This window comes from Streptococcus sanguinis (assembly GCA_013378335.1).
Lineage (GTDB): Bacteria > Bacillota > Bacilli > Lactobacillales > Streptococcaceae > Streptococcus > Streptococcus sanguinis_I.
This window is the reverse complement of sequence record CP040556.1, coordinates 173,015-288,357: the sequence shown is the minus strand read 5'-3', so window position 1 is coordinate 288,357 and position 115,343 is coordinate 173,015. Positions and strand designations below refer to the sequence as shown.

113 protein-coding genes, 2 tRNA genes, 1 other RNA gene and 10 pseudogenes (1 of these 126 cut by a window edge) are annotated in these 115,343 nt (G+C 42.9%); 30 read left to right on the top strand and 96 right to left on the bottom strand.

Annotation, left to right across the window (positions count from 1 at the left end):
* The 23 genes from FFV08_01590 to FFV08_01480 form a co-directional block, all read right to left on the bottom strand.
* Positions 1 to 974: the 5' portion of a beta-lactamase family protein gene (locus FFV08_01590; protein ID QLB51486.1), read on the bottom strand. It extends 34 nt beyond the left edge of the window; the window shows 974 of its 1,008 coding nt (coding positions 1-974); it begins with the start codon at positions 972 to 974; its stop codon lies off the left edge, out of view.
* A 367-nt stretch (positions 975 to 1,341) separates the two neighbouring features.
* Entirely contained in the window at positions 1,342 to 3,480 is a 2,139-nt protein-coding gene (locus FFV08_01585) for an ATP-dependent Clp protease ATP-binding subunit (protein ID QLB51485.1), read from the bottom strand.
* A gap of 459 nt (positions 3,481 to 3,939) precedes the next feature.
* Complete coding sequence (locus FFV08_01580) at positions 3,940 to 4,704, bottom strand: amino acid ABC transporter ATP-binding protein (protein ID QLB51484.1); 765 nt, start codon at positions 4,702 to 4,704, stop codon at positions 3,940 to 3,942.
* Between the two features lie 12 nt (positions 4,705 to 4,716).
* Complete coding sequence (locus FFV08_01575; protein ID QLB51483.1) at positions 4,717 to 5,403, bottom strand: amino acid ABC transporter permease; 687 nt, start codon at positions 5,401 to 5,403, stop codon at positions 4,717 to 4,719.
* A 3-nt stretch (positions 5,404 to 5,406) separates the two neighbouring features.
* Positions 5,407 to 6,099: an amino acid ABC transporter permease gene (locus FFV08_01570; protein QLB51482.1), complete on the bottom strand. Its 693-nt coding sequence runs from the start codon at positions 6,097 to 6,099 to the stop codon at positions 5,407 to 5,409.
* 206 nt (positions 6,100 to 6,305) lie between these two features.
* Positions 6,306 to 7,190 carry a transporter substrate-binding domain-containing protein gene (locus tag FFV08_01565; GenBank protein ID QLB51481.1) on the bottom strand — a complete coding sequence of 295 codons (885 nt, stop codon included), beginning with the start codon at positions 7,188 to 7,190 and terminating at the stop codon, positions 6,306 to 6,308.
* 15 nt (positions 7,191 to 7,205) lie between these two features.
* Positions 7,206 to 8,207 carry a uroporphyrinogen decarboxylase gene (locus FFV08_01560; protein QLB51480.1) on the bottom strand — a complete coding sequence of 334 codons (1,002 nt, stop codon included), beginning with the start codon at positions 8,205 to 8,207 and terminating at the stop codon, positions 7,206 to 7,208.
* Positions 8,208 to 8,294: 87 nt separating this feature from the next.
* Entirely contained in the window at positions 8,295 to 8,495 is a 201-nt protein-coding gene (locus FFV08_01555; GenBank protein ID QLB51479.1) for a hypothetical protein, read from the bottom strand.
* A 55-nt stretch (positions 8,496 to 8,550) separates the two neighbouring features.
* Positions 8,551 to 9,558, bottom strand: coding sequence for a uroporphyrinogen decarboxylase (locus tag FFV08_01550; protein ID QLB51478.1), 1,008 nt, complete (start codon positions 9,556 to 9,558; stop codon positions 8,551 to 8,553).
* Positions 9,559 to 9,806: 248 nt separating this feature from the next.
* Positions 9,807 to 11,618 (bottom strand): glutamine--fructose-6-phosphate transaminase (isomerizing), encoded by a 1,812-nt coding sequence (gene glmS / locus FFV08_01545; GenBank protein ID QLB51477.1) that lies wholly within the window; start codon positions 11,616 to 11,618, stop codon positions 9,807 to 9,809.
* A gap of 349 nt (positions 11,619 to 11,967) precedes the next feature.
* Positions 11,968 to 12,978, bottom strand: coding sequence for a type I glyceraldehyde-3-phosphate dehydrogenase (gap, locus tag FFV08_01540; protein QLB51476.1), 1,011 nt, complete (start codon positions 12,976 to 12,978; stop codon positions 11,968 to 11,970).
* A 322-nt stretch (positions 12,979 to 13,300) separates the two neighbouring features.
* On the bottom strand, positions 13,301 to 15,382 hold the full coding sequence (gene fusA, locus FFV08_01535; GenBank protein ID QLB51475.1) for an elongation factor G: 2,082 nt from the start codon (positions 15,380 to 15,382) through the stop codon (positions 13,301 to 13,303).
* 273 nt (positions 15,383 to 15,655) lie between these two features.
* The gene (rpsG, locus tag FFV08_01530) at positions 15,656 to 16,126 is read right to left on the bottom strand and encodes a 30S ribosomal protein S7 (protein QLB51474.1); all 471 of its coding nucleotides are present in this window, start codon (positions 16,124 to 16,126) and stop codon (positions 15,656 to 15,658) included.
* Positions 16,127 to 16,145: 19 nt separating this feature from the next.
* Positions 16,146 to 16,559: a 30S ribosomal protein S12 gene (locus FFV08_01525; protein QLB51473.1), complete on the bottom strand. Its 414-nt coding sequence runs from the start codon at positions 16,557 to 16,559 to the stop codon at positions 16,146 to 16,148.
* Complete coding sequence (locus tag FFV08_01520; GenBank protein QLB51472.1) at positions 16,546 to 16,638, bottom strand: D-fructose-6-phosphate amidotransferase; 93 nt, start codon at positions 16,636 to 16,638, stop codon at positions 16,546 to 16,548. The genes FFV08_01525 and FFV08_01520 overlap by 14 nt, the downstream gene beginning before the upstream one ends.
* 136 nt (positions 16,639 to 16,774) lie before the next feature.
* Positions 16,775 to 17,239: a hypothetical protein gene (locus FFV08_01515; protein ID QLB51471.1), complete on the bottom strand. Its 465-nt coding sequence runs from the start codon at positions 17,237 to 17,239 to the stop codon at positions 16,775 to 16,777.
* A 21-nt stretch (positions 17,240 to 17,260) separates the two neighbouring features.
* Positions 17,261 to 18,106, bottom strand: a complete 846-nt coding sequence (gene purR, locus FFV08_01510; protein QLB51470.1) for a pur operon repressor — start codon at positions 18,104 to 18,106, stop codon at positions 17,261 to 17,263.
* Positions 18,107 to 18,168: 62 nt separating this feature from the next.
* Entirely contained in the window at positions 18,169 to 19,113 is a 945-nt protein-coding gene (locus FFV08_01505) for an HD domain-containing protein (GenBank protein QLB51469.1), read from the bottom strand.
* Positions 19,103 to 20,359 carry a DNA recombination protein RmuC gene (gene rmuC, locus FFV08_01500; protein ID QLB51468.1) on the bottom strand — a complete coding sequence of 419 codons (1,257 nt, stop codon included), beginning with the start codon at positions 20,357 to 20,359 and terminating at the stop codon, positions 19,103 to 19,105. Before rmuC ends, FFV08_01505 begins: the two co-directional genes overlap by 11 nt.
* Before the next feature lies 1 nt (position 20,360).
* Positions 20,361 to 21,047: a thiamine diphosphokinase gene (locus tag FFV08_01495; protein ID QLB51467.1), complete on the bottom strand. Its 687-nt coding sequence runs from the start codon at positions 21,045 to 21,047 to the stop codon at positions 20,361 to 20,363.
* Positions 20,986 to 21,645, bottom strand: a complete 660-nt coding sequence (rpe, locus tag FFV08_01490) for a ribulose-phosphate 3-epimerase (protein QLB51466.1) — start codon at positions 21,643 to 21,645, stop codon at positions 20,986 to 20,988. Before rpe ends, FFV08_01495 begins: the two co-directional genes overlap by 62 nt.
* 11 nt (positions 21,646 to 21,656) lie before the next feature.
* Positions 21,657 to 22,535 carry a ribosome small subunit-dependent GTPase A gene (gene rsgA / locus FFV08_01485; protein QLB51465.1) on the bottom strand — a complete coding sequence of 293 codons (879 nt, stop codon included), beginning with the start codon at positions 22,533 to 22,535 and terminating at the stop codon, positions 21,657 to 21,659.
* Positions 22,536 to 22,769: 234 nt separating this feature from the next.
* Positions 22,770 to 27,455 carry a Cna B-type domain-containing protein gene (locus tag FFV08_01480; GenBank protein QLB51464.1) on the bottom strand — a complete coding sequence of 1,562 codons (4,686 nt, stop codon included), beginning with the start codon at positions 27,453 to 27,455 and terminating at the stop codon, positions 22,770 to 22,772.
* A gap of 184 nt (positions 27,456 to 27,639) precedes the next feature.
* Between FFV08_01480 and FFV08_01475 the strand changes: the two genes are divergently transcribed.
* Positions 27,640 to 27,722: transfer RNA gene (locus FFV08_01475), tRNA-Leu, on the top strand.
* Between the two features lie 78 nt (positions 27,723 to 27,800).
* Here FFV08_01475 and rsmA read toward each other — a convergent pair.
* The 7 genes and pseudogenes from rsmA to FFV08_01440 all read right to left on the bottom strand — a co-directional run bounded on the left by rsmA (position 27,801) and on the right by FFV08_01440 (position 33,378).
* Positions 27,801 to 28,673: a 16S rRNA (adenine(1518)-N(6)/adenine(1519)-N(6))-dimethyltransferase RsmA gene (rsmA, locus tag FFV08_01470; protein ID QLB51463.1), complete on the bottom strand. Its 873-nt coding sequence runs from the start codon at positions 28,671 to 28,673 to the stop codon at positions 27,801 to 27,803.
* Between the two features lie 20 nt (positions 28,674 to 28,693).
* Entirely contained in the window at positions 28,694 to 29,548 is an 855-nt protein-coding gene (locus tag FFV08_01465; GenBank protein ID QLB51462.1) for an SDR family NAD(P)-dependent oxidoreductase, read from the bottom strand.
* A gap of 11 nt (positions 29,549 to 29,559) precedes the next feature.
* The gene (gene rnmV, locus FFV08_01460; protein ID QLB51461.1) at positions 29,560 to 30,156 is read right to left on the bottom strand and encodes a ribonuclease M5; all 597 of its coding nucleotides are present in this window, start codon (positions 30,154 to 30,156) and stop codon (positions 29,560 to 29,562) included.
* Positions 30,122 to 30,892 (bottom strand): TatD family deoxyribonuclease, encoded by a 771-nt coding sequence (locus tag FFV08_01455; protein ID QLB51460.1) that lies wholly within the window; start codon positions 30,890 to 30,892, stop codon positions 30,122 to 30,124. The genes rnmV and FFV08_01455 overlap by 35 nt, the downstream gene beginning before the upstream one ends.
* Positions 30,889 to 30,972 (bottom strand): annotated as a pseudogene (locus FFV08_01450) (hypothetical protein). Before FFV08_01450 ends, FFV08_01455 begins: the two are co-directional and overlap by 4 nt.
* Positions 30,973 to 30,988: 16 nt before the next feature.
* The gene (locus tag FFV08_01445; GenBank protein ID QLB51459.1) at positions 30,989 to 32,230 is read right to left on the bottom strand and encodes an MFS transporter; all 1,242 of its coding nucleotides are present in this window, start codon (positions 32,228 to 32,230) and stop codon (positions 30,989 to 30,991) included.
* Between the two features lie 131 nt (positions 32,231 to 32,361).
* Positions 32,362 to 33,378 (bottom strand): winged helix-turn-helix transcriptional regulator, encoded by a 1,017-nt coding sequence (locus FFV08_01440; protein QLB51458.1) that lies wholly within the window; start codon positions 33,376 to 33,378, stop codon positions 32,362 to 32,364.
* A 275-nt stretch (positions 33,379 to 33,653) separates the two neighbouring features.
* Between FFV08_01440 and FFV08_01435 the strand changes: the two genes are divergently transcribed.
* The 5 genes and pseudogenes from FFV08_01435 (at position 33,654) to FFV08_01415 (ending at position 36,907) form a co-directional block, all read left to right on the top strand.
* Complete coding sequence (locus FFV08_01435) at positions 33,654 to 34,130, top strand: DUF2975 domain-containing protein (protein ID QLB51457.1); 477 nt, start codon at positions 33,654 to 33,656, stop codon at positions 34,128 to 34,130.
* Positions 34,131 to 34,138: 8 nt separating this feature from the next.
* Entirely contained in the window at positions 34,139 to 34,357 is a 219-nt protein-coding gene (locus tag FFV08_01430; protein ID QLB51456.1) for a helix-turn-helix transcriptional regulator, read from the top strand.
* A gap of 2 nt (positions 34,358 to 34,359) precedes the next feature.
* Positions 34,360 to 35,772 carry a DUF4173 domain-containing protein gene (locus FFV08_01425; protein QLB51455.1) on the top strand — a complete coding sequence of 471 codons (1,413 nt, stop codon included), beginning with the start codon at positions 34,360 to 34,362 and terminating at the stop codon, positions 35,770 to 35,772.
* Positions 35,773 to 35,869: 97 nt separating this feature from the next.
* Positions 35,870 to 35,988: pseudogene (locus FFV08_01420) on the top strand (TIGR00730 family Rossman fold protein).
* Positions 35,963 to 36,907 carry an IS30 family transposase gene (locus tag FFV08_01415; protein QLB51454.1) on the top strand — a complete coding sequence of 315 codons (945 nt, stop codon included), beginning with the start codon at positions 35,963 to 35,965 and terminating at the stop codon, positions 36,905 to 36,907. Before FFV08_01420 ends, FFV08_01415 begins: the two are co-directional and overlap by 26 nt.
* A gap of 185 nt (positions 36,908 to 37,092) precedes the next feature.
* Here the strand turns inward: FFV08_01415 and FFV08_01410 are convergent, their stop codons facing one another.
* The 17 genes and pseudogenes from FFV08_01410 to FFV08_01330 form a co-directional block, all read right to left on the bottom strand.
* Positions 37,093 to 37,227: a 50S ribosomal protein L34 gene (locus tag FFV08_01410; GenBank protein QLB51453.1), complete on the bottom strand. Its 135-nt coding sequence runs from the start codon at positions 37,225 to 37,227 to the stop codon at positions 37,093 to 37,095.
* Positions 37,228 to 37,365: 138 nt separating this feature from the next.
* Positions 37,366 to 37,998 (bottom strand): ribonuclease P, encoded by a 633-nt coding sequence (locus FFV08_01405; protein ID QLB51452.1) that lies wholly within the window; start codon positions 37,996 to 37,998, stop codon positions 37,366 to 37,368.
* Between the two features lie 49 nt (positions 37,999 to 38,047).
* Positions 38,048 to 39,073 carry a protein jag gene (locus tag FFV08_01400; GenBank protein ID QLB51451.1) on the bottom strand — a complete coding sequence of 342 codons (1,026 nt, stop codon included), beginning with the start codon at positions 39,071 to 39,073 and terminating at the stop codon, positions 38,048 to 38,050.
* A 21-nt stretch (positions 39,074 to 39,094) separates the two neighbouring features.
* Positions 39,095 to 39,910, bottom strand: a complete 816-nt coding sequence (locus tag FFV08_01395) for a membrane protein insertase YidC (protein QLB51450.1) — start codon at positions 39,908 to 39,910, stop codon at positions 39,095 to 39,097.
* Complete coding sequence (gene rnpA, locus FFV08_01390; protein ID QLB51449.1) at positions 39,894 to 40,253, bottom strand: ribonuclease P protein component; 360 nt, start codon at positions 40,251 to 40,253, stop codon at positions 39,894 to 39,896. Before rnpA ends, FFV08_01395 begins: the two co-directional genes overlap by 17 nt.
* Before the next feature lie 284 nt (positions 40,254 to 40,537).
* Positions 40,538 to 41,923 carry an argininosuccinate lyase gene (gene argH, locus FFV08_01385; protein QLB51448.1) on the bottom strand — a complete coding sequence of 462 codons (1,386 nt, stop codon included), beginning with the start codon at positions 41,921 to 41,923 and terminating at the stop codon, positions 40,538 to 40,540.
* 14 nt (positions 41,924 to 41,937) lie between these two features.
* Positions 41,938 to 43,137: an argininosuccinate synthase gene (locus FFV08_01380; GenBank protein QLB51447.1), complete on the bottom strand. Its 1,200-nt coding sequence runs from the start codon at positions 43,135 to 43,137 to the stop codon at positions 41,938 to 41,940.
* 235 nt (positions 43,138 to 43,372) lie between these two features.
* Positions 43,373 to 44,767, bottom strand: coding sequence for an IS1182 family transposase (locus FFV08_01375; GenBank protein QLB51446.1), 1,395 nt, complete (start codon positions 44,765 to 44,767; stop codon positions 43,373 to 43,375).
* 119 nt (positions 44,768 to 44,886) lie between these two features.
* A pseudogene (locus tag FFV08_01370) lies at positions 44,887 to 45,515 on the bottom strand (hypothetical protein).
* Positions 45,516 to 45,604: 89 nt separating this feature from the next.
* Complete coding sequence (locus FFV08_01365; GenBank protein QLB51445.1) at positions 45,605 to 47,062, bottom strand: glutamate--tRNA ligase; 1,458 nt, start codon at positions 47,060 to 47,062, stop codon at positions 45,605 to 45,607.
* A 106-nt stretch (positions 47,063 to 47,168) separates the two neighbouring features.
* Positions 47,169 to 47,948, bottom strand: coding sequence for an esterase family protein (locus tag FFV08_01360; GenBank protein ID QLB51444.1), 780 nt, complete (start codon positions 47,946 to 47,948; stop codon positions 47,169 to 47,171).
* Between the two features lie 74 nt (positions 47,949 to 48,022).
* Positions 48,023 to 49,690, bottom strand: coding sequence for a ribonuclease J (locus FFV08_01355; protein QLB51443.1), 1,668 nt, complete (start codon positions 49,688 to 49,690; stop codon positions 48,023 to 48,025).
* A gap of 783 nt (positions 49,691 to 50,473) precedes the next feature.
* Positions 50,474 to 50,677: a CsbD family protein gene (locus tag FFV08_01350; GenBank protein QLB51442.1), complete on the bottom strand. Its 204-nt coding sequence runs from the start codon at positions 50,675 to 50,677 to the stop codon at positions 50,474 to 50,476.
* Between the two features lie 76 nt (positions 50,678 to 50,753).
* Positions 50,754 to 51,344 (bottom strand): Asp23/Gls24 family envelope stress response protein, encoded by a 591-nt coding sequence (locus FFV08_01345; protein QLB51441.1) that lies wholly within the window; start codon positions 51,342 to 51,344, stop codon positions 50,754 to 50,756.
* A 17-nt stretch (positions 51,345 to 51,361) separates the two neighbouring features.
* Positions 51,362 to 51,532, bottom strand: a complete 171-nt coding sequence (locus FFV08_01340) for a DUF2273 domain-containing protein (protein QLB51440.1) — start codon at positions 51,530 to 51,532, stop codon at positions 51,362 to 51,364.
* 11 nt (positions 51,533 to 51,543) lie between these two features.
* Positions 51,544 to 52,125 carry an alkaline shock response membrane anchor protein AmaP gene (gene amaP, locus FFV08_01335; GenBank protein ID QLB51439.1) on the bottom strand — a complete coding sequence of 194 codons (582 nt, stop codon included), beginning with the start codon at positions 52,123 to 52,125 and terminating at the stop codon, positions 51,544 to 51,546.
* A gap of 56 nt (positions 52,126 to 52,181) precedes the next feature.
* The gene (locus tag FFV08_01330; GenBank protein ID QLB51438.1) at positions 52,182 to 52,421 is read right to left on the bottom strand and encodes a GlsB/YeaQ/YmgE family stress response membrane protein; all 240 of its coding nucleotides are present in this window, start codon (positions 52,419 to 52,421) and stop codon (positions 52,182 to 52,184) included.
* A 293-nt stretch (positions 52,422 to 52,714) separates the two neighbouring features.
* Here FFV08_01330 and FFV08_01325 point away from each other — a divergent pair, with 293 nt between their 5' ends.
* Positions 52,715 to 54,196: an aspartate aminotransferase gene (locus FFV08_01325; protein QLB51437.1), complete on the top strand. Its 1,482-nt coding sequence runs from the start codon at positions 52,715 to 52,717 to the stop codon at positions 54,194 to 54,196.
* 195 nt (positions 54,197 to 54,391) lie between these two features.
* Here FFV08_01325 and FFV08_01320 read toward each other — a convergent pair whose 3' ends face one another.
* The 13 genes and pseudogenes from FFV08_01320 to FFV08_01260 all read right to left on the bottom strand — a co-directional run bounded on the left by FFV08_01320 (position 54,392) and on the right by FFV08_01260 (position 64,726).
* On the bottom strand, positions 54,392 to 55,150 hold the full coding sequence (locus FFV08_01320) for an ABC transporter ATP-binding protein (protein QLB51436.1): 759 nt from the start codon (positions 55,148 to 55,150) through the stop codon (positions 54,392 to 54,394).
* Positions 55,147 to 56,013, bottom strand: a complete 867-nt coding sequence (locus FFV08_01315) for an ABC transporter permease (GenBank protein ID QLB51435.1) — start codon at positions 56,011 to 56,013, stop codon at positions 55,147 to 55,149. Before FFV08_01315 ends, FFV08_01320 begins: the two co-directional genes overlap by 4 nt.
* A 97-nt stretch (positions 56,014 to 56,110) precedes the next feature.
* On the bottom strand, positions 56,111 to 56,608 hold the full coding sequence (locus FFV08_01310; protein QLB51434.1) for a carbonic anhydrase: 498 nt from the start codon (positions 56,606 to 56,608) through the stop codon (positions 56,111 to 56,113).
* Positions 56,609 to 56,756: 148 nt separating this feature from the next.
* Positions 56,757 to 57,451 (bottom strand): annotated as a pseudogene (locus FFV08_01305) (TIGR00266 family protein).
* A 74-nt stretch (positions 57,452 to 57,525) separates the two neighbouring features.
* Positions 57,526 to 58,926, bottom strand: a complete 1,401-nt coding sequence (radA, locus tag FFV08_01300) for a DNA repair protein RadA (protein ID QLB51433.1) — start codon at positions 58,924 to 58,926, stop codon at positions 57,526 to 57,528.
* Complete coding sequence (locus FFV08_01295; protein QLB51432.1) at positions 58,884 to 59,351, bottom strand: cysteine hydrolase; 468 nt, start codon at positions 59,349 to 59,351, stop codon at positions 58,884 to 58,886. The genes radA and FFV08_01295 overlap by 43 nt, the downstream gene beginning before the upstream one ends.
* Positions 59,352 to 59,483: 132 nt before the next feature.
* On the bottom strand, positions 59,484 to 60,116 hold the full coding sequence (locus tag FFV08_01290) for a class I SAM-dependent methyltransferase (protein ID QLB51431.1): 633 nt from the start codon (positions 60,114 to 60,116) through the stop codon (positions 59,484 to 59,486).
* Positions 60,117 to 60,168: 52 nt separating this feature from the next.
* Positions 60,169 to 60,684, bottom strand: a complete 516-nt coding sequence (locus FFV08_01285; protein QLB51430.1) for a histidine phosphatase family protein — start codon at positions 60,682 to 60,684, stop codon at positions 60,169 to 60,171.
* Between the two features lies 1 nt (position 60,685).
* Complete coding sequence (locus tag FFV08_01280; protein QLB51429.1) at positions 60,686 to 61,132, bottom strand: dUTP diphosphatase; 447 nt, start codon at positions 61,130 to 61,132, stop codon at positions 60,686 to 60,688.
* A gap of 94 nt (positions 61,133 to 61,226) precedes the next feature.
* Complete coding sequence (locus FFV08_01275; GenBank protein QLB51428.1) at positions 61,227 to 62,372, bottom strand: site-specific integrase; 1,146 nt, start codon at positions 62,370 to 62,372, stop codon at positions 61,227 to 61,229.
* 182 nt (positions 62,373 to 62,554) lie between these two features.
* Positions 62,555 to 63,289, bottom strand: a complete 735-nt coding sequence (locus tag FFV08_01270; GenBank protein QLB51427.1) for a hypothetical protein — start codon at positions 63,287 to 63,289, stop codon at positions 62,555 to 62,557.
* 102 nt (positions 63,290 to 63,391) lie between these two features.
* A complete protein-coding gene (locus tag FFV08_01265) occupies positions 63,392 to 64,060 on the bottom strand; it encodes a Fic family protein (protein ID QLB51426.1) in 669 nt (222 codons plus the stop codon).
* 123 nt (positions 64,061 to 64,183) lie between these two features.
* Positions 64,184 to 64,726: a helix-turn-helix transcriptional regulator gene (locus tag FFV08_01260; GenBank protein ID QLB51425.1), complete on the bottom strand. Its 543-nt coding sequence runs from the start codon at positions 64,724 to 64,726 to the stop codon at positions 64,184 to 64,186.
* Between the two features lie 155 nt (positions 64,727 to 64,881).
* Between FFV08_01260 and FFV08_01255 the strand changes: the two genes are divergently transcribed.
* The 12 genes and pseudogenes from FFV08_01255 to FFV08_01200 all read left to right on the top strand — a co-directional run bounded on the left by FFV08_01255 (position 64,882) and on the right by FFV08_01200 (position 70,578).
* Complete coding sequence (locus FFV08_01255) at positions 64,882 to 65,070, top strand: helix-turn-helix transcriptional regulator (GenBank protein ID QLB51424.1); 189 nt, start codon at positions 64,882 to 64,884, stop codon at positions 65,068 to 65,070.
* Positions 65,071 to 65,086: 16 nt separating this feature from the next.
* Complete coding sequence (locus tag FFV08_01250; GenBank protein ID QLB51423.1) at positions 65,087 to 65,716, top strand: Rha family transcriptional regulator; 630 nt, start codon at positions 65,087 to 65,089, stop codon at positions 65,714 to 65,716.
* 201 nt (positions 65,717 to 65,917) lie between these two features.
* Positions 65,918 to 66,133: a hypothetical protein gene (locus FFV08_01245; GenBank protein QLB51422.1), complete on the top strand. Its 216-nt coding sequence runs from the start codon at positions 65,918 to 65,920 to the stop codon at positions 66,131 to 66,133.
* A gap of 135 nt (positions 66,134 to 66,268) precedes the next feature.
* Positions 66,269 to 66,604: a hypothetical protein gene (locus FFV08_01240; GenBank protein QLB51421.1), complete on the top strand. Its 336-nt coding sequence runs from the start codon at positions 66,269 to 66,271 to the stop codon at positions 66,602 to 66,604.
* Positions 66,594 to 66,845, top strand: coding sequence for a hypothetical protein (locus FFV08_01235; GenBank protein QLB51420.1), 252 nt, complete (start codon positions 66,594 to 66,596; stop codon positions 66,843 to 66,845). The genes FFV08_01240 and FFV08_01235 overlap by 11 nt, the downstream gene beginning before the upstream one ends.
* Position 66,846: 1 nt before the next feature.
* Positions 66,847 to 67,185, top strand: a complete 339-nt coding sequence (locus FFV08_01230; GenBank protein QLB51419.1) for a hypothetical protein — start codon at positions 66,847 to 66,849, stop codon at positions 67,183 to 67,185.
* 6 nt (positions 67,186 to 67,191) lie between these two features.
* A pseudogene (locus FFV08_01225) lies at positions 67,192 to 67,452 on the top strand (MerR family transcriptional regulator).
* A 6-nt stretch (positions 67,453 to 67,458) separates the two neighbouring features.
* The gene (locus FFV08_01220; GenBank protein ID QLB53255.1) at positions 67,459 to 68,292 is read left to right on the top strand and encodes a DnaD domain protein; all 834 of its coding nucleotides are present in this window, start codon (positions 67,459 to 67,461) and stop codon (positions 68,290 to 68,292) included.
* 11 nt (positions 68,293 to 68,303) lie between these two features.
* A complete protein-coding gene (locus tag FFV08_01215; GenBank protein QLB51418.1) occupies positions 68,304 to 69,026 on the top strand; it encodes an ATP-binding protein in 723 nt (240 codons plus the stop codon).
* Between the two features lie 23 nt (positions 69,027 to 69,049).
* Complete coding sequence (locus FFV08_01210) at positions 69,050 to 69,574, top strand: hypothetical protein (GenBank protein QLB51417.1); 525 nt, start codon at positions 69,050 to 69,052, stop codon at positions 69,572 to 69,574.
* 74 nt (positions 69,575 to 69,648) lie between these two features.
* On the top strand, positions 69,649 to 70,152 hold the full coding sequence (locus FFV08_01205; GenBank protein ID QLB51416.1) for a hypothetical protein: 504 nt from the start codon (positions 69,649 to 69,651) through the stop codon (positions 70,150 to 70,152).
* Positions 70,153 to 70,176: 24 nt separating this feature from the next.
* Complete coding sequence (locus FFV08_01200) at positions 70,177 to 70,578, top strand: hypothetical protein (protein ID QLB51415.1); 402 nt, start codon at positions 70,177 to 70,179, stop codon at positions 70,576 to 70,578.
* Between the two features lie 387 nt (positions 70,579 to 70,965).
* Here FFV08_01200 and FFV08_01195 read toward each other — a convergent pair.
* Positions 70,966 to 71,043, bottom strand: a pseudogene (locus tag FFV08_01195) (transporter).
* Positions 71,044 to 71,053: 10 nt separating this feature from the next.
* Positions 71,054 to 71,503 carry an 8-oxo-dGTP diphosphatase gene (locus tag FFV08_01190; GenBank protein ID QLB51414.1) on the bottom strand — a complete coding sequence of 150 codons (450 nt, stop codon included), beginning with the start codon at positions 71,501 to 71,503 and terminating at the stop codon, positions 71,054 to 71,056.
* A 41-nt stretch (positions 71,504 to 71,544) separates the two neighbouring features.
* On the opposite strand from FFV08_01190, the pseudogene FFV08_01185 reads away from it, so the two are divergent.
* Positions 71,545 to 71,688: pseudogene (locus tag FFV08_01185) on the top strand (hypothetical protein).
* Between the two features lie 80 nt (positions 71,689 to 71,768).
* Here the strand turns inward: FFV08_01185 and FFV08_01180 are convergent.
* The 3 genes from FFV08_01180 to FFV08_01170 form a co-directional block, all read right to left on the bottom strand.
* On the bottom strand, positions 71,769 to 72,458 hold the full coding sequence (locus tag FFV08_01180) for a gamma-glutamyl-gamma-aminobutyrate hydrolase family protein (protein ID QLB51413.1): 690 nt from the start codon (positions 72,456 to 72,458) through the stop codon (positions 71,769 to 71,771).
* 181 nt (positions 72,459 to 72,639) lie between these two features.
* Positions 72,640 to 74,409, bottom strand: a complete 1,770-nt coding sequence (locus FFV08_01175; GenBank protein ID QLB51412.1) for an ABC transporter ATP-binding protein — start codon at positions 74,407 to 74,409, stop codon at positions 72,640 to 72,642.
* Position 74,410: 1 nt separating this feature from the next.
* The gene (locus FFV08_01170; GenBank protein QLB51411.1) at positions 74,411 to 76,138 is read right to left on the bottom strand and encodes an ABC transporter ATP-binding protein; all 1,728 of its coding nucleotides are present in this window, start codon (positions 76,136 to 76,138) and stop codon (positions 74,411 to 74,413) included.
* A 139-nt stretch (positions 76,139 to 76,277) separates the two neighbouring features.
* Between FFV08_01170 and FFV08_01165 the strand changes: the two genes are divergently transcribed.
* Together FFV08_01165 and galU are read left to right on the top strand one after the other, a co-directional pair.
* Entirely contained in the window at positions 76,278 to 77,300 is a 1,023-nt protein-coding gene (locus FFV08_01165) for an NAD(P)H-dependent glycerol-3-phosphate dehydrogenase (protein QLB51410.1), read from the top strand.
* Positions 77,263 to 78,222 carry a UTP--glucose-1-phosphate uridylyltransferase GalU gene (galU, locus tag FFV08_01160; protein ID QLB51409.1) on the top strand — a complete coding sequence of 320 codons (960 nt, stop codon included), beginning with the start codon at positions 77,263 to 77,265 and terminating at the stop codon, positions 78,220 to 78,222. Before FFV08_01165 ends, galU begins: the two co-directional genes overlap by 38 nt.
* Positions 78,223 to 78,322: 100 nt before the next feature.
* Here galU and FFV08_01155 read toward each other — a convergent pair whose 3' ends face one another.
* From FFV08_01155 to FFV08_01065, 19 genes are all read right to left on the bottom strand, one after another.
* Positions 78,323 to 79,006 (bottom strand): rhomboid family intramembrane serine protease, encoded by a 684-nt coding sequence (locus FFV08_01155; protein ID QLB51408.1) that lies wholly within the window; start codon positions 79,004 to 79,006, stop codon positions 78,323 to 78,325.
* Positions 78,987 to 79,526 (bottom strand): 5-formyltetrahydrofolate cyclo-ligase, encoded by a 540-nt coding sequence (locus FFV08_01150; protein ID QLB51407.1) that lies wholly within the window; start codon positions 79,524 to 79,526, stop codon positions 78,987 to 78,989. Before FFV08_01150 ends, FFV08_01155 begins: the two co-directional genes overlap by 20 nt.
* A gap of 20 nt (positions 79,527 to 79,546) precedes the next feature.
* Positions 79,547 to 80,680 (bottom strand): N-acetyldiaminopimelate deacetylase, encoded by a 1,134-nt coding sequence (locus tag FFV08_01145; GenBank protein ID QLB51406.1) that lies wholly within the window; start codon positions 80,678 to 80,680, stop codon positions 79,547 to 79,549.
* Positions 80,681 to 80,756: 76 nt separating this feature from the next.
* Complete coding sequence (gene dapD / locus FFV08_01140) at positions 80,757 to 81,455, bottom strand: 2,3,4,5-tetrahydropyridine-2,6-dicarboxylate N-acetyltransferase (protein ID QLB51405.1); 699 nt, start codon at positions 81,453 to 81,455, stop codon at positions 80,757 to 80,759.
* A 352-nt stretch (positions 81,456 to 81,807) separates the two neighbouring features.
* Positions 81,808 to 82,821: a hypothetical protein gene (locus tag FFV08_01135; protein ID QLB51404.1), complete on the bottom strand. Its 1,014-nt coding sequence runs from the start codon at positions 82,819 to 82,821 to the stop codon at positions 81,808 to 81,810.
* A gap of 30 nt (positions 82,822 to 82,851) precedes the next feature.
* Entirely contained in the window at positions 82,852 to 83,787 is a 936-nt protein-coding gene (locus FFV08_01130) for a hypothetical protein (GenBank protein ID QLB51403.1), read from the bottom strand.
* A gap of 79 nt (positions 83,788 to 83,866) precedes the next feature.
* Positions 83,867 to 84,724, bottom strand: coding sequence for a hypothetical protein (locus tag FFV08_01125; GenBank protein ID QLB51402.1), 858 nt, complete (start codon positions 84,722 to 84,724; stop codon positions 83,867 to 83,869).
* Between the two features lie 170 nt (positions 84,725 to 84,894).
* Positions 84,895 to 85,266 carry a PTS sorbitol transporter subunit IIA gene (locus FFV08_01120; GenBank protein QLB51401.1) on the bottom strand — a complete coding sequence of 124 codons (372 nt, stop codon included), beginning with the start codon at positions 85,264 to 85,266 and terminating at the stop codon, positions 84,895 to 84,897.
* Between the two features lie 99 nt (positions 85,267 to 85,365).
* Positions 85,366 to 86,346 (bottom strand): PTS sorbitol transporter subunit IIB, encoded by a 981-nt coding sequence (locus tag FFV08_01115; protein ID QLB51400.1) that lies wholly within the window; start codon positions 86,344 to 86,346, stop codon positions 85,366 to 85,368.
* Between the two features lie 21 nt (positions 86,347 to 86,367).
* The gene (srlA, locus tag FFV08_01110; protein QLB51399.1) at positions 86,368 to 86,910 is read right to left on the bottom strand and encodes a PTS glucitol/sorbitol transporter subunit IIC; all 543 of its coding nucleotides are present in this window, start codon (positions 86,908 to 86,910) and stop codon (positions 86,368 to 86,370) included.
* A complete protein-coding gene (locus FFV08_01105; GenBank protein ID QLB51398.1) occupies positions 86,907 to 87,404 on the bottom strand; it encodes a transcriptional regulator in 498 nt (165 codons plus the stop codon). The genes srlA and FFV08_01105 overlap by 4 nt, the downstream gene beginning before the upstream one ends.
* Positions 87,404 to 89,230, bottom strand: a complete 1,827-nt coding sequence (locus FFV08_01100; GenBank protein QLB53254.1) for a PRD domain-containing protein — start codon at positions 89,228 to 89,230, stop codon at positions 87,404 to 87,406. Before FFV08_01100 ends, FFV08_01105 begins: the two co-directional genes overlap by 1 nt.
* 62 nt (positions 89,231 to 89,292) lie before the next feature.
* Positions 89,293 to 90,093: an SDR family oxidoreductase gene (locus tag FFV08_01095; protein ID QLB51397.1), complete on the bottom strand. Its 801-nt coding sequence runs from the start codon at positions 90,091 to 90,093 to the stop codon at positions 89,293 to 89,295.
* Positions 90,094 to 90,275: 182 nt separating this feature from the next.
* Positions 90,276 to 91,625: a glucose-6-phosphate isomerase gene (locus FFV08_01090; GenBank protein ID QLB51396.1), complete on the bottom strand. Its 1,350-nt coding sequence runs from the start codon at positions 91,623 to 91,625 to the stop codon at positions 90,276 to 90,278.
* A 176-nt stretch (positions 91,626 to 91,801) separates the two neighbouring features.
* Positions 91,802 to 91,993 (bottom strand): type 11 methyltransferase, encoded by a 192-nt coding sequence (locus FFV08_01085; protein ID QLB51395.1) that lies wholly within the window; start codon positions 91,991 to 91,993, stop codon positions 91,802 to 91,804.
* A gap of 53 nt (positions 91,994 to 92,046) precedes the next feature.
* Complete coding sequence (locus FFV08_01080) at positions 92,047 to 92,169, bottom strand: methyltransferase type 11 (GenBank protein QLB51394.1); 123 nt, start codon at positions 92,167 to 92,169, stop codon at positions 92,047 to 92,049.
* A 32-nt stretch (positions 92,170 to 92,201) separates the two neighbouring features.
* Positions 92,202 to 92,287: signal recognition particle sRNA small type (ffs, locus tag FFV08_01075), an RNA gene on the bottom strand.
* A gap of 34 nt (positions 92,288 to 92,321) precedes the next feature.
* A complete protein-coding gene (locus tag FFV08_01070; protein ID QLB51393.1) occupies positions 92,322 to 92,792 on the bottom strand; it encodes a nucleoside deaminase in 471 nt (156 codons plus the stop codon).
* Between the two features lie 244 nt (positions 92,793 to 93,036).
* Positions 93,037 to 94,329, bottom strand: coding sequence for an adenylosuccinate synthase (locus FFV08_01065; protein ID QLB51392.1), 1,293 nt, complete (start codon positions 94,327 to 94,329; stop codon positions 93,037 to 93,039).
* 294 nt (positions 94,330 to 94,623) lie between these two features.
* On the opposite strand from FFV08_01065, the gene gshAB reads away from it, so the two are divergent.
* The 3 genes from gshAB to FFV08_01050 all read left to right on the top strand — a co-directional run bounded on the left by gshAB (position 94,624) and on the right by FFV08_01050 (position 99,241).
* Positions 94,624 to 96,879, top strand: a complete 2,256-nt coding sequence (gene gshAB, locus FFV08_01060; GenBank protein QLB51391.1) for a bifunctional glutamate--cysteine ligase GshA/glutathione synthetase GshB — start codon at positions 94,624 to 94,626, stop codon at positions 96,877 to 96,879.
* A 235-nt stretch (positions 96,880 to 97,114) separates the two neighbouring features.
* Complete coding sequence (locus tag FFV08_01055; GenBank protein QLB51390.1) at positions 97,115 to 97,960, top strand: hypothetical protein; 846 nt, start codon at positions 97,115 to 97,117, stop codon at positions 97,958 to 97,960.
* A 24-nt stretch (positions 97,961 to 97,984) separates the two neighbouring features.
* Entirely contained in the window at positions 97,985 to 99,241 is a 1,257-nt protein-coding gene (locus FFV08_01050; protein QLB51389.1) for a toxic anion resistance protein, read from the top strand.
* A 76-nt stretch (positions 99,242 to 99,317) separates the two neighbouring features.
* On the opposite strand, the gene FFV08_01045 is transcribed toward FFV08_01050, so the two are convergent.
* Complete coding sequence (locus tag FFV08_01045; GenBank protein QLB51388.1) at positions 99,318 to 100,136, bottom strand: ADP-ribosylglycohydrolase; 819 nt, start codon at positions 100,134 to 100,136, stop codon at positions 99,318 to 99,320.
* 182 nt (positions 100,137 to 100,318) lie between these two features.
* Here FFV08_01045 and FFV08_01040 point away from each other — a divergent pair, with 182 nt between their 5' ends.
* The 3 genes from FFV08_01040 (at position 100,319) to dusB (ending at position 103,662) form a co-directional block, all read left to right on the top strand.
* Positions 100,319 to 101,713 carry an IS1182 family transposase gene (locus tag FFV08_01040; protein ID QLB51387.1) on the top strand — a complete coding sequence of 465 codons (1,395 nt, stop codon included), beginning with the start codon at positions 100,319 to 100,321 and terminating at the stop codon, positions 101,711 to 101,713.
* Between the two features lie 112 nt (positions 101,714 to 101,825).
* The gene (locus FFV08_01035; GenBank protein QLB51386.1) at positions 101,826 to 102,698 is read left to right on the top strand and encodes an Hsp33 family molecular chaperone HslO; all 873 of its coding nucleotides are present in this window, start codon (positions 101,826 to 101,828) and stop codon (positions 102,696 to 102,698) included.
* 10 nt (positions 102,699 to 102,708) lie between these two features.
* Positions 102,709 to 103,662 (top strand): tRNA dihydrouridine synthase DusB, encoded by a 954-nt coding sequence (dusB, locus tag FFV08_01030; GenBank protein ID QLB53253.1) that lies wholly within the window; start codon positions 102,709 to 102,711, stop codon positions 103,660 to 103,662.
* 196 nt (positions 103,663 to 103,858) lie between these two features.
* Here dusB and FFV08_01025 read toward each other — a convergent pair whose 3' ends face one another.
* From FFV08_01025 to FFV08_00985, 9 genes and pseudogenes are all read right to left on the bottom strand, one after another.
* Positions 103,859 to 104,608: a hypothetical protein gene (locus FFV08_01025; protein ID QLB51385.1), complete on the bottom strand. Its 750-nt coding sequence runs from the start codon at positions 104,606 to 104,608 to the stop codon at positions 103,859 to 103,861.
* A gap of 167 nt (positions 104,609 to 104,775) precedes the next feature.
* A complete protein-coding gene (locus FFV08_01020; GenBank protein QLB51384.1) occupies positions 104,776 to 105,558 on the bottom strand; it encodes an NUDIX hydrolase in 783 nt (260 codons plus the stop codon).
* Positions 105,559 to 105,614: 56 nt separating this feature from the next.
* A pseudogene (locus FFV08_01015) lies at positions 105,615 to 106,430 on the bottom strand (nicotinamide riboside transporter PnuC).
* 21 nt (positions 106,431 to 106,451) lie between these two features.
* Positions 106,452 to 107,510 carry a transcriptional regulator gene (locus FFV08_01010; GenBank protein QLB51383.1) on the bottom strand — a complete coding sequence of 353 codons (1,059 nt, stop codon included), beginning with the start codon at positions 107,508 to 107,510 and terminating at the stop codon, positions 106,452 to 106,454.
* A 185-nt stretch (positions 107,511 to 107,695) separates the two neighbouring features.
* Entirely contained in the window at positions 107,696 to 108,097 is a 402-nt protein-coding gene (locus tag FFV08_01005) for a DUF4430 domain-containing protein (protein ID QLB51382.1), read from the bottom strand.
* A complete protein-coding gene (locus tag FFV08_01000) occupies positions 108,081 to 108,551 on the bottom strand; it encodes an ECF transporter S component (GenBank protein QLB53252.1) in 471 nt (156 codons plus the stop codon). The genes FFV08_01005 and FFV08_01000 overlap by 17 nt, the downstream gene beginning before the upstream one ends.
* Before the next feature lie 57 nt (positions 108,552 to 108,608).
* Positions 108,609 to 109,352, bottom strand: a pseudogene (locus FFV08_00995) (DUF4272 domain-containing protein).
* Positions 109,353 to 109,432: 80 nt separating this feature from the next.
* Positions 109,433 to 111,862, bottom strand: coding sequence for an ATP-dependent Clp protease ATP-binding subunit (locus FFV08_00990; protein ID QLB51381.1), 2,430 nt, complete (start codon positions 111,860 to 111,862; stop codon positions 109,433 to 109,435).
* On the bottom strand, positions 111,863 to 112,327 hold the full coding sequence (locus FFV08_00985; GenBank protein ID QLB51380.1) for a CtsR family transcriptional regulator: 465 nt from the start codon (positions 112,325 to 112,327) through the stop codon (positions 111,863 to 111,865).
* Positions 112,328 to 112,611: 284 nt separating this feature from the next.
* Here FFV08_00985 and FFV08_00980 point away from each other — a divergent pair.
* Positions 112,612 to 112,961, top strand: a pseudogene (locus tag FFV08_00980) (hypothetical protein).
* 104 nt (positions 112,962 to 113,065) lie between these two features.
* Here FFV08_00980 and FFV08_00975 read toward each other — a convergent pair.
* Complete coding sequence (locus tag FFV08_00975; protein QLB51379.1) at positions 113,066 to 114,109, bottom strand: elongation factor Ts; 1,044 nt, start codon at positions 114,107 to 114,109, stop codon at positions 113,066 to 113,068.
* Positions 114,110 to 114,181: 72 nt separating this feature from the next.
* Positions 114,182 to 114,964: a 30S ribosomal protein S2 gene (rpsB, locus tag FFV08_00970; protein QLB51378.1), complete on the bottom strand. Its 783-nt coding sequence runs from the start codon at positions 114,962 to 114,964 to the stop codon at positions 114,182 to 114,184.
* Between the two features lie 306 nt (positions 114,965 to 115,270).
* Here rpsB and FFV08_00965 point away from each other — a divergent pair.
* Positions 115,271 to 115,341 (top strand) — tRNA-Cys (locus tag FFV08_00965).
* Positions 115,342 to 115,343: the final 2 nt, after the last annotated feature.

Below are 115,343 nucleotides of genomic sequence, written 5' to 3'. Positions count from 1 at the left end.
ACACTGGCCGCAATAGCCCGAAAAATGGTAGGGTAGGGACGTTTTTTTGTCTGGTTGAACGTACCTGTTACAAAGACATCCTTTTCTGGACAATAAAAGGCGAAACTTCCTGTTATCCCACTATGACCGCGAATTTCATGCGCGCCACCGAAAAAGAGAGACATGAAAGAGCTGATTGTCAGCTGCATCATACCGCTGCCATACTTAAGAGGGCGGAATTGAATAGGGCGAAAAGCCGGCTGCTGAATATGGGACTTTGCAAACAATCTGCCAGTAAAGAAAGCACGGATAAAGGTCATTAACTCCCTGTTAGTCGCCACAATACCGCCTTGGTAGACTTGACTGGAAAGATAGGCTTGAAAAGCTATAGTTTGCTGGCCATTGTATAGGGGAGCAAGTTTCTCATGGCCTGTCGCCCAATGGGTCTGACTAAGCTGAGGCGGCTGGCAAATGATGTGTTCTAATAGTTGCTCAGCGGTCTGGCCAGTCACTGTTTCAGCCATTTTTCCTAAGAGCATAGCATTGATATCAGCGTAGTAGGCTTTATCTCCATCCAGACATAATCTAGCTGGCAATTCTGCTATCATTTCCAGGGCTTCTTCAAAAGCTACCCGCCAATCGGCTTTGTACAAGTCATCTATCAAAACCTTACCATTTGTTTGACGATCCATTTCATAATTCGGAAAGCCGGATATTTGATCTAGTAGATGTCGTACAGTGACCTGCTCAGCTTGAGGCAAATGCTTGGTCACTTCTGGCGGTAAAATATCCGTCAAGCCTGTATTATAGGTCAGCTTTCCTTGGTCAATCAGTTGGAAAACAATCGCATCAGTATATAACTTGGAAATACTGGCAATGGCAAAAGGCGTGTCACTCGTCATCTGTCCCTTGTTTTCTTCCAAATAGAGTTGATCCCCTTGATAGGCTAATATACTGGCTTCATAAAGTTGCCTGCTTTTTAGAAAAGTTGTCATTGCTGCTTTCCTCCAAATTGTCTAAATTTTTCCTTGAAAATCCTAAAGCATGCGAGCCTAATCTCTTATTTGAGAGAAGCTAGGTTGATTCGAGTCATCGACTGCTTCGGCAATATCAAAACTTTGTTTCATTTTACCAATACTTCCTAAGCAATCCTGGCTTTTCATCAGCATCAGATTTCAATGTTTTTATATACCTAATAGTAACATTTCTTTTAGGTGTTGTTAAGAAGGGGTTAGTTGAGATTTTGGAATAAATCCTAATTAATTTCCAGAAAGGGGATTTATTTGGAATTCCTACTCAACAAAAAAGACCTGCCTTCATCTAAGAAGGAGGTCTTTGAAAACTTAATTGACTTAGTAAGCTTTATTCTGCCTGCTTGTCTTCTTCAGATGCGGCAGCGCCTTTTTCCCGGATAACCAAGACACCATCTTCCAAATCGGCCGTCAAGTGCTTAGCATCTAGATTATCCAAGTGGAAGTCAGTCACCTTGTCACGAATTTGCTGCTCGATGACACGACGGAGCGGACGAACACCCATGACCTGGTCATAACCAGCATCGCGCAGGAATTCCTTAGCTGCATCAGATACTGCCAGATCAATTTCTTTCTTGCTCAAGGTTTGATTTACTTCAATCAGCATGAGATTCACAATCTCCATCAAATCTTCTTTCTTGAGATGAGAGAACTCAATAACTGCATTGAAACGATTGAGGAACTCTGGACGGAAATAAGCTTTGAGTCGATCCATCAGATCAGGCTTTTCTGCATCCTCTTCCAAGCCTGCTTCATAGCCAAAGCCCGCATTGGAAGTTGCAATGATAACCGTGTTCTTGAAGTTGACTGTATTCCCTTGACCATCTGTCAAACGACCGTCATCCAGAACTTGAAGGAGAAGGGTAATCACCTGTGGATCCGCCTTTTCAATCTCATCCAAGAGGATGATAGAGTAAGGATTGCGGCGCACACGCTCAGTCAAGGTATTGCTGTTATCATCATAGCCGACATAGCCCGCAGTGGTACCAATCAGCTTGGAAACGGCAGTCCGGTCGGAGTATTCAGACATATCCAGACGGATGATGGCTTCCTTGGTACCGAACATATCTAGAGCCAGTTGTTTAGCAAGCTCAGTCTTTCCGACACCTGTCGGACCAACGAAGAGGAAGCTTCCGATTGGACGGTTGCCTTCATCAAAGCCTGCACGGTTACGGCGGATAGCCCTAGCCACAGCTTCTACAGCCTTGTCTTGGCCGATAACTTTGGCTTTGAGACGGTCATTCATGCCCTTGAGGCGCTCAATGTCGCTGGCACCCATCTGAGATACCGGCACTCCCGTCATCCGCTCAACAGACTCTGCTACATCGTTGATCGTAGCCGTTACCTTCATGTCCTCGGTGTGGTTTTGAATTTTCTTTTCCAGCTCTTCAATGCGGGTCTTGGCATTCAGAGCTGCTTCATAATCTTCTTTTTCAACAGCTGCTTCCTGCTTGTCTTTTTGCTCAGCAATCTCATGTTCAACCGCATGAACATCAGTTACTGGATGCTGGGCTGCCAGGTGAGCTGCCGTCACGTCGACCAGGTCAATCGCCTTGTCTGGCAGGCTCCGCTGTGGAATATACTGAACAGAGTAGTCCACAGCTGCTTTCAGCACCTCATCCGGCAGGATGACATTGTGGTGCTTTTCGTACAGGTCCCGAATACCTCGAAGGATCTGATAAGTATCTTCGGCAGACGGTGCATTGACCTTGACTTCATTGAACCGGCGAGCCAGAGCTGCATTTTTGAGAATGGTGTTACGGTACTCGTCCTGAGTAGTAGCCCCGATAATGGTCAGCTCACCGCGAGAAAGTGCTGGTTTGAGAATATCCGCCATGCCCTTAGAGCCACTATCTCCACCGATAGATCCTGCTCCTAGGATTTGATGGATTTCATCAAAGAAGAGGATAATGTTGCCGGCTTCCTTGACTTCATTGACCAAGTTTTGGATATTTTCTTCAAAGCTACCACGATATTGAGTACCAGCTTCTAGACCAGAAATATCAACAGAAATAATCTCCTTGTTCTTGATGGCCGCTGGCACATCACCATTGACGATAGCCTGAGCCAATCCTTCTACGACAGCTGTCTTTCCGACACCTGCATCTCCGACCAATACAGGATTATTCTTAGTCCGGCGGGAAAGGATTTCAGCAGTTTCTTGGATTTCCTTATTGCGCCCAATGACTGGATCTAACTTACCATCACGCGCTTCTTGGGTCAGATTGCGACCTAGCTTAGCCAGGATACCATCCTGCTTAGGTCCCTGAGCAGCAGTCTGGCTAGTCTGCTCACCTGCTCCTTGACCGGGGAGCTTGCCAGTAGCCCGATACTGAGCAAACTCTTCCGGTGTGACCTCTCTACCATTAATCAAGTAGCGCCGGTGTTCGCTGTTGTAGCCGCCCATGCGCCCCATGAGTTGGTTGAAAAGGTCGTCCATATTGTTAAAATTGTTGTAGTTGTTGTTCATAGCATTGCCTCACTTTTCTTCATTTTTCGCTTTACATAATTTTTACTTTTACCAAAGTTCCAGATAAGAAATCTCTTCCTTATCTACTATAAATATTCATTTGGGAGATCTTCTCCTATCTATTATTTTACATAACTTATCTGATTCCCAAAAATCAAGACTGAGTCAGCCTCTACTTTTATGAGTGAATTAGATTCCTTTCAGAAGAAGATGATTTTACATAATTTTTAATCCTCCCAAAAATAATTGCCTTACGGCTGTATTCATACCTTCTGATTAAATTTACGTAAACTTTTTTGTTTACAGTTGTAATTTTACCATGACAGAATTTATTTGTCAATAGATTTTACATAATTTTTTAAAATAAATTTACAGTTGTAATCAAAATTTTCGTTTAGATCCTTTTCATTCCTATAAAGACGATTTATTATAATAAAAATCTGGACACAATCCAGATTTTTAAATCATATACTCTACACTATAGCTGGCATCCGACAGAATGCGGGACAGAAACTGTTTGGTCCGCTCTTCCTTTGGACTGCTGAAGAATTCCTGAGGAGGATTTTCTTCGACGATGTGACCTCCGTCCATAAAGATGACATGGTTGGCCACATCACGGGCAAAGCTCATCTCATGGGTCACAACGACCATGGTCACTCCCTCTTGAGCCAGCTGTTTCATGACGCTGAGAACTTCACCGACCAATTCCGGATCTAGAGCCGAGGTTGGTTCATCCAGCAGGATGACATCTGGCTTGACAGCAATGGCACGGGCAATTCCAATCCGCTGCTGCTGACCGCCTGATAGCTGAGAAGGATAATAGTCCTTGTAGGCCAAAAGGCCCACGCGCTTCAAGGACTCTTCCGCAATCTCAAGCGCTTCTTCCCTCGGTATCTTACGAGCGATTACTAAGCCCTCTAAGATATTTTCAAGGGCCGTTTTATTGGCAAAGAGATTATAATGCTGGAAGACAAAGGCCGTCTTTCTACGAATTTCCAAAATCTCCTTTTTGCTGAGCTTAGCCAAATCATAGTCCTTACCAGACAAAGTCAGCTGGCCGCTATCCGCTTTTTCTAAGTGATTCAGACAGCGCAGAAATGTTGTTTTCCCAGAGCCTGAGGGTCCCAGAATAACCACAACATCGCCTTGATTGACCTTGAGACTGACATCTGCCAGCACCTGGTGCTCTCCAAATCGTTTGGAGATATGTTTTACTTCTAACATAATCTTTCCTTCCTAAGCAAGAGCGTAGCGCTTTTCCAAGCTCCTAAAAATCCACTGAATCAAGCCACAAATAATGAGATAAATAACAAAAATCACCAGGTAAGACTCTGAATACTGGTAAGAATGGGAGGCCTCTATCTTAGCCAAGGCTGTGATATCCTTGACAGTCATGACAAACACCAGCGAGGTTCCCTTGACTAGATTGATAACCAGATTGGCCAGATTAGGCAAGGCAGAGCGCAATGCCTGAGGAAAAACAATTCTCCGATAGGCTTGAAAATTCGTTAAACCAATCGCTTGAGCCGCCTCCAACTGCCCTTTATCCACTGTCAAAATGGCAGAGCGCAGTATTTCCGACAAACTCCCTGTTGTCATCAGGCTATAAATAATGAAAGCATAGTAAAGCGGATTGAACTTAAAGACGTCTACCTGACTACCCAGACTTTTGAAAATTTGATTCAGTAAGCTTGGAAAAAGACTGTAGAAAAAGAGAATGAGCAAAATAGGAGGCGTCGCCCGAATGAAGGCCAGATAAACCACCGAAAAGGTCCGCACACCTCGAACTTTATAAATCTGTCCCAGAGCTAGAAGCAGAGCTGGAATAAAGCTGAGCAGAATAGCCACCACCATAATGATTAAGGTTACCGGTATGCCTTTCAACGTTACCAGAAAGGTATTTACAATATAATTCAAATCCATGCTTTACCTCTCCTTGACTGTCAGACTTTTTTCCAGAAGCTGGGAAGCCAGCGAAACCACTAGGGCAATCCCCCAGTAAATCAAGGCCACCGCTGTATAGGTTTCTAGGGAATAATTTCCCAGATTACGGCTGATGAGATTTTGTCCTGCTCCCATGACATCAACAGCCCCAATCGTATAAGCCAGCGCAGCATCCCGCATGAGATTAAGAAGGGCAGTAGTCAGATTGGGCAGGGCGATGCGAAAAGCCTGTGGCAGGACGATACGCAGAAAAGTCTGCGCCGGTGTCAAGCCAATACTGAGACCTGCCTCAGTCTGTCCCTTGGGAACAGCAAGATAAGCTGCCTTGAAGACTTCCGCAATCATGGCCGCAAAGAGCAGAATCATGGTGATGATGACAAACACAGTCCGCGACCAATTATTGATATCCAGCCCCAGCCACCATTCTAAAAACTCTGGAATGCCATAAAAAACCAAGAAAAGTAAGACAATAGGCGGTGTACATCTAAGAATAAATATATATCCTCTAGCCAGACCAGCAAAAGACTGCTCCTCAGCAATCTGAGCCCAAGCCAACAGACCACCCAGCAAGGAGCCAATCAATGCTGTCACAAACATAATCCATAAAGTGGTCGGCAGAGCCTGCAGCAGACTAGGCAGCAGGCCAAAGACACGGGATAAGTCATACGAGACCATAATTTTCTTCTCCTTCGACAGTGATTAGATAGAATAAGCTTCTCTTGGACGGGCGCTTTCAGATTGGAGCAGCCATGCTCTCACCTAGCTATCCTCTTTGAAAATTCCTTCAAACAGCATCAAGGTCAGCTTGGAACTCTCCAGTTCTTTATTCAGCTAGCTTCTCAGTCAGCCTTTGATTTTCCGTGATCAGCAGACAGCAGCCACTAATCCTTGTCCACATAAGAGAAGACATCTTCTCCGAAATACTTCTCCGATAGTTTAGCCAAGGTTCCGTCTTTTTCCAGTTCCTTAATTGCCTTCTCGTATGCCTTGGCAAATTCTTCATTTTTTTCGTTTTTATGAAGCAGGGGATAGGTCGGAATCCCCTTGTAAGGGAACCAAGTCAGTTGATCCGCATACTGATGGTAAGAACCTTCCTTGTCTGTCACAGCTTTTTCAAAAGACAGCTTGATGTCAAAGAAAGCATCGTAGCGCCCTTCCAGAACCCAAGCATAAGCATCAGCTACCTTGAAGGACTCTGCTGCAGTCAAATCAATAGGAGCACCGCTATGCTTTTTGTTATACTCTTCGATAACGGCCCATTGAGCATTCTGCGGAGAGATTGGTACCAGCTTACCCTTTTCCTTGGCAAAATCATCAATAGTTTTGTATTTTTCAGCATCTTCCTTGCGGATAGTGAAACCGATAATGCTAGCCCCGATTGGGCTTTCTGGAATGATGAACTTCTTCGCCCGCTCTTCGGTGTACCATGCTCCCTTGGTTCCAATATCATATTTCCCAGATTCCAGACCGACTAAGAGATCTTCATCACTGGTACCAGTATATTCAAACTGATAGTCTGGCAGCTTCTCATCAATGGCCTTGAGAACAGCAACCTCATAGCCATCTGATTCGCCTTTTTCATCCACAAAGTCATAAGGAACATAGTTCTGTGTATGTGCCACTTTCAAAGTTGTGACCTTGCCACTGCCTGATGCAGAGCTGCTCGTCTTGCTAGATGAAGCCCCCGTCAAGGTCCGACCCAAATAAGTTGCCGCTACAATAGCAATCACTGCTGCTCCACCAATAATCCATTTTTTCTTACTCATTCTTTCGTCTCCTTTTTATGATAAGCTTGCTGCTTGACGAACCCACTGAATCCGCTCTGCCTTAATGTCGCTTGGAATAGTACAGTCAGCCCCGATAATCAAAGCGTCCTTGCCAGCCTCTGCTATCAGCCGCTTGGTCTCGTCTTGAATAGCCGCTTGACTGCCCGTGTAGAGCAGACCGTCCTTGCCATTTTCAAAACCACCCAGAACAGTCCGGCCGCCAAACAATTTCCTGCCCTCCGCTAGGCTGATGCCTTCTGGCCCTACTGCCCAGTTGATGACTTGAGCTGGATAATCTGTGAAAAGATGAACATCGTTTCGCGCGCCTTCGTAGCCACAAATGTGCAGGATATTCACTCCGCCAGCTGCGCTGGCTGCTTCCAGCATCGCCAATTCACTAGGAGCAATAAAAGCCTTATAGTCTTCAGCAGACACCCGTGCATCCTGAATGCTCTGAACGCTGAGGTAGATTCCATCCGCACCAGCTTCCTTGATAATCCGCTCTGTCAGAGTCGCAATATCTTGAGCAATCACATCCAGCACCCGCTTCGTGAGTACCGCATCCTCCGCCAAGAAATCTGCAATGATGTCATCTCCACCGGCAACCTTGCCGACCAACCATTTGAAATAGGTCACTGGCGCAAAAATATTGTAAATAGCGACCAAGTCCTCTGTAAAGCTAGCCTTAATCTTCTGAACCAGCTCCACCTGCTCACTAATCCAAGGGTGGTCAGCACCTAGCGGCTCAATATCTGCCAACTCCTTGATAGATTGGACTTTTTTCAAGCGCTCGTTAGGATAAGCAAAATAACCATCACTCATCAGCTTGATAAAGTCTGGCTCGACTTCTGCCAGAAAAGCTTGATGACCTGCCAGATTTTTCTCAATAATGGCCTGATTTCCAAAACCTGCCAGCCACTCTTCCTCGCTGGTAAAATGATGCCAGAAACCAACTGGCACTCGGTCAACGGGCTCTCCTCTGAAAGCCTTCAGTACTAATTCTCTTTTTGAAGTCATCTTCTCTCCTTTTTTATTGTTCCTATCTAGCCAATGAGTTGTTTTTTAGCTTTTTAATTAGGCTAATTCATCTTTTTAAGTAAAATTCTAATCCGACAAGAGCAGAGCCGCGATATCATTGGGCTGCATCAAGCCAGTTGACTGCTCTGGCAGTTTCTTGAGCACCTGCAAGTCATCTTCTTTTTTGTCTGAAGACTGATAAGCATAAATCTGACTGATGCACAGAAAGCTTCCTATTATCAAGAATATCAGAGCAAGAGCAGCAAGCCGTTTTTGATACCAGTTCATCTATCTTCCTCCTTGAAAGAGTTGAAAATTGCTCTTTATCGCTTTGCTGAGTCCGTCAGAACTGACTAGCTGCCTGACGAATCCAGTCCAGTCTTTCTGTTTCGAAATCATCTGGTACTGTGCAGTCAGCCCCTAGAATCACTCCCTGACTACCAGTTTCAGCCAGCAGTTGCTTGGTCTCAGCCTCTAATTCTGCACGACTGCCGGTATTTAGAAGGGCCGCTCTGCCATTTTCAAAGCCGCCCAGGACAGTCTGACCGCCAAAGAGCTTGCGCCCTTCCACTAAGCTGACCCCCTCATGATGGGTTGCCCAGTTAAAGACTTGAGCCGGATAGTCTTTGAACAGTTCCAAATCATTGCTGGCCCCTTCAAAGCCACAGATGTGGAGAATATTCTGACCGCCAGCCGCATTGGCTGCAGCCAGAACCTTGACCGTACTAGGCTCAATATAACGACGATAACTAGCCCCATCTACTCGGCCGTCTTGGACTTGCTGGGTACTGAGATAAATCCCCTCAATGCCCGCTTCCTCAATGATGCGTCTAGTCAAAATAGCAATATCACCGGCAATGACATCTAGAACATGTCCTGTCAGCTCGGGATCCTCTGCTAGAAAATCTGCAATTTCTCTATCTCCTCGCGATCCTTCCCTGCGGAACCAGCGCTTGAAATAGGAGACCGGCGCAAAGATATTGTAGAAGGAAGCGAGGTCCTCCGGATAGCTTTCTTTCACAGCCTTCACCATCTCAATCTGCTGCTCAATCCAAGGATGATCCTCACCGATAGACTGAATAGCTGCCAAGTCCCGAATGGACTCAATATGATCCGAATAAAGCTCGCTGGGATACTTAAAGAAACCATCGCTCATAATCTTGACAAAGTCTGGCCGTGCAGCTCGAACATAAGCAGCATGCCCCTCAACACTTTTATTGAAAATCACAGGATTGTTCAGGCCCAGCATCTTTTCCTCTTGGCTTACAAAGTGAAACCAGAATCCAACAGGCACTCGGTCAACTTCTTCACCCCGAAAAGCTCTTAGCACTAATTCTTTCTTGCTGACCATTGCTTCCTCCTTCTTTGAATTTGTAATATATCATACCATCCTCTTTTTCTCCTGGGAAATATATTTTCCCTATCAGCCTGATTAAAAATATTTATCAAAGCAAAATAAAAAAGCTAGACTAAGCTAGCTTTTTCAAGGCTTTTCAGACTCTGCTGAATAAACTTATTTTTTGTACCCTTTTTAGATAAGTACCATATATATTTTCTATAGACGAGATAGGTAATCTTTATAGGCAAAGCCTGCTGCGCTTATTCTACAGTGACAGACTTAGCCAGATTACGCGGTTTGTCAACATCCAGACCACGGTGCAAGGTTGCAAAGTAAGCAATGAGCTGTGTTGGTACCACCATAGAGATTGGTGACAAGTATGGATGAACCTGATTGAGTACTATATCATCGTCTTCTTTGGCTACATTCTCCTCAGCAATGGTCAGCACCTTGGCACCCCGAGCTACGACTTCTGAAATATTGCCCCGAGTATGGCTAGCTAAGACTTCGTCTGAAAGCAGGGCCAAAACTGGTGTTCCGTCTTCAATCAGAGAGATCGTACCGTGTTTGAGCTCACCAGCTGCAAAGCCTTCACACTGGATATAAGAAATTTCTTTGAGTTTTAAGCTAGCTTCCATCGCCACATAGTAGTCTTGACCACGGCCGATATAGAAAGCATTGCGGGTTGTTTCCAGAAGGCTACGGACCTTATTGTCAATCAACTCTTTTTCTGACAAAGTGGACTCAATAGACTGCGCAACTAAGGACAGCTCGTGAACCAAGTCAAAGGCTGCCGCTTTCTCAGAATTATTGGCATCACCAACAGCTTTAGCCAAGAAAGCCAAGGTTGCAATTTGAGCTGTATAGGCCTTAGTAGAAGCAACCGCAATCTCAGGACCTGCATGCAGCAGCATGGTATGATTGGCTTCCCGAGAAAGCGTAGAACCTGGAACATTGGTCACGGTCAAACTTGGAATACCCATCTGATTCGCCTTGACTAAGACCTGACGGCTGTCAGCTGTTTCACCAGATTGGCTGATAAAGATAAAGAGAGGCTTCTTGCTAAGGAGCGGCATAGCATAGCCCCACTCAGAGGCAATACCCAGCTCAACAGGTGTATCCGTTAGCTCTTCCAGCATACGCTTAGAAGCATAGCCAGCATGGTAAGAAGTTCCAGCTGCAAGGATATAGAGACGGTCAGCTTCCTGAACAGCTTTAACAATATCCGCATCAACTGATACTTGCCCCTTATCATCTGTATAAGCGCTGATTAGCTTACGCATCACAGTTGGCTGCTCATCAATTTCTTTGAGCATATAGTATGGATAAGTCCCCTTACCGATATCGGACAGATCTAGCTCAGCAGTATAGCTTTCACGCTCCAGAGTATGCCCGTCATAATCCTGCACTTCCACACTGTCTTTACGGACAATAACCAGCTCTTGATCATGAATTTCCATAAACTGACTTGTCTCACGAATCATGGCCATAGCATCTGAGCAGACCATATTGTAGCCCTCACCCAGTCCGACTAAAAGCGGAGATTTATTCTTAGCAACATAGATAACATCTGCATCTTCTGAATCCACCAAAGCAAAGGCATAAGAACCACGTATAATGTGAAGAGCTTTTTTAAATGCTTCTAAAACAGACAAGCCTTCTTCTTCAGCAAATTTGCCAATCAGATGCACAGCAATCTCTGTATCTGTCTGCCCCTTGAAGTCATGATCAGCTAGATAAGTATTCTTAATATCAAGGTAGTTCTCAATCACACCGTTGTGAACCAAGACAAAACGACCGGTCTGTGAAGTATGAGGATGGGCATTATTTTCACTTGGTTTTCCATGAGTAGCCCAACGAGTATGTCCGATACCAGTAGTCCCAGCAACATCAATGCCAATTTTAGCATGTAGGTCAGCGATACGACCGACTGACTTGATCAGACTAGAAGTTTTCCCTGTTGTTACAAAAATTCCAGCTGAGTCATAACCTCGGTATTCCAGCTTTTCCAAGCCCTGCATCAAAATATCTGTTGCGTTGCGATTTCCGACAACTCCGACAATTCCACACATAACGTTACTTCTGATTTCTAGTCTTAGAAACCAGCCCTTCTTATTAAAAATTGGTATAGTCTTCTTGGAGTCCAAAAACTCCAACAAAGCTAGTATACACACAGTTTTTCACTTTGTCAAGCATGAAATTGGTATAGTCTTCTTTAAGGGAAGTATGCTTGGATTCTCTCTTCACTAAACAGCCCCTTGAAGCATTTAGAAAATGGACAGATCTAGTAAAAATGACTTTCTATATGACTAAAAATTGGGAAATAGAAGTACGACATACCACAGCCCTGTCTTTGATGATTCTCACAAAGCAAGGTACAGAAAAAGAGACTCAAATGAGCCTCTTTCTTTTACTATTGAATTATTTAGCGATTTTCGCGAAGTATTCAAGAGTACGTACAAGTTGTGCAGTGTAAGACATTTCGTTGTCGTACCATGAAACAACTTTAACCAATTGTTTGCCGTCAACGTCAAGAACTTTAGTTTGAGTTGCGTCAAACAATGATCCGTAAGACATGCCTACAACGTCTGAAGAAACGATTGGATCTTCAGTGTAACCGTATGATTCGTTAGCTGCTGCTTTCATAGCTGCATTTACTTCATCAACAGTAACGTTCTTTTCAAGAACAACTACCAATTCAGTAACTGATCCAGTTGGAGTAGGAACGCGTTGTGCAGCTCCGTCCAATTTACCGTTCAATTCTGGGATAACCAAACCGATTGCTTTAGCAGCACCAGTTGAGTTAGGAACGATGTTTGCAGCACCAGCGCGTGCACGACGAAGGTCACCTTTACGGTGTGGACCGTCAAGGATCATTTGGTCACCAGTGTAAGCGTGGATAGTAGTCATCAATCCTTCAACAACACCGAAGTTATCTTGAAGAGCTTTAGCCATTGGAGCCAAGCAGTTTGTAGTACATGAAGCACCTGAGATAACTGTTTCAGTACCATCAAGAATATCGTGGTTAGTGTTAAATACGACTGTTTTAACATCTGATCCACCAGGAGCAGTGATAACAACTTTCTTAGCACCACCAGCATGCAAGTGTTTTTCAGCAGCTGCTTTAGTAGCAAAGAAACCAGTTGCTTCAAGAACGATTTCTACACCGTCAGTAGCCCAGTCAATTTGTTCTGGGTCACGTTCAGCAGAAACTTTAACGAATTTACCGTTAACTTCGAATCCACCTTCTTTAACTTCAACAGTACCATCGAAACGACCTTGAGTTGTGTCATATTTCAACAGATGTGCAAGCATTACTGGATCTGTAAGGTCGTTGATGCGAGTAACTTCAACACCTTCTACGTTTTGGATACGACGGAAAGCAAGACGACCGATACGACCGAAACCGTTAATACCAACTTTAACTACCATTCGTGATTTCCTCCTTATGAAAATCAAAAAATTTTTATGTGAAAAGAGTAACTTGAGTTGCTACAAATCACCTTTCAACATTTCTATTATATACTTAATTGAGGTAAAATGCAACTGATTTCATTGTTATTAACAAGTATTATGAATTATTTCACTAACTTTCATTTCGACTTTCATTGATTTGAAAAAGCAAAGCAGTATCTTTTGAAAATATAGAAATACAACTTACAAAATCAATCATTTCCCCTTTTTATTAAGGGGTCAGTTCTCCAAAAATAGAAAAAGCACCCGCAAACGCGAGTGCCTAGGTTCAGCTCAAAGCTTAGGCTTCACCTTTATTTTTCTTAATGATTTCTTCTTGTACTGACTTAGGTACATCTTCGTAGTGGTCAAATACCATCATGAAAGTACCGCGTCCTTGTGATGCTGAACGAAGAACTGTCGCATAACCGAACATTTCAGCAAGTGGAACATAAGCACGAACGATTTGGCTGTTACCATGCGCTTCCATACCATCAACACGTCCACGACGAGCTGTTACGTGACCCATAACGTCACCAAGGTTTTCTTCAGGAACAGTGATTGTTACCAACATCATTGGCTCAAGGATAGCAGGCTGAGCAGTCTTAGCAGCTTCTTTCAATGCAAGTGAAGCCGCAACCTTGAAGGCTGTTTCAGATGAGTCAACATCGTGGTATGAACCATCGTAAAGTTTAGCTTTCACGTCAACGATTGGGTAACCAGCAAGGACACCGTTAGCCATTGACTCAACCAAACCTTTTTCTACTGCAGGGATGAATTCACGTGGAACCACACCACCGACGATAGCATTTTCAAACTCGAAGCCTTTTCCTTCTTCGTTTGGTGTAAACTCGATCCAAACGTCACCGAATTGACCTTTACCACCAGATTGGCGTTTGAAGAATCCACGAGCTTGAGTAGAAGCACGGAAAGTTTCACGGTAAGATACTTGAGGCGCACCTACGTTTGCTTCAACCTTGAACTCACGACGCATACGGTCAACAAGGACATCCAAGTGAAGCTCACCCATACCAGAGATAACTGTTTCACCAGTTTCAACGTTAGTTTCAACGCGGAAAGTTGGATCTTCTTCAGCCAGTTTTTGCAGGGCAACACCCATCTTGTCTTGGTCAGCCTTAGACTTAGGCTCAACCATCAATTGGATAACTGGTTCTGGAACGTTGATAGACTCAAGGATGATTTTAGCTTTTTCATCAGTCAGTGAGTCACCAGTAGTTGTATCTTTCAAACCTACAGCAGCAGCGATATCACCCGCATAAACAGTTTCAATTTCGTTACGGCTGTTAGCGTGCATTTGCAGGATACGTCCGATACGCTCACGTTTACCTTTAGAAGTGTTCAATACGTATGAACCGCTGTTCAGAACACCTGAGTAGACACGGAAGAAAGTCAAACGACCTACGAATGGGTCAGTCATAATCTTGAAGGCAAGAGCTGCAAATGGCTCTTCATCAGATGCTGGACGAGTTTCTTCTTCTTCAGTGTCTGGGTTGATACCTTTGATTGCTGGAATATCAAGCGGGCTTGGCAAGTAGTCAATAACTGCATCAAGCATCAACTGAACACCCTTGTTCTTGAAAGCAGAACCACACAATACTGGGAAGAATTCAACGTTGATAGTTGCACGGCGGATACCAGCCTTCAATTCGTCAGTTGTGATTTCTTCACCTTCAAGGTATTTCATCATCAATTCTTCATCAGTTTCAGCAACTGCTTCCACCAATTTTTCACGGTATTCTTGCGCTTGCTCAAGGTATTCAGCTGGGATATCTTCTTCCAAAATATCTGTACCAAGGTCGTTAGTATAGATTTCAGCCTTCATCTTGATCAAGTCGATAATTCCGCGGAAGTCATCTTCTGAACCAATTGGCAATTGGATTGGATGAGCGTTTGCTTGAAGACGATCATGCAAAGTGCTTACTGAGTAAAGGAAGTCTGCACCAATCTTGTCCATCTTGTTAGCAAATACGATACGAGGAACTCCGTACTCAGTTGCTTGGCGCCAAACGGTTTCAGTTTGAGGCTCAACACCTGATTGTGAGTCAAGAACGGTAACCGCACCATCCAAGACACGAAGAGAACGTTGTACTTCGATTGTGAAGTCCACGTGTCCTGGTGTGTCGATGATGTTTACGCGGTGGTTGTTCCATTGAGCAGTTGTCGCAGCAGATGTGATAGTGATACCACGCTCTTGCTCTTGCTCCATCCAGTCCATTTGTGACGCACCTTCGTGAGTTTCACCGATTTTGTGGATTTTACCAGTGTAGTAAAGAATACGCTCAGTTGTTGTTGTTTTACCAGCATCGACGTGGGCCATGATACCGATATTACGAGTTTTTTCAAGTGAAAATTCGCGAGCCATTTGGTTATTTCTCCTATTAATTTATTTTACAGTTTATTATAACATTATTTAGCAAAAACGGATAGGCAGGACCTACCCGTTCTCAATGCTTATCTTGTTTTTGTTGGTCTCAACTTGTCAGATGATCAGTTGAATGATAGTTAAGAGCTGACCGAGCTCAATTGAACTCGGGCTAAAAGTCTGGAGAAAAAGATGAATCTCATTGGTTGCAATCGCAACCTGCTTCGATTCCCTATTTTCTCTGGGACTCTCTTAACGCTTTCGCATCCTATACTACCAACGGAAGTGTGCGAAGGCACGGTTAGCTTCTGCCATACGGTGAGTGTCTTCACGTTTCTTAACAGCTGCACCAGTGTTGTTAGATGCATCCAAGATTTCTTTTGCAAGGCGGTCAACCATTGTGTGCTCACCACGTTGACGAGCAATAGTTACCAACCAGCGAAGTCCAAGTGTTGTACGGCGTTCTGGACGAACTTCAACCGGAACTTGGTAGTTTGAACCACCGACACGGCGAGCACGAACTTCAAGTACAGGCATGATGTTTTCCATAGCTGTTTCAAATACTTCCAGCGCATCGTTTCCAGTTGCTTCTTTGATTTGGTCAAAAGCTCCGTAAACGATAGAAGCCGCTGTACCACGCTTACCATCAAGCATAACGCGGTTGATAAGACGAGTAACTAATTTTGAATTGTAAAGCGGATCTGGCAATACTTCGCGCTTAGGCGCTTGGTTTTTACGACTCATTTATCTTTCTCCCCTTTCCTTATGCTTTTGGTTTTTTAGTACCGTATTTAGAACGGCCTTGTTTACGATCAGTAACACCTGCTGTATCAAGTGCACCGCGGACGATATGATAACGTACCCCTGGAAGGTCTTTTACACGTCCACCACGAAGAAGCACCACACTGTGCTCTTGCAGGTTGTGTCCGATACCTGGGATGTAAGCTGTAACTTCAATCAGGTTGCTCAGACGTACACGGGCAAACTTACGAAGGGCAGAGTTCGGTTTCTTAGGTGTCATAGTTCCGACACGGGTTGCAACTCCACGTTTTTGTGGTGAAGATACGTTTGTTTGAACTTTTTTATGGCTGTTGTAACCAATGTTCAAAGCTGGTGATTTAGATTTTTCTACTTTTGATTTACGCGGTTTGCGAACCAATTGGTTAATTGTAGGCATCTACATTCTCCTGTATTTTTTTAATTTTGGTGATGATACACTTGGTGACAGCTACCATCTGCGTGTACTTTTGCAACATTTGTCAGCACGTCTCTGTACACTTTTGAGAGACCAAAAGTAAAAAGTACCGTCTATCATTATAGCACGACGATACTTTTGTGTCAATACATTTTTTCTATTTTAAGCTTATCTCTGCCTCTGAGATTAGCACTAGGTTACTGCTGCGGCTGAGCCACTGCTTCTTCTGATGCAGCAGCTGGATTTTCATAAACACCAGCCTGAGCCCCTTCTGGGTCAATCAGGACAGCTATTGCCTGAATACGGCTTTGGAATCTAGCCTTCGTTGCTGCATCCTTGACTTTCTCTGCTGCAGTCTTAGCTAGCTGCAAATCTTCCAATGTTTGCATGGTTTCAAGCTGCTTAACCGCTTCTTCTGCAGCCTGAACTGCTTGCTCCTCTTCCTGAATTTCTTTTTCCTGTGCTTCTTTTTGAGCAGAAGATAGCTGTAAGGAAGAGCTGCTTGATGCGATGCTGGCAGCAGAACTAACTGAATTCTTATTGGAATTAGACTGTCCCTGCACCAAAATCATGCCTGTAATCAGAATCCCAAATAAAATCGACAATACTCCTAAACGAATCCACAGCGGACTGTGGTCAAACTTTTCTAAAACTGTTTTCATCTATAATCTCCGCCCTTTTCCCTAATCAAATATATTTCCAATTTCCACATCAATGGTATTCGCCTTGACATCAATATTGGTTACTTTCAAGAGCGATTTATAGTCCAGATAATCCCGGTTGGCCTGAGCGTTGTCCGCAAAGACCGCTACACCTGCCAGCTCAGAGTCGAACTCAGATAAGAGACTAATCATCCCTGTAATGGTCCCCCCGCCTTTGAGGAAGTCATCTACAATCAAGACGCGACTGCCAGCCTTGAGACTGCGCTTGGACAAGAACATCTTTTCAATACGATCTCCGCTGGAGCCCGATACGTAGTTGACACTGACCGTTGATCCTTCTGTAATCTTTAAATCCCGACGAACGATGACAAAAGGCACATTGAGAACATTGGCTACGGCATTGGCCAAAGGAACTCCCTTAGTCGCAACCGTCATGACAGCATCAATCTGTTGATCCTTAAAACTTTTGGCAATGATCCGTCCGATATTCTTCAAAATGGATGGAGTACTGAGCAGATCAGATAGGTAAATGTAGCCCCCCGGAAGAATCCGATTGCTTTCAGACAGCTGATTACAAAGACCTTGCACAATAGTCTTAGCTTCTGCATCTGAGATGGACGGGCTGAAAATGACTCCTCCACCGGCACCAGTAATCGTTTCAATGGTCCCAATTTCAATCTCTTCAAAGGCTCGCTTAATAATGACAATATCTTCTGAAATAGAAGATTTGGCAGATTCATATTTTTCTGCAAATGTATTTAAGCTCGTTAATTCATAAGGATGGTTAATCAAATAATTGGAGATAACCACCATACGCTCACTTCTTCTTAATTTCATTTTTTCACCAATTAAAGTTATTTTATTCATTATACCATAACAGAAACAAAAAAACGAACATTCTTTTCCAAGTAATGTCCATTTTTCGTATTTTACTGTTCAAGTTTTGGTTTGTAGAAAGAACGGCCTTCAAGAGCGAATATTTTATTGCTCATTTCACCCGGATCTACAAGTCCTAAGGCAGCAGTCATCATCATCATCTCCGCATCCAGATTATCAATCATATGCAGAATTTCTGCCTCCATAATCTTAGGCCGGACAGGACTGCCATATTCCAAGAGACCGTGGTGGCTGAGAAGCACATGTCGCAGGACAATAACCTCTTCCTTACTATCGTCAATTTTCAGCTCCATCAAGGTCTTGGTCAATTCTTCATCAATCAAAGCGATGTGCCCAATCAGATTGCCTCGCACAGTGTACTCTGTATTTTCCGGACCGCTAAGCTCAATAACCTTGGCCAAATCATGAAGCATGATCCCTGCGAACAACAAGCTTTTATTAAGCTGAGGATAAATGTCTCCGATAGCATCTGCCAGCTTGACCATAGTAGCTGTATGAAAGGCTAGACCAGACTCAAAAGCATGGTGATTGGTCTTAGCTGCTGGATAAGAATAGAACTCCTTGTCGTACTTGCTATAAAGCGAGCGGACCACGCGCTGCCAGACAGAATTTTCAATCTTGAAAATCATCTGAGATAAATAGTCTCGGATTTCTTTCTGGTCTACTGGTGGTTTTTCCTTGAAATCTGCTGGATCATTGGGCTCTCCAGCCTTAGGAAGGCGCAGGGTTAATTGATTTACCTGGGGCGTGTTATTGTAGACTTCCCGTCGGCCTTGCATGTGTACGACCTTACCAGCAGTGAATTCTTCAACATTATGTGGCTGAGCATCCCAAAGTTTACCCTCGATCACTCCTGTATCGTCTTGGAAAGTGAAGGCCAGATAATTTTTCCCAGCCCTTGTCTGACGGACTTCTGCTGACTTGATCAGATAGAAACCTTCAAACAGCTCATCTTTTTTCATTTGATTAATCTTCATTGTTTTCCCTTTCTTCTGAAAAATCAAGTAAGTTCAAATCGAGGTCTTGGTCAGACAGCTCAATATGGCGTAAGGTTCTTTCGATAGCTCCTGTCCTACGGGTCAAGAGTTCATCAATATTGCCCGAAGCATGCTGCAAATGTTTCTGTGCCTTGGTCAGAATGCCACCGAACTTGTTAAACTCGGATTTGACTGAACCCAGAACCTTGCTGATGTCGTCCGCACTTTTTTGGATATTGAGCGTTTTAAAGCCGACAGACAGTGAATTAAGCAAGGCAGATAGGGTTGATGGCCCCGCTACCACAATCTGCTCCTCCCGCCGCAAACTGTCAAAAAAGGCTGGGTTGCGGACAACTTCCGAATAGAGACCTTCCGTTGGCAGAAACATAATTCCAAAATTGGTCGTAGCTGGTGGTGCCAGATATTTACTCTTAATATCCTTGGCAAAGCGTTTAACACTTGCTAAGAGAGACTTGCGGTAGAGCTCAATCTCTTCCTTGCTGCCAGACTCATAAGCATCTTCCAAACGGTAGTAATCAGCCAGAGGAAACTTAGAATCAATAGGCAGGTAGACATATTCATGCTCTGTCTGTCCTGGCAGTTTAATGGCATATTCGACACGCTCACTGGAACCAGCCACCGTTACAAATTCTCGCTCATACTGGCTGGCCGTCATGATGTCCTCGATAATCTGCCCAAGCTGCAGCTCGCCTAGAATTCCTCGGGTCTTGGTGTTGGAAAGAACCTTGTTCAGTGTACCGACATCTCGGGCAACACTCTGCATTTCTCCCAGGCCACGATTGACAGACTCCAACTGCTTAGAAACGGTTTCAAAAGAAGTCTGAAGACGAGTCTGAAGTGTTTTTTCCAATTTTTCTTCAACAGTCTGCCGCATCTGCTCTAGACGGGTTTCGTTTGACTCTTGAATCTGCCGCATACGCTCATCAGTTTTATCCCGATTCTTGGTCAGGTTGTCACTGATTTCCATGCGCAGCTCTGTCAAGTTGCGGTGCAAGTCTGTCCTGACCTCGCTCAAACGGTCTCCCAGAGCTAATTCCAGCTCTTTCTGAGCCATTTGCTTTTTCTGACTTTCCTGCTCCAAGCGATAGTCCAACTGATCCGATAGATGATCTGCCTGATTTTCCAAGACTTGCTTTAGCGTATCGGTCTGCTGGCTGAGCTTTTGCCATAGGAGAAAGGTCAGCACTAGGTTTCCCAAAATAATGAGGATAATTATAAACTCCATATCAGCTCCTGTCTTTGCTGTAAATGACGACTGTATAGCCGCTATCAAAGTCCAAATAAATGGGCTTATCTATAAATTCGTTAGAAGCATACACTTTTTTGAAAAAAAAGTTATCTTTATTGAGCGGATATTTGGCGCCCTCAATCGTTAAGGCAACATCATCCGATGGCAGAAAGGCCAGATAGCGCATGCCAGCTACTGGTTTGATTTCATGGCGCCCCTTGGGAACATAGGTCAGCAGATTCTGTTCGTCTTCCAGAAAAATCTTCTCCATATATGGTGCAATTTTTTCATTACTGGGCAGGAAGACATTGGCCAAGGCATGATCCAGACGGCCGCCAAAGGCTCCGAAAATGGTCAAACGGGCATCTGGATACCGTTCAAAACAAGCCAGAACAGCTAACTCCAGGTCTGTATCATCCTTTTCAGGATGGGCCTGAACGACTTCCTTGACACTATCTTTTATGCGCAGTAATTCTTCCTCGGTAACAGAGTCAAAATCCCCGACAGCCAAGTCAGGACAAACTCCCTGCCCAAGCAGAAAGAGGCTCCCACGGTCTACTCCAACCAAAACATCAAAATCTAAGCTAAAATGCTCCAAGTTTCCGCCAGCAAACAGCGCAACCTTAGTCATGTAGGGCATCCCGTAAGGTTTGGACTTGATGGTTGACATCACCTTTGAAGACATAGCTGCCAGCTACGAAGACATTGGCACCAGCTTCTTTAGCAATCCCAATAGTCTTATCGTCAATACCGCCATCCACCTCAATATCAAAATTCAGCTGATTGACTTCGCGCAGAACGACCAGTTCACGAATCTTATCCATAGTTTCTGGCAGAAAGGCCTGACCGCCAAAGCCTGGATTAACTGTCATCACAAGGACTTGGTCAACCAAATTCAAAACATTTTTGACTGCTTCGACTGGTGTTCCCGGATTAATCACAACACTAGGCTTAACTCCTACTGCCCGAATCTTCTGCAACGCTCCGTGAATATGTGGCGTCGCTTCAGCATGAATGCTGATAATATCTGCACCGGCACGAGCGAATTCTTCGATATGGTGCTCAGGATTGGAAACCATCAGATGGCAGTCAAAGACTAGCTTGCTGTGAGGACGCATACTGGCAACAACCCCAGCCCCAAAGCTGATATTTGGTACAAAATGACCATCCATAATATCGATATGGGCATACTCTGCACCTGTCGCTTCTAACTTCTTCAATTCTGCTTCAAAATTAGCATAGTCCGCACTTAAGACTGAAGGGGCAATTTTGAATGATGTCATAGCTTTTCTCCTTATTTAGAATTTTTTTTGGCAACTTTTTTATAGGTTTCCCGACGATTCTCAATCTCGCTGAGAAATTGCAGATAATTATCAAAGCGGAATGAAGCTATCTGGCCGGACTCAACTGCTGGCTTGACAGCACAAGCCGGCTCGTGAGTATGGGTACAAGTACGAAATTTACAGAATTGGCTGAACTCAGCAATCTCAGGAAAAGCATGATTGAGATCTTCAGCTGTACTCACCTCGTAATCCAAAGACGAAAACCCTGGTGTATCGGCAATCTTTCCACCATTTAGATTGTAAAAGCTGACGGCCCGTGTCGTATGACGGCCGCGGCCCAAACTTTCGGAAATCTCTCCTGTTTCCAGCTGCAGGTCTGGAGCGATTTTATTGAGCAGAGTGGACTTTCCAACCCCAGTCTGTCCCATGAAAACAGTGATTTTCCCTGTCAGCAGCGGCAGCAACTCCTCAGTAGCCTTAAGGACCTCATAACCGATGGCCTGATAGGTCTGCACATAGACATCCAAGCCCTGCTCATCCTCAAGCAGGTCTAACTTACTGATGTAGATGATAGGATGGATCTGCTTATGCTCTAAAAGCACCAGAAAGCGATCCAACAGATTGGCATTGAAATCTGGCTCTTTCGCGCTCATGATTACAACTGCCTGGTCAATATTGACAATCGGCGGCCGCACAAGACTGTTCTTTCGCTCTGCTATTTTTAAAATATAGCCTTCCGAATCTTTTTCTGCTGAAAATTCGACTTCATCACCGACATAAGGTGTCTGCCCTTTTTTGCGAAAATTACCCCGCGCTCTGGTTTGATAAACCTGTTCGTCCGACTCTACATAATAGAAACCAGCCAGAGCCTTTATGATTTTTCCTTGCAAGATTGCTCCTTAAAAGTTAATACACTCATTATAACAAAAAATGCGAGATTTAGCTTGCTTGTTTTGCATAGAAGGCATTTCTTAAGATTAGGTTCATTTTTCATAGAAAACAACTACTTTAAAATATTTGGAATAAAACTGGCATGATAAAAGCGAACAAGCTCAAAAGAACCTGTTCGCTTTTTTATATCGAATGAGATGCTCACTGCGATTTTTAGTAAGCTACAAAACTGATTAGCTGCGTTTCGCCTTAGCCATCAGCATTCCTCCTGCGAGAAGAGCTGCTAGGAAGCCAAGAATAGTAACAAGGAGATTTTCTTCCTGACCAGTACGAGGAAGAGCTTTTCCTTCTGCTTTCAGAGCCTGACCGCCTCGCTTATTAGGTGAAACCTCTCCTTCAACTGCCACTTTCTTAGCAGGGATGCGACTGAAGGTCAGCTGAGTTCCGTTGATGTCAAGCTTATAATCACCTACTGAATCAGCCGCAACGCTATAGACAATTTCCTTGCCATCCTTGTACTTAGGAAGGTCGCTAAAGTTATACTGCCAACCATTTTCTTCTGACACAACCAGTTCTTTGATTGGTTTGCCATCTGCCAAGAGGCGAACAGTAATCTTAGAAGGTCGAACTTTATCTTGATTTTCAGCATCTGACCATACAGCAGTTCCCTTAACAGCAATCTGTGTTGGTTTATAGCTATTAGTCAAAGTGAAGCTGCCATCTGTTGCTTGTTCTTGGCTGCTGCTATACCCCTCAACTGTCACTTCTTCAAGGACTGTATAGTTGATTTTCTTGCCCTTCTTATTCTTAGGCAAATCTTTGGACTCAAACTTCCAATCAGTAGCAGCTGTCACATCCAGCTCATCTACCACCTTATCTCCGTCCAAAATCTTGACCTTGATAGATGCTGGGCGCTTGCCATCTTGATTATTAGCATCATCCCAAACCTTTTGACCAGAGACTTTAACGGTTTCTGGAGTGTAGGAGTTGGTAATGGTGAACTTATCAATCTTCGTTTCATACTGAGCAACGGCATCTTCAGTAAGTGTATAGGCAATCTCTTGACCATTTCTATATTTAGGCAGGTCTTTAGATTCAAACTTCCATCCATTAGCAGCTGTTACTTCCAGTCTATCAACAACTGTGCTTCCATCCATTACCTTAACTGTAATAGATGCAGGGCGTTTACCATCTTGGTCATCTGCATCATTCCAAACTTTCTGACCAGAAACTTTAACCTGCTCTGGAGTATGAGAGTTGGTAATCGTCTGACCTTCTACTTTCGGACTGTAACCTTTTTCTTTCAAAGCGGCTACTGTTGCATTATCCTCTTTGACAGAGTAGGTGATCTCCTGTCCCTTGTCAAACTGAGGCAGATTGGTGAAGCTTGCTTTCCAAGTGTTAGCAGCTGTCTCATTATCAGCCGTCAAGGTTAATGTCTTACCTGCGACAGCAATTGGATCTTGACCATTTACTGAGCGATACAGCTGCACTGTGATAGAAACTGGACGCTTTCCGTCTTGGTTATCAGCATCTTCCCAAACCTTAGTCACAGCATATTCTGTACTTTGAGGAGTGTAAGAATTAGTAATGGTGAACTTATCAATCTTAGTTTGATAGTCCGCAACTGCTTCTTCAGTAACAGTATAGGCAATCTCTTGACCTGCTGCATACTTAGGAAGGGCTTTCGACTCAAACTTCCAATCGTTAGCAGCTGTTACTTCAAGCTCGTCCACCACAGTATCGCCATTTTTCACCTTAACCTTAACAAAAGCTGGACGCTTGCCATCTTGGTTATCAGCGTCATCCCAGACTTTTTGACCGGAAATCTTGATCATCTCTGGAGTGTAAGAGTTGGTAACTGTGAAATCTTTGATTTCTTTAGTGTATCCAGCTACATCATCTTCCTCAATATAGTAATCAATCTTCTGACCATTTTCATAGACTGGCAGATTTTCAAATTTGGTTTGCCATTGATCAGCAGCAGTCACTTCCTTGCTAGCTACTTCTGTCTTGACACCGCTGACTGTCTTCATCAGCTTAATGTTAATCTTAGTTGGACGTTTGCCGTCTTGATTGTCGCTGTCATTCCAAGTCTTGCTGGCAGTGATTTCTGTCTTTTCTGGTGTATAAGAGTTGGTGATATTGTAGCCGTTGAGACTGGTTGAATAACCTGGTACAGCTTCTTCCGTTACTGTATATGTAATTCGTTGGCCATCCTTGTAGACTGGCAAGCCAGTAAAGTTGTAAGACCAGCCTTCTGCCTCTCCGACTGTTTGCGTATTGACTTTTTGACCGTCAGCTAGCAGATTAACTGTGATAGAAGCTGGGCGCTTGCCATCCTGGTTATCGCCATCTTCCCAAGTCTTGCTTCCAGACACAGTCGTTGTCTCTGGAGTGTAAGAGTTGGTAATGTTGTAACCATCCACTTTGCTAGTGTAACCTGGTACAGCTTCCTCACTTACGGTATAAGTAATTTCTTGACCTGCCGCATATTTAGGCAGTGGATTTGATTCGTATTTCCAATCTTTATCCGCTGTTACTTGCTGTACATCAACGACATCTTGGCCTTTCATGATTTTGATTGTAACAGATTTTGGACGCTTGCCATCTTGGTTGTCTGCATCATCCCACTTCTTCTGACCGGAAATCTTGACCGTTTCTGGCTTGTAAGTGTTGGTGATGTTGTAGCCATCCACCTTGCTCGTGTAGCCTGAGACAGCTTCTTCTGCAACAGTATAAGCAATTTCTTGGCCAGCTGCATATTTAGGAAGAGGATTGGATTCATATTTCCAGCCGTTAGCAGCCATCGCTTCCTGAACATCGACAATATCTTGGCCTTTCATGATCTTGACTCTAACAGCATTTGGACGCTTGCCGTCTTGGTTTTCCGCATCATCCCACTTCTTCTGACCGGAAATCTTGATGGTTTCTGGTTTATAAGTGTTGGTCACCACAAAGCCGTCAGCAGCATTGCCAGTTACCTGTGATTGATAGTGAGGGACCGCGTCTTCTTCCAGAGAATAAACAACTTCTTGTCCTTTTTCATATTTGTTCAAGTCGGTGAACTCGGTTGCCCACTGGTCAGCTTCAGTCAGAGTTCGGTTCGCAACTTCTGATTTCTGACTACCGACTTCTTTATAAAGTTTTACAACAACATTGGCAGGACGTTTGCCGTCTTGATTTTCAGCGTCATCCCATTTCTTGCTGGCTTTGATAGCGATTTTCTCTGGCGTACGACTATTGGTAACAGTGAGATTTTCCTGATCTACTTCTGGAGCATCGTAACCATCAAGCTGATCTTCACCGATTGTATAGGTGATTTTTTGACCATTTGCATCAAAGATTGGAAAATCAGTTGTCTGAGCTGTCCACTCCGCATCTGTACTGCCACCAGTTACGGTCACTGTCTTATCAGCTAACTTTTGACCGTTAGCGTAGACATCTACAGCAATAGAAGCTGGACGTTTGCCATCCTGATTGTTTTCATCTTTCCAAATTTTCTTGACTGTCAGCTTTTTGCTGGCATTTGGATCCACTGTATTCTTGACTGTCTTAACCGCTCCATCAGCCTTGATAGTCACCTTCATCGGATTGCTGTCCAGTACATAGCCTTCCGGAGCTGTTACTTCTTCTACTGTGAATTGACCTTTCTTGATTTCTTCACTTGAGAAAGGCTGTGTAGAAACCCGACCGTTAGCATCTGTCGGCGGCAAAGTAATCTCTTCACCGCTAGGAGTTGTCACCTTAAAGACAGCACCTTCCAGCATTTTGCCAGTCTTAGAATCTTGCTTGTAGAGAACCAGACTGTTACTGATATCAGCTGTAATGACACCGCCTTCTGTAATCCGGCTACTACGTTCTATTGTAGAACTCGTCTGACCAGGTCGATCATCTCTGAATGGCAATTTTTCATTATTAACTTCCATCTCAGCCGTATTCGACACCAAAGAACCATCAGCTGGTGAAGTTGTCATATAGTTCAACATAAAGGCATGGTTGTCTGGATTAAGAATGGTCAGAGTAAACTCTGTATAGGTCTCATTATAAGTAACCGTGTAATCTTGACCTTCTTTCAAGATAACAGAATTCGCAATACTTGATAAACTCTGTGTGTACTCCCCTTGGCGAAGGACAAATTGCTCCGGAACGAATTGCATAGGTGCACTGCTATCTGGAATGACATCCTTGATAACAATCGGAGAGTTATAGGTCTTTTGCTGAGTATTGATACGAACAGTCCAGTTATGTGAATAGTCACCGCTCTTGCCTAGAATAGCCGAATTATATGGCTTCTTAGCAATGACTCCTCCAATCTTAGCGTAGTTTTCACCAGCTGTTGAAAAACTGCTCTGTTTGCGCTCGTTAATGGTTACCTTATGGCTCATCGCCCCTTGAGTTTCCTCAGGATTGTAATTCCAATCCTGTTCAGCGCCTACTGTCGTCGCCTGAAAATCAAAGAAAAAACTTCCTCTTACTCCACTGGCAGTTGTCTTGGACTTGTAATCGGCCAAATTTTGAAGTGTTACCGTAATGACACCGCCCTTACCCGAACCATTCGACGTCATCTTAGCAGCTCCAAGCTGGACCTGCGTTTCATTATCCGTCAAGGTAAAGGTTGTGCCATTAGCAATGGTTGCACCGTTTGGTACTGTAAAGGTAAAGGTGTCCCCGTCCTTGAGCTTGCTATCGTAAGCAGATAAATCAAAAACTAACTCATAACGATAATTCCCCCCTTGAACCAAATTATAAGCACCATTAACCTTGGTTGCTTCGCGGCCATTAGAGTGGTCCCAGATTTTAATATCTGTAATTGCATTCTTCAAAACATCCGCTTGAGCCGTTGCTGTAAAGAGCTTCAAATCCAGCAAAAACAGAAAGGGCAGCATCAAAAATAGCAGCCATTTTTTCAGTTTCATAACATTCTCCTTTTTATTTCATTACCTAAATAAGCAATTAATTTTATTGTAACAAATACTTACTATAATGGCAATATTATAGAACTATTTTAGCAAAGAAAAAATAGAGACTTTTTCGTAGTATGAAAAAATTTCACATTCTCTATTGGCATTTTCACAAAAATGAGTTATAATAGAATCTCAAGCGGAGGTGGTGGAACGGCAGACACGCATGCTTCAGGCGCATGTGCCCGTACGGGTGTGAGGGTTCAAATCCCTTCCTCCGCATAAGAAAAAACGAGAGAGTCGAGTGGCTCTCTCATTTTTATTTTTATCCAATTTTGATACAAATTATTCCAAACTCTATCATAGACCTTCTTCTCTCAAAGCATCGCTCAAGCGAGCAAATTCCTCTAAACTAAGAGATTCTCCCCGAACACTTGGAGATAAATCCGCTCGTTCTAAAGCTGCTGTCAGTTTGCCTTTAGTAGCCTCAGACTTCCCAAAATAACTGGTCAGGTTATTCCAGAGAGTCTTCCGGCGATGGACAAAGCTGACTTTGGAGACCTTGAAAAAGAATTTCTCGTCCTGTACCGCAACTGCAGGCTGGTCTCTGCGCACCATCTTGAGAATAGCCGAATCCACATTTGGCGCTGGCACAAAGACTGTCCGCGGCACGATAAAGGCAACCTTGGCCGTCATGTAATACTGGACCGCAATCGACAAACTACCGTAGGCCTTGGTATTAGGCTGAGCCGAAATCCGATCCGCCACTTCTCTCTGCATCATCACGACAAACTCACTAAAAGGAATTCCGCTCTCAATCAAATGCATAAGAATCGGCGTTGTAATGTAGTAGGGCAGATTTGCCACTACCTTGATAGGCAGGTCTGGATTCTTAAACTCTGCTATGTACTGGGCCAAATCAACCTTGAGAATATCCTGATTAACCACTGTCACATTGTCAAAATCGCGCAGAGTATCCGCCAAAATCGGCACCAGCCGATCATCAATCTCAAAGGCCATGACCTCCGCGGCACTTTCCGCCAAAAATTCTGTCAAAGCCCCAATACCGGGCCCAATTTCAATGACATTGACCTTTTTGTCAATCTCAGCTGTGTCCACAATCTTCTGGAGGATGTTGGTGTCCGTCAGGAAATTCTGACCGAAAGATTTTTTAAAAGTGAAACCGTGACGCTCCAGAATGGCACGGGTCACACTATGATCTGCAATTCGCATTTTTTCTCTTTTCTAATTCGTTATTCATTATCTTTTAAGGAGGTCATTTGCCCTAGCAAGGTGTAAAGTTTTTTCTGCTCTTCTTCCTCGTAAGCAAATGCATTAGCCTTAACTTCTTTGCATTTCTCGTCATACAAAAAGCCCTCATAGCTATCTTCTGTAGATAGAGCTATATAGACTTTCGCCATTTTTTCAGGACTAATCGAAAATCTTGACTTAATTTTATATAGATTTTTCATAAAAGCGCTGAGGTGATCATAGCGGCGCATATCTACTTTGACATTGGTCACACGGATCGCCTGAACCTTGATACCTTTCCAATGTTTCCGCATATAAAGCGACAGCATCAACAAGGCCAGCTTATTCTGATAATAGGTCTTAGCAGGACTATAATGTTTTTGACCGGATAAATTTTCAAAATCAAGCTTCATGAAAGGATAAAGCACCAGCCCTTGGGAAGAAATATTAATAATCCGACCACTTTCTGACTTTTCCAACAAACCTTTCAATAAAGAAGAAAGTAAGTACGGAGCGCCCACATTGGTCGCAAATTGCTTTTCCAATCCGTCTTTGGTAAGAATCGGCTTTTTGACCGATAAATCAAAATCGGCTGCATTGTTAATTAAAACATCTAAAGTCTCTTCTTTTTGGATATACTGTTCTACCGCTTTCTTGACACTTTTCATATCAGATAAATCAACCAAGATATAATCTACATGCGGATTTCCTGTTTGTTGACAGATTTTTTCACAGGCTTGCTCAGCTGCTTCTTTTCGGCGGCAAAATAGAGTTACTGACCACCCCTTTTCAGCTAACTGTTTAGCAGCCTGGTAGCCAATACCACTATTGCCGCCCGTAATAATTACTTTTTTCATTTCTTACTCCGTTAGATTGAATACTTGCGCATGGCTTCTTCCACTTCCGCCAAGGTCACACCAAACAATTCCAAACGTTTGAGCAGTTGCTTGCCATTAGAATAGCCGATGCGGAGTTGCTCGCCCAGATACTCTCGACGCTGACGGCTGTCGCTTCCCATAAGCAGACCTAGTCGCACAAGGTCGCCTTTGGTGATGTCAAAATTATCCTCATCATCGAAATATCCGACCAGACCAGCCAATGCCTGCTGTAAATCCTCAAATGAAGCGTGCTCTACCCCAAGCGATTTTCCTTTGTTCTTAGACTTGGGAGCCGCCTCGTCACGGTGGAGAAAGGCATGCTGAGCAGTAGGCACAGCCTCCATAATCATTCGACGGATACGCTCACCGTTGTAGTCTGGATCGGTAAAGACAATAACCCCACGCAGCTGGTGCAGTTTCTCAATCCGCTCTAAGTCTTCTTCATTGATAGCAGAGCCTCTCGTCTCGTAAGTGTCAACTTGGTAAAATCGCTGCAGATTGGCTGTGTCATCCTTGCCCTCAACGACGATTACCTGGGGGATTTTTATCTTCTCAGTCAAGCCCAAACACCTTCTTTGCATTATCATAGGTCGCCTGCGCTACTTCTTCGACAGTCAGCCCACGAAGCTCAGCAATTTTCTCTACCACATAGCGGGTATAGGCTGTTTTGTTTTCTCGACCACGCTTGGGAACTGGCGCCAGATAAGGTGCATCAGTTTCGACGAGGATCTTGTCCAAGGGCAAGTTCTGTGCAGCTTCCTGAATATCCGTCGCTTTCTTAAAGGTCACAACTCCAGAAAAGGAAATCATCATCCCTAGCTCGATAAAGCGCTCTGCCATTTCCAAAGAGCCAGAATAAGAGTGCATAATACCGCCTCGAGGTCCAACTCCCTCACTCTTGATTATCTCATAAGTATCTTCCAAAGCATCACGTGTGTGAACGACAAAGGGCAGGTTTAGCTCTTTAGAGAGCTGGATTTGGCGGCGAAATACCCGCTCCTGAACGTCCTTTGGCGCTGTCATCCAGTGATAATCCAGACCAATCTCGCCCAGAGCCACCACCTTGGGGTGACGAAGCTTGTCCAGCAAATAGGCTTCCACCGCCTCATCATAAGTCCCCGCCTCAGTCGGATGCCAGCCGATCGTAGCATGAAGCTGATCATAGCTGTCTGCCAACTCCAGGGCGCGCTCAATAGTCGGTCGGTCAAAACCGACAATATTGTGTGCAACAACACTCATTTCTTTGGCTAATTGAAGCTCCTCTTCCTCTCGACCAGCAAATTCTTCCACATTTAAATGCGTGTGTGTATCAAAAATCTTCATGGTTTACTTCCTTGTATTTCCTGTCCTTTATTATACCAAAAATGACCTGAAAAATCAGAAGTCTCTTCAAAGCAGAAAAAATAAGATAGCTACCATTCAACAGCTGTCCGAATCCGTCTTCAAGTTCTCCATTGGAATAATTAAGTAGAAAGACAGTGCTAGCATTAACACAAGCGGGAGGAGAATATAAATAATTCCCATGCTGCTGGCAAGAGCTATTAACAGCATGGATAAAACACTCGGAACAGCCATGCTAAATAGATTAATAGCTGACTGGATGGCCCCCATGGACTCTTCTGGAATCATACTGAATACAGATTTCTGCAATCTAGGACTTAGCAGACCGACTACAACAGCACAAGCAAAGCTTGCTATCAGTACAAGTAAAAAGTTTTGCCAGAAAAAACCGCAAAGAATAAAGCCCTCAAATACTAAGCTTGCATACATAGCAAGCTTAGTCGAAAGTTTTTTCAGTAAACTGCCACTCAAAATATTCCCTAAGATCAGACCAGCGGAACTTAGAATAATTAACACAGCAATGGACTGACCAATCTGCAGATTCCAAAAAGGCCTTTTCAGCAATAAAAGAGTCGCTACTGGCGTCAGAATGTTCAGAGTGACTTGCCCAAAGGTTGAAACCAATAACAACCTCACAACGTTTTTCAATCCCAGTAAGACCTTAAGAGAATCCAATAAATGCTGCCAATAATTCTCTCTAGTTAGCTCCTTGGCACTGCTGAGCTCCGGTTCTAAGTCCTGTAATTTTTGACTAATATGCCAAAAGCCTAGGTAAGCTAGCAAGAATGTCAGAGCATTCAGACCTGCCAAAGCTCCGATACTCATCCAAGCGATGAGAAAACCGCCAGCTAGATTCCCAAAAATATGAACCAGACTCATACTAGCCTGCCGAAAGCCCATAGCAGAGGTCATATCTTGCTCAATCACCTTTACATAAACCGGCGTCAGCATGGCACCTGAAAAATAACTCAGACTATCCGACAGAAAGTTAATCAAGCAAATCACAAGCAGAGTCAAGAAAGAGAAATCTTGTCCAAGAAGCAAAAATGTTACCAAGCTATATAAGAGTACCTTACTAAACTGTATAAGCAGGTATTTATGGATACGATTCTTCTGAAAGTCCGCCGCAACTCCGGTAAAAACTTGAATTAACTGAGGTAGCGTTTCAGAAAAAGAAATCAATAAAACCGCAAGTGGAGCAAAAGAATAAGCGGAGACATAGTTCATCAAAGCCAAATAGAAAACAATGTCTCCAAAACCTGAAATCCATTGATTGATGAGCAACTGGCGAAAATTTTTGTTTTTTGCAAAAACAATCATATGACATCTCCTTTACTCTTGTTAGATTTTTGTTTAACAAATTATAACAATAAGTTAGGTGATTGTCAAATTTATATTAGATTACTATTTTACAAAATAGAAGACCTAGAATGAATCCAGGTCTTCTGAAACTATGTTAGGTCCTGTTTGAACTTCTCTATAATCTTTCGAATCAGTTCTTTATTGACCGTGTATTTAACAGAATCATCATCCATCACAAGCTCCAGCAAGCCAGAATTTAGGAGCTTTTGCGTATGGAATGAGATAGAGGCTCTTGTAAGCCCCAGTTTTTTAGCTATATCTTTATTCTTGGCATGCGGTTGAATCAATTCAATCAAGACTTTATAGCGGGTTTCATCTCCAAGAGTTTTTAAGGTCAGAGCCAATGTTTCATCGTTAAGCTCCGATTCCGCCTTTGATAACTGGGAACTTCTCGTCGAAAGGACTAAGGAATAGGAGGTGAAATCAGGAACCTTTTCGAGAAAAGAGTCAATAAACATGGGTGACAGAACAAAGACTTGTGTATCCTTTTCAAGGAGCTTGGCATTCTGCTCATCATCATTCATCACATCAGATAGGCTAAATTCTTGTTCAAAAGCTAGTACTTCCTGCTCAAACTGCTCATAAATAGGCTGATAGAGCTCGAACACTCTTTCCAGCAAGGAAACTAATTGATCCCGAAGCTTCTCTGGATGCTGAATAGCTTGGTACCAGTACCATTTATTTTCCGGAGACTTGTCACTATTCTCTATAAAAGCCAGCAAATCTTCAGGATGTCCCTTGGTGACTTCCCCTTTAGAAAGCTTAAGTGATAAACAATAGATGATTTGCTCTGCATCTAGTTTTTTCAAACATTCTAACAAGTCATGCGGATTGGCCGGATCTTCTCCTTTTTCTAGCAAGTAGAGGTAGAGGAGCGGAGCCAGTCCCACCGTAGCTTCTTCAAACAAACTAACCGCAACAAGCTCTTTTTTCAAAGGAAGTAAATCCTGATAGAGCTTATCATAGTGCGGCTGTACATCAAGAAGCAGCTCCTTTTGATTCTGCCGTAAATCCATCCACATATGTTTATCATCTCTTGAAACGATGGCAGGCACCATGAGAAATTCATATAACTTACTACGATAATGAACAAGCTTTACACCCACAGTCTCTTCCCTCCTTACATACACATACTCCGCTTCTAACCAAAAAGAGTATACAATTCCTGTTTTTCATTATACCAAAAATCAAGCAAAATATTCATCGTCTTCTGCTCTGTTCATCTCTTGACAAAAAATCCATCTCTATAAAATAAGAGATTTTTATAAAATTTCATCTAGTTCTTAAGACTGATTTTATCCTTTTTCGATAGTTTTTTATTGATTATCGATAAGATGCGTGTTATAGTTACTAAGAAATGAAACGTTAGTCGGAGGAAATTATGACAGACAAAATGAAAAAGACTGCTGAAGATATGAGCATTACTCTTACAAAAATCAGTATCAGCCTTTTATTTATTGCTTCCATTATCCTGATAGCCCTAGGACCTTGGGTCGTCAATCTAGTTATCGAATTTCCCTCTCCTTTCTTTCAAGGGGAGACACGCTTTTGGGTCTTGCTGCTGCTCGGCTATGTCCTCGGCTGCCTGGCTCTAGCCTGCATTGTCCATCTCTATCGACTCCTTAGCCGCATTGGTAAAAATCAGGTCTTTATCACGCAAAATGTTCAGTACATGCGCTACCTTGGCTGGGAAGTGGGCACTGTGGCTCTTATCTCTCTTTTTATGGGACTGACAGCCTATTTGCCCATGCTCTTAGTCACTGTTTCTTGCAGTATCTTGACCCTGATTATCCGTGTCATCCGTAATGCCTTTGGCAAGGCCATTGAGCTGCAGGATCAAGTGGACTACACTATTTAGGAGGTCTTATGATTCAGATAAATTTAGACCTTGTCATGGCGCAAAAGCGCATCAGTGCTGGCCGTTTAGCAGAGTTGATTGACCTAACACCAGCCAATCTATCTATCCTAAAAAATAACCGAGCCAAGGCCGTCCGCTTTTCAACACTCAACGCTCTCTGCCGTGAACTAGACTGCCAGCCTGGCGACATTTTGGAGTATATCCCTGACGATGAGGAGGAGAAATAATTATGGAATATCCAGCACAAGAAGAGATGAATGTCCAGTCTTGTCTGCCCGCAGAAGCAGAACGACAGACCATCTTCACAGGCCTAGAGGACAAGCAACTGCGATTCTTTAAAATCAGCTATCTGATTCTCTATCTCTTAACTTACTTTTACTCTGCTGTATTTTTTAATTATCAAACTGCATCCTTTTTCCCTTTTGCAATTGGTCTTATATTGCTAAGCGAAACCCTAATCAGGAAATTGTCCAATCCATCACTGCGGATAAAAAATCTTGACAGTAAGGTAGAGGCTAGAAGCTTTCTGATCATGACGTTAGCTCAAGCTCTGGCTTTAAGTCTCTGGGGGCTTCATCGCCAGCTAGAATTTTTCCAATTTCTAGCCATCCACATCTCATTCGCTTTCTATATTCTGTCCCGCACCGGCTGGTTAAGCCAAGGGCGTTTGGGTATCCTGGTCTGGTTTGATGCCATTCAAGCCTTCTGCATCCTGCCCTTTAAGAATTTCATTGCTGCTATTCTAGTCTTTATAGAAGGCAAGCAGCAGGACTCTTCCGACAGCTCTGACAGTATGTCTTCAAAGAAAGCCCAACAGCTCGCGATTATCGTAAGTAGCTTCTTTGTCGCTGGAATCTTGGTCTACTTTGTCTGGTCCCAGCTGAGTCAGGTTTCAGACAGCTTTGCCTCATTCTTCAGCAATACCGCTGATTTTATTGAGAGTCTATTCGACTCCCTCTTTTCAAGTCTTGATAGCAGCATGATTCTCTTCAAGGCCTGCCTGGCTGTCCCTATCAGTCTGTACTTGTATGGGCTCCTTGCCGGCAGTCTGTTAGGCAAAAAAGATACCAAACTTAGCTACAAAAAATTTCAAGCAAGTATCCGCCCTTTGCGAGTAGCACCCGCTTTGGCAGCCTACATTATCATCGGCAGTCTCTGCCTGACCTATGCACTCTTCTTCCTGACGGGTCTGGGTGAGCTCGGCCAGCTCCTAAGCGCCGGAACAGTAGCTCAGGCTATTTCTCCGCAGAATGCTTCGACTGTTGCAGTAGCTGGCTTCTGGCAGCTGGTTCGGGTCTCTATCCTTAACTTTGCGGTCCTAGGTGTCTTCTATCTGATTGCCAAAAAACCGCTCTGGGATCAGAAAGGGACGCGATTCGCAGCTACTATCCTCTTTATCTTCACTGGTCTGCTGGCCTTGCTAGCTGGCTGGAAATTATTTGGCATCTACATCTACCTTTACGGACCAACACCGCTGCGCTTGATCTCAGCATGGTTCATCCTAGTTCTCTTGGTTTGGTGCCTACTGACCCTGATTCGTTTCTATAAACCTATCCAAGCTATTCGCATCGGTATCTTTTACGCCCTGATAAGCTTTACCGTGCTCTGCTATCTGTATCCAATGTTTTTACCAGCAGGATAAGGAGCAATGGATCTTAACGACATTCAAAAACCAGAAAGTAGATTATGAACCGCACCCCAAAAGTTAGACACAAAAAATCTAACTTTTGGGGTGTTTTTTAAACCCAATTTGTAAAATTAAGCTAGACAGAAAAAGCCATCTATGTTAGGCTCAGATAAACACCACATTTGTCTGAAAGGAACTAACATAAATGACCTATACACATCTTACCACAAACGAGCTTGTAATGATAGAGGCTTACTACAAAGAAGGTATAAAAGTTACAGATATTCTAAAAGCTCTTGGAAGATCAAAACAGACCATCTACAATGTCATCAACTATCTGAAAGAGGAGCACTCTGCTTATGATTACTATAACCGATATAAAATCAATAAGAAACGCTGTGGCAGGAATAAAACAAGGCTTACACAAGCAGAAAAAGATTTTATCCAAACTCATTTAAATCTAAGCTGGAGCCTTGATGTCATTAAGGGAGCTTATCCAGATAGGATTTCTTGTTCTATGAGAACTCTCTATCGACTAGCAGACCGTGGTATTCTAAAGAAAGAGGATCTCCCTTGGAAAGGCAAAAGAAAACCAAATGGTCATAGCGAAAAACGAGGAAAACAAGCGTTTCGCAGAGATTTACGTGAGAGAGCAGCCATTTATCCTAATTTTAAGACAGAATTTGGTCATCTAGAAGGGGATACCATTGTTGGCGAGAAACACAAAAGTGCGGTTATTACTTTGGTAGAACGCCTCTCAAAAGCCATCATCACACTGAAAACTAATGGACGGAAAGCAAGTGATATTGAGGTTTCCATCAATCAATGGTTGTCTCAAGTCCCCAGCCATCTCTTTAAGTCGATAACTTTTGATTGTGGGAAAGAATTTTCTAATTGGAAGTCTATTTCGAATGCGCATGACATTGATATTTTCTTTGCGGATCCAGGCTGTCCTGGTCAAAGAGGCCTCAATGAACATTCTAATGGCTTATTAAGACGAAATGGATTACCGAAACAAATGGATTTTACTGCTATTTCTCAAAATTATTTATCAGCTATCGCTGATAAAAGAAATAGAATTCCTAGGAAATCTTTAAATTATCAAACACCATACCAAGTTTTTCTGAGTTACTTGAAAAGTCTAACTTAATTTGACAATTTAGGAAATGAAATTAACTTATGAGGACAAAGTTCAAATCTATGAACTCAGAAAAAAAGGACAAAACTGCTACCACTTATTAAGTACTGAACTTCGTTCTATAGAGTCCTCTCGTTAAAAGCGCAAAAAAACCAGCGGTCTCGAGTCTCCGCTGGTTTCTTGATAAATCGTTTGGATTAAGCAGCCAAAACTTTGCGTCCTTTACGACGGCGAGCTGCCAATACACGACGACCGTTTTTAGTTGACATACGGTGGCGGAAACCATGTTTACGCGCACGACGGATTTTACTTGGTTGATAAGTACGTTTCACGATGAATACCTCCTCTTAGATTCTTGTATTCGTTTAGCCGGCTAGTTGTGATCAGTTACTAAACATACTTTACTATTCTATATGATTCCGAGGCTTTTGTCAATACTTACTTAAATAACTTTCTCTTTGTAAACGTAATCATAAAGCCCGAGTCGCTTCATAAAATGGAATCAAGGCTGTCATGGCCTCCTGCAACTGAGACAGCACCTGCTCTCTTGAAGCAGCCTGAGAAAGGGGAACATCGTATTTGACCAAGACCTTACGAACCTGACCGATCTCCAGCTGCTGAGTAAGGAACTGACGATTTTCCTCAGTGCCTTCAAAGCGCTGACTCACACCATCTATCTGAGCAAAATAGTAAGCTGGCGGCTGAATAGGCAGCTCCAAGACCCGATTTTGCTTGCTGAGGCTGTGCTCATCTTTCTTGCGCTCCATGAAGCTCACCTCCAGCGACACTCCGAAATCTTCTGCACTTCCATACAAGCGCAGGGCGAACATTGGCTCAGTAATTTCTCCATAGCCTTTAAGATAATTCCAAAAATGGGGTCGTAGTATCTGCGCTTGATTCATCCACTGGCTGGTTCGCTCCAAGGTCAGCTTAGGATAGAGGCTTTGAAAATCCTTGACCAAGTCTGCAAACTCCTTGCGTGCCGCCTGCCCCTTAGCTCTCAACTCCAACATAGACTCACGCAGCTGCCCTGCCTTGTCTGGAGAGATATACTTAGCCCCTTGATGAGGCAGATAACTTTCAATAGCTGGAAAAAGTGACATAAAAAATCCTTTCTATATACAAAAACCAGCATCTCTGCTGGCTTTCCTTTTATTCGCTGTCAATATCCACAACGACATAGCGGTTTGGCTCGTCGCCTTCGGAATAGCTAGTCACGCCATCGATGCGAGAGATGATGCGGTGAATAATTTTGCGCTCGCTGTTAGACATAGGATCAGTGTGCTGACCGCGTCGATCTTCCAAAGCTCGCTGAGCCAGTTTCTGAGCATAACTTTGCAGCACTTCAGCCCGATGCTCAACATAGTCATTGACATTAATTGAAATGTAGAAGCTCTTAGAATATTGGTTATAAAGATAGTTTTGCGCTAATAGCTGCAGAGCTTTCAAGACTTTTCCGTGGTAGCCAATCACGCGCCCCGGTTCATTGGTATCAATCTGCATGTTGATAGTCCGGCGGTTGTGACTGCTGGAAATACCCGCTTCAACATCCATCTCATCAACGATTTTCTGAACATAGTTCGTTACGTTTTCAACTACTTCTTCAATATCGTAGTCTGCTTCGACTTGGATGCCTAAATCAGCAAAAGAGCTTTCTTCTGTTTCTGTCGGCTCAGCCTTGTCTTTAGCCGCTTGTTCAAAAGAGATAACCTTGTTATCGTCTGCTTCTGCTTGAGCAACTGCCTCATCGATAGCTTGGTTGGTCTTGAGAAGATCAATGGTGCCAGTCTCTTCTAAAATCGTATTGGCTTGCTTGTCATTTTTGAGAATTTCAGCCTTGACCTCATCTGAGATAACTTCGCCTTCTCCTTCGACCTTCTTGATGGCAGCTACCACACGGCCCAAATCAACCGTCGCTTCACTAACAGACTGCACAGGATCATTCTGAGCGTTAATCTCTTCGGGAACACCTTTTACAGCCTTTTGATTGGCCTTGACAACTGTCGTCTCAGCAATCGGCTCGACATCCACCTGAGCTGGCTTCTTGCCAAACAAACCTAAAAAGCCTTTTTTCTCACGTGAAATAACAGTAATATGCGCTCTCATACGTGGAATATCCAACGTTTTCAAACCATTTTGAATTGCTTCTTCAACACTTGCTCCTGTAAAAATAACCATTGCAAGAGTCCTCCTTCTTACTTACTTTTTCTTTTTCTGTGCTTTTTTCAGGGCACGTTTCTTTTTCTGTTCCAATTGACGCTCTGACCGTTCCTTGGCTTCCCGCTCAGCAATGATTTTAAAAGGATTGCTCAGCAGCAAGGTCTGAACCACCTGATAAGCATTTGAGACCGCCCAGTAGAGGGCTACCCCGCTCGCCGCATAAAGGGCAAAAAAGAAAATCACCACTGGCATCAGGTACATCATGACTGTCATCCCGCCATTTCTCTCAGGCAAGGCCTTGTTTGAAAGCCAGGTACTGAAGAAAGTGAAGAGAGCCGCCAACAGCGGAAGAATAAAGGTCGGATCTGTCGCTCCTAGATTAAGCCAGAGGAAGTGACCTGTTTTCATAAATTCAACCCGAGTCAGGGCTTGAAACAGAGCCAAGAGCACCGGCATCTGGATAAAGAGTGGAATGAATGAGGCATAAGGATTGACACCCATTTCTTTGTAGAGTTTTTGAGTTTCCTCAGCCAAGGCTGTTCTGCTCTCCATATCCTTGCCAGGATACTTTTCCTGCAGTTGCTTGATATGCGGCTGTACTTCCTGCAGCTTGCGTGAAGAAGTCGTCTGGAATTGGAAGACCGGCAGGAGAACTGTCCGGATAATCAAGGTAAAGAGAATAATCCCAATCCCCTTGCTTCCACCAAAGGATAGAAACCGAATGGTGTCCGCAAAGAAATAGACCAGCTTCTCCCAGAAGCCATTTGAATCGGCCGTTACTTGACTGGTTCCGCAGGCTGTGAGAAAGAGCAGCGAGGCGACCAGCAAAATCCCTAATTTACTTTTCTGTTTCACAAATGAATCCTTCCTGATAAAGTTTAGCAATTTTTAACACATGCAATAAATTTTGTTCAACTTGGTGGTAGTCCAGCTCCTCCACTCCTTTACGGGCGATAACGACGAAGTCTGCCTGGACTAACTGTTTTTGATGCTGCATCAAGACATGGCGGATTTTTCTTTTAATACGATTACGAACCACTGCATTCCCCAGCTTTTTACTGACGGAAATTCCAACCCGAAAATGCTTTTGCTCTTTTTCTAGCATGTAGACGACAAATTTTCGATTAGCAAAACTCTGTCCTTTTTTAAAAATCGCATTAAAATCTTTTTCGCTCTTGACGCGATAGTTTTTTCTCAAAACTCAACTCCATCCACCAAAATTATATCTATTATACCATATTTTTCGAAAATGCCAATAAGAGCTGCTATGACGCTGTTTTTGCAAATATTTAAAAGGTCGATTCACTTAAAGAGAGGCTGGGACAAAAAGATTTCAATTTTTAAAAATCTTAATTACTAAGCCTTTCAAATCTATAATTAAATGCGAAAAGCGAACAAAGCAGAATTCCGATTACCAGAAAACTAGTTTTGTTCGCTTTTTATATTTGAGGTTGGACTTTTGTCCCAGCCTCTCCCTATATCTTATTCCTTTTCCAGCTGTTTCTTAGCCCGTTCTAACTCCTGACGGATCTGTGCAAATCCCGTCCCACCAAGGGAATTCCGCTTTTGTACAGCGGTCTGCGACTCAAGCGCTTGATAAATATCTTCCTCAATCAGCGACGACACTTCCTGATAGCGGCTCAGCGGGATATCCTGTAGATAATAGCCTGCCTTGCTGCATTCCAGCACCAACTTTCCGACAATCTCATGAGCTGCCCGGAAAGGCAGTCCTTTCTTGGCCAGATAGTCAGCTAATTCCGTCGCATTGGAGAAGTCTTGCTGAGTTGAAACCAGCATTTTTTCTTTGTTTACAGTCATACTAGACAGCATACCCGCCATAATATCCAGCGACTTCTGGATGGTATCTACTGTATCAAACATGCCTTCCTTGTCTTCCTGCAGGTCCTTATTGTAAGCCAAGGGCAGGGATTTCATAACCGTCAGAAGGCTGAAGAGATGGCCATAAACCCGGCCGCTCTTGCCCCGAATCAGCTCCGCCATGTCCGGATTTTTCTTTTGCGGCATGATGGAAGAACCTGTGCTAAAGGTGTCTGACAGACTGACAAAACCGTATTCATAGCTGCACCAGTTAATCAGCTCCTCGCAGAGACGAGACAGATGCATGATGAGAATGCTACTGTTAGATAGAAACTCCAAAATAAAATCTCGATCACTTACCGCATCCAAGGAATTGTGGTAAAGTCCTTTGAAACCCAATAAATCAGCCGTCAGCTCCCGGTCAATCGGAAACGTTGTTCCCGCTAGAGCCGCTGCTCCTAAAGGAGATAAATCCGTATGCTCCAGATTAAAGGCAAAGCGCTGACTATCACGGCTGAACATCTGATAATAGGCCAGCAAATGATGGGCAAAGCTAATCGGCTGAGCATGCTGCAGATGGGTATAGCCTGGCATGATGGTCTCTACATGCTCTTCTGCCAAGTCCAGCAGCACCTGTCGCAAATTCAAGAGTTTATCCGCAATCTGACCGAGCTGATCCTTGAGATAAAGGTGCATATCTGTCGCCACCTGGTCATTACGGGAGCGAGCCGTATGGAGCTTACCAGCTACTGGCCCAATCTCCTCGGTCAGAAGAGCCTCCATATTCATATGAATATCTTCATTACGCACATCAAACTCAAGCTCTCCAGCCTCATAACGTGCCAACAGCTTTTCCAAGCCTGCCTGAATAGTAGCCGCTTCCTCTGGAGCAATGATTCCTGTCTGCCCCAACATTTTGACATGGGCTAGGCTGCCCTGCAGATCATAAGGAGCCAGACGATAGTCAAAGCCAATGCTGGCACCAAATTCCTCTACCCAGGCTTCCAGAGAGGCTTCAAAACGTCCGCCCCACAGTTTATGATTCGCCATAGGAAAGCCCCTTTCTATTTGTCCTTGTGAGCCTGAACCTCTGCGTGAACCTTAGATGGAAGCCCCCATAGTTTGATAAAGCCAATCGCGGCATCCTGGTCAAAGGTATCTGCACTGGTATAGGTAGCCAGACTTTCGTCGTAGAGAGAATTAGCAGACTTACGCGCTACAACTGTCGCAGATCCCTTATAAAGCTTCACTTTAGCTGTTCCATTAACCACCTGCTGAGTGGACTTAAGATAGGCAATCAAGGCTTCTGTCGCTGGATTAAACCAGAGGCCATTATAGATGAGATTAGACAGCTCATTTTCGATAATCGGCTTGAAATGAGCCAATTCTCTGACTAGAGTCAGATCCTCGATTTCTTTGTGGGCAGCCAAGAGGGTCACTGCACCAGGGCATTCATAAATTTCCCGAGACTTAATCCCTACCAGACGATTTTCCACATGGTCAATCCGCCCAACACCGTGCTGTCCTGCCAAGTCATTCAGCTCAAGAATCAAGTCCGCCAGCTTCATCTTTTTGCCATCTAAAGCAACTGGCACGCCAGCCTCAAAGTCAATATTTACATAGACTGGGTTGTCTGGCGCTGCTTCTGGTGCAACCGTCAAATCATAGGCGTCTTCCGGTGCTTCATTCCAAGGGTTTTCCAAGACACCACACTCATTGGCCCGTCCCCAAAGGTTTTGATCGACTGAGTAGGGACTATCCAGATCTGCAGGAATTGGCACACCATTAGCTTTGGCGTAATTGATTTCTTCTTCCCGAGACCATTTCCACTCCCGAACCGGGGCAATCACCTTGAGACTGGGATCCAAGGAGGCGATAGCCACTTCAAAACGAACCTGGTCATTTCCTTTTCCGGTACAGCCATGGGCAATAGTCGTCGCCCCTGTCTTGTGAGCAATTTCAACCAATTTCTTAGAAATCAAAGGTCGGCTCAGAGCGGACACTAGAGGATATTTTCGTTCGTAGAAGGTGTGTCCTTGCAGAGCAACCAAGACGTAGTCTTCCGCAAACTCGTCTTTAACATCAATAACATGTGATTCGATAGCGCCAACTTTCAGCGCCTTGTCATGAATGAAATCCAAATCATTTCCTTCACCCACGTCCATGCAAACCGCGATTACATCATAATCCTTGTCCAGCCAAGTAATGGCCACCGAAGTGTCCAAGCCGCCGGAATACGCTAAAATGACTTTCTCTTTAACCATGCGATTACCTCTATCCTTCTACATTTTATTTTTAAACATTCTACTGTATGAAAATGCGAATGTCAAGAGGAAATTTAATATTTATTAAAATAAAAGCGTTTTATCGATTTTTATTCAAAATCAATATATTATATACTGGACTTAAAACAAGAAAAAAAGAGTCTGTCAAGACTCCCAGACCGTAGACAAACATTCCAAATAGTGTTTGTCTTTTTCTGTTTGTCAGGCTAAAATTTCATCTTTTGATTTCATCTTTTGATAGCATAATGGTCATTTGAACAAAATAAAAAGGCTTCCCCACCCTCATTTTTACTAGTTTTTTGAGATTCAAACACGCCAAAGTAAGCCCAACCTTATCTTCCATCTTGGACTTGCCTTTCTCTCTTGTATAACGGAGGTTGTGGTATTCTTTAGCTGTCCCAAAGAGCCGCTCAATGGTTTCTTTGCGCTTCTTATAGAGCTCCTTCATCCCTCTTTGGTGTCGAATCTCTTCACAACATTCAAGCGCATCTTTCCATACATGTCTTGTGATGACTTTCTGCTGATTCTGGCTCTGGGTACAAACAGATAATAGGGGACAGGCGACACATACTGTTGAATCACTCTTATACTCACGGTAGCCTGCTCGGGTCGTCGTGCGATAGGTTAACACTTGGTTCTCTGGACAGAGGTAACAGTCATAATAGGAATCATAAACAAAATCATTGGGCCTTAAGTTCCCTTTTACACCCTTGGGGCGGGTATAAGGGAAGACAGGGGTAATCTCTCTGTCTAACAAAAATTTTGCAATACTTGGGGTTTTATAACCTGCATCTGCGATGAGATAGGTTGGATGAAAAGGCTCAATCTTGGCAAAAAGGGCAGGGAAAGCCTGACTATCATGAACATTTCCTGCTTCAACCGTATAAGCCAAGGCCCAACCATGCTTATCACACGCTACTTGGGCAGAATAGGCAAAGACTTCCTTGTGTTCCCCCTTGTGGAACCAACCACTCTCAGGATCTGTCCTTGAGATTTTCTTTTCCTTAGCCTCGCTTTCTTTTGCGGGCTTTAAGGGCTTTTTTTCGTGTTTTCTCCTATCTAAATCAATCTCAACTTCCAATTGCTCACTCATAAATGTAGCTTGTTGGGCAACCATTTCCTTATGATACTTGTGGCTGTTGGCTGCCGCTTTAATATGGGTTCCATCCACAAATATCTCAGAAGGATCAATCAAACCAGCACATAAAGCTTGATGGAGTACGTGTGAAAATATCTCAGTAATCAGTGCTTTATCTTGAAAACGACGGCTGTAATTCTTTCCATATGTGGTAAAATGAGGCACCTTGTCATCCAAGCTTAGTCCAAGAAACCAACGATAAGCTACGTTTACTTCTATGTCTTTAATGGTTTGGCGCATGGAGCGAATGCCATAAAAACATTGAATCAAAGGAATTTTGACCAACATGACGGGATCTAGACTGGGACGACCCTGATCTGGGCTATAGGTTTCTTCAACCAAGTCATAGATAAAGTCAAAATCAACCTCCGCTTCCAATTGGCGAAGAAAGTGATCTTCTGGGACCAATTCGTCTATCGTATAGAAGCCATATTGGCAGCGATTATAATCAGATTTTTCTTTGTGAAACATAGGGAGCACCTCACAACTGTTCTTACCTCTATTATACGACTTTACAAAAAGAAAAGCCCTTAGAAACTTCTGTTCTTAGGACTTTGTCTTCAATCTGAGAGTCTGTCAAGACTCCTATTTTATGCGGTAAAAACATCGGGATGTTCGGAAACGCTCTGAGTAATGATAAAGCGATCTTGACTGGTATCAGTCGGATCCGTCCCATTGACAGTCTCCCCAGCTGGCAGACTCTTTCCTGCTGGGATTATAAGAAAGGCAGCACCGGTTTGGTTTTCCAACGAATCCCTGCTCGGTAAATCCCATTTTCATCTGGCCCAGAGTAATCTCCTGTCTCAAGCTTGGCAACATCTGACTCAATACCTGACGCATCGAATGTATAACTGTTCCCTTTGGTATCCTGCCAAGTACCAATCATGCTGGAAAAATCCCCAGAAGTAATAGCCTTCATATCCAAACTAGAAGTTGATGCCGTTTCTTTCTCTCCTTTGCTAGTTTCCTTGGCAGACTTTTCAGCTTCAGTTTCCGAATTCTGCTGAGAGCCTGTATCAGAAGTTTGCTGATTATCCGCTTGACTATCAAGTTCGCTCGAATTGGTCCCTCTTTCAGACTTTTTAGAAGATGCAGAACTAGTCGAACTTGCTTTAGAATTGTTGGAAGCAGGATTCGTCTGCTCTTTCTTTTGGTTACAGGTTACTAGCACGAGTAAGGCTACTAGTCCTCCAATCAAGATGATAATCCATTTTTTCATTTTTCTCTCCTTAAGGTATTTTCTTATTACAATTGTGACATAAAAACAAAAATTTGCAAAGTAAAAACCAGCTTGAAAGCTGGTTCATCTTATTGAATTTGATTTAGCATGTTTTCGATATGCTGGATAGATTTTTCGCGGCCTAGCAGGTAAATCGTATCTGGCAGCTCTGGTCCATGCATTTCACCCGAAACGGCAATTCGGATCGGCATAAAGAGGTTTTTGCCCTTGATTCCTATCTCTTTTTGGACAGCCTTGATTTGTGGGAAGATATTCTCCGTCACAAAATCTGCATCAGACATAGCTTCTAACTTTTCTTTGAAAGCTGTCAACACGGTCGGTACCGTTTCACCAGCCATGACCTCACGCTCCGCATCTGTCAACTCTGGGAAGTCCGCAAAAAAGAGGTCTGTCAGCGGCACAATTTCGTCTACAGACTTCATTTGTGGTTTATAGAGCTCTACAAGCTTTTCTGCCTTATCTGTCAAACGGCCTGCTTCTTCCAAGTATGGCTTAGCCAGAGCGAAGATTGTGTCAAAATCTGCATTCTTGATGTATTCGTTGTTCATCCAGTCCAGCTTCTTCTGGTCAAAGGCAGCTGGGGACTTGCTGAGACGCTTTTCATCAAAGAGCTCAATCAATTCTTGACGAGAGAAAATCTCATGCTCGCCACCAGGATTCCAGCCCAGCAGTGCAATAAAGTTAAAGACTGCTTCTGGCAGGTAGCCCTTCTTGCGATAATCCTCGATAAACTGCAAGGTATTGGTATCGCGCTTGGACAGTTTCTTGCCTGTTTCAGAGTTGATAATCAGGGTCATGTGCCCAAATTCTGGAGCTTCCCAGCCTAGAGCTTCATAAACCATGAGTTGCTTAGGCGTGTTGGCAATGTGGTCATCTCCACGAATAACATGTGAAATTTCCATCAGATGGTCATCAATAACCACAGCAAAGTTGTAGGTTGGGTAGCCGTCTTTCTTCTGGATAACCCAATCGCCACCAATATTGCCGCCTTCAAATTCAATTTCGCCCTTGACCATGTCATTCCACTTATAGACACCTGATTCATTGACAGCCAGACGAACCGTCGGAATAATGCCCGCCGCTTCGCGCTCAGCGATATAGGCTGCCTTCTCTTCCTCTGACATGCCTAGAAACTCATTGATGTAACGCGGCGTCTCACCAGCTGCTTCCTGACGTTCGCGTTCAGCCGCTAATTCTTCCTCAGTCACATAGGACTTGTAAGCCAAGCCCTTGTCCAAGAGTTCATTGACGTATTTTTGGTAAATATCCAAGCGCTCAGACTGGCGGTAGTTTTCGTGAGTCTCAGGACTTTCATCCCAGTCAATACCCAACCAGCGTAAGTTTTCAAGCTGTGAGCGTTCTCCGTCTTCTACATGGCGCTTGCGGTCTGTATCCTCGATACGGATAATGAAGGTCCCGCCATGATGACGAGCATAGAGGTAGTTAAAGAGCGCAGTCCGCGCATTTCCGATGTGTAAAAGTCCAGTCGGACTTGGTGCATAACGCACTCGAATCGCTTTTGTCAAAGTTCCATTCTCCTATTTGTATTTCGGGGAATTATTCCCACTCCGATGTTCAAACGTAATCATTATATCATACTCTGAAGGCATAACACGACTTTACAGTCTATTTTTACGACAGGCGCTCTTCCAGCTGGAAGTCAATAGGAAGCCAGGCCAGCACATTCTCCATCTGCTTTTCCCAGTAATACCACTCATGCTTACCTGGACTGTGGCTGTAAGTAATCTCCAAGCCCAAGTCTTGCAGGTTTTTTACTGCCTCCTGATTAGCCTCGTAGAGAAAATCCTCTTCGCCGCACCATGCCCAAAGCTTGGTCTTTTTATCAGATTGCTTGGCTAGGCTCTCCAGCGAATGAGGGCTACTGGTCCAGTCTGTAAAGTCTCCAAAAACTCCTCGCCAATAGGCTGGCGTTGCCATCTCAGCATTATCTGGACGAGCATCAAGAAAACTCAAAGCCCCAGAAAGACTAGCGGCATATGAAAAGCGGTTAGACTTGAGAGCCAGCTTAAAGGCTCCGTATCCGCCCATGGAAAGACCAGCAATGAAATTCTTCTCACGCTTATCTGACATATTTGGGAAAAAGCGCTTGAGCACCCGGGGCAGCTCCTCAGCGATGGCTTCGTAATAGTTAAAACCGTACTGGGTATCGGTGTACCAGCCATTGCTGGTATTAGGCATGACAACAATCAAGTTGGTCGAGCGAACCAGACGCTCAATATTTGAGCGCTTGAGCCAGCTATTGTGGTTACCGTTCATACCATGAAGCAGGTACAAAACAGGAATATCCCTATCATCCGGCTTATCAACACGAGCTGCGTCCGGATAGAGGACATTGACACCCCATTCCATCTCCAAAGCCTCAGAATAATACTCTATTTTCATCACTGCCATTCGCATTTCTCCTTCGTATATTCCTGACAAGAAAAAGCCGAAGCCCGACTTTTCTTGTATTTGTGTTCAGATTTTTACCGCACTTCCATAACAACCGGCAAAATAGCTGGACGACGCTTGGTTTGGTCAAAGAGATATTTGGCCAAACTGTCACGGACAGCTCCTTTTAGCTCGCCCCAGTCAAAGCTGTCCTGCGCCAGATAGTCTTCCACAGTTTTATTGATAATGTCAGAGCTTTCACGCAAAATATCTCTGCTCTTCTTGACATAGACAAATCCACGGGTGTGTACTTTAGCCTTGGAAATGATTTTCTTTTCCTTACGGTTAACCGTAAGTGCCACGATAAAAATACCATCTTCAGACAAGACCTTGCGGTCGCGCAGGACGATATTGCCCACATCACCAATTGCATTTCCATCAATCATGACATCTCCAGCTGATACTGCACCAGCAGGCACAAAATCACCATGGTCGTATTCCATGATGCTGCCACGCTTAGGAATGAAGATATTTTCCGGCAGCATGCCGACTTCCATGGCAGCCTTGGCATGAGCATCCAAACCGCGGTACTCACCCTGAATCGGGAAGAGGTACTTAGGCTGCAGCAGGTTAATCATGAGCTGCAAATCACGCGCATTTGCGTGACCTGAAACCCGCAGATTTTGGGTAATCAGCTTGACAATGCCCCCCGCCTGATAAATCATATTTTCCACACGAGCCACGACCGCTTCCTTGGCAATAGAAGGCGTTGTTACAATGTAAATCAAATCGCCTTCCTTGATTTCCACATAGCGGTGACGTCCGATTGACATCTTGCGCAGACCATTGATAGGCTCACCCATCCGGCCAGTCTCCAAGATAATCAACTCATGGTCTTCAAACTTAGACATTTCCTTAGGCTTAATCAAGAGACGCTCGTCCACCAAGGACAGCTTCTTGAGGCGGATAGCCGTACGAACGATGTTTTCAACATCAAAGCCTGTCAAAACTACTCGGCGGCCAGTCTCAGCAGCTGCATCAAAAACCTGCTGGATACGAGATAAGTTGCTGGCAACCGCCGCAACAATCACACGACCATCCCAGTCAGCAATCGTATCTTCGATTTCCTTGCCAACCTCGCTCTCACTAGCCACCTGAACACTACTGTCCGCATTGGCTGAATCACTGAGCAAGGCCAGAACACCCTCGCGGCCAATTTCAGCTAAACGGCCAAAGTCTGTCGCATAGGACGGGCTGGCAGACTGGTCAAACTTGAAGTCACCTGTATAAACGATGCTGCCTTTTCTGGTCTTGATGACAATTCCCAAACTCTCAGGAATCGAGTGGGTCGTCCGGAAGAAGGAAACCACGGTTTTGCCAAATTCAATCTCGGTATTTTCATCAATCACATGGAAATCATTGAACTTCTTAACCGCATCATTGTTTTTGACAAACAGCTTAGCCAGCTCAATCGTCAACTCTGATCCGAAAACCGGCACCTTCGCATCTGCTAAAAGATTAGGCAGAGCACCAATCGCATCTGCGTGCCCGTGCGTCAGAAAGACACCCGCAATCCGCTTCTTATTTTCAAACAAATAGTCCATGTTGGGAACGACATAATCCACACCCAACTGCTCATTTTCTGGGTACTTCAGCCCAGCATCCAATACAAAAATGGAATCATCCACTTCGGCAACGTAGAGGTTTTTACCATTTTCACGTACGCCGCCCAAAGCAATCAGTTTAATATTGCTCTTGCTCATTTTTTCTCCTATTCAATTTTTAGAATCTCGTTTTTAGCAGAAATTCTTTATTTTATTACTAACGGTCCTTGGCTAGCCAAGTCGAATTACAGTCTTGCAAACCTAAGGTCTGCACATCCAATCTATTATAGCATTTTTTCATGTTTTTTCAAAGCTAAGCGTGCCTTCTTAGCATCCTCTACCACAAAAAACGACCTCTAGCTTTACTCGGCTAGAGGTCTGGTTTACTTCGCTGGTATGAGAGCAATCAGTTCATCCAAAGTGTAACTGAATAACAATTTTCTATTTATCGTTTTTATTATTTTTTATAAACTTTTAATTCCTTCAACCGCTAATGATTTTCTTTTTATCTTAGCATTGGAAATCTCTATAGCATAATAAAGCACTATTGATTGAATTCTCGAAGTTTGAAAACCATCTAAAAGCTTCTACTTTCTATACTATCGTTACAATCAGGCAAGCTAAGCAGGCCTGTCTGACAATTCAACCAATATGTCAAGTAAAGCAACTACTTATGTATTACAAACAACTATACCAACAAAGTAAACTTAAAAGCGAATGAATTTGGTTTCCTTTCTTTCTATTTCCTTAACTCTATTATAGTACTCTATTTAGATTTTTGCAAGCGTTTACACATTAAAAATACAAAAATATTTTAAGCAGAAAAGAAGGCAGGAAAAAAGCAAAGGAGACCTTAAAGTAAGGCCTCCTTTAAACTGTATATAGCGTTTGTCCGCTGCTAGAATTAAGAAAGATTATTTTTAAGGAAAATCAATTTTTCTCTTATTTATCGTCTTTTTTAACCATGTTTTTAACGCCTTCGATTGCACCTTCAACAGCATCTTTGGCATCTACTGCAACTTCTTTAACTTTAGAAACTATTTTTTCAGCAGCTCCTTCTTTTTCTGTTTTTTTATCACCAGTTAATTTGCCCAGGCCTTCTTTTACAGAACCTTTAGCTTGGTTGAATTTTTCTTCTGTAGACATAATTGATACCTCCGTTATTAGTTTCAATTTTTAAAGCAATGAAAGAATTTAAGAATTCCTAATCTTGGTTAGAGAATTAACGAACGCGAGCTTTTTCATTTGATGCAGCGTCTTTAACAGCCTCTACACCATCGCCAACTTTTTCTTGAACAGCTGAGAAGCCACCGCTAATGCCAGATTTTGCTTTTTCGAATTGCTCTGAAGCAAATTCGCCTGTTGATTCAGCAACGTCTGTTACACGATCTTGCAGGCTTACTGAGTCAGCTTCGTGTTGTTCTTTTGTTTTAATATCAACAACATTGACATTTACTTCAACAACTTCCAAATCAGTCATCTTAGATACTTCTTCTACAACAACTTTCTTGATTTCTTTGTATAAAGCTGGAACATTCTTTTGATATTCCGCCACTACATTCAAGTCAACAGCTACTTGTTCTTTACCAACTTCAACATTGACACCATGAGTGACATTGTCAGAGTTGACCAATTTATCTTTTATGTTAGAGAAGAATCCACCGTCAACAGCCAACAAACCTGAAACTTTCTCTAAAGAGAGACCGATAATTTTTTGAATGACCTTATCATCGTAAGTCAATTCACCTTTTACTTCATGAGCTGCTTGAGCAACTTCTTTTTTAGCAACATCTTTAACATCTTTATTTGACATGTTAAACTCCTTTATTCTTATTTAAATATATTTTTGTTTTGAATATAATATCCGATTCCTGCCCCTAGAGTAGCGCAAATCAAGACAAATAGAGTCTTAAAGAAGCCAAAGGATAGGATAAAACACGCTAGAATAATGCCTGCTAATCCAGACAAGATTGGATATTGATATTTTTTAAACCATTCCATTTTTTACTTCCTTACTTTACACGACTAGTAGTTTTTTTAGCCGGTTCTTTTGGCTTGAAGTCTGAGACAGAGATTTTAAGCTTGACATTATGATTGATTCCGAAGAATTCTGTCAATCCAGACGCAATTTCTTCTTGAATCAACTGACTTCTTTTGATGATGTTTTCCGAAGGAACGATTGCCCCTTTAACGAAAACCATGCATTTATTTTTACGGCTATTTACTGAAACTGTAGGATCTTTAATTAAACCGTGTTCTGTTAACAGACTACGAACAAACCCTTCAATGGCTGAATTTTTCAGCATCAGTTTCCCATCCGCATCAGCTAGCTGAATTTCCAAATGTCTCTTAGGATAAAAAACTATCACTAACATCAGTAGTAAGATTAAGCTTGCTAAAACCACAGTGCCCCAGAAAACATACCTAGAAAGATAGTAGCCCACAAAAGGAATCTGCTTCCAAGTGAATAACTTCCAGCTAAATAACTGGAGCCCCAGACCGCTGACTTTATGAAAGTCCAGCAAAACAGGAATCAAAATTGTCAAGATTAAAATACAGAAAATAAGGGAAAGTATTTTTCTTGATTTTGACATATTGAATCCTCACATCATTAAATTTTAAATTATATTTTGAAAAGTAAAAAGACAATTTATGCCTTTTTACCTACAAAAAATGATACAACAGCTACTACAATAACTGCACCAATGATAGAAGGAAGCAAGGCCATACCAGCCAAACTAGGACCCCAAGTTCCTAAAAGTGACTGACCGACAGCAGAACCAACTAAACCTGCAACAACGTTTGCAATAATGCCCATTGAGCCGCCTTTTTTAGTGATTGATCCAGCAATAAGACCAATAAGACCTCCAACAATAATAGACCAAAGCATATTGATTCTCCTTTCTAATTTTTTCTAAATCAAAATTGTTTAATAATATTTTTTACTATTATTTTTTGATTAACATAATTATATAATTTTCCAACTTGGAAACATAATAATTCAACTTGGTTTTCTTTCCGTTTATCTGTACTATAGATACGCAAAGATAAGAATTGCTTGTTATATAGGCTTTTATCAGCATTTTTAGATATATTTTTGAGTTGTTAAACGAGGTTAAATGCATAAAATGTGGTATAATTGCCTGATAATAAAAACACTATATAAAGAAAGATAATATTTTAATGCGAGAATTACTGTCTAAAAAGAGCCACAGACAATTAGAACTATTAGAACTACTATTTAAAAACAAACGCTGGTTTCATATTTCTGAGTTGGCTGAACTATTGAATTGTACAGAACGTTCAGTAAAAGATGATTTATCCCATGTCAAGTCTGCGTTTCCTCAATTGATTTTTCACTCGTCCACTAATGGCATACGTATCATTAACACCGATGATAGTGATATTGAGATGGTCTATCACTATTTTTTTAAGTATTCAACCCATTTTTCAATTTTAGAATTCATCTTCTTTAACGAAGGATATGAAACTGAGAATATTTGCAAAGAGTTTTATATAAGCTCTTCTTCACTCTATCGTATAATCAGTCATATTAACAAAATCATAAAAAAACAATATAATTTTAAAATTAGTCTCAATCCTGCTCGGATTACTGGAGATGAGATTGATATCCGTTATTTTTTTGCACAATATTTTTCGGAAAAATATTATTTTCTTGAATGGCCCTTTACAGATTTTTCAGTAGAATCTTTGTGTAAGCTGTTAGCACTGGTCTATAAAGAAACTGCATTTCCTGTCAACTTCGCAACTCAAAGAATGTTAAAATTGCTCCTAGTTACAAATTTATATCGAATAAAGTTTGGTCATTTCTTGGAAGTTGAGAAAGATTCTTTTAACAATCAATTGTTAGAATCTTTCATGCAAGCAGAAGGAATCGAAGACATTGTAGCGAGCTTTGATTCTGAATATCATATCTCTTTGAATAAAGAAGTGATAGGTCAACTATTTGTCTCCTATTTTCAAAAAATGTTTTTCATTGATGAAAATCTATTTATGAGCTGCGCAAAAACAGACAGCTATGTAAAAAATTCGTATCAATTATTAAGTGATTTAATTGATCAGATAGAAAGCAAATATAATCTAAAAATAGACAATAATGACAATCTTATTTGGCATTTGCATAATACAGCACATCTGCACCGCCAGGAACTATCTACAGAGTTTATTCTGTTTGATCAAAAAGGGAATACAATCAAGAACTTTCAAAATATTTTCCCTCAATTTGTCTCAGATATTAAAAAAGGGATTGAACATTATCTAGAAACTTTGGATATCCATAGCACACCAATGAAAGTCAACCATCTATCCTATACTTTTATCACTCATAGCAAACATTTAGTGCTGAATCTTTTACAAAATCAGCCTAAATTAAAAGTTTTAGTCATGAGTAATTTTGATCAGTATCATGCAAAATCAGTAGCAGAGACACTTTCTTATTATTGCAGCAACAATTTTGAGCTTGAAGTTTGGAATGAATTAGAACTATCAATCGATTCTTTAAAAGAATCACCTTACGATATCATCATTTCTAATTTTATTATTCCACCCATTGAGAACAAGAGACTGATCTATTCCAATAATATTAATACGGTCGCACTCATCTCCTTACTTAACGCAATGATGTTTATTCGCTTAGATGAGTGATTTAGATTATTTTTATAACAAAAAACCGCAATCAAGCGGTTTTTATTCATCTATTAGGGCAATTTGAAGAAAAAGGACATAGTCCTATTTAATAGAGAACTAGAGACTTTTGATTATTATTTGTCTAACTTTGTGGGAGCCGTACATTATTTAGTACGTATTCTTTCTCTTGTTTTTACAAAACTCTGAGCAAGCCTATTCAAACAAGCCATAATAATCCGCAATGGTCATCTTGGCTTTCTCATCTTTGTTTAAGTCCTGAATAATTTGCCCGTCTTTCATAACGATTAGTCGGTTGCCGTATTTGAGGGCATCCTCCATGTGATGGGTAATCATGAGGGCTGTGAGGCGGTCACGATTGACAAATTCATTGGTCAGCTCCATCAAGGCTACACTGGTCTTGGGATCCAGCGCCGCAGTATGCTCATCCAGAAGCAAAAGCTCTGGACGCTTGAGCGTTGCCATGAGCAAACTCAAGGCCTGTCTTTGCCCACCAGAAAGAAATTCAATCGGTGTATCCAGATGCTTGTCCAGACCATTGCCGATTTTCTCAATCGTCGCCTGAAACTCTTCCTTGTAACTGTTGAGCCCACGGGGCACCAAGCCACGCTTTTCACCTCGGAATTTGGCGATAAGAAGATTTTCCGCTACTGTCATCCGCGGAGCCGTTCCCATCTTAGGATCCTGAAAGACACGAGACAGGTACTTGGCCCGCTTTTCTGGTGAAAAATGAGTGACATTTTCACCCAAGATATGAATGCTGCCGCTGGTCAGAGGGAGAGTGCCGGCAATGACATTGAACAGGGTTGACTTTCCTGCACCGTTTCCACCTAAAATCGTAATAAAATCATGCTCGTGAATATCTAAAGAAACATCATTTAGGATGATTTTTTCTTCATCAAAGCCGCTCTTTACAAGCTTGGTTGCATTTCTTAATTCTACAATCGCTGTCATTTGCTTAACTTGGCTCCTTTAAAGAATTTATTTTTCAGGGTTGGAATCATGAGACAGACGGCCAGAATCACCGCGCTGTAAAGACGGAGATAGTTGGTGTTGAAGCCGAGAGCAATAACGCCCCAGATCAAGAACTGATAGGCAATCGCACCAACGACAATGGTGATCAGACGCTCTGCCAAGGTCAGACTCTGGAAGAGCACCTCGCCAATGATAAGACTGGCCAGACCGACAACGATTACTCCAATCCCACGGGACACATCCGCATAGCCTTCCTGTTGGGCAATCAGCGCCCCAGCCAGAGCAATCAAGCCATTTGACAGAATCAGTCCCATCAACTCCATACGGCCGGTATTGATCCCAAAACTGCGAGCCATATCCGGATTATCTCCGGTCGCGATATAGGCCTGCCCTAGCTTAGTATCCAAGAAAAAGAGCAGGGCAGCAATCACCAAACTGACAAAAATCAAACCAGTCAAGAGGGCATTGACTTCCCCTGAAAAGGGCAGAACATCCTGAATCTTACTGCTGCCTAAAAGCCCCAGATTGGCACGGCCCATCAGCATCAGCATGATAGAGTGGCAGGAGGTCATGACCAAAATCCCAGAAAGCAGAGTCGGAATTTTCCCCTTGGTATAAAGCAGACCTGTCACTGCACCCGCTGCACAGCCCGCTAAAACAGCCGCTGCTGTTGCTAGAAAAGGATTGACTCCCTTGGTAATCAAGGTAACAGCCACCGCCCCGCCCAAGGGGAAGGAGCCTTCTGTCGTCATATCAGGAAAGCCCAGAATCCGGAAGGTCATAAAAATACCTAACCCCAGAACAGCCCAAACCAATCCCTGAGAAATAATGGAAAGAATCATAACATTGTCCTAACTAATTAAAATCGTTTCTCTATTTTAACATAAAAAAGGAGCCAATTTCAATGCCGATGTGCAGACAAAGAAATTGACTTCCTAACTATTCCTCAACAACTGTCATTCGACCAGTATCTACATCGTAAACCGCTCCTGAGATTTCTACATCAGCTGGAATCAGTGGTGACTGCCGCAGCAAGGCCATATCCTCGCGCACACTATCCTCTACATCTGTAAAGGGCAAAAAGTCCTGATTGCTGACATCGACACCTAGTTCTTTATGAAGATAGGCTGTAAACTCCTCATTCTTGAAGGTCTGTGCCCCGCAGTCTGTATGGTGCAAAACTACTATTTCCCGCGTTCCTAGCTGCTGCTGCGAAATAACCAGCGAGCGAATCATGTCCTCCGTCACCCGACCGCCGGCATTGCGCAAGATATGGGCATCTCCTAGTGCCAGTCCTAGAGCCTGGGCTACGTGGAGCCGAGAGTCCATACAGGTTACAATGGCTACCTTGGTCTTGGGCTTGATCGGCAGATGCGATGTTCCATGCAAATCAACATAAGCTTGATTGGCCTTCATAAAATTTTCAAAATATGACATTCTTTCCCCTCACTAGTACTTTGTTATTCAAATAATTTTATATTATCTTACCATCTTTTCTGCTATTTGTCAGCTGTCGGCTTTGTTATAAAAAAATAGGACAGATAAATCCAGCATCTAGCCTGATCTTCTGTCCTAATTTTATTTCTTATGAGCTTCTTGGAATAAACTTGCTGAGGGAGCCTGCAAAGGTTTGAAGATTGAGACTTTGAACATAGACTTCACCAGTACCTTGGAAGGTGTTGACTACTCCTTCACCCGTTCCGATAGACTGCCAGAAGCCATTTTCTAGATGGATATTATAATTCAAAGACTGGCTCCAAGCTACTACATGGGCATTGTCAATTGTTACTTCCTGGTTATGAAGCTCAATTTTTTAATAGATCCAAAAGCATTGGCCAAAAGAGTGCCCTGGCCTTGGGTTGTCATGACGAAGAGACCGCCTTGGCCGCCGAATAGTGCTTTCCCAACAGACTGGCGCTCCATGGTATAGTAAGCCGTACCATCAAGGGCAAGAAAGGCACCGTCATTTAGGCGATATTGCTTTTCACCTAGCTGAAGAGGAATGACTTGACCAGGAGAATCTGGTGACAAAGCAAGGTAACCATTGTCAGACTGGGCAACCGCTTGGGTAATAAAGGTACTTTCGCCAGAAACCATCGAACGCCCCACAGCCTTGACAAAACGTCCCAAGCCAGAACCGTTTGCATTGAGCTGAGTATTCAGGGTCACATTCGGCGTGTGGTAGACCATGCTGCCACGCTGGATAAAGACGGTTTCTCCTTGATTGAGCGACAACTCAACCAAAGGAAACTGCATATTACTATCCATAGAAAATCGCATAAGAAATGCCTCCTTGTTTTTCTAAATTATAACAACAATAAAATATTTTTGCAATCTAAAACAGAGTAAATTTATTAGGAAAATACTTTCTTTAAGACTTCCCCAATCGTCGTCACACCGATGACTTGGATATTGTCTGGAACTTTGAGACCGTTCAGAGAGTTTTTAGGGGCGTAGACTTTGGTGAAGCCCAGCTTTGCTGCTTCGTTGATGCGCTGCTCGATGCGATTAACCCGACGGATTTCACCAGTCAGGCCAATTTCACCGATAAAGCACTCTTGAGGATTTGTAGGCAGATCCTTGTAGTTGGAAGCAATAGCTACCGCTACTGCCAAATCAATCGCTGGCTCATCTAGCTTGACGCCGCCAGCAGACTTGAGGTAGGCATCTTGATTTTGCAGGAGAAGCCCTGCCCTCTTTTCCAGAACTGCCATGATGAGACTGGCTCGGTTAAAGTCCAGTCCAGTCGTGGTTCGCTTGGCATTGCCGAACATTGTCGGTGTCACCAAAGCCTGTACCTCTGCTAAAATCGGCCGCGTCCCTTCCATGGTTACAACGATGGAAGAGCCTGTCGCGCCGTCCAGCCGTTCTTCCAGAAAGACTTGGCTGGGGTTGATAACCTCAACTAGCCCGCCAGATTGCATTTCAAAAATTCCAATCTCATTGGTTGAACCAAAGCGGTTCTTGACTGCTCTCAAGATACGGAAAGTGTGCTGACGTTCGCCCTCAAAATAAAGCACTGTGTCCACCATGTGCTCTAGCGTTCGGGGGCCAGCTAAGGTTCCTTCCTTGGTCATGTGACCAACGATAAAGGTCGCGATATTATTGGTCTTAGCTAGCTGCATAAGCTCAGCTGTCACCTCTCGGACCTGAGAGACAGAGCCTTGAACACTGGAAATTTCAGGCGACATGACCGTCTGAATGGAGTCGATAATCAGAAAATCTGGCTTGATTTTCTCAATCTCCGTGCGGATATTTTGCATATTGGTCTCGGCGTAGAGATAAAATTCACTGTCAATATCACCGAGGCGTTCCGCCCGCAGCTTAATCTGCTCAGCTGATTCCTCCCCGCTGACATAAAGGACTGTGCCCTGATGAGAAAGCTGGGTGGATACCTGCAGAAGCAGGGTGGACTTCCCGATACCGGGATCTCCACCAATCAGGACCAGACTGCCAGGCACTATACCGCCCCCCAGCACACGATTGAACTCGTCCATTTCTGTCTTGATACGGTTGACATCAATCGAAGTGACCTCAGCCAGCTTCATGGGCCGGGTCTTTTCGCCCGTCAAGGAAACACGGGCATGCTTGACTTCTGCAGCCTCTACTTCCTCAATAAAAGAAGACCAAGATCCGCAGTTAGGACAGCGGCCTAGATACTTGGGCGAATGATATTCACAATTTTGACAGACAAAGGTCGTTTTTTTCTTAGCTATAATAATTCTCCTTCTACGGTTACTCCGACAGAATGCCACTTATACAATGTATTTTGAAATTTCTTCTGGTTGGCAACTCCGACAGCAGACAAATCGACAGAAACCTGATAATTCTCCTTGACAGCTGCCAAAACGGAAACCTTGACACAGCCATTGCCATCTACCCCTATAAACTCTATGCTTTTAGCACCATTTCCCTCTAAAAAATCTTTTAAATCTGGATTAGTAAAGCAAGAAGCTCGACGCTTCTCAAAGATACGAGAAGATACAACCAGCAAGCCGGTCGCAAATTTCTTCTTTCTATCTTTTCTCTCCCAGAAAAAACGATTGAGAATATAGATAACTCGGTCGCTGGGATAGGTAGCAATTTTGTCATTTACAGCTGCAGTCAGTTCTTCATGATATGCTTTTCCTACAGCAACATAATCTGACTGCATGTCTACAACTAATAAATAGTCTGCCATTTTATTCCTCTACTTCCTCAATAAAAGAAGACCAAGATCCGCAGTTAGGACAGCGGCCTAGATACTTGGGCGAATGATATTCACAATTTTGACAGACAAAGGTCGTTTTTTTCTTAGCGATGGTGATTCTCCTTATTTTCTAATAATCCAAACAAAAGTAGATAAGACCTGACACACTTGCTCTATATTAGTAAAGCCAGCCTCTTCTAGTAGGTTTGCAACTTCTTGAGGCGAGAGGGAATTCATCAAACTAGCTTGATTCTTATAAGTACGCTGAATTTGTTGCTGATTGGCTCCCAATTCAGAAGCAAGTGTTTTCCAATAGCCCAGTTGCTGGTTGGAAAAAAAGCTAAGAATTAGAAGGCCACCTTCACTTAAAGAGTCATAAATTTTTCGAAGAAAAAAACTGGGATTTTCAACAAACTGCAACACTAGCAAGCAAGAACAAATCTGATAAGCAGAGGGCAGTATTGCTTCTTCAAATTGACTATTAAGATACTCCGCTTGAGGAAGATGAACCTGTCTTTTAAGCTCTTGTAGCATCGCCTCACTTGGCTCCACAACCGTCAACCCTGCCTTAGGAAATAAGGATGCCAAACCATTCAACTCATCCGTCTGGCTTGCCAAAGCTAACACCTTGTCGACTTTTAAACTGGGTGCTAACCTAAGCAATACTCCTCGGAAAATCACATCTAGCATCACATCATAGCCTGGAATTTTCTGACGAATTTCTATTGCATAGTCCTTATTCTTAAATTCTTTCATATTTTCTTCTATCTCTAAATCCTTTTGTTAAGATTCTTTTTACAACGAAAAATTAAAACTTCAGTTCACATTTAACAAACTGGCAAAAATCAATCTGCTCATCAGACACAAACTGGCGGATGAGCATGCGATGGGCTACAAGAGCTACCGTCTCGTAGTCTCTGTATTGGCTTAAGGCACGGAAAAAGCGAGCTTTCATCTGCTCAGCCGTTTCATACTGGACAGGACTTCTTGCAGGAAGACAACCACTATTTTCAAAAAACAACTCCCGAGCCTGCTCAAACTTTTCTATCCCACTCTCATATACCTGCCATTCATGCAGCAAAGGCTCCACAAAAAGCGGCAGTTGGCGGTCTCGAATCAAATAGGAGGCCGTCTCCAAAGCCCGAGTCACAGAAGAGGAGATTAGAATTTCCGCCTGTTCTAACAAAGGATTAGCAGCGGCCTCTGTCGCCATCTGGCGACCAGCAGCCGACAAGGGAGCCAAATCTAGTCCAAAGTCAGTGTAGCCACCCTCTTCCAAAAGTGAATAATCTGGCTCTCCGTGGCGGATAAAAATGATTTTCATACTAATGCCCTGTCGATCCAAATCCGCCGGTCCGCACACCTTCTGCCTCATCTCCATCCGCAATCAGAAATGGTGCAAAGACAGCCTGCACCACACGTTCGCCAACTTCGAGGACTACTTCCTGATCAGTGATGTTTTTCATCTGAGCAAAGATATGGCCTTCGTTTCTAGGATTGCCATAGTAGTCGCCGTCAATGACCCCAACGGAGTTAATCAAGACCAAGCCTTTTTTACGAGGATTGGATGAGCGGTCGTAAAGATAAAGCACCTCACCCGGCTGCATATAGGCCTTGACACCAGTCGGAACAAGCTTAATCTCCCCTGGCGCAATGAGGGTGCGCTCTGCCACTTTCAAATCGTAGCCAGCTGCGTGAGCTGTCTCTCTCTTAGGCAGCAAATCTTCATTTGTAAAGCTGGAAATCAGCTCGAATCCGCGAATTTTCGTCATATTTTCTTTTATTATCCTTTCAAACGTTGATTTAATAAGGTTTATAACCTTTGTAAGTAAGTTGTTTTATAAATTTGTTCACCTTTTTGTGGACTTATAGATTATTTATAGCTTTTTCATAATATGAAACAGCCTCTTTCTCTTTGTCCTTGGAGAGGTGACTATACACATCTAAGGTCATGGATATATTAGAATGTCCTAACCTATATTGCAACTCCTTGTAGCTGATACCAGCATTCAGCAATAAACTAGCATGAGTATGGCGGAAAGCGTGACAAGTAAATCGTGGGATACCCAAAGTCTCGCAACGCTTGTCAATAATCTGCTGGAGAGAATGCCTTGGCAGATAATCTCTAACCGTAGTGGCAAAGACGACAGACGGAGCTCGCGCCCCAACTTCCAAGAACATTAGGCGCTGACGATTCTGGTACTGTCTCAGCATAAGCGTAGTTTTGGGATCTATGCTTATCTTTCGAGTACCTGCTTTTGTCTTTGTTTCCCCTATCATCCTAATTTCTTGGCTGTAGGTTTTACTGATTGTGATTGTCTTTTCCTTTAGGTCAATATCCGACCATTCCAGGGCTGCTAGCTCTCCAATGCGGCAGCCTGTGGCCAGTAGCAACTTAAAGACCACAAAGCGGTAATAATGCTTGTAACTCTTTGTAGATAGTTTTTCAGCGTAATCGATAAACGCCTTTAAGTTATCCGGCTCTATGAACTTAACAGCTTCTCTGCCTTTCTTTTGCTTCTTAGGCAGAATCACATCACGCGCAGGGTTAGAGGTCAACAGTTGCAAAGTTACTCCATGCTGCAGTATTCTTCTGTTAATTGAGTTGATTTCCTTGAAATTTACAAGTTTAGGAGCTAACTGATTTATAAACTCTTGAATGCTGCTAGGTGTTATCTTATCTATCTTCATACTCCCAAACTCAGGGATAAGATGATGATTAACTTGCCTCCTGGTTACTGCAAATGTTTGCGGTCTAACTGTAAGCTTGTGACTTTCTAGCCATAGGGCAGCAAGCTCTTTGTAGGTCTTGACCTGTACTGTCTTTTTGACTGTCGATCCATTAGTTTTAAAATCAAACTGCGCGTGCTGGGCTTTGCTCTTAACCTCTTTCCTTGTCCGTCCAGTGATACTAGTCTTTACTTTCTTACCTGTTACCTGATCCACTCCCAGATAAACACTTGCTCGGTACACTTTGCTACCGTCTTTCTTTTTGACTTCTACTATTTTCATGATATACCTTTCCATCAGCAGGCAAGCTATTATTAAAAAGGTTTTAGATTGAATTAGGTTTATATCATGCGAGAAGCTACGAGATGGCCTCTCTATTCGATTTTAAAAGGTCGGTCGATAAAATATACCAGAGATAAAAACAAGGGCTTAAAAGAGCTTATATTGCGTTTTAAGATATAGAGCTATTCTCCTGACAAGGTTTCGAGCTTGTCTTTTTTATCATTTATTCTTTCTTCCATTATGGCGATTTTCTCTTGATAGTCATTGACTTTGGAAAGGTCGCTATTCCTGTCATTCACATAGTAGTTAATCTCGTTTTGGATTTCTTGTGCAGAAGCAGGGGCATTGAATGAATTGAAAAAGTCAATCATTTTCTTACAATGCTTAGCGTGCGCTTTATAATATTTCAATTCCATCCGGTATAGTTCCAATTCAAAATGCTCTTTATTCCAATTTGGAAAGTCAATATCAAGATTGGTCGGATACTGTTTCACAGAATGAATTTCCCACAACGCTTTGTACTTCTCATATAACTCTTGTCCTTTTTCTGTCAGTAAGGTTTTATCTCCTACATCAGCAATTAGACCTTTTGACTTGAAAATGCGAGTTAGTTTCTCTGCGTTTAAATTATAGTCAGAAAAGAAATACTTTGGAATAGAGACAGTCGATTTTCTTCCGTTCTTTGGTTTTCCCCACCAGACTAACAAAAGCAGTTCTCTAAGTTTAAAATTTTCATCAGTAACATAAGTATCACTATAATTTGGGAAAGTATGATCTCGGCCGTATATTTTAGAAATATCAGGGTCGCTGCTCAAAAGTCTATAATACTCTGGAGTGTAATAGTCTATTCCCCTAATACTATAACTGCTGGGTGCTATCTTATCCCGTTTACCAAACAGTGCGCTAAAAAATCCCATAATAACCTCCTAATGCCCACCAACGAATTTCAGATACTTAGCTTGTATCATGATTTCATCGGTGGTTGTTTTAATTTATTTTTGTACAAAAGCAGTCCAGCACTAAAACTGGCTCATTCTCTCCCTTTCGTCATCTAGTGACTGCTGCAATAAGTTAGCCAGCCCTTGGATGTTTTGAGCAGCTAAAAGCTCCATATACTCCGCTCTGTCATCCTTACTGATAATGACCGGAGCGCCTAGGTACTTCATAGCTAAGTACATAAGAACCAAGCGGCCAGTACGTCCATTCCCATCGCTAAAAGGGTGAATACGCTCAAACTGGATATGCGTATCAGCCAGTATCTCTAATATCTCACGCTCACTCTTTGCCATATCCAGCCTATAAGCTGTATTGTCCGCCCATTGAGTCATCAAAAAAGGCGTTTCCTCTGGTGAAGCTGTATTAAACTCCGCCCCTATGATGGCATTCTGAACAGTTTTAAACTGTCCTCTATCGTGCTGCAGGCGGTCTGTCAATAGCGCATGGAAATCTTGCACCAGCCCCACAGTCAAGGGAGCGTTATTAGCCAAGCTATCCAGCAACAAAGAAAAAGCCTGTTTGTGGTTCTCTATCTCATAGAACTCTCTGATACTCTTATGCTTCCCTGGCAAGGTGCTTTCCAAGATGATACTGACCGTTTCAGGAAGAGATATAGTGTTGCCCTCAATCCCACTGGAATGGTAGGCCATACGGATCAGAATATCATCCAGATAATCTTGTTTATAGGTCATTTAGTTTCCTTTCTGTCTTTAGTGTGTTTAATATGGCTGACTTGTATAAGTTTTAGAAATCACGCGCAGATAAGAAAAAGTATAAATTCTTCTGTGACAATCCCATTTTACTCCTGTCAAATTCTATGATTTTAATGAAATCATTTTTAAAATTTCAGAAGCCTGTGCAAGCATGTTATACACCTCAGATTTATTTCCATCGATTTCTTTTGAAAGTTCGCTAATTGCTATCAAATCTTTCTTTCTCAATTTTTTATTTTCATACTTTGCTAAGGACGCCCCTTGTATATCCAATAAGATATCTAATAATTGGTTAATGTGGTATGAAGCTAGAGCACAAGAAGAAACTAAGTTAAGATTTTCTAACTCTGACTTCTCTTCTTCAATTAACTGATAAATTTTTTGGCGTTCTTCTTCATTTGCCTCAATATGTTCTTCAGGCAAAAAATGATGTTCCATTTCTTTCAGATTCTTAATATCAGAATATCCAAGTAAATAACTTTCTGATACATCAAAATAGTCTGCTAGCTTTTTAGCATTTTTCTTTCGAATAGCTGTTTCATCATTTTCCCAGCGTTGTAATGTTCTTAGGTTTACTGCTAATTGTTTAGCTAATTTGTCTTGCGATAACCCCTTTTTCTCTCTCAATTCTTTAATTCTATTCATAAGCAAAAATTACCTTTCAAATAAATTATAACTTACAACGGCAATAAAAGCCATAAAAAGAGCAATAAAACACAAAATTAGTTGACTTACGTAATTTAATGTCGTATAATTAGATTAGATAACGGCAATAAAAGCCGTAGAAAGGAGAGTGCATAATGCTGATCACGCTTGAACTAGCAGAAAAAGTACGTGTAAAACGTGCAAAAAAACAGCAAACAAAAAAGGCGGTTGCTGAACTTTTAGGAATTAAACCACAGACCTATACTAAGGTTGAAAACGGCGACTATGACGCACCTAAGCGCATCTATCAAGTAGTTATGAATTGGCTAGTAGAAGACTGTTAATAGAAAGGAGTACCCAATGAACCTAGTCTACATGGACGGTAAGAAAGAGCCGTACACCACAAGCGAGATAATCGCAGAATGTGCTGAAGTACAACACCACACTGTAACACGCCTACTAAGAAATCACAAAGAGCGATTTACGGCGTTTGGATTTTATGGATTTGAAATCCATAAATTAGACGGAAAAGGACGACCTAAAAAGGTCTATCGTTTAAATGAACAACAAGCTACACTACTAATCACTTACTTAGACAACACACCGCAAGTTGTTGAGTTCAAGACAAATCTTGTCAAAGCATTCTTTGAGATGCGGGACGAGCTAGCAAAGTTTAAGCTGCAGCGTGCTTTAGAAAAGCCCAAGCGTAAGACTTTGCATGACAGCATTGAGAATTGGGGACAAAAACCAAAGCATCCGCATAGCACCATTACAAACCTTTTGCTAAAAGGCACTAGCGGGATGAATAAAAAGCAACTAGTGGCAGCGCGAGGCGGTCTTACAGGCATTGATAGCTTAACCAGTGATGAGCTAATCAGATACCAAGCCTTGGAAGATATGGCTATCGCTATGATTGGCTTAAATATGAGCTATCAGGATATCAAGTCTATGGTATTCAGGCCAAAAGAAAACGCACCACAAGGCGCGTGAGAGCAACAAAAAAGCCTTAACAGACGACCAAATCAGCAAGGCTTTCACACTATCACCAAAACAAATTAACAAGCAGGCAAGCTGTTATTAAAAGGGTTTTAGTAAAGATTTTATAGCTAAATTATAACATAGGCTATTGAAAAATGCTACCGCAGAGAGCAGGCATCTCTAACTGCCAAACAATTCAAAAAGGATAAAGCTATGATCCAAGAAATTGACATGACGCCAGGGCAAGCAATCGTCTTTGTATTGCTTTTGCTTTTCCTAATTTGGAAGATATGGAATCTAAAAGGCTCTCAGAGCTCACCAGAGCCCCTCAGAGCGACGAAAAACACTCAGGCGGTAGAATATACCACCGAGGAACTAAACCCCGAATATGGGGCTTATATTCAGATTGCAGGACGCAAGTACAACTAAAGGAGACAAGAACATGGAAATCTCAATCTTTGACCACAACAAACTAAATCGTAATGCATTTTACGTTAAAGAACTAGATGTGCTTTTTGTAGCTGATACAGTTAGCGAACAAGAAAAACAATCACTTATCCAACAATGCGGGAAATAAGCACTATGAAAGTGAGGAACAAAAAAATGGCTAAAACAACAGAACAAACTAAAACTGTACAACTTACTGTCGAAGAGCTGCAGGGCTTAGGCTGCCGACTGTCTAATATCCTAAAGACAATAAAAATGGATCAAGTGGCTCAAGCTGGATCGTCTCTTGCAAAAGACCAAGATTTATTCACCTTTACACACCTAGCAACTAACTATCTAAGCTCTTCCTACGAGGTTTTTGAAACGATTATTGCCGAGCTTGATGATATAGCTAGTCAGCTTTTGGAGTGTGACGATGCTGAGGAGCTGGAGGGTTTTAGAAATGGCCGATAAATTCGAACCAAACAACAATATTCTCAGTTTCTCTGAGTATATGAAAGAGCTAGAAGAACAGAAAAAGAGCCTAGCAAAGTCTAAGAATGATGAATCATTCAACAGCATGGTTTGCGAGTTTGCTGTTAGGACGAATGCCAATATCGGCAGACTAATTGCCATTGTGGAAGAACAACAGAAAACCATTCACAGCATGGGCAAGGAAATTGAAAACCTAAAACAAAATAAAAGCGAGGTATGAAATGACACAGACAACTATGCCAGAGAATTATAAGCGAGTTCTCAATCTAATCAAGGTTGGGGGTGAGAATGCCATTACAGGCGCTGAAATTGCTAATATCTTGAAAATCGAAAGGCGAGCCGTCCAAGAGATAATCAGTCACTTAATAACTCGATACAAGATTCCGATTATCGGAGCTCGTCTTATCCCTCACAGTGGCTACTATATCCCAGCCAGCAAGGCAGAACTAATAGACGGAGTCAAACCTTTGAAAAACCAAGTACAAAAAGAACAAGTCCGCCTTGACGTGCTCTTAAATGCCGATTTAGAGAGCTATAAGGCCTTTCTGAATAGGGGGTGATAGTTATTGTTCAGTCTGAGTAAAGAAAGCGAAAATAGCTTAAATCAGGGCATTTTAAAGCTAATCAATGACTTTCTAAAAGTCAGTAATCAGCCCACGCCTAGACAGCTAGGACTAATGACACCCCGACAGATTAAAGAGGAACTGGGCATCACAGCTAGGACGCTGCAGCGCTGGGAGCGTGCCGGATTGAGACGCTATCAGCCACCAGTAGAGGACACTAGAAAAGTCTTTTACAGAGTGAGCGATATTCTAATATTTTTGGGGTGGATAATGGCTAAAACGAAAGTATATTTTTGGCTAAAAGTCGATAAAAAGTTTTTTGATAACATTTTTATTAAAAAGCTTAAAAACATAGCCGGCGGCTATACTATGACGGTTATTTATATCCGTTTAATGCTTGAAAGCTTAGAAAGCGACTGTATTTTATACTACGAGGGATACTTCAACGATCTTGCGGAAGAATTAGCTCTAAAACTTGATGTGTCAGAAGATGATATACGGATGACGCTTAGCTATTTCACACAGTGCGGACTTATTCAAGTTGATAGTGATAGCAATGCAGAGATGGCACAGGCTAAAGCCTTGGTACAACAGGAAACAAACCAAGCCGCCTATATGCGTCAGTACCGTAAAGAACAGAAAGAAAAGAAGAATAATCTTACAATGTTATCCGAAAATCTTACAACGTTAACTACGTGTAAGACAGAGATAGAGTTAGAGATAGAGAAAGAGATAGAGAAAGAGATAGAGATAGAATCAGAAGAAAGAGATAGAGAAAAGATATCTTCTGCTGCTTCTGCTGAAATCTCTAAATATTATCAATCTAGAATTGGAGTTATTGACGGAGTACAATATCAGCAGCTAATGGACTACCACACACAAGATAAGCTAGAACTAGATTTAATTAAACTAGCTATTGATAAAGCTGCAGACAATGGTAAACGCTCCTTTGGTTATGTCAATACTATCTTGAAGAACTGGGCTCAAAACGGTATAAAGACCGTTGCACAGCAAGAAGAAGAACAACAGCGCTATATAGCTGATAAAGGACACGCGCAGAAAACAGTAAACGTTACTGATCCATTTGGTGGAAATCTAGGCTAAGAGGTAAAAAAATGGAATCATTAAACCACAGCAAAGAGGATTTTGAACTTGATTTCATGGAATCACTCGATCAAAACATAATAGCCACTATAAGACGCAATGCCAATCTAGAAGCCTATCGAGTATTTGAAAGAGATAGTACAGTGACAAATGAAATTTTGAATGCCACTTTTGAAAATTTCAAAGCTGAGACTCCAAAAGAGAAAGCAGCAAAAGATTTTGCCATAAAACAAGCCAAACAATACTTAGACGGTATGCGAGGAAATACTATCATTACTGGCCCGCCTGGTGTCGGTAAAAGCCACTTGTGCTACTCCCTTGCTCGAGCAATCAACGAGGGCTATCATAGCAAAGAAGATGCTAAGCGCGTGTTATTTGTCAGCATTGCCGAGATAGTCACACGCATTCAGTCAGGATGGCAGTATAAACATAGCGATTTTACAGAGCAAGATGCCCTAAAGCTTCTTACTTCCGTTGACTATCTTTTCATTGATGACTTAGGAACAGAAAGCGCCATGACTTCTCAAAAACGAGAAGCTAATAACTGGGTGCAGACTTTTCTTTTCAAAATCTTTGACAAGCGAGAAACGACTATCGTCAACACCAATCATACTGGTAAAGAGCTAGCACAAATCTACAATCCTAAGCTAGTCAGTCGGATTGGCAAACGGTCAGAGGGGAATGTATTCACTATGGCCGGTATCACAGACAAACGCATGAAGCGGAATTTTTAATCAAAGAAACGGAGACAGACAAAATGACACTAAAAACTATTTCAGAGAAAGCAAAATCATTTACTTTTACTCACTATTTCGCAGACTATCAGACAGCCCAGACAGCAGGTCACGCGCTACTGGGATATATGACTGGAACATATTGCCAGCCTGTAATCTCAATAACCTACAAGGATAAAGGCACGCTAGTAGCTGAGTATGTGGAGGATAACAAGCTAAACGAGACTTTCAAGCGTATTTGTGACAGCTTCAAAGACTATTACAAGCAACCTGAGGAGGATGAAGCATTTGAAGAACGTTACAAACGGGAGCGCGTGCTTCAACTCAAAGAGTCAGAGGATTTTGATAATTTGCTGGAAAAAGTAACAAACTACGAGCTGGAACTATTAGACTATGCTGATCGTTTGCTTTCTGATAAGCCTATCTCTATGGACTTTATGACTGCTGAAGGTACGTTGGAACTGCTGGGTAATGAAAGTGTTAGCTTGCTCCAACAGTTAGACATAGAGGGCGAATATAGAGGGCTTGCTGACTATTCTGGTCAATAAAACACAGGGAGGGGAACAATCCCCTTTTTGTTATCAAGTCAATAGTTTTGGGTTTTTCTATATAGGGGGAGATAATGAAGCAGTTAGCAATAGAAACATTTATAAAGCCTATGAAAATCAATAATATCTCCCATGGTATAGCTGAACTAGCCGGCAGAAAGCTAGAAATAGACTTAGATAACTTATGTATCACCTTTGATAAAGATTACTTTAATTTGACTAAAATACCGGGAACTAAAGGGGGCAGCCGCTACTTCTTTCTATGCCCTCTTTGTGGCCGGCGGTGTAGAATACTCTATAAGCAGCTCATACTTTATGGTTGCGGATCATGCCAACAAGTACATAAGCAAACCCTAAACCGCAGCAAGACAGACTGCCAATACTACTGGGAGCGTGCCTTGAGAGAGGCTAGAAAGGTAGAGCCAGGTTGGAGTCCTAAACGTGGCGGCTATATGTTCGATTCTTTTCCTACTCGGCCTAAGTACATGAAGCGAGATAGGTATTATAAGCATTATCAAAGGTTTGTGAACTATACTAAAAAAGGTGATAGTCTTTGGATGAATGGCTTAAATAATTGATTGAACTAATAGGAGTTGAGAATATTGAAATTAAACACGCGCAGGACGACAAAGAACGTAACCGAGCGTATGGAACTTTTAGGCAGAGCCTATCGAATGGCTCAGGCATGGAACTTCATAAGCATAGATGAAAAGTCATGGAAAGTAATTATAAAGCCTCATATCATCAAGGGAAAGTTTGCCGAGCAGATAGAAAACACTTTGACTATTTGTATTGCTGATATTAACGCCATAGAACACTGTACAGCTCGTCAGTGTTTTATTGAGAATTTCTGCAGATTCACCGAATCCCGGAAACGATTTGCAACAGAGAAAGCCAAAAAGATGGGATATAGTATAACTCAATACAACCTTTATAAGCGAATGGGCATACTTAACTTTGCTGAGATACATAGAGGCGGAGAGTTGCAAGTTTGGGAGCATTAACAGAGCATAAAAAAAGAGAACTGACTATAGTGCCGACCGTGAAAACGGACAAGGGGTACGAAATCAATTCTCTTTACTTAAAGTATACAACATTTTTGTTAACAATCAAAGTATTATGCCCTAGTGAGATACGTTACATTCAAAAAGTAAAATATGGTATAATGACATCAAGCAATTAAAAAAGCACGTTTGACCGTGCTAGTTCTTGCCTGCTGAACTCATAATTTCCACGCCCTTTTTTAGGGCTTTTTTGTTCACCTTTTTGTGGACTAAGAGAGGGCATTAAATACCTTGTATGATATATAATTTCTTCTAAACCTTATACAATCAAGGGTTAATAGCTTAAAAAGGGCTGTAAGAATAACTAGAAGAATATTCCGCGAATTTTCATGTATTTCTCTTTTCTATTTTTGCTGTCCCTATTATACTAAATTCGTAAAAAACAAGCAAAAAAACCGCCGATTGGCGATTCTCCCTAGTATAGATCTCTGATGATCTCTCCATTATCCAGATAGGTAAACTGCTCCGTCAAATCTGATGTGAAAACTTGATACATTTCTTTAAAGCTCAAGGCCAGCGAGTGGTGATCAAGATCCTCGCGTTTAATCCAGAACACTTCTCCTTCGCTGGACGAGACCAGCTCTCCTTCAAAACGATTGGTTTTGTAAAGAAAAACGACGTAACGTTCATCCTTTTCGGTATAAAACTGCTTGACACCGCATAACCTAGGCTCATAGATGGTCAGACCTGTTTCCTCCTTGACTTCCCGTATCACTGATTTGACAAAGGATTCACGATTTTCAACATGGCCGCCTGGAAAGCAAAGGCCGGTCCAATCATCATTTACTTTATTTTGTACTAAAATGCGGTCCTCATCATAAACCATACACATATTTGTTAAAATAACTCGCTCCGCTCTTGACATCTCTGCTCCTCCATCTACCGACCGATTCGCTCGGCCTACTTGTGACTCATTATAACATAAAAGACATCAAATTGATGAAAATCTAGATTTCTCAGCCTTTCCAGCAAAAAAACCGCCAATTGGGCGGTTCTTATAGGGAGATTATTATGAAAAAGAAAAGTTTTAGGATTTCTAAACAAAGTTAGGAGGTCTTTGTTTATGTTCTTAGTATAGAACACTTATCTTAAATTTTCCTAAAAGTAACTTAAAAAAATGAAATTATTTTTTACAGCTCTTGCAAGAGGTACTGAAACAGCTCCAAATTGCCCTTTTCTTCGTTTATTAAAAACTCCGGATGCCATTGAAGACCTATGATACGATGATTGTCAACCGATTCAATTGCTTCGATGGTATTGTCTCTTGGATCAAAAGCTGTCGCGCGGAAATTAGGTGCCAAGTCCTTGATGCTTTGGCGATGAACCGAATTAATCTGGCTAGCCTGACCAAACAAACGCTCCACAACGCTGTCTTTCTCCGTACGAATGGAGTGCGAAGTACCAAATGGCAAGCCCTGCCAGTGATTTTCGATATGCTGATTGAGAGTGCCGCCAAAAGCAACATTTACCAGCTGCAGACCTCGGCAAATAGCCATGACTGGCTTGTTTTGGCGTAGGGCTTCTTTCAAGAGTGCCAACTCAAACTCATCGCGAACAATATTGTAGTCATCACTATCGATGGTCTTTTCTTCCCCATAAAACTGTGGGTGAACATTTTGCCCGCCTGACAAAATCAGCTTGTCAATGGTTTCTACGTAATCCTTAACTAAACTTTTATCCCCAACGGGAATCACCATCGGCAGGCCACCAACCATTCGTACGCCGTCCACAAACTTGCGTGAAACAGAGGTGTGAATATTCTTTCCAGCTTCATCTACTGGACAAAGATTGGCTGAAATTCCAACAATTGTTCTGCACATACCGTGATTCCCCCTTATTTTGATATAGTATATCTTACCACGCCTTTTCTCAGTCGTCCAATAGATTTTTTTTAAGCTGCTTATAAAAATTTTTTATCAAAGACTCTGCATGTCTCTCAAATAAAAAACTCTCGAATGTATTATAAGCACAAACGAGAGTCTGGAAAAATGTCTCAACTTTCTACTCAAACACAAACTGGTTATGATAGAGTTCTGAGTAGAAGCCGCCGAGTTTAAGGAGTTGGTGATGATTACCCTGTTCGATAACCTCTCCGTTTTTGAGGACAATAATCTGGTCAGCATTGAGAATCGTCTTGAGGCGGTGAGCAATGACAAAGCTAGTTCGGCCAGCCACAACGGCTTCCATGGCCTGCTGAATCTTGCTTTCTGTTACCGTATCGACATTGGAAGTCGCTTCATCCAAAATCAAGACTTGCGGGTCTGTCAGTAGGGTTCTGGCAATTGAAATCAGCTGTTTCTGCCCAGTTGAGAAAATATTCTGGTCATCATCTACCAAGGTATCATATTTGTCCGGCAGACTTTCGATATAGTCATGGATATGGGTCGCACGCGCAGCCGTTTCGACCATCTTCTGACTAGCATCCGGCACACCGAAGCGGATATTGTCCCGAATCGTGCCACTAAAGAGCACCGAATCCTGCAGGACAATGCCAACATGGCTCCGTAAGCTATCCAGCTCATAGTCCCGAATGTCGCGACCGTCAAACTCAATGCTGCCACTATCCACATCATAAAAGCGATTGAGCAGGTTCATAATGGTCGTTTTACCTGAACCAGTGGGGCCAACAACAGCCGTCATCTTGCCCTTAGGGGCTAAGATAGATACATCTTTGAGAATAGGCTTGCCTTCTACATAAGAGAAGTCCACATGCTTAATCTCCACGGAGTCTGTGAGCTCTGTGAAAGCAGGTGCATTCTCAGGCCGGATTTCCTCCGGCGCATCAAACATCTCCTGAATCCGGTCAGCCCCTGTAAAGGCCAACTGCAGACTGCCCCAGCTGGCTGCAATCTGGATGATAGGCTGATAATACTGCTGGGAAAACTGAGTAAAAGTAGTAATCAGGCCAACTGCAACAGCCGTTTCAATATTAGGATCGCCAAGTAAGACAGCCGAACCAACAAAAATAACAATAGCTGTATTAATCAAATTCATCCCGTTCATGATTGGGAAGAGAAGGCCTGAAAAGGTTCGGCCTTTAAAGGTCGCTGAGCGTACTCGGTCATTCTGCTCAATAAAACCTTTGATGACCTCCTCCTGCATGCCCTGAACGATAACGGCTTTCTGACCAGAAATGGTTTCGTCCATATAAGCATTGAGGCGGCCGACTTCTTTTTGCTGGAGATTGGTGTATTTCCGAGCCAGCCTAACAATAACCACTAGGAGAAGAAAAGCAACCGGTGTGCTGGCTACTGTTATCCAGGCCAATCTAACATTTTGGACAAACATGATAATCACGAGGCCCAGATAGAGCAAGGCATTACTCATAACCTGGATCATACTCTCATTTAGAGCCTGCAGGATATTGTCCAAATCACTTGTAAAGCGCGATAAAATGTCTCCATCCTGATGGCGGTCAAAGAAAGCAACTGTCATCTTAGATAGCTTGCCAAACAGGCCCTTGCGCATCTCATTGGTCGAATGGGCAATAACTCGGGTCATCAAAAGCATGTAAATCAAGCTAGAAACAGACAGGCAGACAAAGGACACCAATACACTGCCCATGACGCTGCCAAAAGTCGACAGAATCTGATCAGTCTCACCCTTCTCCGCAAAAGCCCGGCCCAACTCAACCAAATGCTGAACAGCCTGACCGACATAAACCGGAAAAAGGACCTGAAAAACAGTCGCTGTTACCATCATCAAGAGCACGATGACAAAGGATAATTTGTAACGCTTAAAATATTGCCAAAAAAATGCAATCGTCCGCATCTTAGTCCTCCTTTCCTTTCTGAGTTTCGTAAATTTCGCGGTAAACATCGTTAGTTGCGACCAATTCCGCATGCGTCCCTTGGCCAATCAGCCGTCCCTGATCCAAGACCAGAATCTTATCTGCATGAACAACGGAGCTAATCTTTTGAGCAATGATAATCGTCGTCGTTCCTTGCAGCTCTTTGTTCAAGGCTTCTTGAACCAGCTTTTCTGACTTGGCATCCAAGGCTGAGGTCGAATCATCTAAAATCAAAATATTGGGATTATTGACAACACCTCTGGCAATGGACATCCGCTGCTTCTGACCACCAGAGAAGTTGCTGCCACGCTCCTCCACTGCACTGTCAAAACTCTCTTCCATACGGCTGATAAATTCACTGGCTTGGGCAATACGAGCCGCTCGCTCCATCTCAGGCAGTGAAGCGTTGAGCTTGCCCTGACGGAGATTGTCCGCAATAGTCCCGCTAAATAGAATCGCCCGCTGGAGCACGATAGAAACATTTTTTCGAAGAGTTCCCTGACTAAGCTCTCGCAGATCCCGGCCGCCAATCTTGACAGAACCTTCCTGCGGGTCAAAAAGACGGGGAATCAGCTGGGCCAAGGTAGATTTACCAGCACCTGTCGCACCGACAACACCAATCATTTGCCCCGGCTCAACCTCAAAGCTGATATCCTTTAGCATTGGCTCGTCATCGTTGGGATAGGAAAAAGTCACATGCTCAAAGCTGAGGCTGCCTTCTAGCTCTTCATCTGGCGAGTCTGGGAAAGTCATGGCCGGCTCCGTCGCCAATACTTCCTTGATCCGACGGACAGAAATGATCCCCCTCGTCACGCCGTTACCCAAGAAACCAACCATAATGATAGTGAAAATAATCTGGCTCAGATAACCAATAAAAGAAGCGATAGAGCTAACCAGCCCTGGCTCCGCCTGAATCATGCCAGATAGAGTCCAGATAGCCAAGTAAACAGAGCTGTAGCCGACCAACATCATCATCGGCTCAATGATTGAAAAAGCATAACCAATATAGAGATTCTCTGACAGAAGCTCATCAGACACCTGACTGAACTTATGAAACTGGTCTTCTTCCCGAACAAAGGACTTGACCACTCGCACACCACGAAGATTTTCCTTGGCAATGGCATTAATCTTATCCAAAAGAGTTTGGAATTTCTTAAAACGAGGCCCCATCATGCCCATCATGACAGCCGTCAGACCAGCTATGAGCACGATTAGCAAGAAAATAATCCACCAGAGAGAGGGCATGGTCACAATGGCCAGGATGACTGAACCGATAAAAAGGATTGGCAAGCGAAGAAGAATTTGAAAGAGCATCATAGTCACATTTTGAATCTGATTAATGTCATTCGTCATCCGCACGACTAGATTACCGGCGTTGAATTCCTCGATATTGGCATAAGAAAAGGTCTGAATCTTGCGGAAAGTCTCCTCACGGAGATCTGATGAGACAGCCTGGGCAATGTAAGCCGCCAAGGTCACATTAATTCCTCCTGCTACTAGCCCAACAAAACCGATGCCAATTAGCCAACCGCCCATACTGTAGATGGTCTGGCTATTTTGCTCCTGCAGAGCATCTAAGATGTGCTTTAAAAACCAGGGCAGTAAAAGAGAGCTGGCAATCATCAATGAGGTCATTAAAAACGAACTCAGGGCATACCATTTATACCGTAATAGACTTTTAAAAAACATGCTTCCTCCTACTTTTTTCATATTTGGCTTAGTTTCCTTACTATATCATAGATAAAAACAATGTCAAGCAAGAAATTTCTTATATTATATGGTAAAATGAGATATAGAACTCTAAAACTGATTTAAATTCAGACTCGGAATTTCATCATAAGGAGAAGATATGGATAAACAACGAGTTGCTGTGATTGGTCCTGGTTCTTGGGGAACAGCCTTATCACAAGTGCTAAATGACAACGGACACCAGGTTCGTATTTGGGGAAATATCGCTGAGCAGATCAACGAAATCAACGATGAGCATACCAATAAACGCTATTTCAAAGATTATGTACTGGACGAAAAGATCAAGGCTTATCATGACCTAGAAGAAGCTTTAAAAGATGCGGATGCTGTGCTTTTTGTCGTGCCGACCAAGGTAACCCGTCTGGTAGCCAAACAAGTAGCTCAGGCTCTAGACCACAAGGTGAAAATCATGCACGCCTCCAAGGGACTGGAACCCAATACTCACGAACGGATTTCAACTATTCTAGAAGAAGAAATCCCTGCAGAGCTTCGCAGCGAGATTGTCGTTGTCTCAGGTCCCAGCCATGCTGAGGAAACCATTGTACGCGATATTACCCTAATTACTGCTGCTTCTATGGATCTGGAAACGGCTAAGTATGTGCAGGAGCTATTCAGCAATCACTACTTCCGCCTCTACACCAATACCGATGTTATCGGAGTGGAGACTGCAGGCGCTCTGAAAAACATCATCGCTGTCGGAGCCGGTGCTCTCCATGGATTAGGCTATGGTGACAACGCCAAGGCAGCTATTATCACACGAGGTCTGGCCGAAATCACGCGTCTAGGTGTCAAGTTAGGAGCCAATCCTCTGACTTATAGCGGCCTATCAGGTGTTGGTGACCTGATTGTCACAGGGACCTCTGTCCACTCCCGCAACTGGCGGGCCGGCAATGCTCTAGGGCGCGGTGAGAAATTAGCGGATATCGAAGCCAATATGGGCATGGTTATTGAAGGAATTTCTACCACCAAGGCAGCCTATGAACTGGCTCAAGAGCTGGATGTTTATATGCCGATTACACAAGCTATCTACAAGGTTATTTATCAAAATTGTAATATCAAAGATGCCATTTATGAAATCATGAACAATGAATTCAAGGCTGAGAACGAATGGACTTCGTTCTAATAGAAAGGAACTGATTATGTCAAAAGTTAAGAAAGCCGTCATCCCTGCAGCTGGTCTAGGAACCCGCTTCCTGCCAGCTACCAAAGCTCTGGCCAAGGAAATGTTGCCGATTGTCGACAAGCCGACCATCCAGTTCATCGTTGAGGAAGCTCTCAAATCTGGAATTGAAGATATTCTGGTTGTCACTGGTAAGTCAAAACGCTCAATCGAAGACCACTTTGACTCCAACTTCGAATTGGAATACAATCTCAAAGAAAAAGGCAAGAACGACTTGCTCAAATTGGTCGATGAAACCACTGGTATCGGTCTGCACTTCATCCGTCAGAGCCATCCACGCGGACTGGGAGATGCTGTCCTTCAGGCTAAGGCTTTCGTTGGAAACGAGCCTTTCGTTGTCATGCTTGGTGATGACCTCATGGATATCACCAATGATAAGGCTATACCGCTAACCAAGCAATTGATTGATGACTACGAAGCTACTCATGCTTCTACTATCGCTGTCATGCAGGTCCCTCATGATGATGTGTCCTCTTACGGGGTCATTGCCCCTCAAGGCGAAGGCGTCAAAGGTCTCTACAGCGTGGAAACCTTCGTCGAAAAGCCAAAGCCTGAAGATGCACCGAGTGATTTGGCTATTATCGGCCGCTACCTGCTGACACCGGAAATTTTTGAAATCTTGGAGAATCAAGCTCCCGGTGCTGGAAATGAGATTCAGCTGACAGATGCGATTGATACTCTTAACAAGACGCAGCGCGTGTTCGCTCGCGAATTCAAGGGTGATCGCTATGATGTTGGCGACAAATTCGGCTTTATGAAGACTTCTATCGACTATGCCCTCAAGCATCCGCAGGTCAAAGATTCCTTGAAGCAGTATATCATTGACTTGGGTCATACATTAGAGAAAAAACAAGAGAAAAAATAATTGATTCAAACAACCAGCGATAAAAATAAAATTATAGCTATAAAAAAGAGGTTTCTCAACCTCTTTTTTTATATTTCATCAGTTATTTTCTAAAGATTCATTAAATCAAAGAATGATGAAAACCTAGAAAAATCAGAAGGCCAGCCAAGGCTAGATAACCAAACAGGACTAGCCAGCGCTGAGCAGGTTTAAAGGCATTGCTTGAGCCTTTGACAGGAAGAATGACAGCGCAGAGTATGCCCCCAATCAAACCGCCCAAATGCCCCGCCAGGCTGATACCGGGCATGAAACTAAAGATGATATTGACCACAATCAAGGTCATATAAGACTGCCCCAGCTGCTGAATGTAGCTGTCGCGAACGACATAGTGCAGGGTCACGATAGAGGCAAAAAGGCCAAACAAGGCTGTAGAGGCTCCTGCTGACAGAGTATCCGGACTGAAAAAGAAGACAAAGATATTTCCCATCAGGCCAGACATCATATAGAGCAGAAAGAAATTTCGCGAACCAAAAATATCTTCTGCCTGCCGTCCAATAAAATAAAGAGTAACAGCATTTACCACAAAGTGCTCCAAGCCAATATGCACAAAGATAGCAGAAAAGAGACGCCATATCTGAGCAGGATACATGATAATGGTCGGAGAAAATACTGCTCCAAATTCAAAGATAGTTTGTGCTTCAGCATAAGAAAAACCACGTAAAATAAGCATCCCCACAAAGACAAGTGTTGTTAGAATTAACAAAACACTGGTCACAGGATATTTTTTATCGTAGATGTAGTTCATAAATCAGTACTTCCTTTACTGCTATATCGTGATAATTAGGTTCAAAATCAGACTTTTGAAAACTATAGATGCTGCTGATGGATGCTCCTGTAAAATCAGCCAGGTAACGGTCATAATAGCCACCACCGTAACCAATCCGAAAGCCTTGTGAATTGAAGACCACACCCGGCACATGAATCAGATCAATCTCCGTCTTCTCCACAGCCTCTTCGCTCGTCGGCTCCATAAGGCCAAAAGAGCTCTTTTGCAGGCGGCTTTCATCATAATCCACAAATATCATCCGACCCTGGCCATAGGTTTTGGGCACTAAAACCCGCTTGCCGTCCAACTGAGCCTGCTTGATAAAGGCTGCAGTTGAGACTTCATGCGGCATTGAAAGATAGGTAGACATAACATGAGCTTCTTGATAAGCTGCTGAACTGAGCAAGCGCTGGGTCAGCCAGCTATCTGCCTGCTCTTTTTCTTTTCCTGAAAGTTTCTTCATCCGGTTCAGTACAGTTTGTCTCAGCTCTTTTTTCATGCAGCTCGTCCACCCTTTTCTTATCTTTCGTTGATTTTATAATCTAGGAATTTCCCAATCTTTTCAATAGCAAAGGGCAATGCTGCCTCGTCCGGTGTCATCTTGGGATGATGGAGGGCATAGGGACTGTCCACTCCCAGCCAGAACATGACGCCCTTAACCTTACTGAGCAGATAGCCAAAATCCTCGCCTGTCATAGCCGGCGCAATATCAATCAGCTGCACTCCTTCTTCCTTTTGGAAAAAGTCCATCAATTCGTCTGCCAGGCCAGGATGATTTTCCACAGGCAGATAGCCGCCTTGTTTAAGCTCTAAGTCCAATTCCAGATCGAAACTTTGGGCTATGCCCTCTGCTATTTCCCGTAAGCGCTTCTGAGTCAAGAGGTTCATCTCCTGAGTCAGAGTCCGAATGGTGCCATGCAGAAAGGCCGTTTCTGCGATGACATTGTTGGTCGTGCCAGCATGGAGCGAACCAAAGGTTACAACTGCTCCCTCGATAGGATCGACATTGCGACTGACAATGGTCTGCACCTGGGTGATAAAGTAGCTAGCTGCCACCAAAGCATCATTGGCTTCATGCGGAAAGGCCGCATGGCCTCCTTTCCCCTTAAAAGTCAGCTTGACTTCACAGGTACCAGCAAAGAGGGTTCCTCTGTTAGTGGCAATATCGCCGACCTTGAGGTCCGGTCGCACATGGAGACCGTAAAATTCATCTGGCAGCCAGTCGCCAAAGGCACCGTCTTCATACATGAGCATACCGCCAGCTTCATTTTCCTCTGCAGGTTGAAAGAGAAAGAGTAGATTGTGGGTAGGTTGAGCGCTCACAGCTTGCTCCAGCAGGCCTAGGGCAACCGTCATGTGCATATCGTGTCCGCAGGCATGCATCCGGCCTTCATGAGTGCTGGCAAAGTCCAGTCCTGTATCCTCGACAATCGGCAGACCGTCAATATCTGTCCGCCAGCCAATCGTCTTATCCGGTGAACTTCCCTTGATAAAGACCAAAATACCCGTCCGCCAAGTTCGGATTTCCACAAAGTCTAGACCTGCCGTCAGTCCATCAATGGCCTGCATCAGGTAGGCATGAGTCTTGTATTCTTCCAGACCGATTTCTGGTATCTGGTGCAAATCGCGGCGAATCTTCAGATAATCAAGCATTGTTTTTTCCTTTAAAATCATGTCAGACCTGTCAAAGTTTTGGGCCGCACCCAATCAATTCAAATTTATGCTATTTTTAAAGCGTACGCAGGGCATCTTCCAGAGCTGTCTTCTGCTGGGTCTTCTCGTCAATGGTCTTGATAACTCGTGCCGGAACGCCAGCAACCACTACGTTTTCTGGAACATCTTGGGTCACAATCGCACCAGCCGCAACAACGGAACCATTGCCGATTTGTACTCCTTCAATAACAACCGCATTGGCACCAATCAGCACATTATCGCCAACCCGAACTGGCTCAGCACTAGCCGGCTCAATGACTCCTGCCAAAACCGCACCAGCACCGATATGACTGTTTTTGCCGACAATAGCTCGACCGCCCAGAATGGCTCCCATATCAATCATGGTCCCAGCACCAATTTCCGCACCGATATTGATAACCGCCCCCATCATGATGACAGCATTATCACCAATTTCGACTTGGTCACGGATAATAGCGCCCGGCTCAATACGGGCATTGATGTCGCGCTTGTCCAACAGCGGCACCGCTGAGTTGCGGGCATCCTGCTCTACTACATAGGTCTTATTTTCCTCTAAGTTCACTAGGAGTGGCTTGATTTCTTCCCAATCTCCGAAAAGAACATTGCCTAACTTCACAACAGACCAAGGAATCGATCCGTGTAATTCTCCATTAAAGGTCACCTTGACCGGAGTCTTTTTCTTGGCATCAGCGATAAATTTGATAATTTCTTGAGCGTTCATTTTAGTAGCAGACATGATTTTTTCCCTCGATTCGTGAATGGTTTAGCCTTTTAGTTTGCTTTTTATCCTCAATACACAATAATTTTAAGAACAATTGAAGCAAACCAAGAAGCTTGATTAGACAATATTATAACACAAAAAAAGGGATTGCAAAACTCCTATAAAATTCTCTACTTGGAACACGGATTGTAAAAAAGGCACGAACTCTCGTCCGTGCCCAACAAAGCAATTCCAAACTATATACCAACGATATTATTTAATTCTTTCGTTCAAAATGTTCCCACTGTTGGCATCAATGGTCATTTTGATCTTTTGCGTACCGTTCAGAGCTTCCAGCTTATGAGATAAGCACTCTTATTTATTTGTTTTATTTAGAAATGTCACTCAGTAGATACTGGCCGTTTTCCTGACGTACAAAAGTCAAAGTTATCTCCTTATTTGAAGAGGTTTCATAGTTTATAAGCATCTTCGGCTCTGATTCACCATCCCCATAAACTGAGATATGTTGATATTCTGGGTATTCCTTGATTACTTCTTTAAAGGAAGAACCACCCTCGCCTGTTTCCGCATCACCCATCTTTAAGCTCTCTGTAATCTGGCTAGATACCTTTTTATTATAGCCGTCACTACCGGGCATAATACTCATACCCTGAAGATGGTAGCTGCCATCCTCGTGTTTCATAAAGGTCAGAGTGGTATAACTAGAGTCAGGTAACCAAGACAATGAGAGCCCTTCTTCCTGAAACGTCACACTGCTGGCCAAGCCAAAATCTTTGACTACTTGTTCAGGGGTCAATCCTTCATTATCCGCACTAACAATGCTCAGCTTTTCAAGGTCTTTCACTTCCCACTCATATACATCCTCTTTTGATGGAGCCACAAAAGAAGCAACATCGCTTTGATGTCCCTTTCGAGACAGACTTGGCACACTTCCCCCACCCATAAAATTATTTAGGAAATAGCCGCCAAGACCTCCAAGAAACAGTCCTGCTGCCAGACCTATTCCTAAAAATCCTATCAGCTTGCCCGTACTATTTTTCTTTGGCTCTGGACTTGGCTGGCCAGCGAAGTTTGCAGCTTGCTGTGGTCCGGCAAAGTTCTGTCCAGCTGGATTAAATCCCTGAGGAATTTCTTTTTGAAAAGCAGGATTTCCCCAATTATCCTGCTGAGGCATCTGCTGCTGAGGGGCATCGAAAAATGGTTGTTGAACTCCGAAACCTTGGTTTTGATTTGCCATCTCAGGATTTCCTCCTTCAGCAGGAAGAGGCTGCCCCTCAGTTGAGCTTGCTGCAAATTGTCTTGCGTCTGATGGTTGGGTGTGCTGCGGATAGGGAGCCAATCCTTCTACAGATTGTTCCTGCGGTTTATTTTGTTCTGGCATTGTTTCTCCTTTTATTATTTGAGTTCTCTTTTATTTATTGGCAGTAGTGGACAAAAGATAGTTTCCATCCTCCTGCTGAACGAAGAACAATCTATAAGTACCATCATTAGGAGCGTCATAAGCCGCCTCCATAATGGTTCGACTAGTCTTCTCACTAAAATCTTCATCTACACGAATAGAGATACTTCGCGGACTGCCATATTCCTTAAAAACTTCCTTATAGGGAATGCCATCCTTACCAGTCTTTGCATCGCCTTTTTTCAATTTTTCAAAGTAATCAGCCGCCATCGCTTCGTCCTCAGCATTATGTTTGCTTCCTTCAAAGCGAATATTATAGATATGAAGGCTATTCAGATAGAAACCATCTTTTTTCTTCTCAAAATCCAGAGAAGCAGTTTGATCTGTATAATAAATTGACCAATCCTCCTCATCATCAGAAACTTGAAGCGTTCCCCACTCTAAATCCAGACTATTGCCAGAGATTTCCCCTTTTAAAGCCTTGCCATATTTATCAAGAATATCTTCCACAGAAGTACCATTCGTATCTGTCTGAATAGTATTGAACCGTAACTCTGACAAACTATCAATATCCCACTTGAATTCAGTAGTATCTGGGTCAATGTACTGATCTGATTGATCTCTCTTTGATGCTCCGGCATCAGCCAAAGGATGCAGCACAGGATACTCCCCTTTGATGACATCCGCCACTCCTATACCATAGCCCCAGATTCCACCTCCGATTAGTCCAAGACCAAGAGAGAGCAGGGCTGCACCTATTAGGATTCCTTTCCAAGATTTCTTCTTAGCCAAAGGCGGAGTCGGTCCCTGCGGACTTGAAACATGGCCCTGCTGAGGTTGAAAATGATGCGGGAATTCCTCTTGCGACTGAGCATTCCTTGAAGGCTCAAAAGAATGCTGTGATTGCTTTTCTGTCAATCTTCTTTCCTCTTTCTTGTTTATTTCCAATAGTCTTATCCGTTCTCTTTTAATAACGAAATGCTTTGAAAGCAGTCAGTCACAAAAGATAAACTAAACAACTAAAAACTTACATTTCCTCTGACTTTATATATAAGAAATTTCCATCTGGCTGGCCTACAAACAATAGATATTCATAACCATCTTCTGTTTTATAAGTCACCTCAGCAATCAGACGGTTGGAGATAATCTTATTATCCACGTCACGTTCGGTTGCGATGACAATTTCTGACGGAACAGGGTGCTTCTTCAGGACCTCTGATAAAGCTGTTCCTCCTTCACCCGTTTCCTTGTCTCCTTTTTTCAAACGTTCAAGGTCTTTGGGAGATAATACGCTCCAATCTGTCGTTTCCTTCCCTTTTCTATATTCTTTAAAAGAATCTCCAACTACCACTTGCCTCAGATAGTAGTTCTGGTCAACTTTATCAAATTGAAAAGAAATATTTTGCTCCTTGTCCCTGACAGAAGGGCCCCATCGGAGTAACAGACGATTACGATCATATTCTGCTGAACTAGCCAAGCCATAAGTTTCAACGATTTGATCAGCCGTCAGGCCTAATCCTTCATCATTTGTATAGCTCAATCGTCCCAAGTCTTTCAAGGTCCAATTAAACTGAACCGACTGCCCGTCTGTAGTAAAGCTGTCACCATTTTCTTTGGCTTCTTCCTGAGCCTTACTTAAACGTTTAATCCTTTGAATATCCTTATTTGTCTGCGCCTGCTTGCCCATAAAATAAGCTGAACCGCTGCCAATCAAAAGACCAATTATAAGAGCAAAAACTGAAAGTCCTATGACTTTTCCGATATTGCCTTTCTTATCAGGCAATCCTTGCGGCTGAATCTGCTGGAAATTCCCTTGCATTGGCTGGCTAGTTTGATTTTCTTGCCAAGCCCCTTGCACTTGACCTTGTCCATCTTTATCTGACATGGTTTTCTCCTTATAAGTTTTGTTGATTTGTCATATTGCGAAAATATTGAAAAATAATGACAAATTTTACAACATTATAACATAAATTATTCTTTCAATCAAAAAACCTCCCCAAAGGGAGGCTGCGTTTCGAATTAGACTGCTGCTTCAATAATTTACAGGATTTATACTTAAGCTGCTTCGAAGATCTGAATGGTAGTGCCTTGTACAATTACCACTTCTTTCTCTGCAGCAACATGAAGGGTTCCAGGAAGACTGCCTTCTTCTGAAGCATCAAAAGAAATAGTGATATGCCCCAGTCCAGTTAAATTTTTCTCTACTACATTTCCTACAGCTGTAATCAAATATTCTTCACTATCGACTACTAGCTTTCCACCTTTTTGTATTGATCCTAGCAGATCTTTGTTATCAATTTTAAAACAATACTCTGCTAAATCTTCTGGAGCTTCTTCTCCAAATAAAATTAGCATATTAGCGTCTTGAATCATATTCTGAGCTTCAGGGCCCACTTGAATTACTTTAGCTTCAAAAATTTTCTTCATATAATTCCTATTCATCCTTTCTCTAATTGTTAATGAACATTATTCTTACAGATAAATTTAGCATAATAGATGCTAGGTTTGCATTCATCTATCCAAGCTTTATTGATAAAGACCGATGCTTGCTATCCAAGCTACTAACACCCGTGGCACTCCGTTGAGAAAGCGTGAGTAGAGAACAGAGGGTACCCCAACCTCTACAGTTTCAGCCTTGGCTTCCGACAACCCAAGTGCTACAGGAATGAAATCACAACCATTTTGAGTGTTGATGGCAAATAGAGCCGGCAGAGCCATTTGGGGAGGAATATTTCCTTTGCCGATTTCAACACCAATCAAGGTTCCGATGATCTGGCTGATTACGGCGCCAGGGCCTAACAGAGGAGATAAAAATGGCAAAGAACAAATAAAGCCAATCAAAATGAGTCCCCAGATATTCCCAGCTAAAGGAACCATCAATTTTGCAATCCAATTTCCAACACCAGATCCCTGAATGACCCCAATCAGCAAAGAAACGAATGCCATGAAAGGAATGATTGTATTGAGCATCGTTTGAATAGCTTCACGAGCAGCCTGGTTGAAAGTTGCAACAACTTTACCAGCTCCCATCCCAATTCTTGCCACAATACTGGTTTCTGCTTTTTGTTCTGTAATCTTTTTACTTGTATCATAGGTTGGCTTCTCAGTAACGACTGTTGGCGCTTTTTCGTCTTCATTAGCCGCTGAAATTTGATCCAGGCCGACTGCTGATACATAGATATCCTCAGTAATATACTGAGCTAAAGGACCGCTTTTCCCTGTCGCAACAATATTGATAGTGGGAATCCCTTTCTTAGGATAAATACCGCAGCGAAGAGTACCGCCACAATCAACGATTGCTAAAGCAATCTCTTCATCAGGAATAGAAGTTTTGAAGCCATTAACGGCTTCCATACCTGTCAAATCAGCAATTTTATCTACAATATCTGGTTTTTCTCCTCCGCCAGTGATATAGATAAATTTGTGCTTAGCTTCACTAGGAGTAATGACCAAAGGGCCTCCGAAACCACCATTTCCTTTAACAACTTTTATACTCTTGTATACCATAATTTCACTCTTTCTATCCTATCAATCAAACGTTTTACTCAAGGTAACTCCTTGCTGTTTTGCAACATAAGCAGTTGTAAAATCAGTTACCCAGCCACTTATAAAGTTCATGACAATCCCCACAAGCATGTAACGAATTGCCAAATCCATCTGACTTAAACCTAAAGTTTGAATCCCCGTCGCGATTCCCATCCATACAAACAATTCACCAGGATTGATATGAGGGAATACACCATTTGAAGTGTGACAGAATTGCATCTGGGCTGCTACAAAACCAGGTTTATAATATTCTGGTAAGAAACGTCCCATACTGATTGCCATAGGATTTCCCAGCATAAATGCTGAAATAAAAGGTAAAATCATATAACGGCTAATAGGATTCTTTGCGGAAATCTTAGCCAAAGCATTGACTTTTTCTTCTCCCAAGAAAGCGATAAGTGTATTCATTGCAATCAATAGCATCAAGACCAGCGGCACAATATTTGTCATCCAACTAATAAATGTCTCTCCGCCCAATTGGAAGAGTTTCATAAAACTCTCTGCAAATTTTGTAATGTGATTCATAACGAACTCCTTTTCTTATTTTTTGTAAAGAACTGCTTAATAGATAATTTTAAGTAATTAGCATAGAAACCCAATCCCAGAAAAGAATTAGAAGAATTTGTCTCTTGCTCAATACCAGCCTCATGCCAAAGATAAACCTTTCTAGCATCTTCTATAGCTTCTTGTAATAACTTATTTTCCTGTCTAACAAGAGGATTATACTTATCAAAATAATGGATATCTTCTCCAACAAAATTTTCCATGTTTTGAAAGCGTGCTAAGATAGTGACTCCCTGCATTTTGCTAGCTTTGAGAACTCGACCATTCTCATCAACTGCAAACATGACAATCGTACCAGATTTGATTTTTCCTGGCTTCCTGCCAATAGCTACGCGTCCTAATTTCCTGAGTATCGTATAGGTCTTATTGAAGTCTTTTAGTTGTTGCCAGCCGAGGAAGATTTGGAAAACATAAGCCGCCATGGCAAATATTGCAAAAATTATTAGCGAATTCATTAAAATACTCCTTTGCTCTCAGAAAATGATAAAAACTCTGCTTCCGTGTTTACACCTCTCAATGCTTCTTTCAAAGAAGGCTCACCTGCGACTCTAAAAATATCGTCGTACACTTCTAGTAATTCACTTTCCATCTTGGTTTCAATTTCAGAAGGAATCGCAACCAAAAAGATAAATTCAATCAATTCATCACCTTTTTGATAAGGCTCTTCCAACTTCCCAAACATCAAAATTGTCTTTGAATAGCCTTTATTAATCGTATGGGGAAAGGCAATACCCCCACCAAAAACAGTTGATTGCTTCCTCTCTCTTTCAAGAATCCGTTCTTTAAAATCTGCATCAATCATCTGAAATTTCTCTAACTCAGCTACCATTTTTAACAAATAACGCTGATAATTTTTTTCAGGATTCAAACAAATAAATCGCAAGCTTACAGTTTCTAGATTTTTTTGGTGAAAATCATTCGCCCGCTGCCATTCTTCTTGCAGCCATTGATCATCAAAAAGATGATTAACCTGTATTACTGGGGATTTAGAATTCTGATATTTCAGAGGCACTGTCGTGAAAATGGCAAAGTATTCCTGATCAAGATCGAAATTAAAATCCTCTTCAGAATACTGTGTGATATCCACATCATTTCCAAGAACTCGCCTGAGCTGCTGAATAATCATCGCAGCAGTTCCTCTGCCAGTCGTGCAGACTACAGCTATCTGTTTGCGAGAACCCTTCACGGCAGAGTTTTGCTTTCTTAAAATCATTTCAAAGTACAAAGCCAGATAACCGATTTCAGATTTTTCCAATTCGGTACCAAAAATGGAGGTCAGTTCTTCTCCAGCTATTTTAGCCATTTCAAAAGCAAACGGATATTGATTTTGAACCTCGCCATGAAATATATCATTAGCTTGCACATGGAAGATCAGTCTATTAATTAAAGAACCAAGATGAGGTTTGATTTCTTCGAACAATTCAGCTTCATCAAAGTGTACCAGCATTTTTTCTTTGACTTTCTGCACAATCTGGTGAAACACTTGAGTAAGCTGATTAGAGTGATAAGAAGGTTTACTTAAAGTATCGATAAAACGGACATTAAACGGAAAACATAAGAAGTCTATCTCAAACTGACTTAGAGAAATTTTATAAGTCATCTCAATATGATAGATTAACTGCTCAGCCATAAGTGTCGATGTTAAATCATTCCTGTAGTAAGGAATAGGACAATCCAACATCCTAGATGAGTGAATGCGCTCCACTATAATAGAAATAGTCTTTCGAAGGAGATCCTGTGTTTCTTTGGGAATTTTATAGTCTTGAACCAAGGTCTCCAGAAAATAAGAGGTTTCCCCAGTTAGAGTGTTTCCTTCAAAGTAAGGAGCCACTTGATGAATATATAGCAAACGTAAATTCAACTCGCTGCCCAAAATCTCCAATCCTCGATTAGGCTTTCCTGAAATTGTGATGAAGTATTTCTCTGCTAAAGACTTGACCTGTTTCAAATCCTTATTAAGCGTACTTCTACTAACGCCTACTTCCTCTGCCAAATCGTCAATAAGAAGAGGGGAGGTTGACTCAATTAAACGTTTTAGCAAATAGGCAATTCTTTTACTGGAAGAATTAAAGTCACTTTCCTTTTTTAAACTACCAGATAAAATTTTTTCCAACTCTGTATAGTCATATACTTCCAATAATAGCTGATCATCCTTTGAGATAATCTGTATATTAGGAGCTAAAACATCATTTAATTGTTGGATACTCTTTTGCAAGGTTTGCATACTAATATCCAACTCTAAACGCATATCTACCAAGGAATAAGTCGGCTGCGAGACCATTTTTTCCAAAATGTTATACCATCGATTTACTAAAGTCAACTCTCTTCCTCACCTTCATTATTTTAACCGCGAGTCTTACCTCCGGCAATATTTGTAGTTACACCTGTAATATAGCTAGAACGGTCTGAAATGTAGAAAGCAACGAGGTCGGCTACCTCCCGTAGTTTACCACTCCGACCTAATGGTGTTGTTGAAGTTGAAGCATATCCAGCTCTAATATCTTCGACAGTCTTTCCTCGTGTATAGGCAAGCGCTTCTTCATAAGTAAGTGTTCGAAGTCCTGTAGCTTCCATAATTCCTGGAGCAACTCCCACCACACGAACACCATGCTTACCAAGCTCTTTCGCCCATGAACGAGTGTAACTATATACTGCAGCTTTCGTTGCAGCATAAGCGCTTTGTCCTTCAGAACCTTCTAGGCCTGCTTCAGATGCCATATTCACAATCACACCTTTTCCATTTTTCACTAGAATCCGTCCTACAGTCTGACTAACCAAATACAAGCCCTTTTGGTTAATCATCGTTACTTTTTCGAATGTCTCATCATCTAGTTCATAAGGACCTTTAGGATTTTCAGCATCAATTAATAATCTAGGAATGTTAATCCCTGCATTATTAACCACAGCATCAATATTGCCAAATTTTTCAACAATTTTAGCAACACCTGCTTCTACTTCAGAACGAGAAGTTACATCAACTTTTACAAACAATAGATTCGGATGACGTAAATCATTGTCACTAAGGTCAAAATTCGCTACATTAACACCTAATTCCAGCAATTCTTCAACGATTGCCTTGCCAATACCAGATGAAGCGCCTGTTACAAGAACTGTTTTGCCTTTTATGTTTAACCAATCATTCATTTTGATACCTCTCAAATTTTATTTACAAGGCAATTATACAGCGCTTTCATAAAATAATTAAGACAGTCTTTTTTGAACTGTTCAAAAAAATAATAAACTAATTAAGAGGATTATACTAAAAAATCCACAAGAAATTAACTTGTGGATTTTTTTATTCTGAATGAACTCAAAATATATGAGAATCAAAGACGTGCATTCAGTTCTGCACCAAGCTCTTCAAAACCTGGTTTCCCAAGAAGAGCAAACATGTTTTTCTTATAAGCTTCAACTCCTGGCTGGTCAAACGGATTGATTCCATTCAAGTAACCAGAAAGAGCAATAGCCAATTCAAAGAAGTAAATGGTATATCCCAACGTAAACTCATCTTGCTCAGGCAAAGTCACAAACATATTCGGTACTCCACCGTCTGTATGTGCTAGTAGAACTCCATCCGTTGCTTTCTTATTAACAAAATCAACATCTTTTCCTTGCAGATAGCCTAGGCCGTCCAAGTCTTCTGCTAATTCAGGAATCAGCACATTTTTGCGTGGCTTATCTACACGAATAACTGTTTCAAAGAGGATACGAGTACCTTCTTGAATAAATTGTCCAAGAGAGTGCAAGTCTGTTGAAAAGTTAGCAGAAGTTGGGTAGATACCTTTTTGGTCTTTACCTTCTGATTCACCTGCCAGCTGCTTCCACCACTCTGAAAAGTACTGCAGAGATGGTTCGTAGTTAGCTAGAACTTCTGTTAGATAACCTTTACGGTATAAGATGTTGCGTACAACTGCATATTGATAAGCTTCATTTTCAGCCAACTTGTCAGAAGCATAAGTCTCACGTGCTGCATTTGCTCCTTCCATCAACTTGCTGATATCAGCACCCGCTGCTGCGATTGGCAAAAGCCCTACTGCTGTCAGTACTGTAAAACGACCACCCACGCTATCAGGCACTACAAAAGTGTCCCAGCCATTAGCATCCGCTTCAACCTTAACTGCTCCTTTGACCCGGTCTGTAGTTGCATAAATCCGTTTATTAGCTTCTTCTTGACCATATTTTTTAACCAAGAGCTCTTTGAATACACGGAAAGCGATAGCAGGTTCTGTTGTTGTTCCTGACTTAGAAATAACATTGACAGAGAAATCTTTGTCTGATACATAGTCCACCAAATCAGCCAAATAGCTTGAAGAGATAGAGTTTCCAGCATAGAGGATCTGAGGTGCCTTACGTTCTTCCTTGCTTTGCAAGTTTACAAATGAATTATTCAAGAAATCGATAGCTGCACGAGCACCTAAATAGGAACCACCAATACCGATTACGATCAATACTTCACTATCAGATTGGATTTTAGCAGCAGCCTTTTGAATACGAGCAAATTCATCTTTGTCGTATTCTTCAGGTAAGTTCAACCAGCCAGTCATTTCTGCCCCAGGACCTGTTCCATTTCGCAGAGCAGAATCCGCTGCAGTCACTTGAGGCTGCATATAATCTATTTCATGTGGTGCTACAAACTTATCTAGTACCTTTGAGTAGTCAAATTTAATATGTGTCATGTTTGTCCTCCAATTGTTCTTTTCTCTTATGATAACGCTTTAAGAAAAAATAAGCAAGTGCTTTTACTATTTTAAAACGTTTACATTTTTTATTCCATACTATTTTACTAAATAAGATAATCCTAGGACATGACTGAGAGCAATCGTTTGCATATATCTTATAAAAACGAGGTTAGCTATTGCCATTTCTTGCGAGTAAATTCTTTATAAAGTTCTACTAAAAATTTAAAAAACCAACATGTAAATTGAACTGCATCAATACTTCTAAACTCATCTGCCTCCTTCGGACTTGATTCACTAAAAGACTCTATACGGTTTACAGATTTTTCCCTTATGGGAAAAACTGCATCCATTGCTCTAAAATTCATCTGTGCCTTTCAGGCTTGATTCATTCAACATCGGAACGTAGTTCTCGCTTCGCTCAAACTGCGTCAATGTACCTAAGTTCTTTTGTGTCCTTTGGACTTAATTCACTAAAAGACTCTATCCGGTTTACAGATTTTTCCCTTATGGGAAAAACTGCATCCATTGCTCTAAGATTCATCTGCTCCTTTCAGGCTTGATTCGTTAAGAGGCATAGAAAAAGAGCACACAGTTTACATCGCTTAGGGCTGCTGGATTCCTCCCCTGACCCGCTTCACGCAAAACTGTTGCTCCACTAATTAGTATAACACAAACTTTTGATTTTGGCTAATTTTATTTTTTCCTTCTCTGTCTGAAAAATTCCTGCATGATTTGAGCGCACTCTTCTTGGAGAACGCCAGTCTCCACCTCTACACGGTGGTTAAGGCGCTCATCTGTCAAAATATCATAAAGACTGCCAGCTGCTCCAAACTTTTGATTTGCTGCTCCGTAAACCACATGGGGAATGCGCGCTAGGCCAATAGCTCCACTACACATGACACATGGCTCAATGGTCACAAAAAGCATTGTATCCAGCAAGCGCCAGCTATTTTCATGCCGATTCGCCTCTTCGATAGCCATAATTTCCGCATGCATAACAGCCCGTTGCAGCTCCTCACGTGCATTGTGACCGCGGCCAATAATCTTCCCCTCTTTGACCAAGACACATCCGATGGGAATTTCATCATGAGCCAGAGCAATCTCCGCTTCCTTCAAAGCTTCTCGCATGAATGCTTCTTTTTCTTCAATCGTATAATTCATCATTGTCTTTCTAATTCTATAGTCGTCTATCTCATTATACCACAAGCCAGCCGCACTTCTCAGAAAAAGTAAAAGCCACCACTGGGGTGACTTTCAGGAGATTATTATGAAAAAAGTTTAGGATTTTTAAACAAAGTTAGGAGGTCTTTGTTTATGTCATTAGTATAAAATATATATCTTAAATGAATCTTAAGATAAAGTTTTCTTACAAAAAAGCACAAGAAGCAATTTCCTTGTGCTGACTTTTTTATAAATTAGACCAGACGCTTTCCAAGATATTGGTCTGCTCGCGGCCAGGACCAACTGAGAAGGTTGAAATGCGAACACCAACCAACTCACTCACTCGGCGAACATAGTTGCGGGCATTTTCTGGCAATTCTTCCAGACTGCGGACACCGGTGATGTCCTCTGACCAGCCTGGCAGCTCTTCGTAAATCGGCTTGCAGCGCTTGAGCTGTTCCAGACTAGCTGGGTAATGGTCAATTCGCTGCCCATCCAAGTCATAGGCTACACAGATTTTCACTGTATCCAGACCGCTCAAAACATCGATGGAGTTAAGCGAAAGATTGGTAATCCCTGATACACGGCGGCTATGGCGCATGACAACAGAGTCAAACCAGCCTACCCGACGCGGACGACCGGTGGTGGTGCCATATTCGTGGCCGATATCACGAATGCGGTCACCAACTTCATCGAAAAGCTCTGTCGGGAATGGTCCATCTCCGACCCGACTGGTGTAGGCCTTGCAGACACCGACTACCTTGTCAATTTTGCTCGGACCAACACCGGAACCGATGGTGACTCCCCCTGCAACTGGATTAGAAGAAGTTACAAATGGATAAGTCCCTTGGTCAATATCCAGCATAACCCCTTGAGCCCCTTCAAAGAGCACTCGCTTGCCTTGATCCAGCGCATCGTTTAGGATAACAGAAGTGTCAGTCACATACTGCTTGATTTGCTGACCATATTCATAGTATTCTTCAAAAATATCATCAAAGCTGATTGGTGTACTATCGTATAATTTCTCAAAGAGGCGGTTTTTCTCAGCTAAATTCCGCTCCAAGCGCTCTCTGAAAATATCTTTATCCAAAAGGTCAGCGATGCGGATACCGACACGAGCAGCCTTGTCCATATAGGCAGGGCCGATTCCCTTGATTGTCGTCCCGATTTTATTATCACCTTTTGCTTCTTCCTGCAGGCGATCCAGCTCGATATGGTAAGGCAGGATGACATGCGCTCGATCAGAGATACGAAGGTTATCTGTCGTCACACCTTCCTCATGCAGGTAGTTCAATTCTTTGACCAGAGATTTAGGATTCACCACCATTCCATTTCCTATAACAGAGATTTTTTCCGGGAAGAAAATCCCTGACGGAATCAGATGCAGCTTGTACTTCTTGCCGTCAATCACGATAGTATGGCCGGCATTGTCACCACCCTGATAGCGGGCAATCACTTCGGCATTGGCTGAAAGGAAGTCTGTAATCTTCCCTTTTCCTTCATCTCCCCACTGGGTTCCTACAACAACTACTGATGTCATAATTTTGTCTGAGCTGAAGCAGCTCTTCCTTTCTTGAAAAGCAGGCAGGAATCTCACCTGCGATTATGTTTTATACCTCATTATATGAAAAATTTAACAATTTTTCAAGGTGGGATCCATTCTTGATTTGCTTTTTCCCTTTTGAAAACGAATTAAATTTTCACAAAATCTGTATTTTCTGAAATTTGTTAGTTTATTAAAAATAAAAGTTCGGAATTTTTGTAAAATCGTAGCGGAAATTTGTTTTCTTTTTCCGTTTGTAATAGACTAAAATTACTACCATAGGACGGTGAAATGATGACGATTAATCAATTACTGCAGAAACTGGATACATCAAGCCCTATTCTCCAAGCGACCTTTGGTCTGGAGAGGGAAAATCTGCGGGTGACAACTGATGGACACTTAGCTCAAACTGCTCATCCGAGTCAGCTTGGTTCCCGCAATTTCCACCCGACCATCCAAACAGACTTCAGCGAGCAACAACTAGAACTAATTACACCTATCGCTCACTCGACTAAGGAAGCACGGCGCTTACTGGGAGCTATCAGCGATGTGGCAGGCCGCTCGATTGACCAGAGAGAACGCCTGTGGCCCCTGTCCATGCCACCACGGCTGACTGAAGAAGAGATTGTCATCGCCCGTCTGGAAAACGACTACGAACGCCACTACCGAGAGGGGTTAGCGAAAAAATATAGCAAAAAACTACAGGCCATCTCCGGTATCCACTACAACATGGAGCTAGGAAAAGATCTGGTCACCGCTCTCTTTCAAGCCAGCTCTCACCATTCACTCAAGGACTTTAAAAATGACCTCTATCTCAAGCTAGCTCAAAATTTTCTGCGTTTCCGCTGGATTTTAACCTATCTCTACGGGGCAGCCCCTTTGGCAGAAGCTGGCTTCTACAGTCAGGAAATTTCCCAGCCTATCCGCTCTTTTCGTAACAGCGACTATGGCTATGTCAATGACGAGAACATTAAAGTTTCTTACGCTTCTTTGGAGCAATATGTAACTGATATTGAAAACTACGTTCGGTCAGGCGAGCTCAGTGCTGAAAAAGAATTTTACTCAGCCGTTCGCTTCCGTGGACAGAAGCACAATCGTGCCTATCTGGAGCAGGGTATCACCTATCTGGAATTCCGCTGCTTCGATCTCAATCCTTTTGACCATCTAGGCATCAGCCAAGAGGCCTTAGATACTGTCCATCTCTTTTTACTGAGCCTGCTCTGGCTAGATGATGTTGAAAATGTTGATGCGGCATTAAAAGCTGCCCACGACTTGAACCAAAAAATTGCTTGTAGCCACCCGCTGACTGCCCTGCCAGATGAGGCAGACAGCTCAGCACTTCTCCAAGCCATGGAAGAGCTCATCCAGCATTTTGAACTGCCGACATACTACCAAAGCTTGCTTCAGCAGCTTAAAGAAGCACTACTAAATCCTCAGCTAACCCTATCTGGCCAGCTCCTGACTCATATTCAGCAGGATTCCTTAATAGCCTTTGGACTAGACAAAGCGGAAGAGTATCACCATTACGCTTGGACAGCTCCTTATGCCCTCAAAGGCTATGAAAATATGGAATTATCCACTCAGATGCTGCTCTTTGATGCTATTCAGAAGGGGTTGAGTATCGACATCTTAGATGAAAACGATCAATTTCTCAAGCTTTGGCATGGTCACCATGTGGAATATGTCAAGAACGGCAATATGACCTCCAAGGATAACTATGTCATCCCTCTGGCCATGGCCAATAAAACAGTCACCAAAAAGATTTTGGCAGCAGCTGACTTTCCCGTTCCGGCTGGAGCAGAGTTTTCTTCTCTTGAAGAGGGACTGGCCTACTACCCTTTGATTAAGAACCGACAAATTGTTGTCAAACCCAAGTCAACCAACTTCGGACTGGGCATTTCTATTTTCCAAGAACCAGCTAGTCTGGAAGCTTATCGCAAGGCTTTGGAGATTGCTTTTTCAGAAGACGCTGCCGTCTTAGTGGAAGAATTTATCGCAGGAACGGAGTACCGCTTCTTTGTCTTAGACGGTCAGTGTGAGGCGGTCCTGTTGCGAGTGGCGGCCAATGTCGTCGGAGACGGTCAACATACCGTGAGGGAATTGATTGCCATCAAAAATGACAATCCGCTGAGGGGCCGAGATCATCGTTCACCGCTTGAAATCATTGAACTGGGCGACATTGAACTGCTTATGCTGGAGCAGCAAGGCTATGGACCAGATGATATCCTGCCTACTGGAGTCAAGGTTGACTTGCGGCGCAATTCCAACATTTCTACTGGTGGAGACTCGATCGATGTCACAGACAGCATGCACCCATCTTATAAGGAACTTGCTGCTGACATGGCAAAGGCTATGGGAGCTTGGGCTTGTGGCGTTGACCTTATCATACCTGACAGCTCTGCTATTTCCACAAAGGAAAATCCCAACTGCACCTGCATCGAGCTCAACTTCAACCCCTCTATGTATATGCACACTTATTGTGCTGAAGGACCGGGACAAAGCATTACTCCGAAAATACTAGCCAAACTTTTCCCAGAAATGGACTGATAAGACGAGAATCGCGGGAGTTATCTTGCGATTTTTGTTTGAATACTTGAGAGGAACGAAGAAATTTTCGTTCTGGAAACAACGCTTGCTTTATTGAGAGGAATCAAATGTCTTTCTGAATTAAGCAAATATAAAAAATGGTCTGAATATATAAAATCATTTCAATCTTTATCCTTCAAAAACCAGCTTTTATGTTAAAATAGAGATATCACATTGAGAAGAAAGAGAAAAGTCCATGTCGAGGAGAAATGATGATTCCAACCAGCAACCAGAATGGTTTAGCTGGATTTGGATACTTGTATTTGTATTTGGTTCTGGAGCTGTAGCAAGCTATCTAATTCCCATAGCTATTCTGGGGGCTATTGGTTACGGAATCTATCGCTACCAAAGCCAGAAAAAAGTTCGGATTGAAGCAAAGCAAGCCAGCATTGGCCGTATTGAAGATTTGAAATCAGAAATTGGTCATGCTGACCGCCGCATTAAAGAATTGGAAGGCTACCAAGAAGATGGGGACCAAGAAAGCTATCAGAATTTAGCTCTAGAAATTCTTCCCCAGCTAACCTATATCAAAAATGCTGCTAACGACCTACGCGGAGAAATCCCTACTTCCGTCTACCAACGAATCCAGACCAAAATTCGTACTGTCACCGATGAAATCGATGAACAACTGAAAAAGATTGAACAAGAGAAAAAACGAAAAGAAGCGCAGCCTAAGAAAACTAGTCTAGAAGAGCTAGCCCCAGAATTGGTCGCTACGGTTCGCAATATTCAGATTGACCATGAGGCCATTCTTCAAAAAATCTCTCAATCCGAAAGCAACAATAAGGAAGAGCTGACTGCCATTCATCAGTCCCAGATGGAGCACTACGAAGATATTTTAGAAGGCTACCTCAAAATCAAAGCTTCTCCCAAAGATTTTTACAATGCAGAGGAGCGGCTAGCCAAGGCCAAAGCAGCTATAGAGCAGTTTGACTTGGACCTAGACGAAGCGCTGCGTCAGTTAAATGAAGCTGATTTGAGGGACTTTGACATTAGCCTGCGTATCTTAGACAAAGAAAAGCAAACAGACACTGGCCTTTAAGCTAGATAAACCAAAGGAGAAACTATGAGCCAAGAATTTAATTTTGACATTGATAAAATTGCTAACAATGCCATCAGCAAAAGCGACAAAACAACAGAAATCATCGAAGCCAATACGACTCAAGAAAATGGCCAGCTATCTTTTCTGGAAAAACTGACTCCTGAGCAACAGAGTGCGATTACGGCTAAAGCTCCACAGCTGGTGGATAATTTCGTATCGGACCAAAATGCCTTGCTGGACTTTGGCCAATCTGCTGTAGAAGAAGTCAACGGTACTGTCAATCGTATCTTGGCCGAGCAGAAAAAATTACAAATTCCCCAGGTAGATGAGCTCTTAAAAAACACCAACAAAGAACTCAATGGCTTTGTCGCAAAATACAAGGATGCTCAAGTAGCAGAATTGGACAAGAAGCCTAATTTTCTGGAAAAACTCTTCAAACAGAGCAAAAACACTCTTCAAGAATTCTATTTTGACTCACAAAATATCGAGCAGAAAATGGACGGCATGGCTGCAACCGTTGTCAAGCAAGAAGATGTTCTGGCTCGCAATATTGTTTCTGCTGAAATGCTGATTGAGGACAATACCAAATCGATTGAAAACCTAGTCGGAGTTATTTCCTTTATCGAAGCTGCTCAGCAAGAATCTGGCAATCGAGCGCTCAAACTGCAGGCTGAAGTTGCTCAGTTAGATATGACAACCGTTGACTACCAAGTCAAATCGCAAGAATTAGCCCGAATGACAGAGGTGGTCAATACCTTAGAGCAGCAACATACTGAATATGTCAGCCGTCTCTATGTAGCTTGGGCGACGACTCCTCAAATGCGTAATCTGGTCAAGGTTTCCTCTGATATGCGCCAAAAACTTGGAATGCTCCGTCGCAATACCATTCCAACGATGAAACTGTCTATCGCCCAGTTAGGCATTCTCCAGCAATCGATGAAGTCTGGTCAGGTAGCTGACGCCATCTCGAATGCCAATAACGCTGCCCTGCAAATGCTCGCCGAAACGAGCAAGGAAGTCATTCCTCAGCTGGAGCGGATTTCCCAAAGTCCTACTATTGCTGTTGAGTCTGTCACTAAGCTGGCAGAAAGCCTTGTCGCACAAAATCAAGGCATTATCGAAGCCATTGATAAAGGACGGGAAAAACGCGCTCTGCTAGAAGCCACTGTTATCCAATCTGCAGAGACCATCAACAACTCTGTCAAACTGCGTGATCAAAAGATTATCCAAGCCCTGTTGGACCAAGGCAAGGAAGCCCAGAAAGAATTAACTACAGAATAAGTAAAAGAGCCTAGATGGCTCTTTTACTGTTTTACTTTTTAAATGATCAATACAGTCCTGTCTTCCGATTATCCCTTTAAAACAAGCAACTTTCCAACAGTTCTTTATTGCGCAGCTGGGCTAACCAGTTGTCAGGAATCCCTTCCAAACCATAGATAATACCAGCCAAGCCGCCAGCAACTGCTGCTACTGTATCAGTGTCATCGCCCAAATTAACAGCTTTCAGGACAGTTTCCGGATAAGAAGTGCTAGTTAGCAGACACCACAGTGCTGCTTCCAAGGTATCCACCACATAGCCACTAGAACGAATATCAGTCTCTGTCAGCTCTGCTAAAGTTTGCAAACGAGTATAGGTCGTGCTAGTCTCTAAGTCTGATAGTATTTCCGATAGTTGCTGGCTTTTTAAGAGCCTACGAGCAATATCCACATAAAGCTGGCAGGCCTCTATGGAAGTCGCATGGGCATGTGTAATACTGGAAACAGCTTCAATATCAGACGGACCAGCTGCCGTAAAGACTAGGGGCAGAATCCGCATCAAAGAACCATTTCCATTGGAATATTCATCAGATAGACCGTGTCCCCTTGTCAAAGCTTCGCGAGTCGCATTTCCTACATCAAAAGTCAGACCATCTGGTGTGTATGCTCCCTCGAAGAGCCAATTTTTAAACCTCTGCTGCATATCGGCAGGGTCAATCTTACCTTTTTCCCTGATAGAATCACAGGTCGCTAAAACAAGGCTGGTATCATCTGACCAAGTACCAGCTGGTTGCTGATGGCTGCCATAGCCCACCATCTCAATCGCTTTAAAACTGCCTCGGGTTAAAAATTCATACGGAACTCCTAATGCATCAGCTACAGCCAAACCATAGACTGCCGCTTTCAAAGATTGGTTCATGCTAGCCCCCTTTGTTTTATTATACTATTTTTAGTCTTAAAATTCTTCCTAACCCCAAAAAACAAGCGCAGCCTCGCGCTTGTTTCAGATTGAAGACAAAGTCCTAAGAACAGAAGTTTCTAAGGGCTTTTCTTTTTGTAAAGTCGTATAATAGAGGTAAGAACAGTTGTGAGGTGCTCCCTATGTTTCACAAAGAAAAATCTGATTATAATCGCTGCCAATATGGCTTCTATACGATAGACGAATTGGTCCCAGAAGATCACTTTCTTCGCCAATTGGAAGCGGAGGTTGATTTTGACTTTATCTATGACTTGGTTGAAGAAACCTATAGCCCAGATCAGGGTCGTCCCAGTCTAGATCCCGTCATGTTGGTCAAAATTCCTTTGATTCAATGTTTTTATGGCATTCGCTCCATGCGCCAAACCATTAAAGACATAGAAGTAAACGTAGCTTATCGTTGGTTTCTTGGACTAAGCTTGGATGACAAGGTGCCTCATTTTACCACATATGGAAAGAATTACAGCCGTCGTTTTCAAGATAAAGCACTGATTACTGAGATATTTTCACACGTACTCCATCAAGCTTTATGTGCTGGTTTGATTGATCCTTCTGAGATATTTGTGGATGGAACCCATATTAAAGCGGCAGCCAACAGCCACAAGTATCATAAGGAAATGGTTGCCCAACAAGCTACATTTATGAGTGAGCAATTGGAAGTTGAGATTGATTTAGATAGGAGAAAACACGAAAAAAAGCCCTTAAAGCCCGCAAAAGAAAGCGAGGCTAAGGAAAAGAAAATCTCAAGGACAGATCCTGAGAGTGGTTGGTTCCACAAGGGGGAACACAAGGAAGTCTTTGCCTATTCTGCCCAAGTAGCGTGTGATAAGCATGGTTGGGCCTTGGCTTATACGGTTGAAGCAGGAAATGTTCATGATAGTCAGGCTTTCCCTGCCCTTTTTGCCAAGATTGAGCCTTTTCATCCAACCTATCTCATCGCAGATGCAGGTTATAAAACCCCAAGTATTGCAAAATTTTTGTTAGACAGAGAGATTACCCCTGTCTTCCCTTATACCCGCCCCAAGGGTGTAAAAGGGAACTTAAGGCCCAATGATTTTGTTTATGATTCCTATTATGACTGTTACCTCTGTCCAGAGAACCAAGTGTTAACCTATCGCACGACGACCCGAGCAGGCTACCGTGAGTATAAGAGTGATTCAACAGTATGTGTCGCCTGTCCCCTATTATCTGTTTGTACCCAGAGCCAGAATCAGCAGAAAGTCATCACAAGACATGTATGGAAAGATGCGCTTGAATGTTGTGAAGAGATTCGACACCAAAGAGGGATGAAGGAGCTCTATAAGAAGCGCAAAGAAACCATTGAGCGGCTCTTTGGGACAGCTAAAGAATACCACAACCTCCGTTATACAAGAGAGAAAGGCAAGTCCAAGATGGAAGATAAGGTTGGGCTTACTTTGGCGTGTTTGAATCTCAAAAAACTAGTAAAAATGAGGGTGGGGAAGCCTTTTTATTTTGTTCAAATGACCATTATGCTATCAAAAGATGAAATCAAAAGATGAAATTTTAGCCTGACAAACAGAAAAAGACAAACACTATTTGGAATGTTTGTCTACGGTCTGAAACAAGCGCATCCTCGCGCTTGTTTTTCCATTTTGTGTTAAAATAAAAGGTATGGACAAAATTATCAAAACTATCTCAGAAAATGGTTCTTTCCGCGCTTACGTGCTGGATAGCACAGAGACGGTTCGGACCGCTCAAGAAAAACATCAAACTCAAGCAAGCTCTACCGTTGCACTTGGCCGCACACTGATTGCCAGTCAAATTTTAGCTGCAAATGAAAAAGGCCAGACCAAGATTACCGTCAAGGTCCTCGGGACCAGCTCACTAGGCGCTATCATCACAGTGGCAGATACCGAGGGCAATGTCAAAGGCTATGTACAGAATCCCGGTGTAGATATAAAAAAGACTGCCACCGGTGAGGTTCTAGTTGGTCCTTTTGTAGGCCAAGGAGAATTCCTCGTCATCACAGACTATGGTACGGGCAACCCGTATAACTCAATGACCCCTCTCATCTCTGGGGAAATTGGCGAGGACCTAGCCTTCTACCTGACCGAAAGCCAACAAACTCCTTCTGCTGTTGGTCTCAATGTCCTCTTGAATGAAAATGATAAAGTCAAAGTTGCAGGTGGTTTCTTGGTACAAGTTCTGCCTGGTGCTAAGGAAGCTGAAATTGCTCGCTTTGAGAAGCGGATTCAAGAAATGCCTGCTATCTCAAAACTACTGGAATCCGATGACCACATCGAAGCTCTGCTGGCTGCCATCTATGGTGATGAGCCTTATAAACGCTTGTCTGAAGAGGAAATCCGCTTCCAGTGCGACTGCAGTAAAGAGCGCTTCATGAATGCCTTGGCTACCCTGCCAAAGGCTGACTTAGAAGAGATGCGTGACCAAGACCAAGGAGCTGAAATCGTCTGCCAATTCTGCCAGACAGCCTATCACTTTGACCAAAACGACCTGGAGGAACTGATTCGTGACAAATCTTAATACCCCTTTTATGATTGGGAATGTTGAAATCCCCAACCGCACAGTTCTGGCGCCTATGGCCGGTGTAACCAACTCTGCTTTTCGGACCATTGCCAAAGAGCTGGGAGCAGGCTTGGTCGTGATGGAAATGGTCTCTGACAAGGGCATCCAGTATAACAACGAAAAAACCCTCCACATGCTCCATATTGATGAGGGAGAAAATCCTGTTTCTATCCAGCTTTTCGGTAGCGACGAGGACAGTTTGGCTCGCGCAGCAGAATTCATCCAAGAAAACACTAAAACCGATATTGTCGATATCAATATGGGCTGCCCGGTCAATAAAATTGTCAAAAACGAAGCTGGAGCTAAATGGCTCAAGGACCCTGAGAAAATCTATAAAATCATCAACAAGGTCCAGTCCGTTCTGGATATCCCTCTGACAGTCAAGATGCGGACTGGCTGGTCTGACAGCTCACTAGCTGTAGAAAATGCTCTGGCAGCTGAAGCCGCTGGCGTCTCAGCCCTGGCTATGCACGGCCGCACCCGTGAGCAAATGTATACTGGTCATGCTGACCTTGAGACCTTGCACGATGTAGCCCAAGCCCTGACCAAGATTCCTTTCATCGCTAACGGAGATATTCGGAATGTACAAGACGCAAAACAGCGTATCGAGGAAGTCGGCGCCGATGCTGTTATGGTAGGCCGAGCTGCTATGGGAAATCCTTATCTCTTTAACCAAATCAACCACTACTTTGAAACTGGCGAAGTCCTTCCAGACCTCAGCTTTGAGGACAAGATGAAAGTCGCCCACGACCATCTCTCCCGCTTGGTCAACCTCAAAGGAGAATATGTAGCTATTCGCGAATTCCGGGGCCTAGCTCCGCACTATCTGCGCGGTACTGCCGGAGCAGCCAAGCTCCGCGGTGCTATTTCGCAAGCTGAAAGTCTGGCTGAAATCGAAGAACTCCTGCAAATCCAAAAATAAAAACGAAAGAGGCTGGGACAAAAGTCCTAGCCTCTCAATTGTCTTTGGATTGTCGAGCAAGACGCAGTGGTTGAGTGGGCTCTACTACGCTGATTTCATCAGCTTTTACAGCCCTACTCAACTGTGCGGAGGTGGGACGACGAAATCGAATTCTAACGAATTACCGATTTCTGTGCCACTCTCTTTTTCCTTATGTTTAAGGTTGAGTTACCACAACGCTTGTTACTGAACCATCTGCTCCTGTTGTAATCTGCAGATTGGCATTGCCTTGGCCGCTTAATTGAGCATTGTATTTTCCATCATCCAGTGTATAAGAGTAGGAAGCAATGGAATAATTATCTGTCTTTCCATCTGCAGACTGGACGGTGAATTGGCCGTTACCTGATACGGTCACAGTATTTCCATTGGCATCCTTCCAAGTTCCAGCAGCGGCTGAGAAATCCCCATCCACCATAGTCAAGACACCTTTATAGCGAGCATTGCTGGCTGCCTGCTTATTTTGAAGCTGACGATTGCTTTCTGGTGCTTGGGCTGGTTGAGTTGCTTGAGTCTGAGTGTTTTGTCGACCTGAAGCTTGCTGCGGCTGCGTTTGTTGGGCTTGAGGAGCTTCGACAGTAGACTGTTGCTGACCAGCAGGAGCTTCGGCTTGTCCAGGCTGGCTAACTGCTCCTTCTGAAGAAGCGCTATTACTAGCCTTAGGAGAAGCGCTGGCCTTGCTGGATGACGCAGCTTTTGAGCTAGAGGAAGTCTGAACAGTCTTGCTAGAACTAGCACTTGTTGTACTTTCTTCTTTCTTACCACATGCCCCTAAAAGCAAACTAGAAGCCAGAACTGCAGCTGCCATCAATTTTGTATAAGTACGTGTTTTCATCTTTTGTCTCCTTGTAATATTTAGAAATCTTTTTGTAACATTATTGTAACACTGTAAATTTACTATGTCAATCATTTATACAAGATTTTTCAAAAAATTTTTTACTCAAGCGAAATTCTGTTTCTCAATCTGCTTCTTTTGTCATGAGAAACTCGCTCCTACTTATCTATTCGTAATTAAAAATGAAAAAACAGGACAAATTTGTCCTGCAAGAGAAATATATGATCAACTTTCTTTTAATTTTATTTTTCTACCTTAAGCCGATAAACTTTTCTCGGCTTCTTCTTTGGCACGCGCTTGACACCAGCCTCCTCCAAGTATTCTCCAAATTTCACTAAAAAATTATTGCTGACGATAGGTCGTCTAGGCGAGATGAGATTGACCAGCTCAGTCCCTTCATAGACTGTAAACGGTGATTCCAGCAGATGGAGAAAAGTTGGATTCCAGTCCAGTCGTCCCTGAATCCGCTTGATAGATTCCAGCAGGATTTGGTAGTGGTCAAAGGCAAAGTCCTTTGCTGTCAGGAGCCGCTCACCGGCTCTAAAACTACTAGTCTTAAAGTCAACATCAAGAAAGGTGACTTCCTTGGCATCATCCCCAGCTTGCGCTTGATCTACTGCTATGGCCGGCAGATAGACCAGATGGGCAATGGTGATGACCCAACCGCGCGGATCACGTCCTGGAGTAGAAACCGTCATCAGTTGCTCCACCTTTTCCAGCGGTATCTCCAGCCCCACCTCTTCCTTTACTTCCCGAATGCAGGCTTGATAGGCATCCTCATGCTTGTCCACAAAACCTCCGACTAAGGCATATTTATTCTGATAAGGGTGGGCCTTGCGCTTGATGACCAAGAGTTTCACCTGACCATCCACAAAACAGTAAGCCACCATATCTGCTGTTACGCTAGGTGTCTCATACTTGGGTAAATCCTGTGTCTTGTACCATGCCAAAAAGGCGGACTCATCCGCCATGGTTTCATAGTACTCTTTTTCTGACATTCCCGCTGGGATATCCTGTTTGGTCATGAGTTTCTTCCTTTCCTAAGCTATCTTTTTCTATCAAAAATCCTCCAACTCTTACTCTAAGCTTTCTTCACTGCCTTGGTCCATTGATACCATCCGACGATACTATTGAGAGTATATACCCAGTACATGGCCTGGATATGGAGATTGCTACCCCACCAGAGATAGATACTGAAGAGATTGGTCGCAATCCAGAAAATCCACTGCTCGCGGTAGAGACCAGTCATGAGAAGCTGACCGATACCATTGGTCGCATCTGTCACACTATCGCGGAAAGGCCGATGACTGTGAATGCTCTTATAGGCATAGCCCATACCAATCCAAATCAAAGCCGTCAAGGCCAGATATTTAAGCCAGCCGCGCCAGTCTAACTTCTTAGCTTCAAAATGAGAAGGCTCATCCTTATCTTGCTCATTGACCCGGTTGGACAGCCAAGTATAAAGGCCAATCGGCTGCATGATGAAGAAGTAGACTGTAGTCAGCACTTCTCCGTAAAAGCTAGCCTGAAAGGACAATAGGAGGTAAATTGCCGAATTAATAGCTCCAAATAGGTAATTGCTGGCCCGCCCCTCGGCTACTAGAATAACGCAGACGATTCCTGTCCAGGAAGCAAAGAGTCCCAGCCAGTCATGCTACTCCTGGCCACTGGTGAACTCCAGAATGAAAGGCAGACTGGAAAGAGCAATCAAGTAGAGCCATTGAGTCAAGCTGCGCCCGCCAAATAAATCCTGCCAAAGTAAGTTTGCAATACCGACAAAGCCTTCTTTTTTAGCTGCCGCACAGACATTGCGGAAATTCTGAACAAAGGTTTGAGATTTTTGTTTTAGTCCTGCGGAGAGAGCTACAGGAGAGAGTTTTTGATTTTTTACTACCATTCTATTTTACCACTTTCTTTTTTAATCCGCTTGATAAATCATGTCGATTGCTTCTTTGGCCGCCTGATAATTGTCCAAATAACTGCCAGCCAGATAGACCGTCGGAATATGAGCCAAGCACTGCTCCTTCAGCTTTTTCAGATAGCTTGAAAAATCACTTCGTATAGCCTCATCTGCCATACTCATATCGCGAAAGCCATCGTTGACATAGGCTCCAACTGGCTCAGCAAAGAGAATTAAATCCCATTTTTCCTTAGACAAGATGCTGGCAAAGAGATTGTCAAAAGTATCTGTTTCCTCGTCTTGAACCGGACTTTCTTTCAGATAGTAATCATAGTAGGCCTTGGTTACCAACGAATTTGTATCAGCCACGACCAGACCACGGTTGGCGCTGCTGTCAATTAATCGGGAAGTCTGAGCATATTGTCCTAAGAGCAAATAATAATAGTCTTTAGGGGTCAGCTCATCATCTCGCACGTTATTTTGAATCTGGTATTCTCGAGCATATTCCAGACTAACCGGAGCATCATAGTAACGAGCTAAGTCCTTGGCCAAAGTCGTTTTACCATTGCTGGCGCTGCCCATAATCAGCACTTTCTTGGTAAAGTGACGTCGGAACGGTTGGGCGATATATTTCCAATAACAACTAGGATTTTCCCGAATCATGGTAGCCGAGATACCAAACTGGCGCGCCTCTAAAGAAGTTTTGAAATCACGCTTTTCTAACTCCGCCTGATAGTCAGCTTCTCCAACAAAGAAAATCAACTCCTCCCGTTCTGCATCATAACCCACCAACTCCAATAAAGCTGGCAGCCACTTGTCCCAACCCAGAGGGTAACGAGGAAAGGAAGTTTCATCTAGCTTATAAACCTGTGTTAACTCATCATCTGCGAAAGTCTCCCGCGTATATCGAAAACGCTTCTGCAGAGACAGACCTACTTCCTGCCCACGGTCTCCCTGATAACCAGAAACCACCACGTGCACCTTATCATAAGAACGCTTAGCCTTCTGAATCAAATCGATATGCCCCTGATGCAAGGGAGCAAAGGTTCCAAATACGATTGCAATTTTTTCTTTCATAGGTCTATCCTTTTTATTGTTTTTTATATTTTGTTCTTTCTATGTTTTTATTATAAACTATATTTTCTTTTTGTCAATAGTTTTTTATAAAATTTTATAAAAATATTTTCAGAAACTTTAAAGCTGCTCCAAGGATACAAAAAAGAACCCGATGCCTTAAGCATCAGATTCTTTTTATAAAAGATTTATTGCTGATAGACTTCTTGGTAGAATTCCAGCTTGTCTCCATCCTTGACAGTGATTTGATTGGCTGCCTTAGGAGCCATTTCTCCATTGACCTTAAACATCCAGTAGAGGCCCTTTGCCTCATCCTGAGCATGACCGTCAATAGACGTGATAAAACCATCTTTTTCTTCGACCTTATAGGCCTTCTTCAAAGCATCCATGGCTGTCTTTCCTTCTTCGACAGCCACCGTTTTCTCGCTCTTTTCCTGACCTTCTGGAGCAATACTGATGCTGATCTTCAGTTCCTTTTTGACAGAAGAATCAGCGGAGCTAGAGCTCTTGTCAGTATTTGTCTGGCTGCTGCCGCAACCTACAAGGAGAAGGGCAAAAGCAAGTGTGAGCAAACTAAAGATTTTTTTCATTATAGAGCCTCCTTAAAATAGGGTACAAGAGTGGGTAAAAAAACAAGGTCGACAGTCCGTGCGCTATATTGAAGGTCAAAGCGTTGATAATCGCATAAGACCACCAGTGATAGTTGTACAGCAAGGCTGTCAGTGTATCGATGGCAATGCCATAGCCAAAGGATAGGAGAGCTGCTGCTATTCCCTGTCCCACTAAATTTAACCGAGGATAGAGCAGCCGCCAAAGGCAAAGAATTAGTCCAAAGGACAGCAACTGAAAGAGGACGATCGGACTCATCCCCAAAAGAAAGGCTGATGTAAACATCGTCACAGCCATCACTAGGAGTGAAGTCTGCAAATCCTCAAAGATAACGATCAGGAAAAAGATAGCTGAGATAGGCTGCACATTGGGCAAAAAGGAAAATGCATAGCGAAAGGCCACACATAGAGCCGATAGGATGGCAATTTTAGCCATTTTACGAGCGGACAAAGGTACCTCCTTTTCTAATTAAGTGAATCAAGAGAAGTTGGACTAGGTATGCAGCTCAACAGCATCCCAGTCTTGGGCCGTATTCAGTCCCAACAGCCAGTCAAGGCCAAATCGCCTCTCCAGAACAACACTTTCATCAAGTCCTGCCGGCGCTGGCTGGTCATGAATCCGAGCATCAACACAGGCCCAATGATAACGATAAATCAAATCATCCTCATCCAGCACCTCCTCTAAGCTGCGAGGTTGGCATTTGCCCAGAAATTCCTGAAAATCAACCGCACTAGCGACTGTATCAATAGCAGCATCACAATCACAAATTTTATCTGGAAACGGCAAAGCATCTACTAGACCTAAGTACCAAATCAGGGACTAATAGGCCTCGTATTTCCAAACCATATTGATGATAGCTACTGGGTCGGCACGATCTTCCAAAACCGCCCTTTCTTTAGGCGTCAGCTCTTCCTGCACCCCGTATTGCTGCAGTTTATCCTGCAGCCACTGGCGGCTCTCCTCATTATAATTATTATTTTCGATATCCAAGGCCGCCTGAATAATCAAGAGGCTGGTAATAGCCCGTCGCGCAATTTCTTCTAACGAGCGCGGCCGTACCTGCTCAGCACTTTCGATAAACGGCAAATGCTCAATGTAAGGAATTCCCTCCTTTTTCAAGCGCTGGATACTAGCCGCCTTGCGCTCTTCTGGTGTTTTCACTCTGGCCCTCTTGCCAGCAAACAAATCTCTAAAAAACGACATATCAGCCTCCAATCCTTCAATTTCCAGTTTCATTGAATGATGAAATAACTGTTGAGTATCTATCTAATCAAGGGCTAATCGCAGGCGAAAATTTTCATTGCAGACTTGGCTTTCTAAGCCACTTCGAACTTGAGTTGGCCAGCCTTAACTCCGACCTTAAGTGTTTGACCCGTCGTCAAATCTCCTGTCAAGAGGAGTTCAGACAGCTTGTCCTCTACCTGAGTCTGCAGAGTTCGGCGCAATGGCCGTGCTCCCATTTCCACATCGTAGCCTTCCTGAGCCAGCAGCTTAAGTGCACTAGACTGAAACTTCAGCTCAATTCCCTTCTCAGCAAGACTGGCAATGAGCGGTTTGACCATAACCTTGACCACCTCCTGCATATCTTCTGCAGATAAGCTGTGGAAGACTACCTTCTCGTCAATACGGTTGATAAATTCTGGTCTATATGCTTTCTTGAGTTCTTCCAGCATCCGTTTTTCCATATTGGCATGGTCCAAGCGAATATCCCGCGCCCCAAAGCCCACCGTTTTATCATCCCGCAAACTGGTTGCTCCCAGATTGCTGGTCATGATAATAATCGTGTTGGAGAAGTCCACCTTGCGGCCCTTGCTGTCAGTCAGCTGACCATCATCCAAGACCTGCAGGAGAACATTGAAAATATCTGGATGCGCCTTTTCCACCTCGTCAAAGAGCAGGACAGAATAAGGTCGGTTGCGCACCTTCTCCGTCAGCTCCCCTCCTTCTTCATAGCCTACATAGCCTGGAGGCGCTCCGTTGAGGCGGCTAGCCGCGAATTTCTCCATGTACTCACTCATATCAAATCGTATGAGAGCAGACTCGTCATCAAAGAGACTTTCGGCCAAGGCCTTGGCTAGCTCTGTCTTCCCGACTCCTGTCGGACCTAGGAACATAAAGGAGCCAATCGGCCGCTTGCTGCTGCGGATACCAGACTGGTTTCGTCGGATAGCTCGGCTGATAGCTGAAATCGCCTCGTCCTGCCCAATCACGCGTTTATGCAGTTCTGTTTCCAAGTTGAGGTATTTCTTGGCATCGGTCTGGGTCAGCTTCTGCACAGGAATCCCAGATAAAGTACTAAGAGTAGCCAAGACATCGTCTTCTTCCACTTTCAGTTTATAGAGCTTGGGTTGCTGCTCTTGCTTAAGCAACTTCGAGACTTTTTTGAAATCCACTGCCATCAAGGCTTGATCCACTGGTGTCAAATCCGACTGCTCATAATTCTGCGGTCCTCTATTCTGCACTGTCGCACTGGCCTCGTCCAAAAGATCAATGGCAGAGTCAGGCAGGTGCTTACTGGTCAGATAGCGATGGGCATATTTGACCGCTGTCTCGATAGCCTGATCACTGATCTGCACCTTGTGATGGTCCTCATAGCTCTTTCTCAAGCCTTGCAAAATAGCAATGCTGTCAGCCACATTCGGCTCTTCTATGCTGACCTTGGCAAAACGCCGAGAAAGAGCAGCGTCTTTTTCAATATGTTTCTGATACTCTTCCTGCGTCGTAGCACCAACTGTCCGCAATGTTCCGCGAGCCAGAGCCGGTTTCAGGATATTGGCCGCATCCAAGGTCGAGTCAATACCGCTGCCAGAGCCCATGATAGTATGCAGCTCATCGATGAAGAGAATGACATGACCATCTTCTTCAATGTCATTGATGATGTTGTTCATCCGCTCCTCGAAGTCTCCGCGAAAGCGAGTGCCAGCGACCACATTCATCAAGTCCAGCTCCAAAACCCGCATCTTAGCAAGTTCAGCCGGAACCTGACCAGCTGCTACACGCTGAGCCAGTCCTAAGGCTAGAGCTGTCTTACCAACCCCAGCATCTCCAACCAGCACTGGATTGTTTTTAGTCTTGCGACTGAGAATCTGAACTATCCGTGAAATTTCCTGATCACGGCCAATGACTGGCTCCAATCGGCCATCTCTAGCCAGCTCCGTCAGATCACGGGTGTAGTCTTCCAGACCTCCGCTGGTAGAAGCCGGCATGCCCATCATATTAGCCATGGTCTGCTTAGCAGCCATTACTCCCTTATTCAGACTGCGGATAGCCTTGATATCTTCCTTGCCCCAGCCAGCTCGCTGCTCCAAGACCTTACGCAAATCACTGATTTTCAGCCCCTGCTCCTTGTCCTCGTAGCTAAAGCCGGTAAATTCCAGGATACGAGAGGCCAAGGTCCCTCGATCAAATAACATGGCCAGCAGCACATGTTCGGTACCTACATGCTTAGCGCGAACAGCTTCTGCAATCTGCCCCGCCTCCTCAAACAGCTCCTCTAAACGATAAGAAAAAGGCAGCAGCTCGAAGTGACCGTCTTTCTGATAAGCCTGACCAGTAATCTGAAAAGCTGCTTCTTCAAATCCATCAACTTCCACAGGAAACTCATTGAGAACTGAACCAGCAACGCTGTAGGGATTATTAGCCAGAGCAATCAGCAGATGCCATGATTCCAGATAATCTGTCGTAAAATGGCCGGCCAAGAGCTGGGCTGCTTCCAAGCTTTCTATTAAGGCTTTTGAGTATTTCATTTATGATTCCATTCCTTTTCTGTCTAGTTGTTGTAAAATCTTTTTTAATATCCGGGCACGAATCACCGCAGCTCCATCACCTAAAATCGAGTCCGATGCTGTTGACAAGATTAGATTGCCCTCACGTTCAGTCATAATCTTCTCATCAAAAAGAAGCTGAATAACATCTGTGAAAACCTGCTGGCTGACACGCTCTCCCACACTGTCGCACAGGCCACAAAGCATCTGATGCTGGTCGGAAAATTCAATCTTTCCAATTCGAATATAGCCGCCGCCACCACGCTTACTCTCAACGATATAGCCCCGACTTTCCGTAAAACGTGTCTTAATCACATAGTTAATCTGACTGGGAACCACCTGAAAAACATCAGCCAGCTCACTGCGTTTCAGTTCAACCATCCCTGCCTGAGCCAGAATAGACTTGATATATGCTTCAATACTATCCGATGTGTTTTTTGCACCCATGACTTCCCTTTCCAGTTGAAAATTTCAGAATAAATCTCTTCTTTCCTTGTTTCTCTAACATTGACTATCTTTGACTAATATTATACCGGAAAAGTCTCTATTTTAAAAGAAAAAGGGATGACTGAAAGGTCTGATAATTCAAACTAGTGAAAAAGCTTTGCTAGACTTGTGTAACCGCTTGCTTTTTGCTTTTAAAGCGTTATAATATAGGTGGAAATCCACAAGGAAAAGGCAGGCAGAACCCCCTGCCCGCCAACTATCATCTAAACAAGGAGGATAATCCAATGAAAATGGATTGGCTCAACTATTCTCGTCATGTACTCAAATGGCTCTTTGCAGCTCTGAGTATTTTCACCATCTTTTCTGCTGATTATGTTGATATTCCTATCGGAGCTCTCATCGTCTGTCTTTATGCTCCCTTGCTCTTCGAACAGGAGCTGGTCAGCAACCGAGTCAAATGGTATAGCTTTCTGATCATGATGGTGATTACTCTGCCCCTTTTGTTTATTACCAAAGTCTACCAGTTTAGCCTGACTTACCCCAAACGACCACACTGCTCTTTCTCTTGGTGGTGTTGATTTTTACCAATGGCTTGATTGCTCATAAGGAAGAAAGAGAAAAAGCAGCTAAGTGATGCTGCTCACCATTCTAAACTGGATGTTTCAAAATGCTACAAATGAAAAGGCCTGAGGCAAATTCTCAGACCTTTTTATCATTCTAGTTCTAAGCTAAAAACGATTAGTTTTGACCAAGAGCTGCAGCCATTGTTGCAGCTACTTCGTTTTCAAAGTCGTTAGCAGCTTTTTCGATACCTTCACCAACTTCAAAGCGAGCGAACTCAACTACTGAAGCATTTACTGATTCAAGGTAAGCTTCAACTGTCTTGCTGTCATCCATGATGTAGACTTGTGCAAGAAGTGTGTATGCTTGGTCAACTTTAGTATTGTCAAGCATGAAGCGATCCATTTTACCTGGGATGATCTTGTCCCAGATCTTTTCTGGTTTGCCTTCTGCAGCCAATTCAGCCTTGATATCTTCTTCAGCTTGCGCAACAACTGCATCAGTCAATTGAGCTTTAGAACCGTATTTCAAGTGTGGAAGGGCTGGTTTACCAACCATTGCACGGCTTTCGTTGTCTTGATCGATGACGTGGTTCAATTGTGCCAATTCATCTTTAACGAATTGCTCGTCCAATTCTTTGTATGAAAGAACAGTTGGTTTCATCGCAGCGATGTGCATAGAGATTTGCTTAGCAAGAGCATCGTCTCCACCGTCAATAACTGAGATAACTCCGATACGGCCACCGTTGTGTTGGTAAGCACCAAAGTGTTGAGCATCTGTCTTTTCAATTAAAGCAAAGCGACGGAATGAGATCTTTTCTCCGATAGTTGCAGTTGCAGATACGTATGCAGCTTCAAGAGTTTCACCTGAAGGCATCGTCAAAGCAAGTGCTTCTTCGTTGTTAGCTGGTTTACCTTCAGCGATTACTTTCGCAGTAGCATTTACCAAATCAACAAATTGAGCATTTTTCGCAACGAAGTCAGTTTCAGCATTTACTTCAACAACAGCGGCAACATTACCGTTTACGTAAACACCTGTCAGACCTTCAGCGGCAACACGATCAGCTTTCTTAGCTGCTTTTGCCATACCTTTTTCGCGAAGCAATTCAATCGCTTTTTCGATGTCACCATCAGTTTCAACAAGTGCTTTCTTAGCGTCCATGACACCAGCACCAGATTTTTCACGCAATTCTTTGACAAGCTTAGCTGTAATTTCTGCCATTTTTCTTCTCCTATGTTTTAATTTAAATAAAGGAGCTGGGCTGAGCCCCGCCCCTTTAGGTTAGTTTACTGATTATTCGTTTGAACCTTCAACAACTTCAACGATTTCTTCGATAGAATCTGCTTGAGTTTCAGTTGCAGCCAATTCTGCTTCTACTGATTCAACGCTATCTTCACCTTGACGGCCTTCGATAACAGCATCAGCCATTTTCGCAGTAATTAATTTAACCGCACGGATTGCATCGTCGTTAGCTGGGATGATAACATCGATATCATCAGGATCAGTGTTAGTATCAACCATAGCAACCACTGGGATACCTAATTTCTTAGCTTCCTTAACAGCGATTTGCTCTTTATGAGGGTCAACTACGTACATCACATCTGGGATGCGAGGCATATCTTCGATACCGCCCAAGAATTTTTCAAGACGAGCGCGTTGTTTGTTGAGAAGAGCGACTTCTTTCTTAGGAAGAACTTCGAAAGTTCCGTCTTCTTCCATGCGTTTGATTTCTTTCAAACGAGCTACACGTTTTTGGATAGTAGACCAGTTTGTAAGAGTCCCACCCAACCAACGGTGGTTGATGAAGTATTGACCTGAACGTTCTGCTTCTTCTTTGACAGCGTCAGCAGCTTGCTTCTTAGTACCAACGAAGAGGATAACTGCATCGTTAGCAGCAGCATCACGCATAAAGTCGTAAGCTTGATCAGCATATTTTACAGTTTGCTGCAAGTCGATTACGTGGATACCATTACGCTCAGTGAAGATGTACTTAGCCATCTTAGGGTTCCAGCGACGAGTTTGGTGACCAAAGTGAACACCAGCCTCAAGAAGTTGTTTCATTGAAATTACTGCCATGAGTAAATTCTCCTTTTTGTTTTTTTCCTCTTTTAGATTTCAGCTCGCAGGACCACCCGAGGGCAACAGTTCCACAATTCATCTAAAATGAGTATTTCGCCATTTACACGGCACCCTCTATTATAACAAAAGCGCAGCTCTTTGACAAGGCATTTACTGGATTTTCTGCCACTAAGTACGAATTCAACTTCTCAGCTGAACATTTGTTCCCGAAGCGTTCAGAATGGCAGCGTCTAACATTTTCTGCTTTGACTATGAAAGACTCTTGACGAAAGCAAGTATTTACGATAGAATAGTAAGAGTTGCGGCGGTATAGCCAAGTGGTAAGGCACGGCTCTGCAAAAGCTTGATCGTCGGTTCAAATCCGTCTACCGCCTTT

Bases quoted from the DNA above. Each gene is read 5' to 3' on its own strand.
- FFV08_01585 (QLB51485.1), bottom strand. From the start codon at position 3,480: ATGAACAACAACTACAACAATTTTAACAATATGGACGACCTTTTCAAC.
- FFV08_01580 (QLB51484.1), bottom strand. From the start codon at position 4,704: ATGTTAGAAGTAAAACATATCTCCAAACGATTTGGAGAGCACCAGGTG.
- FFV08_01575 (QLB51483.1), bottom strand. From the start codon at position 5,403: ATGGATTTGAATTATATTGTAAATACCTTTCTGGTAACGTTGAAAGGC.
- FFV08_01570 (QLB51482.1), bottom strand. From the start codon at position 6,099: ATGGTCTCGTATGACTTATCCCGTGTCTTTGGCCTGCTGCCTAGTCTG.
- FFV08_01565 (QLB51481.1), bottom strand. From the start codon at position 7,190: ATGAGTAAGAAAAAATGGATTATTGGTGGAGCAGCAGTGATTGCTATT.
- FFV08_01560 (QLB51480.1), bottom strand. From the start codon at position 8,207: ATGACTTCAAAAAGAGAATTAGTACTGAAGGCTTTCAGAGGAGAGCCC.
- FFV08_01555 (QLB51479.1), bottom strand. From the start codon at position 8,495: ATGAACTGGTATCAAAAACGGCTTGCTGCTCTTGCTCTGATATTCTTG.
- FFV08_01550 (QLB51478.1), bottom strand. From the start codon at position 9,558: ATGGTCAGCAAGAAAGAATTAGTGCTAAGAGCTTTTCGGGGTGAAGAA.
- glmS (QLB51477.1), bottom strand. From the start codon at position 11,618: ATGTGTGGAATTGTCGGAGTTGTCGGAAATCGCAACGCAACAGATATT.
- gap (QLB51476.1), bottom strand. From the start codon at position 12,978: ATGGTAGTTAAAGTTGGTATTAACGGTTTCGGTCGTATCGGTCGTCTT.
- fusA (QLB51475.1), bottom strand. From the start codon at position 15,382: ATGGCTCGCGAATTTTCACTTGAAAAAACTCGTAATATCGGTATCATG.
- rpsG (QLB51474.1), bottom strand. From the start codon at position 16,126: ATGAGTCGTAAAAACCAAGCGCCTAAGCGCGAAGTATTGCCAGATCCG.
- FFV08_01525 (QLB51473.1), bottom strand. From the start codon at position 16,559: ATGCCTACAATTAACCAATTGGTTCGCAAACCGCGTAAATCAAAAGTA.
- FFV08_01520 (QLB51472.1), bottom strand. From the start codon at position 16,638: ATGTTGCAAAAGTACACGCAGATGGTAGCTGTCACCAAGTGTATCATC.
- FFV08_01515 (QLB51471.1), bottom strand. From the start codon at position 17,239: ATGAAAACAGTTTTAGAAAAGTTTGACCACAGTCCGCTGTGGATTCGT.
- purR (QLB51470.1), bottom strand. From the start codon at position 18,106: ATGAATAAAATAACTTTAATTGGTGAAAAAATGAAATTAAGAAGAAGT.
- FFV08_01505 (QLB51469.1), bottom strand. From the start codon at position 19,113: ATGAAGATTAATCAAATGAAAAAAGATGAGCTGTTTGAAGGTTTCTAT.
- rmuC (QLB51468.1), bottom strand. From the start codon at position 20,359: ATGGAGTTTATAATTATCCTCATTATTTTGGGAAACCTAGTGCTGACC.
- FFV08_01495 (QLB51467.1), bottom strand. From the start codon at position 21,047: ATGTCTTCAAAGGTGATGTCAACCATCAAGTCCAAACCTTACGGGATG.
- rpe (QLB51466.1), bottom strand. From the start codon at position 21,645: ATGACATCATTCAAAATTGCCCCTTCAGTCTTAAGTGCGGACTATGCT.
- FFV08_01480 (QLB51464.1), bottom strand. From the start codon at position 27,455: ATGAAACTGAAAAAATGGCTGCTATTTTTGATGCTGCCCTTTCTGTTT.
- rsmA (QLB51463.1), bottom strand. From the start codon at position 28,673: ATGCGAATTGCAGATCATAGTGTGACCCGTGCCATTCTGGAGCGTCAC.
- FFV08_01465 (QLB51462.1), bottom strand. From the start codon at position 29,548: ATGAAAAAAGTAATTATTACGGGCGGCAATAGTGGTATTGGCTACCAG.
- rnmV (QLB51461.1), bottom strand. From the start codon at position 30,156: ATGATAATGCAAAGAAGGTGTTTGGGCTTGACTGAGAAGATAAAAATC.
- FFV08_01455 (QLB51460.1), bottom strand. From the start codon at position 30,892: ATGAAGATTTTTGATACACACACGCATTTAAATGTGGAAGAATTTGCT.
- FFV08_01445 (QLB51459.1), bottom strand. From the start codon at position 32,230: ATGATTGTTTTTGCAAAAAACAAAAATTTTCGCCAGTTGCTCATCAAT.
- FFV08_01435 (QLB51457.1), top strand. From the start codon at position 33,654: ATGACAGACAAAATGAAAAAGACTGCTGAAGATATGAGCATTACTCTT.
- FFV08_01430 (QLB51456.1), top strand. From the start codon at position 34,139: ATGATTCAGATAAATTTAGACCTTGTCATGGCGCAAAAGCGCATCAGT.
- FFV08_01425 (QLB51455.1), top strand. From the start codon at position 34,360: ATGGAATATCCAGCACAAGAAGAGATGAATGTCCAGTCTTGTCTGCCC.
- FFV08_01415 (QLB51454.1), top strand. From the start codon at position 35,963: ATGACCTATACACATCTTACCACAAACGAGCTTGTAATGATAGAGGCT.
- FFV08_01405 (QLB51452.1), bottom strand. From the start codon at position 37,998: ATGTCACTTTTTCCAGCTATTGAAAGTTATCTGCCTCATCAAGGGGCT.
- FFV08_01400 (QLB51451.1), bottom strand. From the start codon at position 39,073: ATGGTTATTTTTACAGGAGCAAGTGTTGAAGAAGCAATTCAAAATGGT.
- argH (QLB51448.1), bottom strand. From the start codon at position 41,923: ATGGCGAATCATAAACTGTGGGGCGGACGTTTTGAAGCCTCTCTGGAA.
- FFV08_01380 (QLB51447.1), bottom strand. From the start codon at position 43,137: ATGGTTAAAGAGAAAGTCATTTTAGCGTATTCCGGCGGCTTGGACACT.
- FFV08_01375 (QLB51446.1), bottom strand. From the start codon at position 44,767: ATGTTTCACAAAGAAAAATCTGATTATAATCGCTGCCAATATGGCTTC.
- FFV08_01360 (QLB51444.1), bottom strand. From the start codon at position 47,948: ATGGCAGTGATGAAAATAGAGTATTATTCTGAGGCTTTGGAGATGGAA.
- FFV08_01355 (QLB51443.1), bottom strand. From the start codon at position 49,690: ATGAGCAAGAGCAATATTAAACTGATTGCTTTGGGCGGCGTACGTGAA.
- FFV08_01350 (QLB51442.1), bottom strand. From the start codon at position 50,677: ATGTCTACAGAAGAAAAATTCAACCAAGCTAAAGGTTCTGTAAAAGAA.
- FFV08_01345 (QLB51441.1), bottom strand. From the start codon at position 51,344: ATGTCAAATAAAGATGTTAAAGATGTTGCTAAAAAAGAAGTTGCTCAA.
- FFV08_01340 (QLB51440.1), bottom strand. From the start codon at position 51,532: ATGGAATGGTTTAAAAAATATCAATATCCAATCTTGTCTGGATTAGCA.
- amaP (QLB51439.1), bottom strand. From the start codon at position 52,125: ATGTCAAAATCAAGAAAAATACTTTCCCTTATTTTCTGTATTTTAATC.
- FFV08_01330 (QLB51438.1), bottom strand. From the start codon at position 52,421: ATGCTTTGGTCTATTATTGTTGGAGGTCTTATTGGTCTTATTGCTGGA.
- FFV08_01325 (QLB51437.1), top strand. From the start codon at position 52,715: ATGCGAGAATTACTGTCTAAAAAGAGCCACAGACAATTAGAACTATTA.
- FFV08_01320 (QLB51436.1), bottom strand. From the start codon at position 55,150: ATGACAGCGATTGTAGAATTAAGAAATGCAACCAAGCTTGTAAAGAGC.
- FFV08_01315 (QLB51435.1), bottom strand. From the start codon at position 56,013: ATGATTCTTTCCATTATTTCTCAGGGATTGGTTTGGGCTGTTCTGGGG.
- FFV08_01310 (QLB51434.1), bottom strand. From the start codon at position 56,608: ATGTCATATTTTGAAAATTTTATGAAGGCCAATCAAGCTTATGTTGAT.
- FFV08_01295 (QLB51432.1), bottom strand. From the start codon at position 59,351: ATGGCAGACTATTTATTAGTTGTAGACATGCAGTCAGATTATGTTGCT.
- FFV08_01290 (QLB51431.1), bottom strand. From the start codon at position 60,116: ATGAAAGAATTTAAGAATAAGGACTATGCAATAGAAATTCGTCAGAAA.
- FFV08_01285 (QLB51430.1), bottom strand. From the start codon at position 60,684: ATGAAAATCATTTTTATCCGCCACGGAGAGCCAGATTATTCACTTTTG.
- FFV08_01280 (QLB51429.1), bottom strand. From the start codon at position 61,132: ATGACGAAAATTCGCGGATTCGAGCTGATTTCCAGCTTTACAAATGAA.
- FFV08_01275 (QLB51428.1), bottom strand. From the start codon at position 62,372: ATGAAAATAGTAGAAGTCAAAAAGAAAGACGGTAGCAAAGTGTACCGA.
- FFV08_01270 (QLB51427.1), bottom strand. From the start codon at position 63,289: ATGGGATTTTTTAGCGCACTGTTTGGTAAACGGGATAAGATAGCACCC.
- FFV08_01265 (QLB51426.1), bottom strand. From the start codon at position 64,060: ATGACCTATAAACAAGATTATCTGGATGATATTCTGATCCGTATGGCC.
- FFV08_01260 (QLB51425.1), bottom strand. From the start codon at position 64,726: ATGAATAGAATTAAAGAATTGAGAGAGAAAAAGGGGTTATCGCAAGAC.
- FFV08_01255 (QLB51424.1), top strand. From the start codon at position 64,882: ATGCTGATCACGCTTGAACTAGCAGAAAAAGTACGTGTAAAACGTGCA.
- FFV08_01250 (QLB51423.1), top strand. From the start codon at position 65,087: ATGAACCTAGTCTACATGGACGGTAAGAAAGAGCCGTACACCACAAGC.
- FFV08_01245 (QLB51422.1), top strand. From the start codon at position 65,918: ATGATCCAAGAAATTGACATGACGCCAGGGCAAGCAATCGTCTTTGTA.
- FFV08_01240 (QLB51421.1), top strand. From the start codon at position 66,269: ATGCGGGAAATAAGCACTATGAAAGTGAGGAACAAAAAAATGGCTAAA.
- FFV08_01235 (QLB51420.1), top strand. From the start codon at position 66,594: ATGGCCGATAAATTCGAACCAAACAACAATATTCTCAGTTTCTCTGAG.
- FFV08_01230 (QLB51419.1), top strand. From the start codon at position 66,847: ATGACACAGACAACTATGCCAGAGAATTATAAGCGAGTTCTCAATCTA.
- FFV08_01220 (QLB53255.1), top strand. From the start codon at position 67,459: ATGGCTAAAACGAAAGTATATTTTTGGCTAAAAGTCGATAAAAAGTTT.
- FFV08_01215 (QLB51418.1), top strand. From the start codon at position 68,304: ATGGAATCATTAAACCACAGCAAAGAGGATTTTGAACTTGATTTCATG.
- FFV08_01210 (QLB51417.1), top strand. From the start codon at position 69,050: ATGACACTAAAAACTATTTCAGAGAAAGCAAAATCATTTACTTTTACT.
- FFV08_01205 (QLB51416.1), top strand. From the start codon at position 69,649: ATGAAGCAGTTAGCAATAGAAACATTTATAAAGCCTATGAAAATCAAT.
- FFV08_01190 (QLB51414.1), bottom strand. From the start codon at position 71,503: ATGTCAAGAGCGGAGCGAGTTATTTTAACAAATATGTGTATGGTTTAT.
- FFV08_01180 (QLB51413.1), bottom strand. From the start codon at position 72,458: ATGTGCAGAACAATTGTTGGAATTTCAGCCAATCTTTGTCCAGTAGAT.
- FFV08_01175 (QLB51412.1), bottom strand. From the start codon at position 74,409: ATGCGGACGATTGCATTTTTTTGGCAATATTTTAAGCGTTACAAATTA.
- FFV08_01170 (QLB51411.1), bottom strand. From the start codon at position 76,138: ATGAAAAAAGTAGGAGGAAGCATGTTTTTTAAAAGTCTATTACGGTAT.
- FFV08_01165 (QLB51410.1), top strand. From the start codon at position 76,278: ATGGATAAACAACGAGTTGCTGTGATTGGTCCTGGTTCTTGGGGAACA.
- galU (QLB51409.1), top strand. From the start codon at position 77,263: ATGAATTCAAGGCTGAGAACGAATGGACTTCGTTCTAATAGAAAGGAA.
- FFV08_01155 (QLB51408.1), bottom strand. From the start codon at position 79,006: ATGAACTACATCTACGATAAAAAATATCCTGTGACCAGTGTTTTGTTA.
- FFV08_01150 (QLB51407.1), bottom strand. From the start codon at position 79,526: ATGAAAAAAGAGCTGAGACAAACTGTACTGAACCGGATGAAGAAACTT.
- FFV08_01145 (QLB51406.1), bottom strand. From the start codon at position 80,680: ATGCTTGATTATCTGAAGATTCGCCGCGATTTGCACCAGATACCAGAA.
- dapD (QLB51405.1), bottom strand. From the start codon at position 81,455: ATGTCTGCTACTAAAATGAACGCTCAAGAAATTATCAAATTTATCGCT.
- FFV08_01135 (QLB51404.1), bottom strand. From the start codon at position 82,821: ATGCCAGAACAAAATAAACCGCAGGAACAATCTGTAGAAGGATTGGCT.
- FFV08_01125 (QLB51402.1), bottom strand. From the start codon at position 84,724: ATGTCAGATAAAGATGGACAAGGTCAAGTGCAAGGGGCTTGGCAAGAA.
- FFV08_01120 (QLB51401.1), bottom strand. From the start codon at position 85,266: ATGAAGAAAATTTTTGAAGCTAAAGTAATTCAAGTGGGCCCTGAAGCT.
- FFV08_01115 (QLB51400.1), bottom strand. From the start codon at position 86,346: ATGGTATACAAGAGTATAAAAGTTGTTAAAGGAAATGGTGGTTTCGGA.
- srlA (QLB51399.1), bottom strand. From the start codon at position 86,910: ATGAATCACATTACAAAATTTGCAGAGAGTTTTATGAAACTCTTCCAA.
- FFV08_01105 (QLB51398.1), bottom strand. From the start codon at position 87,404: ATGAATTCGCTAATAATTTTTGCAATATTTGCCATGGCGGCTTATGTT.
- FFV08_01100 (QLB53254.1), bottom strand. From the start codon at position 89,230: ATGGTCTCGCAGCCGACTTATTCCTTGGTAGATATGCGTTTAGAGTTG.
- FFV08_01095 (QLB51397.1), bottom strand. From the start codon at position 90,093: ATGAATGATTGGTTAAACATAAAAGGCAAAACAGTTCTTGTAACAGGC.
- FFV08_01090 (QLB51396.1), bottom strand. From the start codon at position 91,625: ATGACACATATTAAATTTGACTACTCAAAGGTACTAGATAAGTTTGTA.
- FFV08_01085 (QLB51395.1), bottom strand. From the start codon at position 91,993: ATGAATTTTAGAGCAATGGATGCAGTTTTTCCCATAAGGGAAAAATCT.
- FFV08_01080 (QLB51394.1), bottom strand. From the start codon at position 92,169: ATGAATCTTAGAGCAATGGATGCAGTTTTTCCCATAAGGGAAAAATCT.
- FFV08_01070 (QLB51393.1), bottom strand. From the start codon at position 92,792: ATGATGAATTATACGATTGAAGAAAAAGAAGCATTCATGCGAGAAGCT.
- FFV08_01065 (QLB51392.1), bottom strand. From the start codon at position 94,329: ATGACATCAGTAGTTGTTGTAGGAACCCAGTGGGGAGATGAAGGAAAA.
- gshAB (QLB51391.1), top strand. From the start codon at position 94,624: ATGATGACGATTAATCAATTACTGCAGAAACTGGATACATCAAGCCCT.
- FFV08_01055 (QLB51390.1), top strand. From the start codon at position 97,115: ATGTCGAGGAGAAATGATGATTCCAACCAGCAACCAGAATGGTTTAGC.
- FFV08_01050 (QLB51389.1), top strand. From the start codon at position 97,985: ATGAGCCAAGAATTTAATTTTGACATTGATAAAATTGCTAACAATGCC.
- FFV08_01045 (QLB51388.1), bottom strand. From the start codon at position 100,136: ATGAACCAATCTTTGAAAGCGGCAGTCTATGGTTTGGCTGTAGCTGAT.
- FFV08_01040 (QLB51387.1), top strand. From the start codon at position 100,319: ATGTTTCACAAAGAAAAATCTGATTATAATCGCTGCCAATATGGCTTC.
- FFV08_01035 (QLB51386.1), top strand. From the start codon at position 101,826: ATGGACAAAATTATCAAAACTATCTCAGAAAATGGTTCTTTCCGCGCT.
- dusB (QLB53253.1), top strand. From the start codon at position 102,709: ATGATTGGGAATGTTGAAATCCCCAACCGCACAGTTCTGGCGCCTATG.
- FFV08_01025 (QLB51385.1), bottom strand. From the start codon at position 104,608: ATGATTGACATAGTAAATTTACAGTGTTACAATAATGTTACAAAAAGA.
- FFV08_01020 (QLB51384.1), bottom strand. From the start codon at position 105,558: ATGACCAAACAGGATATCCCAGCGGGAATGTCAGAAAAAGAGTACTAT.
- FFV08_01010 (QLB51383.1), bottom strand. From the start codon at position 107,510: ATGAAAGAAAAAATTGCAATCGTATTTGGAACCTTTGCTCCCTTGCAT.
- FFV08_01005 (QLB51382.1), bottom strand. From the start codon at position 108,097: ATGAAAAAAATCTTTAGTTTGCTCACACTTGCTTTTGCCCTTCTCCTT.
- FFV08_01000 (QLB53252.1), bottom strand. From the start codon at position 108,551: ATGGCTAAAATTGCCATCCTATCGGCTCTATGTGTGGCCTTTCGCTAT.
- FFV08_00990 (QLB51381.1), bottom strand. From the start codon at position 111,862: ATGAAATACTCAAAAGCCTTAATAGAAAGCTTGGAAGCAGCCCAGCTC.
- FFV08_00985 (QLB51380.1), bottom strand. From the start codon at position 112,327: ATGGGTGCAAAAAACACATCGGATAGTATTGAAGCATATATCAAGTCT.
- FFV08_00975 (QLB51379.1), bottom strand. From the start codon at position 114,109: ATGGCAGAAATTACAGCTAAGCTTGTCAAAGAATTGCGTGAAAAATCT.
- rpsB (QLB51378.1), bottom strand. From the start codon at position 114,964: ATGGCAGTAATTTCAATGAAACAACTTCTTGAGGCTGGTGTTCACTTT.